Consider the following 114,366-nt stretch of genomic DNA (forward strand, 5'->3'; position numbering starts at 1 on the left):
GAAGCCGCAAGTGCGGGCACCGACACAATCGAGACGAGCCTGGCAACCTACTCGCTCGCAGCACTCACCAATGTCGAGAACCTGACCTATACCGGCACAACAGCCTTCACCGGCACCGGCAATACATTGGCGAACATCATCACCGGCGGATCCGGTAACGACACGCTCGACGGCGGAACGGGTGCGGACACGCTGATCGGCGGCACCGGCGACGACACCTATGTCGTCGACAATGCCGGGGACATCGTCGTCGAGAACATCGGCGAGGGCATGGACACCATCAAAACATCGCTTGCGAGCTATACGCTCGGGGCAAATGTCGAAAATCTCACCTATACCGGGACCGCCTCCTTCACAGGAACAGGTAACGAGCTCGACAACGTCATCACAGGTGGGACCGGCGCCGACCATCTTATCGGCGGCACCGGCGACGACACCTATGTCGTCGACAATGCCGGCGATGTGGTGACGGAGAATGCCGGCGAGGGCAATGACACGGTGAAGACGGCGCTGGCTGCCTACACGCTTGGCGCCAATGTCGAGAACCTTGCCTATACCGGGACGGCAGCCTTTGCCGGCACCGGCAATGAGCTTGCCAATGCGATCACGGGTGGAGTGGGCGCCGATACGCTCGACGGCGGGGCCGGAGCCGACACGCTGACCGGTGGAGCCGGCAACGACATCTATGTCGTCGACAATATCGGCGACGTAGTCGTGGAAGCAGCCGGCGCCGGCACCGACACGATCAAAACCACGCTCAACAGCTATTCGCTGGCATCGCTCGCCAGTGTCGAGAACCTGACCTTCACCGGCACCGGCGACTTCACCGGGTCGGGCAATACGGCGGTCAACGTCATCACCGGTGGAGCCGGCAACGACATCCTCGATGGCGGCGCAGGTGCCGACACGCTGGTCGGCGGTGCGGGCAACGACATCTATATCGTCGACAATACCGGTGACGTGGTGACGGAAGCCGCAAGCGCGGGCACCGACACGATCGAAACGGCACTTGCCAGCTACTCGTTGGCAGCACTCGCCAATGTCGAGAACCTCACCTACGCCGGCACAACAGCCTTCACCGGCACCGGCAATGCGTCGGCGAACGTCATCACCGGCGGAGCCGGTAACGACACGCTCGACGGCGGAGCAGGCGCCGACACGCTGACCGGCGGTACCGGCGATGACACCTATGTCGTCGACAATGCCGGCGACGTGATCACCGAGAATGCCGGCGAGGGCGCCGACACGGTCAAGACGGCGCTCGCCTCCTATACGCTCGCGGCCAATGTCGAGAACCTGGTCTATACTGGGACCGGAACGTCGGCGATCTTCGCAGGCACAGGTAATGCGCTTGACAATGCCATCACCGGCGGTGCGAATGCCGATACGCTGTCTGGCGGAGCGGGTAACGACACGCTCGATGGTGGGGCCGGCGCCGACCACCTGATCGGCGGCACGGGTGACGATACCTATGTCGTCGATAATGCCAGTGACGTTGTCACCGAGAATGCCGGCGAAGGCACCGACACGGTGAAGACGAACCTGGCGACCTATTCGCTTGCCTCGCTCGCCAATGTCGAGAACCTCACCTACACCGGCACCGCGGCCTTCACCGGCACCGGCAATGCGGCGGCAAACGTCATCACCAGTGGCGCCGGCAACGACACGCTCGATGGCGGCGCGGGGGCCGACACGCTGACCGGTGGCGCCGGCAACGACACCTACATTGTCGATGATGCGGGCGATGTGGTGGTGGAAGCGGCCGGCGGCGGCTCTGACCTCGTCAAGACGGTGCTTGCCTCCTATGCGCTCGGCGCCAATGTCGAGAACCTTACCTATACCGGATCGTCGGCCTTTGCCGGCACGGGCAACGAACTCGCCAATGCGATCACGGGTGGGGCTGGTGCCGATACGCTCTCGGGCGGCGCAGGCAATGATACGCTGGATGGCGGCGCAGGCGCCGATACACTGATCGGCGGCACCGGTGACGACACCTACATCGTCGACAATGCCGGCGATATCGCCACCGAGAATGCCGGCGAGGGCACCGATACGGTCAAGACCTCGCTGACCAGCTACACGCTTGGTGCCAATGTCGAGAACCTGACCTATACGGGCACGGCAGCCTTCACCGGCACCGGCAATGGTCTCGACAACGTCATCACCGGCGGGACCGGCGCCGATCACCTGGCAGGCGGTCTCGGCAATGATACCTATATCGTCGACAATGCCGGCGACGTCGTCACCGAAAATGCTAGCGAGGGCACCGACACGGTCAGGACATCGCTTGCCACCTATACGTTGGCTGCCAATGTCGAGAACCTGGTCTATACCGGTGCTGCAGCCTTTGCCGGGACCGGCAACGGCCTCGACAACATGATCACCAGCGGCGCCGGCGCCGACACGCTGACAGGTGGTGCCGGCAACGACACGCTCGACGGCGGGGTGGGCGCTGACCATCTGATCGGCGGCACCGGCGACGATATCTATATCGTCGACAATGCCAGCGATGTCGTCACCGAGAATGCCGGCGAGGGCACCGACACGATCAGGACAAACCTCGCGACCTATTCGCTGGCCTCCCTCGCCAATGTCGAGAACCTGACCTACACCGGCACAACAGCCTTCACCGGCACCGGCAATGCGTCGGCGAACGTCATCACCGGCGGATCCGGTAACGACACGCTCGACGGCGGAACGGGGGCCGACACGCTGATCGGCGGCACCGGCGACGACACCTATGTCGTCGACAATGCCGGTGACATCGTCGTCGAGAACATCGGCGAGGGCATGGACACCATCAAAACATCGCTTGCGAGCTATACGCTCGGGGCGAATGTCGAAAATCTCACCTATACCGGGACCGCCTCCTTCACAGGGACCGGCAATGAGCTCAGCAACACGCTGACGGGCGGCGCCGGCGCCGACACACTTGTCGGCGGCGGCGGTGATGACTTCCTCGATGGCGGAGCAGGTGCCGATCACCTGACAGGCGGCATCGGCGAGGATGACTATGTGGTCGACAATATCGGTGACGTGGTGACGGAAAATGCCGGGGAGGGGAGCGATACGATCTTTACGACGCTCGCGACTTTCTCATTGGCAAATGTCGCCAATGTCGAAAACCTGACCTATACAGGGACGGCAGCATTTACGGGTACCGGGAACGCGTTGAACAACGTCATCAGAGGTGGTGACGGTGCCAACATCTTGGATGGCGGGGCCGGCGACGATACCTTGATGGGGGGCTATGGCAATGACACCTTCATCGTCGACAGCCTGAACGACGTCATCATTGAAAATGCCGGAGCCGGAACCGACACGATCAAGACGGCACTTGCAAGCTACTCGCTGGCCGCAATCAGCAATGTCGAAAACCTCACCTATACGGGCACTGCTGACTTCACGGGGACGGGCAATGAGCTTGCCAATACGATTACCGGCGGGGTTGGCAACGATGTCCTGGATGGGGGAGCCGGCATCGATACGCTAATCGGCGGTGCCGGCAATGATACCTACATCGTCGACAATGTCGGCGATGTGGTCACCGAAGCCGCCAGCGCCGGAATTGATACGATCAAGACAGCGCTCGCCAGCTATACTCTGGCCTCGCTCACTAATGTCGAAAACCTTGTCCACACCGGGTCTTCTGACTTCGCGGGAACGGGCAACGCATCGGCGAACGCGATCATCGGAGGGACTGGCAATGACACGCTCGATGGTGGAACCGGCGCAGACACGCTGACGGGCGGCACCGGAAATGACATCTATGTTGTCGACAATGTCGGTGATCTGGTGGTCGAGAATGCCGGCGAGGGGACCGACACGGTCAAGACCTCGCTGGCGAGCTACACACTCGGGGCGAATGTCGAAAACCTCATCTACACCGGGACAGCGGCGTTTACAGGAACGGGCAATTCGCTCGACAACGTCATCACCGGTGGCAGCGGTGCAAATCGGCTGTCAGGTGGCGGGGGTGACGACATCTTGATCGGCGGCGTGGCCGCGGACACGTTCGTCTATGGCGCCAACGGTGGCATAGACACGATCGTAGGCTTTGTCGCTTCCGGAACTGCCCACGATGTGCTCGCTGTCGACAGCTCGGTCTTTGCCGACTGGGCGCATCTTTTGGCGGCCTCCGCACAATCGGGCAGCGACGTTATCATCACGGCAGACGCGGACGACAAGATCATCCTCAAGAACGTGACGGTTGCGAGCCTCCAACCAGCGAATGTGCAGTTCGTGTGATCGCCTCCATGGCTCGTCCGGTACCCACCGGGCGAGCCCACATTCTTTCACGTTGGACGGGTGAGTGTTTTGACTTCTTGGGACTATGGTTTCGCAGGGCGATGCTTCGGGCCGGTATCGACGGAAGAATTGAGAGCCTTGATCACTCAGAGCTCGCTTCCCCCAGCGGCCTTCGTTCGCCAGGCGGGGGCAGGACTATGGTATCCTGGCAATGTTGTTGCCGAGTTGCTGGATGGAGAAGCCGATTGGCCACCAGCGGGTGCGGGTTTCAAAAATATTCCAGCGGGACCCTGGGCGAGGTTCTGGGCGCGAAGCTTCGATATGATGATCGCTATACTCGCATGCTCGCTCGCCGCGATTGCTGCTTCAAGTCTCTTCAACGACGGTGAGGCCGCCGGCTCTGTCGCGAGAAGTGGGGTGCTGTCAGCTATTGCCTACCCGCTCACCGCTGTTTTTATCAACGTGCTGAGCCAAGCATTGTCCGGTCGAACGATCGGCAAAGCAGTATTCGGCCTCAGCGTCGGAAATCGCGACGGTCGGGGTGACGCCGCCTTCTATCTCCGCCGCGAGCTGTTCGTCTGGGCGGCCGGCAACGCCGTATACATTCCGCTTGCCGCTTCTATCGCCAACATCCTTCAATACCTGCGGCTGAGGAACGGGCAAAACGCCAGCTACGACGCAAGCACGACTTTCGTGATCGGCCGACCTTCGAGCGTGAGGATCCTAACCGGATTCCTCATCATGGTTGCATTCGCCGGCAAGGCAGTGTTTCCCCTTCCTTTCGAGCTCACGCGCCGGTAATTCCGCGTTCCAGGCAGGCTCTGCCGCCCGTAGCACTATTCTGTCGGCGCGGGTTGGGGTGCCTTCACCGCCGGGATGGTAACATCCACATAACGAAGGGGTCGTCGCTTCTATTCCGTTCAACTCCAGGCGTTCTCAGCCAACGGGTCTACAGCACTTCCCTTCGACCAGTCACTGGAATCGCCGGCTAGCCGACCTGCTCCACCGCCAGCGTCCCCGCCGCAAGCGGCCTGATCAGTGACTTCGCGGAAACCGTCGGATCGAGCCAGTCAGCCCAGGCGCTGCGCTGAAGAATGACGATCTGACGGTCGTGGTATGGCGCGATGTCCTGCCCGGGCTCCGTCGTCAGCATAGTGAAGGCTTGGCCAACCTCCGGCGTTTCGCGCCAGATGCCGGCAATGCAGAAGATCGGCTCGTCCTTCTGGGTGAACAGCCACTTGTCCTTCCGCTTCTTCTTCGGGTCCTTCGGATCAGTGAACTCGTAGAAGCCGTCGGCAACGATCAGGCAGCGATTGGAATTGAACTCCCGCCCCTCAGACCGGAAATTGTGCACCGGACGCTTGTTCGGCCCGGGCCAACTCCAGCGCCGCTGCACGAGCTCGGCCTCGTCCCGGGTCCCGTCGATCGTTCTGACGATTGGCCCGATATCGGTGATCTTGATGTCCTCACGCCTTTCGAGGTTCGGCGCGCCTTCGCCGAAGCGGATTTTGATCTTGAGCTCGGCGAAGTCCTCGACGATCGAGGCGACATCCACCATCAGCCGATAATCATTGCACATACGTCCTCCGTCTGAGATCTGGTTGTGTGGGAATCTCGTTCCTGATATGTTCTACCTATGATTAGTGCGACCGTTTTCCAGTCGGACGCCCCGCTCGATGAGCGCCGCGTGATCATAAGGCGCCATAACGGCGATGTGGAGATGGTGGAGCTGCCGTGGGGCCTGCGCCCGCGCGACGGCGATGCGCGCGCCGTGACCGTCGTCCGGGCGGAAGGACGGACGTTTCCGACCCACCGCTGCCTGGTGCCGGCCTCGGAGCTTCGCCATAGGAGCTTCAGCTTCTCGCTCGCCAATGGTGACTGGTTTTACTTCGCGGGAATCTGGCGGCCGGCGATCGAGGACTGGACGGAGGCTTACGCCATCCTCACGATCGAGGCGAATTCTGACCTCGCGCCGTTTCATAACCGGCAGATGACGGTTCTGACACGCGATCAACGCCTGGCTTGGCTCGACGGGCTGGTGCCTGAGGACGAAATCCTTCGGCCGTTGCCGGCAGGGACCTTCCGGGTCAAACGCCATTCCATCGATCCTGTCCAGCCGAAACTGGTGGTCTAAAGCGCCAGCCGCAGCTGCGGCTCCATTTCAGAGGCCTGCCGTTCCAAGGATGACAGCGAGACGCCGAGCAGGCGGATTCCCCTGCGCGGCGGGAAGATCGGCGTGAGAAGCAGGCCGACCACCTCCTCGAGGTCGCCGATCGTTTGCAGAGGTGCCGCAACCGTCTTGCTGCGGGTGATCTGGGTGAAGTCGGCATACTTGACCTTGAGCGTCACCGTCTTGGCGCCGATTTCATTGGCCTCGCAGTAACCCCAGACTTTCTCGATCAGCGGCTGAAGGCCTTCGCGTGCCGGCTCGAAAGAGTGGATGTCCTCAGAGAACGTGTCTTCCGCGCCGACGGATTTCCGCACCCGGTCCGGCTTGACCTGACGATTGTCGATGCCGCGGGCGATGCCATAGAAATATGGTCCCGACTTCCCGAAATGTTCGACCAGAAACTCGAGTGTCTTTTCCTTAAGGTCCGCACCTGTTTCTATCCCGAGCCGATGCATCTTTTCGGCCGTCGCCGGTCCGACGCCATGGAATTTCTTGACGGGGAGGGCCTCGACGAAGGCCGGCCCGTTCTTCGGCGTAATGACGGCCTGACCATTTGGCTTGTTCAGGTCGGATGCCATCTTGGCGAGGAACTTGTTGTAGGAAATCCCGGCCGACGCATTGAGGCCGGTGACCTGCTTGATCTTTGCCCGGATCTCCGCGGCAATCTCGGTGGCGATCTCCATGCCCTTCAGGTTTTCGGTGACATCGAGGTAGGCCTCGTCGAGCGAGAGTGGCTCGATCATCGGCGTGTATTCGGCGAAGATCGTGCGGATCTGCAACGAGACGGCCTTGTAGACGTCAAAGCGCGGTCTCACGAAGATGAGGTCGGGGCATTTGCGCTTTGCAGTCACCGAAGGCATTGCCGAATGAACACCGAACTTGCGTGCCTCATAGCTGGCGGCCGCCACAACCCCACGGGCGGCAGGATAGCCGACGGCAACCGGCAGACCGCGCAGCTCGGGATTGTCGCGCTGCTCGACTGACGCATAGAAGGCGTCCATGTCTATGTGGACGATCTTGCGCGGCCGCTCGCTGCCTTCGTCGTTTGTCATCGCCTAGCTTCCATCACGACCCTCTGTATCGCTCGCTCAGGCATGGGAAGTGCGCGCCGCATTTGTCACCCTCCGGCGTTTGCATTCGCTCGCAGCCCATCCCCATGCGCCGGCGGATCACCGCGAAGCTGGCACCGGCGCCGAATGCTTTCACCAACAGCTTGCGCTCAAGCGCGCAGTGGCGATGACATGGGTGACAGATGAATTCAATGATCGGCTCACGGTGATCCCTCAGTCTCGGATCCAGATCGTTCACAGGCTCCGGTCGCGCCATGCGAAAAAATTCCCATTCACGCCATCGAATTGAATCCGTTCACGGATTTTCTCCATCGGCACTATCGCTCAACTTCCGCGCGCCACATGCGCATTGACTCATTTCCGCTTTGAGAACAAATACAGAACATATTTCATCATCTCAAGCCGAAAACGGGTTGCCGTAAAGGAGATCATGACCGCAGCCGTCGCCACTTCGAATGCCGTTCTCGACGAGTTGCGCGAGAAAATCGCCAGCCTGGAAGGGGCCGGCTTGCGCGCGCGCAGTGTCCTACCGTTCGGGGTTGGCGAGATCGATGCGCAACTGCCGGGAGGGGGGCTGGCCTATGGCGCGCTGCATGAAGTCGCCGGCGGTGGCAATGGCGCCATCGACGGCGCGGCGGCAGCCCTTTTCATCGGCGGCATCGCCGCCCGCACCACCGGCAAGGTCGTGTGGTGCCTCACCCGCTTCGATCTGTTCTTCCCCGCACTTGCCCAGGTCGGACTGCATCCCGACCGCGTGATCTTCGTCGAATGCGACAGAGAAGAGACCGTGCTCGCAAGCTTCGAAGAGGCCCTTCGCTATGGCGGGCTTGGCGCCGTCGTCGCCGAACTGGTGCGCCTACCGATGACGGCATCGCGCCGGCTGCAGCTGGCGGCAGAGAAATCCGGGACATTGGGCCTGGTGATCCGCCGCTGGCGGCGCCAGACAGAAGCGTCGGATTTCGGCATGCCGACGGCGGCGGCAACCCGCTGGCGGATCTCGGTGCTGCCGTCCGAGCCGTTGCCGGTCGCCGGTGTCGGGCGGGCGCGTTGGCTGGCGGAGCTGATGCGGGTCAAAGCAGGGGAGGGAGGCGAATTCATCATCGGAGCATGTGATGGCCAGGGTCGTATCTGTCTTTCTTCCGACACTGCCGACCGACCGGATCAGGCGGGACGATCCTTCGCTATCGGTTGAAACGCCGCTGGTGGTGATCGCCAGAAGTGGTTCGAAGCGATGGATTGCCGCGGCTGATCTGGCAGCGACCAAACTCGGCCTTCGTCTCGGCACGCCGGCGGCCAAGGCGCAGGCATTGGTCCAAGGCCTGATGATGATCGATGCGGATCCGGCAGCCGATCTCGCGGCGCTGGAACGGCTGACACTCTGGGCCTTGTCACAATACTCTCCTGTCGTTGCCATGGATCCTCCTGATGGCATCGTCATGGACACCGAAGGCGCCGATCATCTTCAGGGCGGCGAGGATCTGATGCTGTCGGGTCTCGTCAATCGGCTTCGTGGCCGCGGCCTCGCGGCGCGTGCGGCGATCGCCGACACTTGGGGCGCGGCGCATGCGCTCGCCCGGACAACGGATCGCGAAACGATCATCATCCCGCGCGGCGAAACGGCCCGGGTGGTGAACCGCTCGCCCTTGTCGTCGCTGCGACTGCCGGGGGAAACTGTGGCCAGCCTCCGCAGCCTCGGCTTTGCCACCGTCGGCGATCTCGCCGCCACGCCACGCGCGCCGCTGACGCTGCGCTTCGGGCGGGAGGTCGGGCGCCGTCTCGACCAGATGTTCGGCCGACTTGCCGAGCCGATCGATCCGATCCGGCCGGCTGACCTTGTCGAGGTCCACAAATCATTCGCCGAGCCGATCGGCGCGCCGGAGACGATCGAGAAATATGTGAGCCGCCTCGTGCGGCAGCTCTGTCTCGAGCTCGAGAAGCGCGGACTTGGCGTTCGACGCGCCGATCTCATCGTGCACCGCGTCGACAACACGCTTCAGTCGCTCCGCGCCGGTACGGCCAAGCCGGTCCGCGATATCGCCTGGCTGACGAAACTCTTCCGCGATCGGATCGAGAGGATCGAGCCTGGCTTTGGCATCGAAAAGCTCAGTCTTGCCGCGATCATCGCCGAGCCGCTGATCGAGGCGCAGTCGGCGTCGTCGCTCATCGAGGAGCAGGTGACCGATGTGACGCCGCTCATCGATGTGCTCGACAATCGCGGCGGCCAGCGGATTTTCCGGGTGGCGCCGGTGGCGAGCGACGTCCCGGAGCGCAGCGTCCGGCGGATCGCGCCGACGGCGGCGGAAGACGGCGCCACCTGGCCGCTGCACTGGCCGCGGCCGTCGCGCCTTTTGCCCCATCCCGAACTGATAGAAGTGATTGCGCTTCTGCCCGATCATCCGCCGGTCTCGTTTACCTGGCGCGGCAAGCGGCGCCGGGTGAAGCGCGCCGACGGGCCGGAACGGATTTTTGGAGAATGGTGGCAACGCAGCGCCGAATGGATCGCCGTGCGCGACTATTTCGTCGTCGAGGACGATACCGGCGAACGGTTCTGGATTTTCCGCTCCGGCGATGGTGTCGATACGGACACCGGCTCGCACAAATGGTTCCTGCACGGGGTGTTTGCGTGATGCGCTATGCCGAGCTGCAGGTCACCACGCATTTCTCGTTCCTCCGCGGCGCGAGCTCGGCGGAGGAGCTGTTTGCGACCGCAAAACTGATGGGCATCGAAGCCCTCGGCGTCGTCGACCGCAACAGCCTGGCCGGCATCGTCCGGGCGCTGGAGGCATCGCGCGCCACCGGCCTGCGGCTCGTCGTTGGCTGCCGGCTCGACCTGCGGGACGGCATGTCGATCCTCGCCTATCCCACCGATCGCGCCGCCTATTCGCGATTGACGCGGCTTCTGACCCTGGGCAAGGGCCGCGGCGGCAAGGCCAACTGCATTCTGCATCTCGACGATGTCGCGCTCTATGCCGAAGGGCTGATCGGCATCCTCGTGCCTGATATGGCGGACGACACCTGTGCCGTGCAGCTTCGGAAGATGGCGGAAGTCTTCGGTGATCGTGCCTATGTTTCGCTTTGCCTGCGCCGGCGGCCCAACGATCAATTGCGTCTGCATGAGCTGTCGAGCCTGGCGGTCAAGCATCGGGTGAAGACCGTCATTACAAACGATGTGCTGTTTCACGAGCCGGGTCGGCGGCAGCTGCAGGATGTCGTCACCTGCATTCGGACCGGCACCACCATCGACGATGTCGGCTTCGAGCGCGAACGGCATGCCGACCGCTACCTCAAGCCGCCGGAAGAAATGGCGCGTCTGTTTCCGCGGTACCCGGAAGCGCTGGCGCGAACGACGGAGATTGTTCAGCGCTGCAAATTCTCGCTCGAGGAGCTGGTCTATCAGTACCCCGATGAGGCGCTGATCCCGGGTATGACCGCGCAGGAGTCGCTGGAGCATTATACCTGGGAGGGCGTCAGGACGCGTTATCCCGAAGGCCTGCCTAATCATGTCGAGAAGACCATCCGGCACGAACTCGCGCTGATCGAGACGATGCGCTACGCGCCTTACTTCCTCACCGTCTTCTCGATCGTCCGCTATGCCCGATCGCAGGGCATTCTCTGCCAGGGCCGAGGATCGGCGGCTAATTCCGCCGTCTGTTATGTGCTCGGTATCACCTCGATCGATCCCGACACCAACGATCTGCTCTTCGAACGGTTCGTCTCCCAGGAACGCGACGAGCCGCCTGACATCGATGTCGACTTCGAGCATGAGCGACGTGAGGAGGTGATCCAGTGGATCTACAAGACCTATGGCCATGACAAGGCGGCACTCTGCTCGACCGTCACCCGCTATCGCGCCAAGGGCGCCATTCGCGATGTCGGCAAGGCACTGGGTCTGCCCGAGGATCTGATCAAGTCCCTTTCCTCCGGCCTCTGGTCCTGGTCGGAAGAGGTGGGTGAGCAACATGTGCGCGATCTCGGCCTCAATCCCGAGGACCGGCGTCTCGCGCTGACGTTGAAGCTTGCCCGGCAATTGATGGGCGCGCCACGCCATCTCGGCCAGCATCCCGGTGGCTTCGTGCTGACCCATGACAGGCTTGATGACCTGGTGCCGATCGAACCGGCGACGATGGTCGACCGGCAGGTGATCGAGTGGGACAAGGACGATATCGAGGCGCTGAAATTCATGAAGGTTGACGTGCTGGCGCTCGGCATGCTGACCTGCATGGCCAAGGCCTTTGCGCTGATCGGAGGCCACAAGCATCAGGATCTCGATCTCGCCACGATACCGCAGGAGGATCCTGCGACCTATGCAATGATCCGCAAGGCCGACACGCTCGGCACCTTCCAGATCGAATCCCGCGCCCAGATGTCGATGCTGCCGCGCATGAAGCCGCGGACCTTCTACGATCTCGTCATCCAGGTGGCGATCGTCCGGCCCGGACCGATCCAGGGCGACATGGTGCATCCTTATCTGCGCCGGCGCGAAGGCAAGGAGAAGGTCGAATACCCCACACCTGAACTGGAGGCGGTGCTTCATAAGACGCTGGGCGTGCCGCTGTTTCAGGAGTCTGCCATGAAAGTGGCGATGGTCTGTGCGGGGTTTACCGGCGGCGAAGCCGACCAGCTTCGGAAATCCATGGCGACCTTCAAGTTCACCGGCGGCGTTTCGCGCTTCCAGGACAAGCTTGTGAACGGGATGGTCAGGAACGGATATTCGAAGGAGTTTGCCGAAAGGACATTTTCGCAGCTCGAGGGCTTCGGTTCCTATGGCTTTCCGGAAAGCCATGCCGCGTCCTTCGCACTGATCGCCTACGCTTCCAACTACGTGAAATGCCATTTTCCGGATGTTTTCTGCGCGGCGCTTTTGAACTCGCAGCCGATGGGCTTCTATGCCCCTGCCCAGATCGTCGCCGACGCGAGGAAACACGGAGTCGAGATCCGGCCCGTCTGCATCAACGGGTCGCGCTGGGACTGCACGCTGGAGCCGATCGAAGGCAGCAACCAGCATGCCGTTCGCCTCGGGATGCGCCTGGTGCGCGGGCTGGCAACCGCGGATGCAGCGCGCATCGTCGCGGCTCGAGCCGACGAGCCCTTCACCTCCGTCGACGACATGTGGCGTCGCTCCGGCGTTCCGGTCGCCTCGCTCGTCGAGTTGGCAGAAGCCGATGCCATCCTTCCCTCATTGCGGCTCGAGCGGCGGGATGCTCTCTGGGCGATCAAGGCGCTGCGCGACGAGCCGCTGCCGCTCTTCACTGCCGCGGCGGAAAGGGAGGCGCGGGCGATCGCCGAGCAGCAGGAGCCCGAAGTCGAGCTCACGCAGATGACCGAAGGCCACAACGTTGTCGAGGATTACAGCCACACGGGTTTGACGCTCAGGCAGCACCCTTTGCGGTTCCTGCGGACCGACCTTGCCAAGCGCCGGATCGTCACCTGTGCCGAGGCGATGACAGCGCGCGACGGACAGTGGCTGATGGCCGCCGGCCTAGTGCTGGTGCGGCAGCGGCCGGGATCGGCAAGGGGGGTGATGTTCATCACCATTGAGGACGAGACCGGCATCGCCAATATCGTCGTCTGGCCAAAGCTCTTCGAGCGATCGAGGCGTGTGGTGCTCGGCGCCAGCATGATGGCGATTAATGGAAGGATCCAGCGGGAAGGCGAGGTGGTTCACCTCGTCGCCCAGCAGCTCTTCGATCTCTCGGCCGACCTGTCTGGGCTTGCCTGGCATGACGGATCGTTTCATCCGCCGACCGGCCGCGGCGACGAGTTCGCCCATGGTTCGCCGGGCAGTCCGGACTCACGCGAAAAGGCGCCTCCGGGCGTTCGGGCGAGGGACATGTTCGTGCCTGATCTTCACATCGATACGCTGAAGATCAAGAGCCGGAATTTTCAGTGACACTAAGGCAGACGATTGGGTCGGAGATTCGACTCCTTTCAAGAGCAGCTCTGTTCGCGAGATTTACCTCAGGAAAAGCTGAGTCTCAATCGCGGTCTTGTCGAGCACTGACCATACCCTGACAATCTTATCGTTCTTATATTCATAAAAGACATTTTCGGAGAACGACACGCGCTTGCCATTTACAGGAAGGCCGAGGAACTCGCCGCTCGGGCTGATATCAAATTTGAGGCGACTCGCCACTGTGTTATGGTCGGACACTAGAATGCTTACCTCGAAATGCAGGTCGGGGATCTCGCGAAACTCTCTCTCCCGCGCTTGTCGATACGCATCAAGTCCGACCACCTCGCCGTTGTAGGCAACCTCAGTGTTGACGTAGTATGCTAAACTGTCCCAGTCTTGGTTGTTGAGGCAATCGATATATCGACGGTACAAATCCGAAAGTTCAGTGGCCAATTCGTTCCTCCTTGGCTTCAAGTCATCTGCTCGTGGAGCCTGATGATAGCCCTCGCAAATCGACGGGTTGCACTTGCGGCACCTTGTGGCAGGCGTCGAGGACGCGATGTTCGTGAAAATCGATGAACATCTTTTGCATGGTCTGACGTCGCTCCTGGCTTCAAAGGATCGTTTACCTCGTCGATGGCTATGGTCAGCACTGTTATTCGAGTCTTGTGGGCCTGATTGGCTTCAAACTCCTCCAATGCGACCTCACCGGCCTTAAAGCCGAAATGAGTGTCGATAGCAGCTTATCAGGACGTCTACGAACGCCGGATTTTCGAACGCGTCGGCCGATCTCGCAAACGCGGCGCCGTCGAGTGCTGTTGCCGCTGATGTCGATGATGTCGTAGCCAATGCAGGACACCAACCTTCGATCCGTTCCGGCCACAGGGCTGCCGCCACGCAAGAAGCGTTTCCGCCCCCGTCTCAACATTTCTCCTGGCTGTTCCATTCGTCCTCCTCAAAGCCTGCCTTCTTCAATCTTGGCGATGAACCCTCGCAGGTCGGCGAGCATCAGTTCCGGTTGCTCGAGCGCCGCGAAGTGGCCGCCCTTGGTCATCTCGCTCCAATGAACGACGTTGTAGGTCTTTTCAGCAAACGATCTGGGTGGTGGGAGGAATACCGGATCGGGAAACGCAGCTACGCCCATTGGGACCTCGATGCGCGTACCTTCCGGAAATGTCTGGGATCCCTCCAGACGCTTGCCGTGATAGATCCAGGTCGAAGTGACAACCGATGACGGTGCCAGGTAGAGCATAATGTTGGTCAGCAGTTCATCTTCGGAGAACTTGCCCCAGAGATCTGGACTACCGTCTGCCATCGTACCCAGGTCCGCCCATTTGCCAAATTTTTCCAATATCCATCCAGCCGCTCCGACCGGGCTGTCGGCAAGCGCCACCCCCAGCGTCTGCGGGCGAGTCTCCTGTTCGTGATTATAACCCGTCTCCCAGTCGAGGATCGCGGCTCGCCTTTTGACCAGGTCCTCCTCTTGCGGGGTAGTCGGGACAACATCCTTGGCCAGGACACTGACCATGTTAAGGTGGAACCCAAGCAACGCGTCTGGCTGGCTATAAGCCATCCAACTTGCGATCCCTGCGCCCCAATCCCCTCCCTGTACGACGTATTGGCGACCCGGAAACAGCCTCGTCATGAGCACATGCATCAGTCCGGCTGCTCGCCGTGGTCCGATGACGCCCGTGATCGGCTGTGAAAACGCAAATCCGGGGAGGGAAGGGACGACCACGTCGTGCCCGTCCGCTACGAGCGGCTCGATAAGGCGTTCAAACTCAAGATAGGATCCCGGCCAACCATGCAGAAGGAGGACAGGTGGCTTGGCGCCATCGCCTTTGGCGTGGAGGAAGTGAATTCCTTCGCCCTCCACATCCGTCTTGAAATTAGGAAGCCGGTTGAGACGCTGCTCAACCTCGCGCCAATCATACTGATCAAGCCAGTAGGCGACCAGGCGCTTGAGGTCGCTCACTCCGACCCCTGCCGACCAGCCGCCGACATCGGTGAGCTGAGACCAGTCATACGCCTCGACCTTGTTGCGGATCGCAGCGAGGCGCTCATCGGATATGTGGATCTTAAATGGCGAGATCATCCTGTTTTGCCCTCCAATTTATTCGACCGCGGGTTAACTCCACGAACGGAAGGTTGCATCATTCGACCAGGCGCAAAGATGGGCTTTTCTTTTGGCCTGTGTATAACATCTTTGCGCGAAAATCTTTTGCGCAGGACGCATAAATGGATGGAAATGGAAGTGACAGGTGATCTTGAGGTGTTCACGTTAGTCGCCGAAGCGGGAAGCTTCTCCGCGGCCGGTCGCCGGCTCGGTCTTGCGCCATCTTCGGTCGCCAGAATCGTCGATCGCATCGAAGCAAGGCTTGGGGTCCGGCTGCTGCTGCGCAGTACTCGATTGCTGACAATTACGCCGGAGGGCACCGCCTACCTATCGGCGGCGCGCAGAATTCTCGCGGATCTCCGCGAAACCGAGCAGATGATCTCCGACCGGAGTTCCCCGAGCGGTCGTCTTCGGGTGACCACGTCCATCCAGTACGGGAGACTGTCGCTGGTCCCGCTTCTGGGCGAGTTTATCAGGCGGTATCCCGGCATCTTGCTCGACATCAACCTCACCGACACGATCGTGAACATCGCCGCAGGGCAAGCGGACGTTGGCATCCGCTTCGGTCCCGTGACCGACGAGGCGTTGACAGCGCGAAAGCTCGGCGAAACGCGCAAGGTGATCGTGGCATCCCCGGAATACCTCGCACGTCGAGGCACGCCGCAGATTCCAGAGGACCTTCATGATCACGATTGTTTGGGGTTCAACTTCAAGCGAGTTGCCCCAACCTGGCCGTTTCGGAAAGATGGGCGTGATTATCCGTTGACCATCAAAGGCAGTGTAGAGGCAAACAACGGCGAGACGCTGGGGCAACTCGCCGCAGATGGTGTCGGAATTACGCGCGTGGGAATACAGACCGTCGAGGACGCGATTCGGTCCGGGCAACTCGTGCCGCTTCTAGAGGAGTTCAATCCCGGCGAAGTGGAGGAGATCCATGCGGTATTCGTCGGCGGAGCCCACATGCCGGTGCGTGTCAGGTGTTTCGTCGATTACCTCGTCGAAAACTCACGCCTCCTTGGGACTGGCCGTCCGGTGCGTCCGGAACCGGCGGTTCCAATGCCTGATGTTTGAGTCTACGGGTTGAGTGTAACAGCGGTTCGATTCCCTTCAACTGCCAGGCTTTTTCATTCCTGTGAAGCGCTGTTGTGGGACCGTCTTTCGGGAATCAGTCAAGCCGCCGGCATTGAGAGACGGGATCCAGGAACTCAAGCACTCGGAATTGCTTGCTTGACGCCTGTCAAAAGTTATCCAGGTATTGGCGCGACGAAGGGCGCTGGAACGCGGACGCTCAGCACCAAGTCGCCGTCTGCGTTTCTTCCTTGCGTCCTTTGGGTCGGTAGATTCGTAAAAACCATCGGCGACGATCAGGCAGCGGTTGGACGCGAACTCGCGGCCTTCCGAACGGAAATTATACACGGGCCGCTTTGTCGGCCCGGCCAACTCCTGCGCCGCTGTACAAGCTCCCCTCATCGCAGGCGCCGTCGATTGATCTGACGATGTCGAGGGCGGCATGCGATAGATGCGGGCCGCCGTCTGCTGCGGGCAGCGAACGACAATTTCAAAGAAGCGATGGAACTGGCGAGGTATGCGGCCGAATAGGCGAGGGAAGTTTGCTGCAGTTCGTCACCCTTTTTAAGGTGAAGGGGTTCAACCCCGCACCTTTCCGGGCGCCTAAGCTGTTGGGACGGACGCTCGGCGAGCGATCAGCCGAGCGTAACTACCGCCACCTAGGATCTCGCTGGACGTTATGAAGAAGTTCGGATGCTGTAGCGAAGGGGCCGAATAGCTGCAGCAGCCGGGCTTCCTCGATATCAGTGAGATGGCGGCGCTTCGCGAATTCCTTTACCGACCACACGGGTTTAATTTGGACATTCTCAAGAGATTCAATACGCTGCATGCTTACTCATCCTCCTGCTAGCAGGATGTGATATATGCATTTCTAAATTAGAAAACTATAAAATAAGACATACCCGACGGATTGGTGCGCTTCCGGACACGAGCGGCGGCGTCTAGCGGATTTCTCTGGCTTACGTTTACCCATTGCCTGGCGCTGCCTCCTCTCGGCGACGGGTAATGCTGCACCGGGCTCCTTTCGGGTTGAACTCGGCGCTTTCGTTTTCTAGACAGCCACGCGTCGAGCGGCTTTGTCGTAAGCCTTTCGGTCCGAGCCATATTGCTCAATGATCTGCCGAGCGTCTTCCAGGCTGATGCGATGATTCTTTGCCAGGATCTTGACGTCATTTGTTTGAGCTGGCGCGGAGGCGCCTTTCTGGTTAGTCATCGTACTTCTCCTGGGATACCGGCAGGGCATCAGCGCGCCGAGCGCCCATAAACCGTTCCAACTTATGTGGGTGTTCCACTTCCTATTTCTTGAGACGCTCGGCCGCCTTGTTAGCCTCGTTTCGGTCGGATCCGTGGGCCTTGACGATCTTCTCAGCTTGGTCTCGGCTTATGCCGTGTTTGCGGGCGAAATAACGGACTTCGTAAGGTTCGCTCGCAGAAATCCTTCTGCGATCTGCGGCGCCTCGCTTTGACTTATCATCGGCCATCGTCGTTTCCTCCAATTGTGGAGACCGAACGCTTGAGCAGTTGGCACGGTTCCTCGAAGTCGGTCAGCAGAAGCCGCATCTTCGTTTATGATTGGATGCGTTTGACGAACACTTTGGGTGGTGTAGTCACCTGAGTGTTGACTGTCTAAGGTCCGTGATCATGCGAGCGTATTCGGCCTCGGACCTTCCGTAGCTGCCGCCGGCCTTGGATATCAGCCTCTCGCGATTGCGCACCACGATAGTGGGGCGAGACGCCCTGATCATTCCGTCTCCTTCAAGAACCGCAAGCCCCAGGGAAACGCCCGCCTCGTTCCGAGCAGGTATGTTCGTGTGTCACATTGATCTCGTGACCATCGACCATATTGTCGACAGCGGGCAGGGCGGGGGGTGCAGCCTCCGGTCGCGCCATGTCGCTCGTCACCACTTCGAAGGCTGCTGCTCGGCCCGGCCCTCTCGGCTTCATCGCCGAACGTTCCTCGCTGTTGATTAAGCCTTTGCATCGTCCTCGTCGCCTTCCTAGCGATTTTGGCGACCAGCAACATCCTTCGCCACCGGCACCTGCTGGACTGACCAATTGGCGCATCACGGAGACGCTTCATGCCCCATGTAAAGTTCGAGCTGTTGAGCGGCCGCGACGAGCGGATGAAAGCCGAACTCGCCGCGCGGATCACCCAGTTCTTTGTCGATGTCCTCGGCTCTGTGCCATCTAACGTCACCGTGGTCCTGTCGGATGTGAAGCCCTCCGACTGGTTCATCGCGGGGGCCCCGCAAGCGGCTTCCGCCAAGCCGATCGGAGCTTGATCCTCAGGCCCGCAGCCGGGGGCCTTATCGCCCGGAAACTTACTATGGATTTTGTCATTCAAATGCATTACCTTGCTATTAAATTTGGAGATAGCCATGGCTGCAAACGCACTTGTCCAAACACGTATCGATGCCGAAGTTCGGGATCGTGCTTCCGCCGTCCTTGAGAACATGGGCCTGACGGTATCAGATGCAGTCCGCATCCTGCTCACGCGGACAGCTAACGAGGGTGCGCTGCCACTTGAACTTTTTTCGGGAAGCGAGGCTCACGATGCCTGGTTTCGCACGAAGGTACTCGAAGCACTGAACGACACTCGACCGGACGTGTCAGATTTTGACGTCGAGGCACACTTCGAGGAGCGCCGGGCGATAGCGCGCGTCAAAGCAGGTGCTCTCAAGTCGTGAAGCTTACATGGTCTGCGTTCGCGATGAATCTCGCCAGGATGTGTTCGACTACATCGAGATGTTCTACTACCCGAAACGCAAGCACGTCAGAAACGGAATGCTGTCGCCCGTCGAGTTCGAGAAGCAGTAGAAAATCTAACCCGAGGGTGTCTACGAAACTCGGGGCTATTCAGCCTGCGCTTGACGCAATGACAACGGTCTACGTTAATTAAGCGCGCTTACCTAAGCTTGAGGCTTATTTAAATAAAGGGGCTCTTGCTTAAATAACGGACGGAATTCATATTAGGCTATGTCTGATTCCGAACCTAATTTGCGCCTGGGCCGTTTTGTCAAAACAACGGCAGCGAGCGAAACAGTGCGGGCGTTCGTGCCTCCGCCATTGCCGCCCGAGCCATCCATCGATGTCCTTTCGCTATTGGAGCGCCTCAGTCTGGCAGAGCGTGCGCTAGGTCGCCTGGATGGCATCACAATGCTGCTCCCGCGCCAGGAGTTATTCCTCTACATGTATGTAAGAAAGGAGGCAGTTCTTTCCTCGCAGATTGAAGGCACACAGTCGACGCTTTCCGATCTTTTGCGGTTTGAGACCGAGGCTCAAGCGGGGCAACCGGTCGATGATATTCGTGAGGTTTCCAATTACGTTGATGCGATGATGTACGGTTTGGAGCGTTTGGAAACGCTGCCAATGTCATTGCGCCTGATCCGAGAGATGCACGCACGACTGCTGCAAAGCGGGCGGGGAGGCACTAAGGATCCAGGAGAGTTCCGGCGCTCGCAGAATTGGATTGGAGGCACGCGACCCGGCAACGCACTCTTCGTGCCACCACCCGTGACGGAATTGGGTGGCTGCCTAGACGCGTTCGAGCGCTTCATGCATGACGATCAATCACGGTTACCGGCTCTGATCAAAGCTGGCCTCCTGCATGTCCAGTTCGAAACGATCCATCCATTTCTCAATGGCAATGGCCGGATAGGTCGTCTGCTTGTCACTCTTTACCTGTGCATGAACGGCGTTCTACGCAAACCATTGCTCTACCTCAGTCTTTACCTCAAGGCCCATCGGAGCGAATATTATCGATTACTGCAAGAGGTCCGTGAACATGGAAACTGGGAAGCTTGGCTAGACTTCTTCCTGACGGGTGTAGCCGACACCGCCAACCAAGCATTTGAAGCTGCCACTCGGATTGTCGATCTTTTCAAGGAGGACAGGGAGAAAATCACAGTCGAGAGCGACCGAGCCGGATCGGCCCTTCGTATTCACGAACTCTTTCAGCAAAACCCCTTTCATACGGCAAATCAGGTCGTTCAAATGACAGGCCTTTCCGCGCCGACTGTCAATGCAGCGCTCGCTGACTTGGAACGTTTGGGGATTGTCGACGAGGTGACAGGTCGCAAGCGTGGCCGTGTTTTCAGCTACCGTAGATATCTTGCAATCCTAAGCGAAGGCACTGATCCCCTGCCTGCTACGTGACTAAATCACGGATCGCAAGTTCGAATCTCTTCAAGAGCCTAACCAATTCAACAAAGCAGCTTTCAATCCGAGGCGGACAATTGGCCGCTGGTCGGCTCGTGAGTCCAGCAGACAAAGCCCACGATGCGACGGTCGTTTGGTGATAACGCGGCAGCAAGGAGGGTGCTACTGCCTAGACTAACGGCAGCTTTCAGATAAGAAGCACCGTTTGCGAGTCCGCCCGCTAGTTCCATGATATGCCGCACGAGAAAATCGCGTCGTCGATGATCTGAATAGGGCCTTGTCGGCCGGAAACTTACTATGGATTTTGTCATTCAAATGCATTACCTTGCTATTAAATTTGGAGATAGCCATGGCTGCAAACGCACTTGTCCAAACACGTATCGATGCCGAAGTTCGGGATCGTGCTTCCGCCGTCCTTGAGAACATGGGCCTGACGGTATCAGATGCAGTCCGCATCCTGCTCACGCGGACAGCTAACGAGGGTGCGATGCCACTTGAACTTTTTTCGGGAAGCGAGGCTCACGATGCCTGGTTTCGCACGAAGGTACTCGAAGCACTGAACGACACTCGACCGGACGTGTCAGATTTTGACGTCGAGGCACACTTCGAGGAGCGCCGGGCGATAGCGCGCGTCAAAGCAGGTGCTCTCAAGTCGTGAAGCTTACATGGTCTGCGTTCGCGCTGTCGGACCGAGACGCCATATTCACCTATATCGAGGCAGACAATCCTTCGGCCGCTGTAATGATCGACGAGCGGATCATGGCCGCTGCGCGCCGCTTGGTCGATTTTCCAGCAAGCGGTCGCGTTGGAAGAATTGCTGGGACACGCGAACTGGTGATCAACGGAACGCCATATATCGCTGCATATGTCGCTACGGAAACAGCAGTTCGTGTCCTGCGCGTCCTTCATGGATCGCAGGAATGGATAGCCAAAGTGGCCAAAGATCCGATTCTTTGCCCGTCCTTTCACACCAGCTTCTTCCCAGGCTTCTCTTTCGGCCACTTCGTGGGGGGGTAGCCCCTCAGTTGGCCATCCTTTGGGAATCCAGCGCCGAGTTTCGCGGGTTGTGATCAGGCGAACTTCGACGCCGTCGCCCGCGATTGGGCGAAAACAAAGAGCACCATACTGCTGTGCGGACCCGCCCTCGAGGATCGTCTTTGTATGGTCAGCCAAGCGGTTAATTGAGTTCTGACCTTTTTCATTTTCAGAAGTTGGGGCGTAATTCGATTCCTGACAAGCTGGCGTAGAACGCAATTCACGCCGGAAACAGCAGTTCCACGATCGTTCCCTTACCCGGCGCCGAGGCAATGCGCGCGTCGCCGCCGCTCTGGCGGACGAAGCCATATACCACGGCCAGGCCGAGACCTGCGCCGCCTTCGGCATCGCGGGTGGTGAAATAGGGTTCGAACGCCTTATCGATTGCCTCGGCCGACATGCCGATACCGTCGTCGATCACGCTGACGGTCACCCCGGCCTCGTTGCGGGCGCAACGGATGAGGATCGTTCCGCCCGCTGGCATGGCCGCGGCGGCGTTAAGGCAGAGGTTGAGGACCGATTGCTCGAAGAGCGCTGTATCGATGAGGACGGTGGGCAGGTCATCGGCTATGTCGAAGGCAAGCCGGCATTTTTCGCCGATGGCGATTTCAAGCACGTCGGCCATGCCGCGCAGCACGACGCCGATCTCCACCGGACCCGGATGGATCGGCTGCTGGCTGCCGATGGACAGCATGCTGCCGGCCAGCGACCTGCCCCGGTCGGCAGCCTTGCGAATGCGGGCGAGGTGTCGCTTTTGCCGGTCATTGAAGCCGGTTTCGCGCTCCAGCAGCCCAAGGCTGCCGGTGATGATACCGATCATGTTGCCGACTTCGTGGCTCACCTGATGGGTCATGCGCATGATGCCATCGAGCCGCTGGATCTTTGCTGCCTCCGCCTCCTGCCGGTCCATGTCGGTGATATCGCGCGCCAGCAGCACGATGCCGCCGTCGGGTTGACGCGATAGCGACACCTCAGTCACCCGGCCGGCGTCGGAGCGGTGGCGCAGCACCGACCGGTCGGAGAGCAGGCCGGCATCGTTTTCGGCCGGCAGGAGCGCCGGATCGATCTCCGGCAGCGGTGTCACGAAACTGCGGAGCGGCAATTTCCTGGCCGAACCAGACCAGCCGACAAGCTCGATGACTCGGCGGTTCATGGTGATCGGCCGGCCGCTCGCATCGAACAGCGCGATGCCCTCGTTCATGCTGCGGAAGGTGGAGCGGATGGTGCGGGCGGCGGCCTCTGCTGTCCGCCGCAGCCGCGTCACGCGCTCGACGCTCTCGCGGAACGCACGGAAGGCTTCGAGCAGGCGCACCAACTCGGTTTCCGTCCCGTCATAGCGCGGCGCATCGACATCCTTGCGCCCTTCTGCCAGTGCGTTCATGCCGTTCGAAAGCGCGACAATTCCGCGTGAGACGCGCATGACGGAGCGGATCGAGACCACGGCCATTGCCAGCACCAGCAGCGAGGCGACGGCGACGATGACCAGGATGCGGCTCAAGGCATCGGAGGTGGAGACGAGGTCGTCGCTGAGGCTGCGGGCAACGGCCTCGCTTTGGGTTTCCGTTGCATGCGACAGATCGCGCGAGACCGTATGCAGGCGCGAGACGGCGGCGCGGATGGCGAACATTTCGAGGAGATAGCGCGTCTGTGCCTCGAACACCCGTTCGTAGGGCGCAAGCTCGGCGGCGGCTATCCGGATGTCCGGCGCGGCGGGTTCGAGGCGCGGGGCGGTTTCGGAGACGTAGCGCCGGCGCAATTCACCGAGCTGGAAAAGGCTGTCCGAATTGGAGGCGGATTGCACGACGGCGTTCAGCCGGCCGCGGAAGTCGGCATCCGGAATGCCGCTGCCGGTTGCGATCTCGCCGAGCGCTGCCGCAGCCTCCGCCTTATGCTGCTGGGCGGATTCCGCGTCGCCTGCAAGCGCCGTCGTCTGCGTGCGGATCGTTTCCAGCAGCTCGACGATACGGCTGCTCGCAAAACCCTTCACGGCAGCCCCGTCGTTTTCAGGTTGCATGGCGCGCAGCAACGTATCGACCTGCACGACGACGGAGCGGCTTTCGCTGGAAACCCGGTAGGGCGAGGTCGCATTCATCAGGAAGGGTGCGCTGGAGACGAGGTCGGAAACCTGCCGCGACACGAGCGAGGCTTTGGCGAGACTCGAAAACGCATGCAGGCCATAAGCGGCCATCTCCTGGCGAGCCCGCTGCAAGCCATAGACGGCGATGGTCGCCAAGCTGAAGACGAGCACGCAGATGAAGGCGATGGCAAAGGGCAGGCGAAAGGCGATGGAGGAGAGGAAGGGACGGCTGATCACGATACGATCTCGCCATCGTCGGTGTCGAGAACATAGCCCTTGCCGCGGCGCGTCTTGATATGGCGCGGCAGGTCAGGATTGCGCTCGATCTTGCGACGCAGACGCAGCACGAGCACGTCGACATTGCGGTCGATGTAGCGCTCGCTTTCGGCGCCCAGCCGGTCGAGGATCTGTGCGCGGCTGACGGGTGCGTTCGGCGTTTCTGCGAGGATTTCGAGCAGCGCGAATTCGGCGCTCGTCAGCGACCTAGCAGGATCGGTGCGGCAGATGGCGCGGCGGCTCTGGAGATCCACCGACCAGTCGCCGAGTTTCAGGGATGCGGGCTCGTGCTCCCGTTCGCTTTCCCGCTCCGGCTTCAGCGAGGGGATGGTCCGGCGCAGCACGGCCTTGATACGCGCCGTCAATTCGATCGGCTCGAAGGGTTTCACGACATAGTCGTCGGCCGCCGTTTCGAGGCCGAGCACCCGGTCTGCGGCGCTGCCGGCAGCCGTCACCATGACGATGCCGATATTGGTCTGGGCCCGCAGGCGCTGCGCGAAGGTACGGCCGGAGGTACCGGGTAGGTTATGATCGACGAGCACGAGATGCACTGTTTCGCGCGAAAGCACGATCGCCGCTTCCTCCGCCGACGGCGCGGTGAGCGGCGTCCACCCCTCCGCCTCCACGAGGTCGGAGATAAGCTCCGCCATGTCCGGATCGTCCTCGACGATCAGAATGCTGATCCTCTCATTCAACACATGCACGTCCTCCCGCATCCATTATAGGCAGGGCTGTCACGATCTTCAAAGCGCGCTCGTGTTATGCGCTTTGTCACATTTGTAACCTTTGTCATTTTTGAGGGGTACGTCGCGGGCAAAGCTGTAAGAACCGTAACCATTCTTTGATTGCGCAAGGCAGCAGATGTGACATCCTGACTGCGGAGATGGGGCGCAAGGTCCAATGGGAGGAAATCGTGAGAGGCATCACCGCTTTCAGCGCGGTCGCGGCTTTGTGGCTAGCGAGCACCGGCACCGGCACGGCTGCCCCGTCGCTCACCGTTTTGTGCGGTGTGGACGAGATGTGGTGCGCGGCGATGAAGACGGCCTATGAGGCAAAGAGCGGGCACAAAATCTCGGTAACCCGCAAGAGCACCGGCGATATCCTCAATCAGATCCGCGCGGAAAAAGCTGCGCCGACCGTCGATGTCTGGTGGGGCGGCACGGGCGACACCCATCTGCAGGCTGGCTCTGAAAATCTTCTCGAAGCCTACCAGCCGGCCCATGAGCGCGACATGCTGCCCTGGGCGCAGAATTTTTTCGCCATGTCCGGCGGCCGCTCGGCGGGCATCTATGCCGGGGCGCTCGGCTTTGCCTACAATGCCGATCTGCTACGCGAGCTGAAGTTGCCGGCGCCGACTTGCTGGAAGGACCTGACGGATACCGCCTATCGCGGCCGCATCCAGAGCGGCAATCCGAATTCGTCCGGCACCGCCTTCACCACGCTTGCGACGCTGGTGCAGCTCTTCGGCGAGGATGAGGCGTTCCGTTATCTCGCCGCGCTCAACCGCAATATCGAGCACTACACCCCTTCCGGAGCTGCGCCTATCAAGGCGGCGGCGCGGGGAGAAACCCTTATCGGTATTTCCTTCATGCATGACGCCGTCACGCAGAAGCAAGCGGGCTTTCCCCTCGTGATCGTCGCACCCTGCGAAGGCACCGGCTACGAGATCGGCGCCGTGAGCATCGTCAAAGGTGCGAAGAACATCGAGGAAGCAAAGCGCTTCGTCGATTTCGCGTTGAGCCCCGAAGGGCAGGGGACCGGAGCGGCGTCCGGCCAGAACCAGGTGCCATCAAACGCGAAATCCAGTCTGCCGCTCGCAGCACCTGACATTTCGATGATCAAGATGGTGGACTATGACTTCGCCACCTTCGGCTCACCGGAAGAACGAAGTCGACTGCTCCGCAGATTCGATGCGGAAATCGCCGTGACGAACTGATCGAGCCCTTTAGACAAACAGCAATCGAAAATCGTGAACGCGCCGCCGCGGGCAGGCCGAAGGCCCCGCTGTGTCTTGTTCATGCGAATAATCAAACCCAGGCAACAGGAGGATGCCCGCATGAAAATCAACACCCTTTCCCTCATGCTCTTCGCCGGCACGGCGCTCGGGGCGCTGCCGGCGCAGGCCGCTGGCGAACTCAACCTCATCTGCTCGGCCGACGTCGTCATCTGCGAGCAGATGAAGGGTGATTTCGAGAAGGCGCATAGCGACATCAAGGTGAACATGGTTCGCCTCTCGTCCGGCGAGACCTATGCCAAGGTTCGCGCCGAGGCACGCAACCCGAAGACCGACATCTGGTGGGCCGGCACGGGCGACCCGCATCTTCAGGCGGCATCGGAAAATCTGACGCTGGAATATAAATCGCCAAAGCTCGATGAACTCAACGATTGGGCGAAGAAGCAGGCCGAAAGCTCCGGCTACAAGACGGTCGGCGTCTATGCCGGCGCGCTCGGCTGGGGCTACAACACGGAAATCTTCAAAACCAAGGGCTACAAGGAGCCTGTCTGCTGGGCCGACCTTCTGGCGCCGGAATTGAAGGGCGAAATCCAGATCGCCAATCCGAATTCTTCCGGCACCGCCTACACGGCGCTCGCCTCTCTCGTGCAGATCATGGGTGAGGACCAGGCCTTCGACTACCTGAAGAAGTTGAACGGCAACATCTCGCAATATACTAAATCCGGATCGGCGCCCGTCAAGGCGGCTGCACGCGGCGAGACGGCACTCGGCATCGTCTTCGTGCACGACGCAGTGGCGCAGACGGCGGAAGGCTTCCCGGTCAAGTCGATCACGCCCTGCGAAGGTACCGGCTATGAGATCGGCTCCATGTCGATCATCAAGGGTGCGCGCAATCTCGACAATGCGAAGATCTGGTACGACTGGGCGCTGACGGCGGAAGTCCAGTCCCGGATGAAGGATGCCAAATCCTTCCAGCTGCCTTCCAACAAGAGCGCGACCATTCCGAAGGAGGCGCCGCGCTTCGAGGACATCAAGCTGATCGACTACGACTTCAAGACTTATGGCGACCCGGCAAAGCGCAAGGCATTGCTGGAACGCTGGGATCGCGAAATCGGCGCCGCCGCCAACTGATGTCCTGACAGGCGGCGCCTGCCTCCACAGGCGCCGCCCTCCTACACTCAAAAACAGCGAGGTCAGCCATGAGACATGGCAATCGCAGGCTGGACGTGGTCCTGCTCCTGGGCGTGGTCGCATTGACCCTGTTGCCCTGGTATCGGATCGAGAACGGCTTCTTCGGGCTCGGTTGGCTGGCCGGTTTCCCCCTTTCCACGGAGGCCGCCCCCGGTCTCATACAGATATTCGCCCATGGCCGGCTATGGCTTGCCGCTGCGCTCGTGCTCGTTCTCCTGGCGGTCGCGGCTCGCGGCATGGCGGACCCCATGCGCCGCGGCGCCGTGCTCGCCTGGATCGGCGCGATCGGCGTTCTCTTCCTCTCGCTCCAGGGCCTCGCCATCGGCTTTTCCGGTTGGAACTGGACGGTAAGCGACACGCTCTTCGGCCCGCTCTCGACCGGCCAGCCTGCCATGGGGGCAGGCGCGGTCCTCTCTTCCATCACCTTCGTGCTGCTCTTCGCCTTCGGCCTTGCCGAGCGCGGCGTGATGAAGGGCGATGCCTTCGTCGTCAGCGCAATCGCCCTGCTGGTCTTCCTCGTCGCAGTATTCGTCTTCTACCCGATTGGCAGCATGTTCGTCGGTTCGGTGCAGGATTTCGACGGGTCGTTCAATGCGGATAACTTCATCCGCAACATCCAGGATCCGAGCATCTGGAGCCTCAACTGTGTCATCGGGGCCGGCCGCTGCGGCGTCGCCTGGCGCACGCTGTGGCTGGCCATCATGACCGGCCTCGGCTCGACCCTGCTCGGCCTTGCCTTCGCGCTCGTCGCCACCCGCACGCGCTTTCCCTTCAAGAAGGGCCTGCGGCTGCTGACGATCCTGCCGATCATCACGCCGCCCTTCGTGATCGGTCTGGCACTCACGCTGCTCTTCGGCCGCGCCGGTGTCGTCACGCAGGGGCTGTCGGAACTGTTCGGCCTCGAGCCCGGCCGCTGGCTGTATGGCCTCACCGGCATCTGGATCGCGCAGGTGCTGTCCTTCACGCCGATCTCCTTCCTCGTGCTGATCGGCGTCGTCGAAGGCGTCAGCCCGTCGATGGAGGAGGCCTCCACGACGCTGCGCGCCGACCGTTGGCGCACCTTCCGGCGGGTGTCGCTGCCACTGATGAAGCCCGGTCTCGCCAACGCCTTCCTCATCGGCTTCATCGAAAGCATGGCCGACTTCGGCAATCCGCTGGTGCTGGGCGGCAGCCATGGCGTGCTCTCGACGGAAATCTTCTTCGCCGTCGTCGGCTCGCAGAATGACCCCTCGCGCGCTGCCGTGCTCGCCATGGTGCTGCTCGCCTTCACGCTCTCCGCCTTCCTCGCCCAGCGCGTCTGGCTGTCGGGCAAGAACTTTGCCACCGTCACCGGCAAGGGCGACAGCGGATCGCAGATCGCCTTGCCGCGTGGGCTGTCGATCGGCGTTCACGCCGTCGTCATCCCCTGGATCCTCTTCACGCTCGTCATCTACGGCATGATCCTGATCGGCGGCTTCGTGAAGACATGGGGCCTCGACAATTCGCTGACGCTCGACCACTACGCCAAGGCCTTTTCGATCAGCTTCCAAAACGGGATTACATGGACGGGTGTCGCCTGGAACTCGTTCTGGACAACGATGGAGATCGCGCTGGTCTCAGCCCCGCTGACAGCCGCCGTCGGCCTGCTGACAGCCTACATCATCGTGCGTCAGAAATTCGCCGGCAAGAATGCCTTCGAATTCGCCCTGATGATGAGCTTTGCCATTCCCGGCACGGTCATCGGCGTCAGCTACATCATGGCCTTCAACCTGCCGCCGCTCGAAATGACCGGCTCGGCGTTGATCCTGATCGCCTGCTTCGTCTTCCGCAACATGCCGGTCGGCGTGCGTGGCGGCATTGCGGCGATGAGCCAGCTTGACAAGAGCCTGGATGAGGCCTCCCTGACGCTCCGGGCCAACAGTTTCCGCACTATCCGCAAGGTCATCCTGCCGCTCTTGCGCCCCGCCATCACTGCTGCGCTCGTCTATTCCTTCGTGCGTGCCATCACCTCCATCAGCGCCGTGATCTTCCTAGTCAGCGCCGAGTACAACATGGCGACCTCCTACATCGTCGGCCTCGTCGAGAATGGCGAATACGGCGTGGCGATCGCTTATTCCTCCATGCTGATCGTCGTGATGATCACCGTCATCGCCGGCTTCCAGCTCATCGTGGGGGAGCGGCGCCTGCGCCGTGACAACCGCGTCGCCGGCCTCGCCACCTCCGCTTCCTCTCGTCAGGAGAAAATCGCATGATCAACCAGAAAGCCGGATCCGTCGTCTTCCAGAACGTGCGCAAGACGTTCGGCGCCTTCACTGCAATTCCCGACCTTTCGCTCACCATCGAGCCCGGCACGCTCGTGACCCTGCTCGGCCCCTCCGGCTGCGGCAAGACGACGACGCTACGCATGCTTGCCGGCCTCGAACATCCTTCGGCCGGCAAAATTCTCATCGGCGGCAAGGACGTCACCATGCTGCCGGCCAACGAGCGCGATGTCTCGATGGTGTTCCAGTCCTATGCGCTTTTTCCGCATATGAATGCGCGCGACAACGTCGCCTATGGCTTGGAATCCTCCGGCCTCAGCCGCAAGGAAGCACGCGGGAAGGCGGAGGAGGGGCTGGCGCTCGTCGGTCTTGCCGGCATGGGCCACCGCCTCCCCGCCGAACTCTCCGGCGGCCAGCAGCAGCGCGTGGCCGTCGCCCGCGCGCTGGTGCTGGAGCCGCAGGTGCTGCTGCTCGATGAGCCGCTCTCAAATCTCGATGCACGCCTGCGCCGCAAGGTGCGCACGGATATCCGCCAACTCCAGCAGCGCCTGGGCTTCACGGCCGTCTACGTCACCCACGATCAGGACGAAGCGCTTGCCGTGTCCGACCGCATCATCGTAATGAAGGATGGCGAAATCGCCCAGTCCGGCGCCCCGCGCGATCTCTACGAAGCGCCGGCTTCCGCCTTCATCGCCGATTTCATGGGGGAAGCGAATGTCATCCCATGTGAGGTGGTCGGCATCGATGGCGACGATGCTGAAATCCGCATCGGTGGTTTCAAGCACCGCGTGCCTGCCGGTCGGGCGACGCCGGGTGCGGCAAGCCTTGCCGTTCGTCCCGGCGCCATCGCGCTTTCCGAGGGACGTGGGCAAGGGCTTGCCGGCCGTATCCTGCATTCGGCCTATCTCGGAGATCATGTCGAGTACGAGGTCGAAACCGACGTCGGCACGCTCTTCATCGTCGACCACGCCGTCGACCGCATCCTGCCGGCCGCCGCCGACGCGACGCTCGGATTTCGAAGCCGCGGCATCGCCCTTATCAGCGGGTGAGCCTCTAATATCTGAACATTCGGTCGGTGCGGGCCGCTCAATTCCCGCACCGACGACAGCCATTGCAAGGGGTACCAGCATTATGTTGCAAGAGACCGAATTTGATACACGCTTCGCTTTCGCCAAAGCGATGGCACAGGAGGCGGGCGCCATTGCGCTCGACTACTTCAACAGGCGCGAAACGCTCGTGGTCGAAACGAAGCGGGATCTGCAGGATGTCGTGTCCATTGCCGACCGTAACGTCGAGACGTTCATCCGCAGGCGCGTGGCGGAAGCTTTTGGGGCAGACGGATTTCTCGGCGAGGAATACGGGTATCAGGAAGGGCAGTCGGGATTGACATGGGTAGTCGATCCGATCGACGGAACGGCGCCCTTCGTCAATGGCATGCCGACGTGGTGTGTGTCGATTGCGGTTCTGCGCCGCGGTGTACCGGTGATCGGCGTCATCCATGTTCCATGCGCTGATGAACTCTACGCAGCGGCAGCGGGCATGGGTGCGAGCCTGAACGGCAAGAATCTCAGCCTCGACCCGTCGAGGACTTTGCAGAATGCGATGACGGGCATCGGCTGCAATACCTATGTCACCCCGGAACGGGTAGGCGCGATTGTCGCCGCCGTGCTTGGCAAGGGTGGGAATTTTATCCGCAATGGCTCCGGTGCCCTGATGCTCGCCTATGTGGCCGCTGGTCGGCTTGTTGGCTATTACGAGCCTCACATGCGTGCCTGGGATTGCATGGCCGGCTATTGCCTCGTCAGGGAGGCAGGTGGAACTCATCTAACCTTCCCGGCTGAAGGCGAAGCTTTGCTACAGGGCCATCCGGTGCTGGCGAGCAATCAGACAGTCTATGCTGATTTGCTGGCAATCCATACCGGCTGAACATCCCAGCGCCCATCGGGGGTCGGGGCTCCGGCGACTGCGCTCCCATTCAGACGTATTCTCGGAGACCCTTGATTTTCACCAGAACGGAGCCGATCGCCAAAATTTCTGTGTGAATGCCGGTTGCCGAACGTCCTTTATGTCACCGGGAGCGAAAATAGCTGGGTGAATATTCAACAGCGAGGGGGAACGGGAGTTCAATCGCCTCCATACGTTCGTCGCGAACAGACAATCACCAATGGAGGCGGCAAGGACAAAGCAGAGGCTGCCGGCGTTCACTAGGGACGAGGCAATTCATTCGTCTTATCCGCCGGGATCGCAGAGAATGTCCAATATTCGACGCGGCCCTCGGTCTCATCGAAATAGTCTGCCACCTGGACGACGATTGTTTCTCCCTTGTCATCACGGATGTTCCGGAGGGTCGGAGGCAGGAAACATGGATGAAGGATGGAGAACTGCAGAAATTCGCCCGGTTGAGCACGCGGCCGATTTCGGGGTGCACTTCAAAATCCACTAGAGCAACTCAAAACTGGATAAAACCTGGGGCAAGGTCAGCGGATCGTCGAACTCCTCAGACCGGCCAAACTTCGCCCAGCCGCCTGACCGAGTATTCGTCCGGCCAACTCACGGCGGCTTCCCATGCGGCGATGTCATAGGCGCGGTCGTCGAGACCGGCGGCATTGCCGGGCAGCACCAGGTCGAGGTCGGGAACGTCGACATGTGACTCGTCCCAGTCGATCAACGCGACCCGATCGGCGGTCATGCGGACGTTGGCAGCACTGTTGGGGTTGCCGTGGACAACGCATGTCTGACGTCCGACGAGCCGCGCCCACGCGGCTCGACATCGCATAACGCCCTCGGGCGGCATCGCGGCAAGGTCGATCCTCGTTCCGGTTTCGGCGTGAAGGAGGTCGGTCGATGATCGCCAGCCCGGGCGCTGCGGCCAGCCCTGCGTCAACCGATGCAGCTCGCGGAGCGTATCAGCCATGCGACGCCAGTCGGATTCCGTTTCGGGCGGTCCGCCCTCCATGTATCTCATCACCACCAGACCGTCCAAGAACAGCCGGCCGTCAGTCGTCGGGATCGGCACTGGAACGTGCATGCCTTCACGGTCGAGGTGTTTGATCAGCTCGGTTTCCCATGCGAGACCGGCGTCGGTTCTGCGTCCGAGACGACCGACGGCGACCTTCCCGTTGACGCGAACGCTCCACACGTCGTTGGCAACGCCGCCCGTCAGCCGTTCGATGCGAACCGCGTCTTCACCCCATTGCCTGAGTGCGTCCCATCCATTGGCGATATCATTGGCTGACGTTCTTTGAATCAGTGGAAGCAGTAAGCTGCCATTTCGTCGTCGGCCACCGCTGCTGGGTGTGACCTAATCCCCGCATGCTCGGCGGCTTCGTTCGTCCACCCGGAGAACATGGATCGATCTGGGAAGCGCCCGAGCTTGACGACATCCACGACCTTCAGGTTGGGGTTGGTTGGTGTCCGCGGGTGGCAACTAACCCCTGTCGAGGGCATTAACCTCCGGCCCTGTTCAGAGCACGCCTGATGGCAACAAGGAACAGGTCGACGTCTCCGGATTGGCAGATGAGCGGCGGGCGCACTTTGAGTGTATCTTCATTGGCTCCTGTCGTGCTGATGAGCACGCCATCATCCCGCATCGCATTGACCAGATCCAGAGCCATTGCGCGCCTATCCAGCGTCGGCATCTCCGCGGGTCCGATGTCGATGCCGAAGAATAGACCCGCGTTGCGGATGGCGCGAATGCCATCGTGCTTCCTTGCTAACTCCTCCAGCCCGACTCTGAGCCGCTCGCTCATGGCAAGAGCGTTTTGAGGAATTTGGTCACGCTGCAAGATCGTTAGCACGGCGTCTGCAGTCGCAATCCCAACCGTATTACCGGCAAAGGTGTTCGAGTAGCGAGCGGTGGCGCCAAACCGCTCCATGGGCGCTTTGCGACCAACGACCGCCCCAATCGGAAAGCCGTTACCCATTGGTTTGCCGAGAGTTACAAGGTCGGGTACGATTCCGTGCCGTTCAAAGCCCCACATATGAGCACCAGTTCGTCCGAAACCCGGCTGAACTTCGTCGGCGATGACGAGGCCGCCCGCGTCCCACACCGCCGCAACTCCGCCCGCAATGAAACCGGGCGGATCTACCCACACCCCGTCACTTGAAAAGATGCTGTCGATGAGCAGGGCGGCAACGCCTATGCCGCGACGGGTCAGATCCGCTATTGCTGAACGCACCTGAGCCTCGAAAAAGTCGGCGGCTTGCGTTTCTGGTATACCTGCCGGGCCGGGGAGAGAAACCATCCGCACGAATGGGCTGAGCCTGACGGCGTCTCCCAAGTTCGGCGAAACCGCAGCCACAGCCGCGCTCGTGCCGTGATACGCATGCGAGGAGACGATCACCCCCTCGCCGCCACTTACGAGACGCGCGATCCGTAGGGCGAGATCGTTGGATTCACTGCCCGTGCATGTGAAGACCACGCGGTCGAGCTCGTCTGGGAACGTATCAACCAGCCGCTCGGCATAGTCGACAAGTCTTGGCTCGAGATAGCGCGTGTTGGCGCTGATACGCGCCGCCTGTTCTGCCATTGCCGCATTCACCTCCGGGTGGCAATGACCGAGGGAGGGAACATTGTTGTAGAAGTCGAGATAAGCCTCGCCGTCCGGATCATAAAGCCACATGCCTTCACCGCGAACGAAATGCACGGGCCGTCTATATTGCAGTCGATAAGATGCTCCGAGAACTGCGTCACGGCGGGCAATGAGTTCGGCTTCGCGCGCTGGGAGGTCGGCCTCACCTGGTCTGAAGCGATTGGGCATAAGGTCTGTGGACATGTTCTCCGCCTGTCTAAGGTTTCGGTGAAGGCTTTGACGCTGCCGAGAGGACTGCCGCCTCGCCTGATGCAGTGGAAAGAGGCGCCAGGATAGACAGGCCGCGCTCGGCACGAGCGACGTTCTTTTTGATGTACTCCGCGTCGGCCGGAAAGAGATAGGAGCGCCAGTAATTGACTAATATCAGTGCGCTTTGTCGTGCCCGCATCAGTCCGACCAGCAGCTTTGCTTCGAGAGCAGAAAGTGGAACGACCGCCGCATAGCCTGCAATGAGGTGCTCGGCTCCGCCTAAAGGAAGAGTTGGATCCGTCACGACGTGACTTGCCGCGATCGCCAGATCTTGGATCCTTGGGCTCCAGCTGCCATCGCCAAAATCGATGAAACCCAAGCCATCGCTGGTAACGATTGTGTTGAACGGGCTGGGATCGTTATGAGTAACTTGCCAATCCAAATTCTGGATCTGCGGCTCGATGATCCGCATGTATTCCGCCATCGCTGCCCCAACGCTTTCAACTACGCTTCCAGCCGGTAGGTATCCCTCTAGTTCCATCAATCGCGACCAGCACCCGATATGCCAGAGAATGGGGCGTTTGGCCGAGGGTAGGTTGACTTGCCCAAGCGCCATGTCCAGCCGGCCAAGAGCGCTGCCGGTACGAAAGAGGAGATCAGGTGTTGGCGTCTCTTTGTGCAAAGAAATGCCCTCGATACGGGTCTGCAGGTAACCGCTAATACCCTCTTCCTCAAACATCAATGCGCCGCCACTCGTGCGAATAAGTGTGGGTGCGACAAATCCCGCGCTATTCTGTAATGCCGCCAAGGCAGCGCTTTGGAAACGGAAGCTGTCGATCGCCTCACGTCGTGCCGACGTCTTCAGGATCAATCGGCGACCGTCAAGCAGAGAGACCTCAGCAGTGCGTTCGACCTCAGACGACAAGACCGCGATCGATCCTTCCAACCCGTAGTGCCGCTTTAGCAGTGTTGCCGAAATGTCGGGTTCCGACAGGTCTGGCGGCGTGGAGAGAATCGCGGCTGCGGCGCGAAAAAAAGCCTCTGTCGATGCTGCAGCATGCGGTGGTTGACGGAAGGCCGCAGCCGCGGGGCTGCTGAGCCGGCCGAAGTCCCGATCGGCATCAAAACCACGATCGCCCAATTCGAAGATCCTCGCCGTTTATGGTGCTTTTCGTGCGGCCGAGCTAGAAGCTCTGACCTAGTGTGACTAGATCAGAGCAGGCACTCTAGCACCGCCAACTGGCTCGCGCGTCTTTCGATTCGTGAGCCGCGGTCGCCTTATTCAAGTTAGAGTCCGAAAACGCCGGGCAGCTGCGAAATATCGCGAATCTCGGTGTATTCATAATAGGGGTTGGCTGGCTCATGGCCACGATTGACCCACACCTTGCTCTTGATACCCAGATCATAGGCGGACATGAGGTCGTGACGGAAAGACGACGAGACGTGCGTTATGTCCTCCGGTCCGCATCCGAGCATGTCAAACATATATTCAAACGCCTTGAGGTGCGGCTTGTAGGCTCCTGCCTCCTCGGCAGTGTAGACAGCATGAAACGGCGCGCCGAGCTTTGCCACGTTCGACGGGATCTGAGCCACCATGGAATTTGTCAGAATGACAAGGGGGATTTCCTTGGCGAGCTTAGCTAGTCCTTCGGGCACATCCGGATGCGGTCCCCATGTCGGTACGCGGTTGTAGATGGTTTCGGCGTCTTCGGGCCGGAAGTGAACCTTATTACGGCGGCACGTGCGCTCCAAGGCGTTGTGGACAACGTCGGCGTAAGGTTTCCAATCCTGCATTACCTCATCAATGCGGTACGCCTGGAAGTTCTTGATGAATTCGTTCATGCGCGGCCCGTCAAGGAGATGACCGAACAGATCCCGAGCGGCTTCCGCCATCTGAAAGTTGATCAACGTACCATGGCAGTCGAATGTTACGTATTTAGGCCTGAAGCGATCCATGTCCTTGGCTCCTGTGAACTGTACGGCATGGACGAAGCATAGTTGCAGTCGTTTGGCAGAATGTGCCGGAATGTTTCATCTTTCAGCAGAAGTCTCTTCGGTCGCAGCAAATCCCGCACAACCTTCCGCTGGCGGCGGGTCTCGCATTTGGTTGTGTCCTGAGTTGAGTTGCTCCAGCGAATGCAGCGGTTCGCGAGGCCGCGTTGTGTTGGAACAATTGCGTCTGCCTTTAACGGCAACTGACGAGACGGAACTAGCTGGAATACTGAAAAGGCGCCATTTCGAGCGTCGGCAGTCGAAGCGAGAGCGATCCAAGAGCTGGCATTCCGAGGCTCCTTTGCACAGGCTTCCTGCGTGTATGAGCCCGATTAAAGCTAGCAATGCCGTCATCGGGACGGGCTATGGTTCACCCGAGTGCGTGACCAGCCAGGCCATAAATCCAAGGTTCGCCGGCCTTACGGTTCAAAAGGAGTTGGCCCCGCGACATAGTTGTCACTCGTTCGGCCACTTGAAAGTCGCACGCGCGTAGAAAGTTCACCAATGGTCCTGTTTCGCGCGTGTCGATGCGCGCAAACTGGCCCTTCAGATTCCGTAGATGGACCGCAATGAGCTGAAGCGCGTCATCGTCGTTGCTAGCTACAACAGGGCCGATCACATGGCCGCGGCCGAACTCCCTGCATATGGAATAGCCGACGATCCTCCCATCGCGGCGGAGGGTTTGGATAGTGGAAATCGGAACCAGTGCCGAGATCAGTTCCTCGCGCTTCCAGCCGAACGCCTGGGTATCGAGTTCGGTGATCTGCCCTAGTGCATCGATCCCCGCTTCAATCAAATCACCGTTCGGAGCGGGCAAGTTGGGCAGGGAGGAAGCAACTGTCCCCTGGTGCATCCATACCGTCGCCTCGTTTGCAAAACCCAACGAGACATACAGATTGTGGGCCGCACGAGTTGAATTGAGATACAGATTTCTGCCGCGACATTCTTCGAATACCTGCTCCATGAGCCAACGGGCATTACCCTGGGCTTGCGAGCGCGGGGTGGTGATCACTAGGCCAATCATCGCAACTTCTTGGCCGTAGGGGAACCACATGGCGCTCCCGAAAACCCGCCCGATGCTATCTACTACCGCTATACCCCGACCGAACTTGCGAAGCCAATCCCAGTCCTTGGTACGGTGTGGCCATCCGACCGCCACGGATAAGGCATGGAGCGAGCCGACATCAATCTCGTTGATATCCCGAGCCACCAACTCGAATGATTTAAGTCGAACAGACTTCGGCATTGACTTTGAGCTCCTTCGCCCGTCACCAGTGGAACGGCCTTGGCGACGCTACTACCAAGCGCCAATGACCTCATGATTGCACGTCAGACTCGGCATCTTTCACTAATTTGCCCTCGGGTGTCGAAATCTTCTCCCGAAATTTGCGGCGTCGGGATGACAACGCAACTTTGCTAAACTTAGATAAAGCAAAGTTCGACAGACTGCAGGGGGCCGCACAGAAACCGCAGCATAAATCAGCTCTGCGAGGCGTCAAGAAATGCCAAACGAGCCAAGCATTTTGGAATTTCGTGCTGTTGCGGCAGCATAATTCGGTGACTCCTTCGGCAGGAGAAGACCATACTAACCTCATTCCGTCGTGGCATGTCTGCATGTTTCGGTAGGAGCTCGGCAGTTTGTGTCAGTGGATTGGGGGCGATATGATTGTCAACGCAACCCTGTTGGGCCTTGTAGCATTTCGCGACACCGGGAGTGTGAAACGGCCTTGTCGTTCGGCCGCGGCGCCGAAATTCAGCTAGATCGGCTTCAACAACTGGTGCGATCACGACCGAAGTGACCACAAGCAATCTGGTTCGGGCGCGAAGGCGGCCAGGTAGGCCTCCAATAGCCGGGCTTAAGTTTGCAGGCCCAGCGTGACGTTTTTGCCTTCGTACCAATGATGGGAGAAAGTTCGTGAAAACTCTGCTTCTCAAGAAAGAAGAGGTCGGCAGATTGATCACTATGAGGGACGTGATTGGCGCCGTCGAGGAGGCGTACAAAGCTTTCAACAGCGATCAGGTGGAGCAACCCGATTATATAGGAATGCATCTCCCGTCACCGGGTAGCGAAATCGACTTCAAGCTCAGCCACTACAAAACCAATGAACTTATTTCGATGAAGACGTCCTCGGGAGGGTTTGTCAACAATCCGACTGCATTTGAGGTGCCGAGCGGGATGGGAACCATTCTGCTGTTTGACGCCAGAAACGGGGCGCTGATCTGCGTCATGGACGGCAGCCTGATCACGGGCTTGAGAACCGGCGCCGCGGGAGCTGTTTCCGTAAAGGTGTTGGCGAGGAAAGATGCTCGCAGGATCACATCCATCGGGACTGGAAATCAGGCAAGAATGCAGATCCGAGCGATCCGGGAGGTCATCAATATCGAGGAGATCCATGCCTGGGACAATAGCGCGGATACGCTTTCCCGTTACAAAGCAGATATTGAAAGCGAGTTCGGCATTCCCGTCGTCATTGCGCGTTCCAAGAAGGACGCGGTCGAGCAGGCGGATATCCTCGTTACGACGACACGCGGTAAAGGCTCACTCGTGGAAGCCGATTGGGTAAAGCCGGGTACGCATATCGTCGCGATCGGCACGGACCAACGAGGCAAACAGGAACTGGATCCAGAAGTATTCAGAAATGCCAAAATCGTCGTCGACTCGATCGCGCAGTGCAGCGAGAAAGGCGAAACATGGCATCCGCTCGATAGGCATGTCATCACCAAGGACAGGATCCATGGTGAAATCGGAGAGATATTGCTGGGAAGGAAACCAGGAAGAGAACACGACGATGAGGTGACCATTTTCGACTCTACTGGAATGGCAATCCAAGACAACACAACCGCATCGAAGATCTATAGCAATGCGATAGAGAGAAGAGTTGGAACCTTCTTCGAATTTTTCGAGTCCTGACCTCCGGTACGATCTTGGCAAAGCGGCTGGAAGGTTCCAGCACGTGCGGGCACATCGTTTGCTCGCGATCCGGCGCCGAAAAACAAGCAGTCTTCAGGCCGATCCTTTCCATCAAGGAAACGCGAACTCCAACATACTAAGGCGAGCAGCATCATGCTAGACTATCCAACTATTCAGGACATTTGGGAAGCCCGGGAACGATTGGCGCCCCATATCAGACACACTCCGTTGCTGCGTGCGGACAAGATCGAAAAGGCTGCAGGTTGTCAGCTCTATCTCAAACCCGAAACGCTGCAGATTACCGGCGCATTCAAACTTCGCGGCGCTCTCAACAAGATGCTTTCGCTCCCGCGAGAAGTCATCGCAAATGGCGTCATCGCCAGTTCCTCGGGCAACCATGCCCAAGGACTCTCATACGCGGCTCGAATGCTCGGTGTGAAGGTTGTCATAATTGTTCCGGCCACCACGCCTAAGATCAAGATTGCCAATACCGAAGCATTGGGCGCCGAGGTCATTGTCTTTGATGGCGACACCGCCGCGAGATGGAAGCGGGTCTATGAAATCGCCGAAGAGAACAACTACGCGACCGTCCACGGCTTTGAAGACCCGCTGGTCATGGCCGGTCAGGGCACAATCGGCTGTGAAATTCTGGAAGATTTGAAGGACGTGGAGACGGTCATAGTTCCCTTGGGCGGTGGAGGCCTTATCTCGGGAATTGCGACCGCCATCAAAGAAACCAAACCGTCGGTTCGAGTCATCGGTGCTGAGCCTGCTCTGACACCGAAATACTATCAGAGTCGGATCAACGGCCAGCGCACATCGTTGCCCCTGAAAAACACGATCGCGGACGGCCTGAGAATTAGTGTTCCGGGCCAGAACCCGTATCCAATAATTGAAAAATACGTCGATGAAATCATTCTCGTCGAAGACGAGGACATCATCGCGGGCATGCGCGCACTTGCAAAAGATGCCAAGCTGATTGCGGAGCCGGCGGCTTCGATCGGCATCGGGGCTCTGCTCGCGGGCTCCATAAAGGTCAGGTCGGATGAAAAGGTCTGCGCAGTGCTGAGCGGTGGCAATTGGAACTTGCCGGACCTTGCCGAGATATACAAGGACGGCTCGGAATGACCTTTTGTGATACTTGCTGGATGCGCACGGCGCCTGGACGAGGTGGCCGTACCGACCATGATGCAGATAGCACGCTCCCGCAACATAATACGTCTCTCACTGCGGAGACGTGCGCCAAACTTTCTGCTTTGACGTAGCTGGATTCAATAGATCCTGCTGCTCAACATGGAGCGTTCGGCAGGAAATGGTCCCCACCAAGCCGTAATGTGGAGATCAGAGCGCCGCTTGGGCGGCTACGTCAAGGAGACCTGCGATGAATGCCAAGGAAATCCTCGACCGCCTGGTCGGTTTTCCCTCCGTCGTCGGAACGCCGAACGATGGCATTGTTGCATGGATCACGGACTACGCAGAGCGCTGCGGTGCCAAGGTGACGGTGTTGCCGGGGCCGGAAGGTGACCGCGCCAATCTGTTTGCAACGATCGGCCCCAATCATGTGCCCGGCTATGTTCTCTCCGGACATATGGATGTCGTTCCCGCGCTTGAGACGGCCTGGACATCCGATCCTTTCCGCCTGCGGGCGGACGGTGATCGGCTCTTCGGCCGGGGGACGAGTGACATGAAAGGCTTTCTCGCCGCACTATTGGCTGCTCTGCCCGCAATCGCCGACATGCCGCTCTCGCGCCCCCTGCATTTTGCATTTTCCTATGACGAGGAAGCCGGCTGCCGAGGTGTGCCTCATCTCATCCGCCAGTTGCCCGAGCTTTGCGCCAAGCCGATCGGCGCGATCATCGGCGAGCCCAGCGGTCTGCGTCCGATCCGCGCCCATAAGGGAAAGGCCGCTGCAAGAGTCGAGATCCGCGGGCGATCCGGCCATTCGTCGCGACCTGATCAGGGTCTGAATGCAATCCATGGCTTCGCCTGCGTCCTGCTTGCCGCCGTTCGTGCCGGAGACGCACTACAGAGCAGCCGATTGGACCCGTGCTTTGAGCCACCCTATTCCTCGCTCCAGGTCGGAACCGTGTCCGGCGGACAAGCCGTGAACATCATTCCGGATTGCCTCACGGCGGAAATCGAGGCCCGGGCGATCACCGGAGTGACACCCTCCGATCTCCTCGAGCCTGTGAGGCTTGCCGCACTCGGGCTTGAGCAGCGAGGATTTCAGACAAAGTGGGAGCTCCTGAGCAGCTATCCGGCGCTATCGCTCGCAGCCGATGCACCACTTGCTACGCTAATGGAGGGCCTGACAGGGGTCGAAACGCTCGCCGCCGTGAGCTACGGCACCGAAGCCGGGCTTTTTCAAGCGGCCGGCATCGATGCGATCATTTGCGGCCCTGGCGATATCGCGAGAGCCCATCGGGCCGATGAGTTCATCCGTGGCGACGAACTCACTGCTTGTCAGACGATGATCGAGCGGCTCGCTGAAACACTCCGAAACTGAGGCATTCCAATGACGTTCTGGTTCAATTCTGATCGAGAGCGAGGGCGCATCTTCGCCGAAGCGTTCGCCCGCGACCTGCCCGATCTCCCTTTCATCATGGATGAAACGCAGGTCGATCCCGATGATATCAGTTACGTCCTGACGTGGACCGCTCCGCCGGATCTCGACCGCTTCAAAAACCTGGAAATCGTCTTTTCGATCGGCGCCGGCGTCGATCAGTTCCGGGTTGAAAACCTCCCTTCGGGGGTGAAGCTCGTCCGAATGATCGAGGATGGCATCGTGCGCATGATGCAGGAATATGTGACGCTTGCGGTGCTGGCGCTCCACCGCAATCTCAAGGCCTATCTCATGCAGCAAACTGAAGGGAAATGGCAGGCGCTGCCCGCCCCGCAGGCGGCAGACCGCCGGATCGGTGTGCTTGGTCTCGGGATGCTCGGGCAGGCGGTGATCGCGCGGCTGATGCCGTTCGGCTTTCCACTGTCCGGCTGGAGCCGTGCTCCGCGCCAGATCGATGGGGTGCGCTGTCATCACGGCGCCGGGTCGCTGGCGTCCTTTCTCGGCGAGACCGACATTCTGGTCTGTCTGCTGCCGCTCACGGAAGAGACGCGTGGCATACTCGATGCACGCCTCTTCGCGGCCCTTCCGCCCGGCGCATCGCTTATTCACGTTGGCCGCGGCGCTCAACTCGATCACGATGCGCTGATCGACGCACTCGATATGCATCAACTGTCCGGTGCGGTGATCGACGTCACCGAACCGGAGCCGCTTCCGCCTGAACATCCGTTTTGGCGCCATCCGAGGATCATGCTCACGCCGCACATCGCCAGCGTGACGCAGCCCGGAACCGCCGCCCGCTCGGTCATCGAGAACATCAAGCGCCATCGCGCCGGCCTCGACCCGATCGGGCTGGTCGACCGCACCCGCGGTTACTGATCCACAGCAGGACACAAAGGAGAAACCATGTCACTACTCAAGACCATCGACCCGAACAGCACAGAGGCCCCGCGCGAATCCAAACCGGTTCCGGAGCGGCTAATCTCCGGCGACCCCTCATTCAAGACCTGGGCTCAGGATGTGGCACGCGATGGGCTCGTCCATACCGGTGTCTGGGAAGCAACGCCAGGCCTCACCCGCTCGATCAAAGGCGAGACCTTCGAGTTCTGCCACATCCTCCAAGGGGTCGTTGAGCTCACACCGGATGATGGCGAACCGGTTACCTACAAGGCAGGCGACAGTTTTGTCATGAAGCCGGGCTTTACCGGCACATGGCGCACCATCGAAACCGTCAGGAAGATCTACGTGACGGTGATGTAACCGCACCACCGACCACATCCCCACGAGTAACGCACGAGCCTATCGACAGACATAGTCGTCACAAAGGCCTCGTGCGGTCTCGCCCATATATCCGCAAGGACACGGCCATGGCTCTGAGTTTCAATCCCGACACAATCGAGTTGCCGAGAGGTCATTTCATCGGCGGGCGCTACATCGACGCCAAGGGCGAGCTACCGATGCAACGGCCGTCCGATGCCATCGCCTATGCCGACTGCCCCGTGGCCGACGCTGCCCTCGTCGATCAGGCGGTATCCGTTGCAAAGAGAGCGCTCCGCGAGAGCGGCTGGGCCACCCGCCGCCCGCGCGAGCGGACCAATGCGATGCATCGTTGGGCGGACCTGATCGAGGCTGAAGGAGAAACCCTTGCCCGGCTGGAAGCCGTTTCCTCCACGCGCCCGATCGGTCAACTCATTCAGGGCGATGTCGCGGTCACTGCCGAGCAGATACGCTTCTTCGCCGAATTCGCCGACAAGGAAGGCAGCGACCTCGTGCCGACGGACGACTTAAGCCTCGGCATGATCATGACCGAGCCCTATGGCGTCGTCGGCGCGATCACGCCGTGGAATTTTCCACTCTCCATGGCGGGCTGGAAACTGGGTCCGGCACTTGCTGCGGGCAATGCCATTGTCTTGAAGCCATCGGAGATGACGCCCTTTTCGACGCTCTATCTTGCTCAACTTGCCGTCCGCGCCGGCATTCCGGAAGGCCTCATCAATATCGTTCTTGGCGACGGGCAGACCACGGGCCAGGCGATGACCGGCCATCCCGATATCGGAAAGATCAGCTTCACCGGCTCGACGGGGGCCGGGTCCGCGATCATGGCGAATATTGCCAGGACAGGCGTCAAGCCGATGACGCTGGAACTCGGCGGCAAGAGTCCGCAAATCGTCTTTTCCGACAGCGATCTGACGCTCGCTGCGAATGCGATCGCAAACAGCATCCTCTCCAACGCCGGACAGGCCTGCGTCGCGGGCTCACGGGTTATCGTTGAGGAAGCTGCGATGGAGCCGCTGGTCGCCGCCCTGCGCGCCCGAATGGCAACGATCGAGCCCGGCCCGACCTGGGACGAGCGCTCTAACTACTCGCCAATCATTTCCGAGCGTCAGATCGATCGGATCGACGCAATTGTGCGCGCGGCGCGCGACGCCGGCGCCGAATGCCCTGCCGGCGGCAACCGCCTCGAGCGGGAAGGCTATTTTTATGCTCCGACGCTACTGTCGAATGTCGACCAGGTCTCCCCTGCGATCACGGAGGAAATCTTTGGGCCGGTGCTGACGGTGCAGAGCTTCACCGATGAGGAAGAGGCGCTCGCACTGGCCGATCATCCCTCCTACGGGCTGGCGGCGGGGCTCTTCACTCGCGATCTCAACCGCGCCATCCGAACCACGCGCCGGCTGCAGGCCGGCACCGTCTGGGTCAATCGCTACAGCCGCTCCCGCGACCATATCCTGCCGACGGGCGGCTACAAGCGTTCAGGCATCGGCAAGGATCTCGGACGCGAAGCCTATCATGCCAACCGCAAGAGCAAGAGTGTGCTCATCAACCTCCAGGATCAGACATGAAGACCTATTCCATCGCGCTACTGCCCGGGGACGGCATCGGCAAGCCGGTCACCGAGGCCGCCTGGGACGTGCTGCAGGCCACGGCGAAGACTTCAGGCTTTTCGCTTGAAGGGACGGCCTTTCCTTGGTCCTGCGACTTCTACAAACAAACTGGCGCCATGATGCCGAGGGATGGGATCGAAACACTCAGTCGCTTCGATGCGATCCTGCTCGGCGCCGTGGGTTGGCCGGCCGAAGTGCCGGACTCGGTTTCGTTGCATGGGCTGCTGCTGCCGATTCGCAAGGCTTTCACACAATATGCTAATATTCGCCCGCACCGGCTGCTGCCGGGCGTCTCGGGTCCGCTGAAAAGCGGTGCGTTCAATATCCTCTGCATCCGCGAAAACACCGAGGGCGAATATTCCGGCGCTGGCGGCCGCATCCATCAGGGGACAGATGACGAGGTGGCGGTGGAGACCTCCATTTTCACCCGAAAAGGCGTCGAACGCATCCTGCGCTTCGGTTTCGAGCAGGCTCGCATGCGGCGCGGCAAATTGGCCTCGGTCACCAAATCCAATGCCCAGCGATATTCCATGGTTTTCTGGGACGAGATCACCCGAAGACTGGCGGCCGAATATCCCGATGTCGAGGTGACGAGCTATCATATCGACGCGATGGCGGCGCGCATGGTCATGGCGCCGGAATCGCTCGACGTCGTTGTCGCTTCCAACCTGTTCGGCGATATCCTCACCGATCTCGGTGCCGCAATCCAGGGTGGGCTCGGCTTTGCGGCGTCCGCCAACATCAATCCGGATCGCTCAGCGCCGTCCATGTTCGAACCGGTCCATGGATCGGCGCCCGACATCGCTCATCTCGGAATCGCCAATCCAATCGCCACGATGTGGTCGAGCGCCATGATGCTGGAGCACCTCGGAGAGACGGCCGCTGCCGCTCGCATAGTGTCCGCCATCGAAGCGACGACGAAGGCCGGGATCGGCGTCGTTCCCGGAAAAGACAAGACCGAGACGATCGCGAGGGCAGTGCTCGAACGTCTTCTCTGAGGGGCCGCTTGAGTTCTTTCGCCGGCATCCGCGGAGCTAATCTCCTGGTTCCGACTACGTCAGCAAGCGCGGCAAACTCGGCCTTGATCTTTCATCTATTCTATCGGCGAAAAAGAAGGCGCGGATCGTGAGATCCGCGCCCTAGTTGGCGGCAGGGGAGGAGGGGCCGCTTATTGAAATCTGTCGAGGGTCTTGTAGTAGAGCCCGACGAGTGGCAGGAACCAGGGCTTGCCGAAATGGCCGGGAACGGCGGGCCATTCCAGACCTTTGAGCGGATTGCGATCCTCATTGCCGAGTATGGCGTCTGCCATAATCATTCCCAGGTGGGTCGAGAGCTGCGCGCCATGGCCCGAATAGCCCATTGCATACCAGACACCATCTACATAGCCCGCCCGGGGAAAACGGTCCTTGGTCATATCGACCAGCCCGCCCCAGCAATAATCGATCTCGACATTGGCGAGCTGCGGGAATATCTGGGCAAGGCTCGCCCGCAAAATGGCGCCGCTCTTTTCGTCCGAACGTTGATCCGATGTCGCGGAAAAGCGGGCGCGGCCGCCGAAGATCAGCCGGTTGTCAGGCGACAGACGGAAGTAGTTACCAATGTTCATGGAGGTGGCGCAGGTCCGGTTGCCCGGCATGGTGGCGGCCACCTCCGCCTCGCTCAAAGGCCGGGTCGCGATCAGGAAACTGCCGATCGCAATGATGCGGCGCTGGAAATAGTTGAAGGAAGTTCCTGACCCATAAGCGCCGGTCGCGACCAGGACATGATCGGCTGTTACCTCTCCCCGGAAGGTCTCCAGACGATGCTTGGACCCTGTCACTGTGTGCCGTGTTACCGAAGCCCTTTCGAATATCGTGGCGCCATGTCTGACCGCAGCATCGGCCAATCCAACGACATACCTGCCCATATGCATCATGGCGCTCTTTTTCGACAGCATCGCGCCATGGAAGGGAGAGCCAATTTCCGTCTTAAGATCACGCGCCGTCAGCAGCGCGGTATCCGGATCGACCTCCCGATGCACCGCTTCGAAATTCCGGGCGATCGTGTCGAAATGCTGCGGCTTTGACGCGAGTTTGAGCTTGCCCGCGCGCCGGAAATTGCAGTCGATCTCTTCTTCGGCGACGATCCTTTCGATCGTGTCTATCGAGTCGTCGAGGGCACGGTAGAGCGCCACCGCGCGTTCGACGCCGAGTTCACTCTTGGCAGCGATGAAGCTGTGGGCCAGCCCATTGTTGAGATGTCCACCATTGCGACCGGATGCACCCCAGCCAATATGGTTCGCCTCCAGCACGGCAACGCGCGCACCCGACTTTGCGAGCTGCCGCGCCGCGGCGAGCCCCGTGAAGCCCCCGCCGATAACGACAACATCATAGTGGCCATCGACGGGGCCAATGCAGGCGCCCGCGAATTTCAATGCGGTGTCGTGCCAGTAGGATTCAAACTTCATCGCCTTGCTCCGCTAGAGGCCAATGCCGGCTGAAATGCTCTTGATCTCCACGTAGCCGTTGATCGGCTTGCGTGTACGATCAACTTTGTTCTGGATGTCGATATTGATTGCCGACATGAACATTGGGACTGCACGCCCGTAATCTAAGCTAGTGGATTTCGATCGGGGTCGAATCATCGAGTTGGTCCTTGGTTATGCCCGAGGCGCGTTCGTATGAGCAATTCTACGAGGGTTATGCAGAGTAAGTGGCCGCAGTTGCCACTCTACGAAGCAGATTCTTTCGTATTTCGTCGGTATTTGGCAGAGAGTTCCGGCCGCGAGCCGCCGAGGCACCGAGCCATTCGCGGATTTGCTGTCAGCATAAGATGCGGTGACCGCACGCCAACACGGTCAAAGATGTCGCCAGTCTCCATTTGTCGGGACGATCTTCTTTTCGGCCGACGTTATTCTTCCCTTTTAGAAAAGCAGGGATCCAGACAATGCATATGACCCAACTCCACATGGTTCCGTTTGGCACCGAACATCTTGCAGGCGCGCTGGCGCTTTCGCGACAGGCCGGATGGCCACACAGCCTGGCGGATTGGGAAACGGCACTTGCAATGAGCACAGGCGTCGTCGTGCTGGATAACGAACAGGTCGTCGGCACTACGCTCACGACACTCTTTGGAGGCTGCGCCACAATAAATATGGTCATCGTCGCCGAAGCCATGCGCGGACGTGGCCTCGGCCGCCGCTTGATGGAAGCGGGTCTTGATGGTGCTCGCGGTGTGCCGTGCAGACTGGTCGCGACCCAGGAGGGCCTGCCGCTCTATGAAAAGGTGGGCTTTCGCCAAGTTGGCGACATCTTGCAATGTCAGGGCATCTGCGCGGCCGTGGAAGCGCCGATGGATGTCGAGTGGATGCAATCGGGCGATCTCCCGGAAATAGCCGCCTTGGACAACGTCGCCTTCGGCGCTGATCGCAGCAAGCTGATTTCCTATATCAAGAATATCGGGCGGTTTGCGGTGATCCGGCGCGATGGACATGTCGTAGGTTTCTCAGCAACGCGTTCCTTTGGCCGCGGTGAGGTCATCGGTCCCGTGGTGGCTAAGAATGCGGAGGATGCCCGCAAGCTCATCCTGTTCCAAATAGCGGCTCGAAACGACAAATTTCTTCGCATCGACACACCCAAGGACCTCGGCTTGTCGCGGTGGTTGGCCGAGTGTGGACTCGTCCATGTCGGTGGAGCGACAGCGATGCAGCGCGGCGGCGAGACCAATCCATCTCCCCATGTCACAACCTTCGCCCTGGCAAATCAGGCTTTCGGCTGAACGGAGATAACGATGCACAGCAACTCCCTTATCGAACTCGACCGCGCCCATCTCGTTCATCCGGTCGCCTCCTATCGCACCCACGAAACGCTCGGTGTGCGCGTCCTGTCCTCTGCGTCCGGCGCGAGCGTAACCGACATGACCGGCCGTCAGCTCATCGACGGCTTTGCCGGCCTCTGGTGCGTGAACGCGGGCTACGGACACGAAAGCATCGTTGAGGCTGCCGCACGGCAGATGCGAGAACTGCCCTACGCCACTGCCTATTTCGGTCTCGGATCGGAGCCGGCGATCCGCCTCGCCGCGGCGCTTGCCGAGCGGGCGCCGGGCAATCTCAACCATGTTTATTTCACCCTGGGCGGATCGGATGCGATCGATAGCACGGTTCGCTTTATCCGTTATTATTATCACGCCAGGGGAACCCCGCAGAAAGACCAGTTTATCTCCCTCGAACAGGGCTATCACGGCTCCTCGACCGTGGGCGCCGGGCTCACAGCTCTTCCCGCCTTCCATGCCGGCTTCGGCATACCGTTCGAGTGGCAGCACAAGATCCCCTCGCATTATGTCTATCGCAATCCCGTGGGTACCGATGCACAAACGATCATCAATGCCTCACGGCACGCCTTGCGGCGGAAGGTGGAGGAAATCGGCGCCGAACGGGTGGCGGCTTTCTATGCCGAACCGATCCAGGGTTCTGGCGGCGTGCTGGTGCCGCCGAGGGGCTGGATGAAGGCGATGCGCGATCTCTGCCGCGAACTCGACATCCTGTTCATCGCCGACGAGGTGATCACAGGCTTTGGCCGCACCGGCCCGCTTTTCGCCTGTAGCGAAGACGATGTGGTTCCCGATTTCCTCACCGTCGCCAAGGGCCTGACCTCCGGCTATGCGCCGATGGGCGCGGTCTTCATGACGGACCACGTCTATAACACCATCGCCGACGGCGCCGGCGGTTCTGCCGTGGGCCATGGCTATACCTATTCCGCCCATCCGGTCAGCGCCGCGGTGGCGCTCGAGGTCCTGCGCCTCTATGAGAGCGGTCTCCTGGAAAACGGTCGGCGGGCAGGCGCTCGCCTTGTGGAAGGGCTGCAAGGCCTTGCCGATCATCCGCTCGTCGGCGACGTCAGGGGCCGCGGCATGCTGGCCGCCGTCGAGCTTGTCATCGACAAGGCAAAGAAGACGCCGCTTCCGGCAGCGGCGGATCCTTCACGCCGGATTTTCGACCGGGCTTGGGAAAACGGGTTGATCATTCGTGCTTTCGGCAATGGCGTGTTGGGCTATGCGCCCCCGCTTTGCTGCACTGATGGTGATATTGACGCGATCATTGCCCGCACGAGAACGACGCTAGATCAGACGCTGGACGACAGGGACGTCAGGGCCCTCATGCCATGACGCGGAGTGCATTGCTCGATCTCAGCTCACAGCTCTCGCTTACGAGGAGGCGCAGCTCGAATATTGCTGGCGTTTGCCGGCCCAAAAGGGAAAGAGGCTGCGGCCGTCGTTATCTCTCCAGGGAGCGGACGTTGGAGGCTGGGCACGCTGGCAGGACGTCGCCGGCACTGTGGTGCTGGCGGGTGGCTCACCCCCTTGTCAGCCAAAAGGGCTCAATCCGGACGATGATCGCTGTGCTTACCGGCAGCGCGTGATCCTCATCCTTCTGCGACTACTCGGAGCGGGCGCTTTCCTCAGACCTTGGTGCCAGCTTCAATTCCGTCCTTCGAACCTAGTGTCGACGGCCTGCCGAGTGTGCTCCATACGACGGAGTTTCCAGAGAACGGCGTGCCGATGGCGTTTAAGGCGATCAGCGGCCGTGTCAGGTCGACGTTACGGCACAGCAGTTCCGGTTCGCTCGCTATTTCGTGCCGATATTTGCCGTCGTTGGCCAAGCCGGCGCCAAGGGGGCTGAGGATTGGCGCTCCGGCCGTGAAGCTTCGGCGCTAGCAGCTTGATGAACACACACCAATGGAGCGGATGCGCAGTTTCGAGACCGTCTTATTTTGCCCCTCGGTAGTGGGTCATTAATCAAGAAGCGCCGTATTGCGTCCGCCGACGATCAGCTCAACGTCGCGGGTCTTTGTGGGCAGGCCGGCCGAGCGCAACGACGATTAGCTGTTCGATTCCGCGTGCGAGAATGTCGCGGCATTTAGATCACCGCCCCGATGTATACCCTTACTGGCATCAAAGGAGAGAACTTTCTAGGGCTGGTTTGTAAACGACACATATAATTCCAGGAGCGACGGCTGGACAGTTAAAGTTAATCCTAAATTAGCACATCAGCCGAATTCTTGCGGTTATCTGCGCTGCACAGCCCGCCCTAGAGGACTGGAGAATTCTATGAAACGCCCGACCGTCAAGCAGACCCTCATTGCCGTTTTGTCTGTCATCTGTGCCTTCCTGATTGCATTGTCGTACAATTCTCTCAGTTCAATTTCGACACTGAACGACAGTGCTCAGCAGATTGGCGGTTTCTGGATGAAGCGGATGATCACCGCCAGGGATATCAAGGGAAACTTCTCTGATCTGAAGCTGGCCTATGCGCAGTACTTGCTGGAGGCGTCGCCGGAGAAGCGGGCCGCCGAGGTGAAGCTGATCGACGAGACCAACGCCGCAGTCGAGCGGGCAATCCAAGAGTATGTGGCGGGCGTCCGGACGGAGAAAGGTCGCGAGCTGATCAATGACGTCAAGTCAGGGCTCAAGAAATATAGCGAGTTCGCCGGGCAAATGGTCCAACTGCAGGACAACGGCAAGACCGCCGAGGCGGCCACTCTCTTTCGGGAGAGTATGGAGGCGCAATCTAGTTTGGTGACACAGGAGATTGCAGACCTCGTGGGCTTCATCCTGGGACAGACCGAAACATATGTGACCACAAGCGACGCAACCGCGAGCTACGCGTTCAGGACCACGGCATTGATTGCCACCCTTTCGATTCTGGTCACCTCGGCTGGAGCGCTCTTTGCCGTTTTCGGCATCGCCAATCCGATCCGCCGAATTGCCTCTTCAATGAAGATCCTCTCCGACGGAGATCTGCAGAGCGAAATCCCGTACGCTGGGCGTGGCGACGAGATTGGGGCTATGGCAGGAGCGGTGGAAGTGTTTCGACAGAACGCCATAAATGTGCTTCGACTGGAGCAGGAAGCAGCGGTATCGCGAAGCGAGTCGGAGGCGGCGCGCGCCGCCGCTCAGGAGCGCGCCGAACGGGAGGCACAGCAGTTGCGCTTTGCAACAACGACCCTTGGCGATGGGTTGAGACGCCTTGCGGGTGGTGACGTTTCTTTCCGGCTCGCGGAGCCTTTCGCTCCGGAATACGAGAGGTTGCGTGCGGATTTCAATGCTTCGCTTAGTCAACTCGGCACAACCATCGGCGCTGTACTGCAGACGGTGCACAGCATCGACAACGGAACACGCGAAATCGCATCCGGTGCGCAAGATCTCTCCAAGCGGACCGAACAGCAGGCCGCCTCATTGGAAGAGACCGCGGCAGCCCTTGATGAGATCACTGCCAATGTGGCAACCGCGTCGAAGAGAACCGACGAGGCTCGCAATGTCGCCCTCGAAGCCAATGTCAGTGCAGAACGTTCTGCTTCCGTTGTCTCTCACGCCGAACAGGCGATGAGGCGGATAGAGGAAAGCTCCGAGAGGATATCGAGCATCATCGGCGTCATCGACGACATCGCTTTTCAAACCAATCTACTGGCGCTGAATGCTGGCGTCGAGGCAGCACGGGCCGGGGAAGCCGGCAAAGGTTTTGCGGTTGTCGCGCAGGAAGTTCGCGAGCTAGCACAACGCGCAGCGACGGCGGCGAAGGAAATCAAGGGACTTATCGAAAAGTCCTCAACCGAAGTCGGCACCGGCGTGAAGCTGGTTCTTGAGACCGGCCAGTCGCTAAACAAGATCGGCGAGCAAGTGTCTCAGATCAACCAGTTGATGGACGCAATTGCTACGTCCGCGCGTGAACAGTCCACTGGGCTGGCGGAAATCAATACAGCCGTCAATCAGATGGACCAGTCCACTCAACAGAATGCTGCGATGGTCGAGCAGTCCACGGCGGCGGCCGCGTCATTGTCAGCTGAGGCGACCAGGCTGCGCGAACTCGTCAATCAGTTCACTCTCGACCGTGAACCCGCTCAGGCGGCTCAGCCTAGACGTAACCTCCGCACCATGGCGGCGTGATGGCGATGGAGAACCAACAGCCTTGCTCTCTCCGCGGCCAATTTTTAGAGGAGTGCAAGGAATTCTTAACGCGCGATCTCCAGCTTTAGGACGCTTCCTTTAAAACATGCTTAACGTGGAGGATGGTGGTCGCAACAGCTCCCACAACCACTGGAACAGCGCCAAGCATGATCACCGGATCGATGTGGAAACCTGCATGGTCAGCTGTCTCACATATGAACTTCAGCAGGCCCAGGAGATAGTAGCTGATCGCGATTAGCGAAAAGCCTTCAACCGCGGGCTGGATCTTGACCTGTGTCGCAGCCCGGTCGGCCATTGCCTGGATCTGTAGTGCTTTCAGTTGTTCAGCTACCTGCTCTGCCCCGTAAATCGCGCGGACGGAGGGATTAATAGCTTGGCCGTCCATGATCACAAGCGCCTTGTTCCTGACCGTCTGCACCCAACTGGTCGGATCAGTCATAAGGAACTTAATCTTCGCTTCGCCTTATCGAGTTCCCAGCGGTTCCGATCGACTTGCGCGACGACGTTGACGTCTGGATCGGTAGCGATGATGCGTTCCCGGTCGAGGGCTGGCGATTCAGCTTTCGTGGTTATGGCGTTTGTCCCGCTGAGGACGTCGGCAATAAAGCCGGCGGCGCTATTTTTGCCTTCGACAGGCATCGGCAGATGGCGACGGACTGGAGAACCAGAAACGTAATACAGCTTCGTTCCATCTTTGGGTGCCTCGGCACGCAACGCGGCTTCAACGTTTTACTTCTCTTTTGGAGCGCCGGGGTCGCTCAACCGCCTCGCACGGAGAACCCACGAAGGTACGGGTCGCGGCATTCCAGGCAGGGGGTGACGGCGAAATGCCAGCAACGGCAACGACAAGTTCGATCCTGGAGGCCACGCTGTTCAGGTGTTCAGGCGGCTCGAGTGACTCTGTGGTTAACACCTCTCTTAAGCAAACATTCAGCCCTCCTAAATGTCATCTTCCGGTCTTTCCGGGCATCTTATGCAGGGCAGGTCCAATGGCCCCAATGTCGTGAAGCGAGGTGAAATGATGCTGACGGGACGCGAGAGCCAGTTCTACATTGGTGGGAAGTGGCAGGAAGCGGTGGATGTAACCCGTTTGCCTGTCGTCAATCCCGCCTCCGAGCAGGTTGTTGGGCAAATCGCTGCGGGCGGTGCTAATCACGTCGATCTCGCGGTTGCAGCTGGGCGCAACGCATTCCCGCTTTTTTCTCAAGCATCTGTTTCCGAGAGGCTTGGTCTGCTCGGCAGGATGCATTCTCTCCTGAAAGAAAGAGCTGATACGTTCGCGGAAGCCCTCGTTATGGAAATGGGGGCGGCGATCAGCTTCGCGCGCGCATCCCAGGTTCCTTTCGCTGCCGAGCACATCCGTGTTCAGATGGAGATTCTCGAGAAATACCAATTCACCATGGTTGATGGGCGCACCGCAACCGTCAAGGAAGCGATCGGGGTTTGCGCGCTAATCACACCCTGGAACTGGCCACTTTACCAGATCACGGCTAAGGTCGCTCCCGCGATCGCAGCAGGCTGCACCATCGTCTTGAAGCCAAGTGAGTTGTCCCCTTACAGCGCTCTGCTCTTTGCCCAACTGATGCATGATGCCGGCACTCCGCCGGGGGTATTCAACCTGGTCAACGGCACTGGCGAGAGCGTAGGCGCAGCGCTCGCCAGCCACCCCGACGTCGACATGATCTCGATCACCGGTTCCACCCGCGCAGGGGTACTCGTCGCGCAGGCGGCCGCCCCGACTGTGAAGCGGGTGGTTCAGGAACTCGGCGGCAAGTCACCGAACATCTTGCTCACCGATGCCGATTTCAGCGAGGCGGTAGCGAAGGGCGTGCTCGCCGGAATGCGCAACGTCGGCCAGTCGTGCAGTGCGCCGACGCGCATGCTGGTACCTGCACATCGGCTCGGCGAAGTGGAGGAACTGGCAAGCGCGGCTGTGCGTGCCATCCGTGTTGGCGCGCCGCTTGATCCTGCGACGGACATGGGGCCCATAGCCAATCGTGCCCAGTTCGAGCGGGTACAGGTCATGATCCAGGCCGGTATCGATGACGGCGCTAAGCTGCTGTGCGGCGGTTTGGGCCGCCCGGCTGGCCTTAGTGGCGGCTTTTTCACGCAACCGACAATCTTTTCCGAGGTGACGCCCCACATGCGGATTGCTCGTGAAGAAATCTTCGGACCCGTACTTTCGATCATGCCCTACAAGGACGAGGAAGAGGCAATCGCGATTGCTAACGACACCGTCTATGGATTGGGCGCTCATGTTCAGTCTGCAGACCCGGAGCGTGCGCGCCGGGTCGCCACTCGCATCCGCGCCGGCCAGGTCCATATCAACTATCCGGCTTGGGATGGAGCGGCCGCCTTCGGTGGCTACAAGCGGTCGGGCAATGGGCGCGAGTACGGCGTATACGGGCTTGAAGAGTATCTCGAGACGAAGTCGATCCTCGGTTATTGACCAGGCTTCTCCGCAGGATCGGCTCTCCATGGCAGTGGTTTCAGCGACTGACGAAGCATTGTCAGGAAAGCGGCAGTGCGCGCACTTCGTCCGTGCCGCGATCCGAGGATGGCGACGATATCGGCCGACGGCAGCTTCCAGTTGGGAAGTACCTGCCTCAGCCGTCCCATCGCCAGGTCTTCTGCAACGGCCCATTCGGAGCGCATCATGATGCCCTGACCCGCCAGCGCCCAATCCCGAATAACGGCGCCATCATTACTCGACATGACGGGGTTGACGCGCACTGTCGCACTTTCCTGCCGTAAGCCCTTAAACCGCCAGAGCGTTACGTCCTCCTCGTTCTCGCGAACGACAAGGCAGCGATGTCGCGCCAGATCGGCGGGCGTAGTAATGGGCGCAGCCGAAGTTAGGTATTCGGGACTTGCGCAGAGAATCCGATTGTTCGGCGCCAGCGTCGTCACGACTTGATCCAGATGCGCGGACGCCCCGATGTGAACAACCACCTCATAGCTGTCAACGATCAATGCCGTGGGATGGTCGGACAGTTGCAGGGTAGCGGTGGCACCACGATGCTCTCGAGCGAAAGCCTCCACGACCGGGGCGACGTAGATCCTACCAAAACCGTGAGGTGCTGCGACCCTGAGGTGCCCGCGGACCGTACCCCTGCGATCAGCAAGGGCTTCGGTAAGCGAGTCTAAAGCATCGCTGACGATAACGCTGTGGGAAGCGACCAATGAGCCCTCTTCGGTAAGACGCAGGTGGCGTCCGGAGCGGTCGATCAGTCGTACCCCGACTTTCTCTTCAAGAGCGCGCAGGCGCTGGGTCACCGCCGGAGGGGTGACGTTCAGCTTTCTCGCGCTTTCAGCGAGGGATTTGGAGGCTGTGAGGACCGAAAAAAAGGCAAGATCGTCGGATGTGAGCATTAATCTGCTCCTGAAGTGATCGTTCATAGAGGATTAATTGCCATCTTTAGGGTTTCGCGACAAGGTGAGATCAGGTTGGTTATCGGGTTCATGGAGCTGGCGACGTTGGCTTATCAGCCCGATGAGCTGGCCTTGGCAGTATTCAGCGGGTGCCGGTGGAAACTGAATGAGGGAATGCGCGGGCCGATTTGGCCGCACTTGAACCGCAAGGGATCCCCTGAAAGATAACGCGCGACCGCTGCTCCGGACGGAGCTGCTATGCGGGCAATGGTCGCCAGTACCGCGTTTTGCCTTAGACATGTCAGTCAAAGCCTGGGCCGGAACGCCTGATCTCCCCGGCGATCCTTCGATTCACACCGGCGTCTGAGAAGCGACCCTGACGCGCTCCGTCAAGGGAGAGACATTCGAATTCTGCCACATCCTCGAAGGCGTCGTGGAAATCACCCCGAACTGTGGTGAACCCGTTACCTACAAAGCAGGCGACAGTTTCGTGATGAAACCCGGATTCATCGGCACATGGCGCACTGTGGAAACGCTTCGGAAGATCTACGTCGCCGTCAACTAACCAGCTCCGCCATCTGGTTACGCGAGTGTATCGACCCATAGGCCTGGAGAACAACCGGCCGTAAGACGGCGGAGAGGGGTTACTTTCCGCCGTGGAACATATGATCCCGCAAGCACATCGACGATGTCAAACCATGTGGCAGTATGGGAGCGTCTTCATTCGAAGCTCCATATGAGAACCAACAGTTCTGATGGGCCTGCTCGCTGATAAGATCCATAATCCGTTCGCATAGAGCGGATAGTCCGCCGATTAGGTTCGGGGCGAACACTGCCCGCATCTAACCGATCAGATTTATCTTCGGATTACGGAGGAGAGGGCGAACGCGGTCAGTGTATCGCGCACGCCGGGCATCTCGGCAATCAATTGCCAAATCTGCCGGATGCGGTCGGCCTCAGGGGACTCGACCCGCACGAGGAGATCGAAATCACCGGTCATAACGTCGCAAGCAACGACTTCTGGGATCTTGCGTAGCGCCTGAATGACTTCTCCGCCCCTCATGCGATCGTGACGATAGACGAAAATCAATGCGGTTGTGACGTTTTGGCTATTCCCACCATCCCCGGTGAGGATTGTATATCCCTTGATGAAGCCTTCTCGTTCGAGACGTTCGATTCGCACCCGCACGGCGTTGCGAGAAAGGTTCACCTTGGCCGACAAATCCGCATGCGAAATTCGGGCATTAGCCTTCAATTCGATAAGTATCTGTTCGTCAGTTCGATCGAGAAGATATTTCATGGATATTGAGCCGGGTCGCTTAACGTAGAATGTCGGAAGTTACGGACCGATAAGCTAACATGGCGATTTCCGGTAGTAATATTCTTTCCCTCTTGCTCGCAAATCGCTTTGATGTCGAAGCCATTACGAATCCTGGCAGCGCCTCCTTTTCCCCATCAGTCAGGCAGCGGACGTCCTGATAACCCTGCAGCAGCGCTCGGGCCCGGTTTTTATTCAGCTCTCCGTTGATTTCACCCGCCCAACCGACAAGCGCATCAGCAAGCTCCGACGCGAGCGCGTCGTCGTGCCGAAGCCTGAAATTGATCACTCCGCTGACTTCCTCTCCGAGGAAAAAGACGTTCTCCTGGACCAATGCGCCATGAATTGCGCCAATGCGAAGATCCGTCGATTTGCACTTCGCTTTTAGTTCTAAGACGGTGTGCATTTCAGCCATCACACGGCCCAGGCTGAGGCATTTTGCCGGGTTTGCAAATGTGGGTGAGGCGCCGGGTACGAAGCTGACGATGGCGACCAATCGACCTGCGGCCCGAGACGTGGCGTGGCCATCGACAGTGCGCAGCGGCTTAGGGCAGGGGACGCCATGTCGATAAAGCGCCTCCATGGTTTCGAAGGCCCTTTCCAGATCTGAAGGTTGGGCTCCGCTCTCGAAAAGGGTAACGATGAATTCGCCTTCCCTCGTCCGAAACAGATAGGTCGTCTCGGAGTCGCCGTCCGCAATGCCAATCACAGACAGAAGCGACGTAAAACCGTAAGCTGCGGTAATGAGTTGGCGATCTTCGTCAGAAAGCTCGGTAAAAACAGCCATTTCCTACCCTTATGCGGCCGATGAACCCGTTAGAAATTTGCGAAGGTGGCGCTACCTTCAAAGAGCTCTTCAACTTGATTGGAAGTTAAGATTCCTTCCTCTTCCACGACCTGCCGCAGCCCCCGCTTTTCGACCAGCGCTTTTTTGGAAAGCTGCGCTGCCTTGCTGTAGCCGATTAGCATCGCCAACGGTGTCGCAAGGACGAGAGACTGATCGAGAAGGTCCTTGCAACGGTCGACATCAACTTCAATGCCGACGACGCACCGCTGCTTAAAAATTTCTATACCCCGCGTCAACATCCGCATGGATTGAAGGATGTTGAGGATGATCACCGGCTCCATCGCATTGAGTTGCAACTGCCCCGCACTTGCCGCCAGGGTGACAGTGAGATCATTTCCGATAACCTGAAATGCGATTTGGTTCATCATTTCCGGAATGACGGCGTTGACTTTGCCGGGCATGATCGAGGAACCGGCCTGGACGGGCGGAAGTCGGATTTCTCCCAGGCCGCCCCTCGGCCCACTGCTCAAGAGCCGCAGATCATTGCAGACCTTTGTCAGCTTCACAGCAATTCGCTTGAGGACACTGGAGATGGAAACGAAGCCACCGGTGTCGGAGGTGGCCTCGATCAGATTTCGAGCTCGGATGAGCTGGATACCGGAAATCTGTGTCAGGTGGGCGCAAGCCGCGGCTGCAAAGCCGCGGGGTACGTTGATCGACGTTCCGATCGCAGATCCGCCGAGATTAACCTCTTTCATCAGCCTCGAAGCGGCCTGCAGTTGGTCGATATCTTCGTCGATCAGCTCGGCGAACGCACCAAATTCCTGCCCGACTGTCATTGGGACCGCGTCCTGCAACTGAGTGCGGCCGACCTTCAGCACAGTCGCATATTCATGCGCCTTGGCGCGAAATGCATCGCGCAGCCCGACCTGGGACTCGATTAGCCCTTCGCAAGCACGAAGAATGGTCAGACGCAGTGCGGTCGGATAGACATCGTTTGTCGATTGAGACAGGTTCACGTCATCATTTGGATGAAGCTTGTCATAGTCGCCCACATTCGCGCCGAGCTTCAAGAGCGACAGGTTCGCAACAACTTCATTGACGTTCATGTTGGTGGACGTTCCGGCGCCACCCTGCATCATATCGACCGGGAAGTTCTCATCAACGCATTTCAACTCGATGAGCTCATCGCAAGCCTCTGAGATTGCCGACGCCTTTTCCGCTGACAGCAAGCCGAGCTCAGCGTTCGCACGCGCGGCCGCTTTCTTGACCATAGCCATAGATTGAATGAGTTCGGGGAAGTCTTTCAGGCGAAGGCCTGAGACGGTGAAGTTAAGTTCGGCTCGACGCGTATGGACACCGTAGAGAACGTCACCGGGGATAGGCAGGGGGCCGATCAAATCGGTCTCTATGCGTTCGGTTCCCATTTGCCGTTCCCCCTAGTCCAGAATTCCGGCGTGGCGCATGGCATGAAGGATTACCTCTTTGACAGGATCGCTCACCTCCACGAGAGGAAGGCGCAGGTCCCCTCGAATCTTTGAGAGTTGCGCCAGCGCGAATTTCACGCCAGCCGGGCTGGTCTCGAGGAACAGCGCGCGATGCAGGGGCATCAGTCGATCCTGAAGAGCCAGTGCCGCCGCGAAGTCGCCTTTCAGGCATGCCCGCTGGAAGTCTGCACACAGCCGGGGAGCAACGTTCGCGGTCACGGAAATGCAACCGTGGCCGCCATGGGCCATATAACCCAGCGCGGTGCCGTCTTCGCCGGTCAGAAGATTGAACTCATTGCCGCAGGCCATACGCTCCAGCGAGGGTCGCAGGAGATTGCCCGTCGCATCTTTGACACCCTTGACGTTCGGACAATCCTTAAAAATTCGGGCAAGCGTTGCAACTTCAATATCGATTACACTCCGACCCGGGATGTTGTAGACAATGATCGGAACCGTAGCTTCAGCATCGATGGCCTTGAGGTGCTGATAGATCCCCTCTTGGGTGGGTTTATTGTAGTAGGGCGCGACGATCAGCAAACCGTCCGCGCCGGCCTCCTGTGCATGCCGCACGAAGCTGATTGCTTCCTCCGTGCTGTTGGAGCCGGCGCCGGCTATGACCGGAACGCGACCATCCGCTGCCTTGATCGCGATTTCCACGACTCGCTTGTGTTCGGCATGGCTGAGAGTCGGGCTTTCCCCCGTTGTTCCGCAGGGGACAAGCCCTGACGTGCCCTCGGCGATCTGCCATTCGATGAGGCTGCGAAGCGCAACCTCATCGACTTTCCCATCGGCAAATGGGGTGACAAGGGCAGTGATGGATCCTTTGAACATCTTGACTTCCAAAAACGACGATGGGTTCACACTGGCGCCGGCGATCAGTGCTGCAGCGACGTGATGCAGACGACCTTTGGCTGGGTCATGTCCTCATAAGCAAAGCGAACGCCTTCGCGTCCCATGCTGCCATATTTGAATCCGCCAAACGGCATTGCGTCGAACCGATAGTCGGACGACTGGTTGATCATGACGCCCCCGGCGTCGATCCGCTTTGCTGCCTCCAGGGCGCTGGCAAGATCGTTGGTAAAGATCCCGGCATGGAGGCTGTATTCCGGCTTGTTAGCCATCTCTATTGCCTCTTCAAGTTCATCGAACGGCTGCAGTATGACGACCGGGGCGAAGACTTCCTCATTAAGTACGTCGCACGCGGCCGGCACGTTTTCCAGGACGGTCGGGGGATAGAGGGTGCCGGCTGGCTTGTGACCGCAAAGCAGCATCGCGCCGGCAGCGATTGCCCGTTCCACCATGGCGGCGGCTCGGTTCACCGCACTTTCGGAGATCATCGGGCCCATGTCAGTCTCGGATTTCATCGGATCGCCGGTCTTCATCTGGGTAGTCCGGGCCACGAACTTGGTCTTGAAGCGTTCATAGATCGTGCGCTGCACCAGAATTCGCTGCGTTCCGATGCAGTTCTGGCCCGCCGCCCAGAAGGAACCTGACACGCAATCTTCCACGGCGGCGTCGACATCGCTATCTTCCATCACGATAACCGGCGCATTGCCACCGAGATCCATTGCGAGCTTCTTGATGCCTGCAGATCTTGTGATGGCCTCGCCCGTGACAAAGCCCCCTGTAAAGGAGATCATGCGAACGTCTCTTGCCGATACAATCGCCTCGCCCAGATCGGCGCCGCCGACAGCGACCGTGACGACCTCTTCCGGCAATCCGCTTTCGATCAAGACCTCCACCAGTTTGATGGCCGATAGAGGCGTAAGCTCCGACGGCTTCAGGACTATCGCATTTGCGCCTGCGATGGCAGGGCCAAGCTTGTGTGCCACGAGATTGAGCGGGTCGTTGTAGGGCGTGATCGCCGCGACGATCCCTAGCGGCTCCCGGGTGTACCAGCCCTGCCGAGATTCCGATCCAGCATAGGCATCAAACGGGATCACTTCGCCAGCATTGCGCTTGGCTTCTTCGGCGGAGAGTTTCAGTGTGTTGACACAACGTGTCGCCTCCTTGCGGGCCTGGGCAATCGTCTTCCCCGCCTCCCGAACGATCAGGAGCGCAAACTCCTCCTTGCGTTCTTCGACGGCGGCTGCGGCCCTTTCGAGAATAGCAGAGCGCTGGTGGCGGGGGAGCGACCGGGCCATCTGCGCGCCGCGCCTGGCGCGTTCGAGCAACAGGTCCACAGCCTCGGCACTGGTCTCTCGGATGGCGCCAACAAAACTGCCGTCGAACGGATTAGTGACGATGATCTCGTTGGAAGAGGCGGGTTTCAAGGCGAGACCGGGCATCACGCTGCCTCCTTCGCGAAATTTGCCGACTGCGCATTATGTATAGCCACGATGTCGGACAGCAGTGCGTAGGCGGTTTCGACTCGACCGGCGCCCGGGCCGCTCACGGTGACGGGACCGAGAAGCTCTGTGTTCAACGATACTGCGTTGGTAGCGCCGTTGACGCCGGCGAGCGGATGTCCGAGGGTAAGCTGTTTGGGCGCGACACTGCCAGTTATCGTGCCGTCGGCATTGCGAACTGCTGACCCGACCAGTTTCCAACGACTTTCAGCCTTGGCAGCTGCTTGAATGTCGGAGGGAGAAAGCTTGGAGATGCCGTTGCAGGAGACATCCTCCGGCTTGAGATTTGCGCCCAGCAGCTCATTCGCCAGGATCACGACTTTCAGGCGAACGTCGAAACCTTCGACGTCGGCGGTCGGATCGGCTTCGGCATAGCCCAGGGTCTGCGCTTCCGCGACAGCGCTGGCGAAGTCGAGACCGTCCTCCATGCGACCGAGGACGAAGTTCGACGTGCCGTTGAGGATCCCTTCAAACCCTTTCACCTCTGCTCCGGCAAGGGTCTTCTCTGCCATCCTTATGACGGGCGTGCCGCTCATGACGGAGCCCTCATATTCGAAGTGAACACTGTTCGCCTTGGCAAGTGCCTTCAGTTCGCGACCAGCAATCGCTATTGGCCCCTTGTTCGTGGTGACCACGTGCTTGCCCGAGTTGAGAGCCCAGCGGCAGTGCGAAACCGCAGGCTCGCCGTCCTTCGGGTTCGTAAAAGTCGCCTCCACGACGATATCGGCGGGCGCCGTCTTGATAATGGCTTCGTTGTCGGCCTCGGCGCTGCCGCCGGAGAGCTCGCCAAAACCGCCCTTCGCGAAATTCGCCTCCACGAGGGTCTTGGCATCCAGACCGTTGGGCGAAATGACGGAGCCCAGATGGAGATCACTGACCGCAACGATGTTCAGGCGGAAACCAAGGTCTCGTTCCCAAAGCGGGCTCTTGGTCGCGATGAGCTCGGACAAAGCGCGGTTGACGCCACCGAACCCGATGAGAGCAATATTGTAGATCTTCATGTGGTGTCCTCCGATGAAGCGATTTGTCCGTCTATCATCAGATGCGAATCGCTCAGTCGGAACGGCACAAACGGACCAATCTGCTGTGCATTTTGCTCATGATGCTGACCGCTTGCCCGTCCTGCCAGATCCCAGCGCTCGGTCGACATTGGTTCCGGCCAGGAAAACCGACATGGCCATGCACTTCATCGAAGTGTGTATCTTTGCGCAAAGAGGGCATGTCTGATTGGCTGTCGGCGGCAATCTCAGGAGAAGTGATCAAAATCGATCGGAACTGAAAAGCCTGTCTTGACGCGGTCCATCACCACCATTGTCTTGAAGCCCTTGATGTCGGGATTTTCATAGAAGAACTTGCGGGTGAAGACCTCGTAGTCCTCCATGCTCTCGGCAGTGACAATCAGGACGAAATCCGCATCTCCCGTTACATAGTAGCCGTTCATCACTTCCGGCGTCTGCCGGATCGATTGCTTGAACCGGTCTACGATGTCGGCTCTTTCGCGCTCGAGCGTGACCAGTACAAGCATTGCGATCGGCCGGCCGACAGATCTGGGTTTCACAACCGCAATCTCCGCCTCAATGACTCCCGCCTCACGCAGCCGCCTGAGACGGCGCTGCACCGCGGTGGCGGAAAGACCGACCATCGCACCGAGTTCCTCGCTGCTATGCCTGTTATGATTCTGCACAATGCTGAGAAGACGAGCATCTAGGCGGTCGAGCCGCATTGGAAACTCCGCAGGATTTCATCGTTCAATGGCCATTAAAAGCAGGAATTCCTCGTTCAAGCAACAACTGCGCCGGAATTCATCGTCTCAGTGCTCCTACCCTTCATGGACAAGACAGAGGCGGCGGAAAAGTTCAGCCCGATGATGACCTCGCTGCATGAGGAATTGAGAATGACCGACATTGCTGAAATAGCTGACATGGACCGCAGAACGGTTCTGCATCCGTTCACGTATCTTAAGAATTACTCCGCCGGCGAGACCGATCCTACCATCGTCGAGACGGGAAAAGGCGTTCGTATCCGCGACGCATCCGGACGGGAATATCTGGACGGCTTTGCGGGCCTCTATTGCGTGAATGTCGGTTACGGCCGCACCGAAGTCGCCGAAGCGATCGCCCGCCAGGCCTACAAGCTCGCCTATTACCATTCCTACGCCGCACACACGACCGAGGAGCTCGCGCGACTTTCGGATCGGCTGGTGCGAATGGCGCCAGGCAACATGTCCAAGGTCTTCTACGGACTGTCCGGTTCGGACGCGAACGAGACGCAGGCGAAGATCGTCTGGTATTACAACAATCTTCGCGGGAAAGCGCAAAAGAAGAAGATCATCTCGCGTGAGCGTGGCTATCATGGATGTTCTGTGGTTGCCGGTTCCATGACAGGCTTGAGCTTTTACCACGATCATATGGATCTCCCGGTTTCGGGGATTCTGCGTACCGGCGTGCCGCATTTCTATCGCGGTGCGATGCCTGGCGAGACCGAAGAAGCCTTTTCACAGCGCCGCGCTGATGAATTGGAAGCGCTTATTCTCGCAGAAGGGCCGGAGACTGTCGGCGCCTTCATAGCGGAGCCGGTCCTTGGAACGGGAGGCATTATACCGCCACCGGCAGGATACTGGCCGAAAATCCAGGCCGTGCTGAAGAAGTACGACGTGCTGCTGATTGCCGACGAGGTGGTCTGCGGGTTTGGCCGCACCGGTGCCATGTTCGGCTCGGATCTCTACGGTATGGATCCCGATCTGGTCACCGTCGCCAAGGGCTTGACGTCAGCCTATGTGCCGTTGTCGGCGGCCATCGTTTCGCAGAAAGTCTACGAGGTCATGGAGGAGGCGACGCCGCGCGTGGGCTCCTTCTCACACGGCTACACCTATTCCGGTCATCCGATCGGCGCCGCGGCGGCGAACGCAGTGCTTGATATCGTCGAGCGCGAAAATCTGGCCCGACAGTCCGCGACGAAAGGCGCTTATCTTTTGCAACGGCTGAAGGCAGAGTTCGAGCAGAACCCGATCGTCGGGGAAGTTCGTGGCGTCGGCATGCTGGCAGCCATCGAGTTCGTTTCCGATCGTGGTAGCCGGGCTTCGTTCGATCCGGGGCTGAAGGTCGGCGCGCGCATCTCGCAAGCCGCTCGAAATCGCAACCTCATCGCGCGCGCAATGCCACACGGAGACATTCTGGGCTTTGCACCGCCACTTGTGATGACGGAAGCGGAAATCGACGAAATGGTTGCGATCGCAAGGGCTGCCGTCGACGAGGTGCTGCGGGAGCTGGACGCTCAAGGATTGGTGGCGGGATAACGAATGGACGATCGTCTGAGACTTTGCGCATGAACGCAATTCTAAAGGTTCACGAACTCACCAAGACGTTTGGATCGACGAAGGTGCTGGATGGTATCAGCTTCGATATGAGAGAAGGTGAGGTCATTTCTCTGATCGGGTCCTCCGGGTGTGGAAAGAGCACCGCACTGCGCTGCATCAATTTTTTGGAGATGCCGACATCGGGTCGGATCGAGTGCATGGGCCAGTCCGTCTCCGTCGTCAATAAGGAGCGCGGCGGAAGCCAGATTGTCAACGCTCGCGATATCAGGAACCTTCGCAGACAGATCGGCATGGTGTTCCAGAATTTCAATCTCTGGCCGCACCTGAGCGTCCTGTCAAACGTGACCGAGGCACTCGTTTGGGTGCTGAAACTCGGGAAGAAAGACGCCGAAGAGGTTGCGCTGTCGGCCTTGTCGAAAGTCGGCATGGCGAGTTTCCGCGACCGCTACCCGCAACAGCTTTCCGGCGGGCAGCAACAACGCGTCGCGATCGCACGTGTTCTGGCGATGAGACCGAAACTGATGCTCTGCGATGAGCCGACATCCGCACTGGACCCCGAGCTCGTGGGTGAAGTGCTGAAAGTCATAAGGGCGCTGGCGGAAGCGGGGGCTACGATCCTCCTCGTCACGCATGAAATGCGGTTCGCACGCGATGTGTCGAACCGGATGATATTCCTGCAAAACGGCCGCCTTGAGCAGGATGACGAGCCGAAGGAACTGTTTCGAAATCCGGCAACGGAAGGGGTGAAACGGTTTCTATCGACAGTGATGGCGGCCAACGCCTGAAAGCGCGCTACAACGAAAACCAAAAGGGGTAACAAATCATGATCAACAGCAATCTCATCAAGTCAGCATTCGCAACCGGCCTTCTCGTCTGCGCACTGGCGACGGGCGCGTCGGCAAAGGACGGCGTCCTGCGCATCGGGACGGAGGGTGATGCGCCGAAGTTCAGCATGGCCGATCCGAGCGGCAAGGTAACCGGGTTCGACGCCGATATCGCCAACGGCATCTGCGCCGAGCTGAAACTGAAGTGCGAATTCGTCGTGCAGACATTCAGCTCGCTGGTGCCTTCCATGGATAAAGATCGCTTTGACGTCATCATTTCCGGCCTTGGTATCACCGCCGAACGTCAGAAGAAGATCGACTACTCCATCCCCTATGCGACAACACCGCTCTATTTCGCTGTCGCCAAGGACTCCCCGCTTGCAGGCCTCAAGAGCCTCGCCGAAATCGAAAAGGCCCTCCAGGGCAAGAGTGTCGGCGTCGTCACCGGGACGACCTACGCCAGGTTCATGGAGAAGCGGATGCACGGCGCCGATCTTAAGACATACGACGCCGTCACGCAGCTGACCGCCGATCTCGCGAGCGGCCGTATCGACGCCGCCTTCGCGGATTCGCCGACATGGATGGATTTTTTCGCAACGCCTGACGGCGCCAACTTCACCAGGATCGACCTGAAGATCATGGCCATGGATGACCCAGACGTTCTTGGCCATGGCATGGGAGTCGGCATGCGCAAGGGCAATACCGAACTCAAGACCAAGGTCGATGCCGCCCTTTGCAAGATGATCAACGATGGCAAGGTCAAGGAAGCCTCGATGCATTGGTTCCAGGACGACTACACGATTCCCTGCAAGAAGTGATCGTTTCGAACATGAAGCCTGCCTTGGCAAATACCAAGGCAGGTCACGGGGATTGTTTCCATGTTGGGTGACCTCTGGGTGTTGATGGTGGAGCAAAGTTGGGCGCTGGCTCTGCTGAAAGGAAGTGTCGTCACGATCGTCATCGGTTTGACCGGAATGGCACTCGGTTTTCTGGTTGCGACCCCCTTGGCCATCATGCGCTGGCGGAAGGTCGTGTTTGTCTCGCAACTTGTCGACGGGTACAGCGTTCTTGTTCGCGGCGTCCCGGGCTTGCTGGTCATCTATCTCCTGTTTTTCGGGTCGATCGAGTGGGTGAAGGAGATTACGGCTGCGTTCGGCTACCAGGACTCGGCTGATGACGCATACCCCTACATCGTCGGGGTGATCGCGATTGCCGTCATCTCGTGCGCCTATTCGATCGAAGTCATCCGGGGTGCGCTTCAGGCGGTGCCGTACGGTCTGCTGGAAGCCGCTCAGTCGCTCGCCTTGCCAAGAGGGGTAACCTTTATGCGCATCACGTTCCCACTGGCACTGCGGCTGGCGCTTGGCGGGATCAACAACGTCTGGCAGATGACGATCAAGGATACTTCGCTCGTCTCGGTCGTCGGCTTACAGGAATTGATGAGGACGGCTGCCATCGGTGCAGGAATCACGCGATCCCCGCTGCTTTTCTACTGCATCGCTGCAGCACTCTTCTTCTGCATGACCGCAGTCAGCCAAACCGCGTTTTCGACCGCAGAACGTGCGCTCGACCGCGGCTTCCGAGGACGCTGATATGGATCTCGGAATAATTGCATATGCCATTCCGTTCCTTGTCATAGGTGCCAAGACGACGTTGCTGATCGCCGTATTCGGCGTCGGTATCGGGCTTCCCTTTGGTGTCGCCGTCGGGCTCGCGCGCTGCTCCAGGAGCCGGGCATTGCGCCGCGTGTGCGACGCCTACTGCGCGATCTTCCGCGGCACGCCAATGCTGGTGCAGGTCTTCGTCATCTATTACGGCTTGGCCCAGGTGAGCTTTATTCGTCAGAACCCCATTCTGTGGTGGATGATCGGAGATGGGCTGAACGCTGCAATCCTTGCCGTGGTGCTCAACACCGGTGCCTACACGGCGGAGATTTTCCGCACGGCTTTCCTCTCCCTGCCGAAAGGACTTATTGAAGCGGCAGAAGCCTGTGGCATGCACCCGTGGCACGTCTTCAAGAGGGTGAAGTTCCCGCTTGCCGTACGCCTGGCACTTCCCGCTTATAGCAGCGAGGCGGCGATCATCGTGAAGGAATCCAGCCTCGCATCCACGATCACCGTTCTGGAAATCACCGGATATGCGAAGCGGCTCATGAGCGAGACTTTCGCGATCATGGACATCTTCATCGTCACCGCAGCGTTCTATCTCACCATCAACATCGTCGTTCTGACGGGTTTAAAACTCCTCGAACGGCGCCTGTCGTTTGTCCGATAAACAGATCCAAGAAAGGTCTTCCAATGTCCAAACTCACTTTCGTCGATTACGGCAACCTGCCTGAACCGCGTAAAGGCCAGCCCGCGCCTGAAAGGCTGGTCGAGGGAAGTCCGCAGTTTCTCTCCTGGGACATCGCGCAGACCGCCGATGGCGTCGTTCGCTCCGGCGTCTGGGAAGCGACGCCCGGCGCCTACCGCTCGATCAAGGGCGAAACTTTCGAATTCTGTGTCATTCTGTCGGGTGTGTCCGAACTGATTGAGGATGGCTGTGAGCCGCGACGCATCGTTGCCGGCGACGCCTTCGCCATGCATCCGGGTTTCGTCGGAACCTGGAGGGTGATCGAAACGACGCGCAAGCTTTGGGTCTGCCGAGACTAAGCCATAATCACTTCAAATCAACTTTCCGGAACGTAAGCTCTCATGGCCCAGGCTCAAGCGCATCCCATTAAATCCACGCCCTACTGGTGGGAGGACAGCACATTTCCTTCCCTGCCAGCGCGGAACGTCGAGAAGACATGCGACGTGGCGGTCGTTGGGGGAGGGTACACGGGTTTGTCGGCAGCGCTCGAACTTGCCCGTGCCGGCAAGCATGTCCAGCTGTTCGACCGTCAGGCTCTTGGCGTTGCGGCATCGGGCCGCAATGGGGGCATGGCCAGCGGAAGCATCCGCCCGGGGCGGAAGGATTTGGTTAGGCGGTTCGGGCAGGAGAGGGCGCAAGCCATTCTCCTGGAAGGTAAGGCGGCGCGAGAGGATCTCTGGCGCTTCCTCAGAGACGAGAATATCGAATGTGACTTCTCGCTGTCTGGCGCCTTCAGCGGGGCCATGACGGTTGATCAAGCCGACGAACTCCGTCGTCGGGCAGACTTTCTCCATCAGAATCTCGGCATCGAGGCATATCCGGTGGAAAGGGCCGATGTTCCGAAGTTCATCGGAACTGACCTTTATGTCGGCGGCCTTGTGCGCAAAGATATCGGTGGGCTGCAGCCGGCCAAGCTTCTTGCGGCCATGGTCCATCTGGTAAGTTCGTCGACGGCAGTAATACATGAAAATACCGCAGTCATTGGATCGACTAGCGAGGCCGGAGGCGTGCGAATTCAAACGCGGCGCGGAGAGGTTTTCGCCAGAAAACTTCTTGTCTGCACTGATGGCTACACCGACGGTTTCGACCCGTGGCTGCGTCGCCGGCTTGTTCCTGTCCGTAGCAGGATAATTGCAACCGAGCCGCTCGACAGGGAGGTGATGGATCGGCTGATGCCGCCACGCATGATGTATGGCGACCTGCGTAAGCTCAGCTACTATTATCGGCCGTCGCACGATGGATCTCGGATCTTGTTCGGCGGACGCGACGGGACGACTGAAGGGGACTCCGCTGCTCCGATTGCACATCTGCAAAGCGAACTTGCTCGGCTCTTTCCCGAACTTGCAGGAATAGGTCTTACACACAGCTGGTTCGGCTTTGTGGCCATGAACCGCGACATGATCCCGCGCATGTTCACCCGCGGAAATACAGTCTATGCGACCGGCTATTGCGGCTCCGGTGTCGTATGGGCCAGATGGCTGGGCAAGAAGGCGGCGTTCAAGATCCTCGGTGACGGGGAACAATCGCGCTCTGCGTTCGATTTCGATGCCGCTCCGAGGGCCGTCCCATTCTTCAACGGCAAACCCTGGTTCATTCCTATCGTTTACTCGATGTATGCGCGGCACGACAGGAAGATGCTCCTCAGACGCCTGAAGGGCTGAGGTTCAGATGTCATACTTGTTTGTGCAAGTCCGCCAAGGGACCGAAAAAGTTCGTGCCGTCCGCTTGCAATCAAGTCCCTGCGTTGGCGCTACGCTCAGCAGGCAACAACTGGCAGAGGCCGGAGCTAAGGTGAACAGACATGATTAGTCTGGAAACGATCGAGCAGGCGCGCGAGCGCATCAGCAAGCACATCCGCATCACGCCTGTCGTCATGTCGGCGACACTGTCCGAACTGGCCGGGACGCAAGTCAGCCTGAAGCTGGAGCATCGCCAGTTGACCGGAAGCTTCAAGCTTCGTGGAGCCACCAATGCCGTGTTGCAGCTCACCCAATCCGAGCGGGATAGAGGCGTTGTTGCGGCTTCCACTGGCAATCACGGACGCGCGCTCTCGTATGCCGCCGGCGCGATTGGCTCCCGAGCGACCATTTGCATGTCGCATCTCGTGCCGGAAAACAAGGTGTCCGAAATCCGCCGGCTCGGCGCTCGCGTACGGATCGTCGGGTCATCCCAAGATGAAGCGCAGGTCGAGGTTGATCGTCTCGTCGCGGAGGAGGGCCTCAGCATGATCCCGCCCTTTGATCACCCCTGGATCATCGCCGGCCAAGGCACCGTCGGACTTGAAATCGTCGAGGCGATGCCTGACGTCGCCGCGGTTCTCGTTCCCCTGTCCGGCGGCGGTTTGGCAGCAGGTGTCGCGTCGGCGGTCAAGGCGGTGCGCCCGGATGCCAAGGTAGTCGGTATAACTATGGAAAGGGGAGCGGCGATGAAGGCTAGCATCGATGCGGGGCACCCGATCCAGGTCGAAGAGCATCGAAGTTTCGCCGACTCGCTCGGAGGCGGCATCGGATTGGCCAATGCCTGGACGTACCCGATGTGCAAAACCCTTCTCGACGACGTGGTGCTCGTCAGCGAGCGCGAGATAGCCGCCGGCATACGTCACGCCCATGCGTATGAGCATGAGATAATCGAGGGGGCGGGCGCAGTCGGCATTGCTGCGCTGCTCTCAGGTAAACTGGCGCAGGTTGAATGCTCGATCGTTGCCATTCTTTCAGGTGGGAACATCGACATGGCGTTGCACATGAAGGTGGCCAACGGCCTCGACACAATTGGTGAGGGAAGCTGATGCCGAAAATAAGAATATTGACCGAGTCAGAGCTTCGAACCATCGTTCCGCTCGACATGGATGCGGTGACTTGCGTTGAAAACGCCTTCCGCGCACTGGCCGTGGAAAACGCGGTTCAGATGCCGCCGATTTTGCGCCTCGACGTGCCCGACAGCAGAGGCGAAGTCGATGTGAAGACGGCTTATATTCATGGTTTGAGCAGCTTTGCCATTAAGGTCAGCCCTGGTTTCTTCGATAATCCGAAGATCGGACTTCCGAGCACTAACGGTCTGATGGTCTTGCTGTCGAGCAAAACGGGCTTGGTGCAGGCGCTCTTGCTGGACAATGGCTATCTCACCGACGTTCGCACAGCGGCCGCCGGCGCTGTCGCGGCAAACCATCTGGCACGGAAGGACGCGTCGATTGCAACGGTCTTCGGGGCGGGCGTTCAGGCCAGGCTGCAACTCGAGGCCCTCATGCTGGTGAGACCTATTCGAGAGATCCGCGTTTGGGCGCGTGATTATCGACGGGCGCAAGCGCTTGTTGAGCAGCTCGGAGCAAGACAAAATCTTTCCATTTCCGCATTTGAGGATCCGCGAAGCGCGATCGCCGGGTCACAGATGGTCGTCACGACGACACCTGCCGACCGACCGATTGTCGACGCCACGTGGCTCGAACCCGGACAGCACCTGACCGCCATGGGTTCGGACGCAGAACATAAGAACGAGATTGACCCCATTGCTATCAAAGCGGCAGATGTTTACGTGGCTGACAGCATCAAACAAACGCGAAGACTGGGTGAATTGCGCCATGCCATCGACGCAGGTCTCGTCGCAAGCGATGCTGATTTTCCGGAACTAGGTCAGATCGTTGCAGGCGCCAGACCGGGCCGCAGAAGTGCCTCAGACATCACCATAGCCGATCTTACGGGCACCGGTGTTCAGGATACCATTATTGCCACGCTGGCGTTTGCGCGCGCAGAAGAACGAAGTGCCGGCACGTTCTTTGAAAGTTGACAGTCGTTGGCTCTTTGCCGTCGACCTCATGACGCAGCATGAAAATCTTCTTGGATGGTGGCGAGAAGCCAAGACACGAACTGATCGATTCCAGCTGTCCTCCTCGCCAGTGCCGAACGAATAACGCCGTAATGTGAACCATCAGGCTGAAAGCCGAATGGTGCGGTCAGGCGGCCTTTGCGGATATCGTCAATGGCAATGATCTTTGGGCACATGGCCACACCAAGACCGCTGGCTGCGGCCTCCACCATCAGGAAATGATGGTCAAGAACGCGAGTCGAGCGCGGCTTTGGCGCGTCCGGATGAGCGGTGGACCACTTCTGCCATCCATCCGGTCGGGTCTTTGCAGCAAGCGCGACATAACCGCCGGCAGCAAACCGATCCGTCATGGCGGGATGCATGACGGGACCGACTTCCTCCTCGATCAACCGTTCGACCTGCCAATTCGCATCGATCGCGAAATCAAGCCTGCGGATCGCAAGGGTAATACGGTCGCGCGCGAAATCGAAACCTCCACCACCGACAGAAAGATGAAAGTCGATTTCGGGATGGCGATCCTGAAATTCCGAGAGGCGCGGGATCAGCCATCGCATGGCGACGGATCGTTCGCATGAAACGACGATCGGCGGTGACAGATCGACCTTGCGGATATCCTCCAGCGCCGCCGAAACGAGGGACAAAGCGTCTGTCGTCGCCTGCGCGAGCCGTGAACCCTCTCCCGTCAGCCTTAGGCCACGCCCATCAACTTCCAGCAAACGAATGTTTAGGTGTTCGGAAAGTTTCGAAACGCGCCGGCTGACAGCACCGTGCGTCAAATTCAACTCAGCCGCAGCCGCACGCACGGAACCAAGGCGCGCAACGACCTCAAAGGCACGCAGGTCATCGAGGGATGGAATGTCCGAACGCTTCATTGGTGACAGACTATCACCGGTATGTTTGAAATCATATCAATTTCCGTCTCGAACTAAGGAGGAACAGTCGAGGCGGGCGCTCTCCTGAAAGCGCGGCTCCTCGAATCTGAAGAGTAGGACAGACGGCAACGGTTCGCACGCTGTCTCCATCGAAGAGGGCTGCCGCATGTTTTGAATTCGATGCATCATATGTGACGTCACGGCGCGGCAGCCGCTTGAGACAGGCCGCGAAAGATCGAGCCAAAGTTCGATGTCGGAGGTGGTGGTCAAAGGCAGTTGCAACACCACATTGATATGGCGCCATGACTCAACGCGAAAGATCGCATTATTGGTGATCCTATATCACCAAAATTCGTCAGTTTATATTGATAGTCCGAGCCTATCCTTTCGCTAGTATGGCCGATACAGCCAAACCGATAAGGTCTCGATCATGCAAGCCAATGCTATCCGCCTGGACTTCCGCTCTGATACGGTCACTCGTCCCACCCGTGGCATGCGTGCGGCGATGGCTGCCGCCGTGGTGGGCGACGATGTCCTTGGCGACGACCCGACGGTCAAGGCGCTCGAGGCCCGACTTGCAGCACTGCTCGGCAAGGAAGCGGGACTGTTCGTGCCAACCGGCACCATGTCCAATCTCGCTGCGATCATGAGCCATTGCCAGCGCGGCGAGGAATTTCTCTGCGCAAACGGAGCTCACACCTATCTGTGGGAAGCCGGAGGCGCTGCGGTGCTGGGCTCGGTCCAGCCGCAGCCATTGCCGGTGCGCGCCGACGGCACGATTCCCATCGAGGAGCTTCACGCCGCGGTGAAGGACGATGATCCGCATTTTGCGATCACGCGACTGGTCAGCATCGAGAACACGTTCGCCGGGCGGGTCCTGCCGCGCGATCATCTGGCCGAGGTCGTCGAATTTGCGCGGGAGCGGAAGCTCGCCACCCATCTCGATGGTGCGCGGCTGTTCAACGCGGCTGCGGCGCTCGGCGTTGATGTCGGGTACCTGGCAGAGGGCTTCGATAGCGTGTCGCTGTGCCTTTCAAAGGGGCTGGGGGCGCCGCTCGGATCAGTGCTGGTCGGCGATGCCCCATTGATCGCCCGTGCGCGCCGGTGGCGCAAGATGCTCGGCGGCGGGATGCGGCAGGCAGGGATAATTGCAGCGGCTGGGCTGTACGCGCTTGACCATCACGTCGACCGGCTGGTCGAGGACCACGCCAATGCTCGGGTGCTCGCGCAAGCATTTGCGGAGATTGAGGGGCTGAAGGTGACTCCGCCGCAATCAAACGTGGTCTTTGTCGAGCTCTCGCCCGATCTGGCGGCCCGGCTGTCCGAGGCGCTACGTGAACTCGGCATCGCGGCGAGTTTCTGGCCCGGTGGGCGAATGCGCTGGGTCACCCATCTCGACGTCAATCGTGTCGCCGTTGACGAGGCAATCGCAGCGGTGCGCGAGATCACTGAGGGCCGGACATGAGAGACGTCATCGATCCACAATTGATCGTCAGAATAACAAGCGTCACTGCCGCACCAAACAGCCCTTTCGCCGTCATAGCCCAATGACTGCGCCGCTCTGACGTGGAGCAGGATTGCGTGCAGACCGGATGGGCGGTCGGAACTGGCGGAAAGACTGCCAAGGCAGGGGCGCTTCCCATATTTACCTGGAGAAGCGCCGATATTGTAGGCGGGGTCTGGTAGAGATGCCGTAGGTGGCAGGGAGACACCACCGGTGGCGACGGTAAGCAGGTGACAGTAGGCGGCACGAGAGCTTAAGGCAGCGATTACTGCCCATACGCTCATCAATTTTCGGGTAACTTTCGGCGGCCGGAGAAAACCGCACCCCCGGCGTACAATCCCAGCCAGGCAAAGCCGATGGTGTCCATCGACTCACTCACCATGTCCTTCGGCGCGTATGTGGCTGTCCAGGATGTCAATCTCAGTGTCCCCGATGGCGAGTTGCTATCGTCGGACGCACCGTATGCGGCAAGAGCACCATACTCAATGCGATCGCCGGCCTCCTGAAATCTGCTAGTGGCATCGTTTCCATCGATGGTCAGCCGGTGCGCGGGATCCCGAACGACATCGGTTACTTGTTCCAGCAGGATGCATTGCTTCCGTGGAAGACCGCGATCAGCTCGTGGAGCTCGGTCCCATGTTCAAGGGTGTCGGCGCTGCCGAACCTCGCAAGCGGTCGATGAGATGGCTCGCGCAAGTTGGGCTAAAAGGTTTCGAGCACCGCAATCCGCATCAGCTTTCCGGCGGTCAGCGCAAGCGCGTGCAAATGGCGCAGTCGCGGATTACAGGGCACCGGGATTTCGGAAGATTGAAAATAATCCGCGAGACCAATTTGATCTATATTGACACCAATCGCTAAACCAATTCTATATTGATCGCACAACGATCCTGATTGGTAGCGAATGGTGGTGAACGTGAAAGCAACTCCGACACTTGAAGCAAGCCGTGCGCCTTCGCAGGCGGCTGTAGCATGCGAAGCTCCCACGCAACTGTTTATCGGCGGCGAATGGGTTTCGGCAAAAGGTGGCCGGACCTTCGATGTTATTGATCCTTCGACTGCGGAAGCCATCGCCACAGTTTGTGATGGCGACATCCCGGATGCAATGGAGGCCGTCGACGCGGCAGAGAAGGCGGCTGCGGTCTGGAAGGCAACGTCGCCGCGGCGGCGCGCAGATGTCCTGATGAAGTGTTTTCACCTCCTTCTCGAACAAGCAGAGTGGTTGGCGCAACTGATCACGGTGGAAAACGGCAAGGCGCTTCCCGACGCGAGATCGGAGGTCGCCTATGCGGCCGAGTTTTTCCGCTGGTATGCCGAGGAGGCTGTGAGGGCTCCCGGAGAATTTGGATCAGCACCTTCGGGCGCAAACCAGATCATCGTCAGCCATGAGCCGATTGGTATCGCCGTATTGGTAACGCCTTGGAATTTCCCGGCAGCGATGGCGACCCGAAAAATTGCGCCGGCATTGGCTGCAGGCTGCACTTGCATCCTGAAGCCGGCAGCCGAGACGCCTCTGACCGCGCTCGCCATTGGAGAACTGATGCGGCAGGCAGGTGTTCCCGCCGGAGTGGTCAATATAGTTCCGACGAAAAAGGCTGGACCTGTGGTTAGTGCAATGCTGCACGACAAGAGGGTCCGGAAGCTGTCGTTCACCGGCTCGACCGGCGTTGGCAGGATACTGTTGCGCGAGGCCGCGGACCAGGTCGTCAGTTGCTCAATGGAATTGGGCGGCAACGCGCCTTTCATCGTATTCGACGATGCCGACCTGGAAACGGCGGTCGCCGGCGCAATGGTTGCAAAGATGCGCAACGGCGGTGAGGCTTGCACGGCCGCAAACCGCTTCTACGTCCAAAAAGGAATTTCTGCTGACTTCATACGCCGCTTCGCGGAGGAGATGGCAGCGCTCAACGTCGGGCCGGGGCTGGCACCAGATACGCAGCTTGGACCACTGATCACCGATGCCGCGGTCGTCAAGGTGGAGCGCCTGGTAGACGATGCGATAGCCAAGGGAGCCCAGCTGGTGACAGGCGGTAGCAGGTTGAGCGGCGAGGGTTTCTATTATTTGCCAACCGTTCTCGCCAATGTCTCTCCGGACGCCGAGATTCTTCGCGAAGAAATCTTCGGTCCGGTTGCGCCGGTGATTGTGTTTGATACCGAGGACGAGGTCGTCGATCTGGCCAACGACACCGAATACGGGCTTGTATCCTATATCTTCAGCCGAGACCTCAAGCGTGTGCTTGCGGTCGCCGGCAGGCTGGAAAGCGGCATGGTCGGGATTAACCGCGGTGTCGTTTCCGACGCTGCGGCGCCGTTCGGCGGCATGAAGCAGAGTGGCCTCGGCCGCGAAGGCAGCCATCACGGCATGCTCGAATACCTGGAAACGAAGTACATCGCCGTCACCTGGTAGGTCGTTGCGAGCACCGCCGGTTACTGGTTGACGATTAGGTGCCGAGGTCAGGGAGGCTCCGAAGACGGAACAATGACGCAGGTATATGTAGCAAGAATAGGAGAGATGAATGTCCCTACTGAAAACCATCGACCCGGATCCATCCTTCGAGCCGAAGCATAGAACTGCCGAGCCGGATCGCCTCATTTCGGGCAGCCCCGCTTTCAAGACGTGGCTGCAGGACACCGCCAAGGACGGCAAGGTCAATACCGGTGTTTTCGAGGCGACGCCCGGTGAAACGCACTCCATCAAGGGCGAAACGTTCGAATTTTGCCATCTTATACACGGTGTGATCGAACTGACGGAGAAGGACAAGGACCCGGTCATTTATCGAGCCGGCGACAGCTTCGTGATGAAGCCGGGCTACGTCGGGGTCTGGAAGACGATCGAGACGGTGCGGAAGATTTTCGTCACCGTCACCTGATCATTCGAGCAAACGATGCCGTCATAACGTTCATCTTCGCATCTGCAGGCGGGACGGGGCGAGGCGGCAGGCAAGCCGTTTCGGTCGCCGAGATTTGAACCTGATGGGCGGTTTGTCCGTCGCTCTTTACTCGGCTTGTATATCCGTGTCGTCCGGTACGGCCAGGAGTCTCGCTTCTCCGCCGCGGCATCATAGATCCTTCGCTCTTATCAATGGTGAGCAGGAGACCTACGAATGGATGAACTCATGCAAACGGAATCGATCATTCTTGCCCCCTTCGAGGCTCATCATGTGGGCGGAGCCCTCGCGCTGTCGCGTGCAGTGGGTTGGGCGCACAGGAGGGAAGACTGGGAAATGATACGGTCTCTGAGCGAAGGACGCGTTGCGCTCGCCGGCGACCGGGTTGTGGGTACCGCCCTCATGACTCCCTTCGGCGACACCTGCTCTGCCATTAACATGATTATTGTCGATGAAAGCCAGCGAGGCCTGGGGGTGGGAAGAAAATTGACCACCGCCGTGTTGGAACTCGCTGGTGAGCGTGAATGCCGATTGACGGCGACGATTGACGGCTTCCCTCTATATGAAAAACTCGGATTCATCGCGACCCACCAAATCCTCCGTCATCAAGGCATTGCCGGTCAGGTCGGTGCTCCTCATAATGTTGAGTGGATCGGGCCTGGCGCGCTGCCGGCTATCAAAGCGCTCGATCGTATGGCATTCGGGGCCGACCGTGACGCGATATACAACGTCCTAGCGAATGAGGGGAGTTTCGCCGCCATCCGGAAAGGTGATCGTATCGTCGCATTTGCGGCAACCCGGTTGTTCGGAAAGGGTGAAGTCGTCGGGCCCGTCGTTGCGGAAAGCCCGGAACAGGCGAGGGACTTGCTTGCCTTCATCCTCTCGGGCAAGGAAGGTCGCATTGTAAGAGTCGATATCCCTGAACAGACCGGCCTTTCGTCATCGCTTGCGGATTGGGGGCTGCCTAAGGAGGGTAGCGTCGTTGCGATGGTTCGCGGTGCGGCGGGTCGATCAGAAACACCGGCCGTCCAAATCTTCTGCCTTGCGAGCCAAGCTATTGGCTGACAGAAAATCCGAAGTGCGATGCGGCGACATTGGACAGATGTGACTGCCACAGGCAAAAAGCGTCTCGCCGCAAAGGCGTCCGCGCGCGTGGCGATCACGAAGATGCACTGAATATTCCGGCAAGGTCGATTATCCGAATTCCCGCGAAACAAGAGCCGCAAACGCTTTTTCATCGTCCCTTTACGTTTATGCTGCGTGTCAACAGGTACGACCATTCTGACGGGCGGCTCCTTAGATGCAATGCTGGCTGTCCTCCACAGCATTGCCGCAGCGCTCGGAGGGCTGGCCGGATCTGAATCTGCATTGGCGTTTTCCCTTTCTAGCCTTGAGCATGGCGCTCCCGCTCTCGTAACATCCACGGCTCCGCCGCTTTGAAATGATGGGCACCCATAGCCTGTTCTTCAGTTGTGGTCTCTCATCATTCCAGCGGCACGAGATGCCGGCTGTCGAGGTCTGGTACACTGGAGCATGCTTTCAAGCGGCAAATGCACTTTGATCAGGGGCGATTTCAGGACGACGAAGGTGAAGTACTTGTCAATGCCGATTTCCAAATCGAGGAGCTGTTCAATGATCGTCTGGTACTCGTCGATTCCGGTGGTGACAAATTTTACGAGATAGTCGTAGCCTCCCGAAACCAAATGGCACTCGATAACCTGATCGACCTTCTCGATAGCGCTGATAAATCTCGCGAAGTCCCGTTGACGGTGGTTTTTCAGCGTGATTTCGGTGAACACCGTCAGCGTCTGACCCAGTTTTGCGATATTGATCTGCGCAGAGTAGCCCTGAATATAGCCCATCGCCTCCAGCTTTCTTACCCGCAACAAACAGGGACTTGGCGAGAGGTTGACCATTTCCGAAAGCTCGACATTCGTCATCCGGCCATTCGTCTGCAGTGCGTTCAGTATCTTGACGTCAATCCGATCAAGTTTCATTGGCTAATTCCAACTGATGAGGATGGCGCCGGCGAAATGGCTTCCTTGCTTTGTGATCGTTCCAAGTCATCGTCGGCCACGTGTCTCTAGAAAATCGAAGAGTGGATCGCGTCGCAGACGGCCTCGGTAACCTCCCGGGTAGTGGCTGAGCCGCCTACGTCGGGAGTAGGGATCCGTGGCTCAAGTTGACTGCCGGCGACCGTTACCGGGCATGCGATTGGCGTCGAACCCGCGTCGCCGGCATCCTCAGCGCCGCCCGAGAGGCGGTCTTTTCCGAAACGTCACATTCCCAGGGAGCGCTGGTCAGCGTTGATCGAGCAATTTGATCTGGAGATCTTCCCAATGCTCCTGGAATGCATCCCGCGCCGTATCGTAGTGACGGCTCCTCAAGCTGTTGATGAGCCGCTCGTGTTCTTCCGCCATTTCTTCAGCGGTGGAGTAGAAATCCTGCCGCTGTGCGAGAAGAAGCTCGATCTCGCCCTCAAGGTCCGAGTAGGTCCGCTTGAGCCGAGGGCTACCGCTGGAGGCGATGATCGCCCGGTGGAAGTCGCGGTCCGCAGCAACCAGCAAGGATCTGTCGGAGGACAGCGTCGACCTGTGCATGACATCGACCGCCTCCAGCGCCTGAGAGGGGATAATGCCGGTCAGCACGATCAGACGTATGGCCTCGCCCTCAATGGCGCCGCGCACCCGCGTGATATCGACAATATCGTCTGGCCCGAATTCGGGCACCACAAAGCCCCGGTTCGGTATCTGACGCAACAGACCTTGCGTGACGAGCACCTGGGCTGCTGTACGGAATGTGTGCCGCGAGGTCGAATGCTCTTCGCACATCTTCACGTCGCGTAGGAACTCGCCCGGTTGGAAGTCCCCTGACAAGATTCGCCGTCGCAAGGCGTGAGTCAGGACCTCCACTGCGCTGCTGGGCGGCTCGACGTTCATCTCTGGATCTTCGGCTCGGTTCTTGGCGGGCAGCGACGGCATGGCTTTGGCTTTGCTCGTTGTTTATGTCGTATACCTACGCCACATGCGGCGGCGCAGGGCAAGGGAGATGACATCGTACCTCTGCGCTGCATGCTGGCGGCTCCTAGATCTGCACGCACCGAAGCGCCTCGTCGACGCCTTCGAGCAAACGCGCCGCGTTGGCCGATGTGAAGATGAGCGGGGGCCTGATCTTCAGGATATGTGCGTCCGCTCCCGTCGCGGAAATAAGGATGCGCCTGTCGCGCAGGGCATTGACCGCCGCAAGCGCTCGGTCCATGTCGGGTGTTTTCCGGTCTCTGTCCGTAATGAGTTCAACGGCGAAATAGAGGCCGGCCCCACGAACATCGCCGACAAATTCGTATTTTTTCTGCAGACTCCGGAGGCCGTCGAGAATTTCGCCGCCGACCTTGACGGCATTGTCCAACAGGCCTTCCTCGAGAATCGTGTCGAGCACGGCTCTTGCTGCGGCGATAGCGACGGAGTTGCCGCCAAACGTATTGAAGTAGCGCATGCTGGATCCGAATTCGGCAACGAGTTCGGGCCGCAGCACCACGCCGGCAACGGGATAGCCGTTGCCCATGGGTTTGCCCATTGTGACGATATCCGGATCGACTTTGTGACGGTTGTGGCCCCAAAGATGGGTGCCGGTCCGCCCGAATCCGGATTGCACCTCGTCGGCAATGAACAGGCCGCCAGCCTTGCGCACAACTTCCGCCACCGGCGCCAATACGTCCGTCGGATCGACGTAGAGACCATCGGAGGAGAAGACGGAATCTGCGATGAAGGCCGCTAGTCCGCCGCCATGTCGCTCCATGTCGGCGATCTGCCGTGCGACATCCTCCGCCATCCGCCGGCCGATTTCCTCGACGGGCAGGCGATAGGAATCCGGCGCGGCAACCGTGCGAAGATAGGGATCCAAAGCCGACTTCCTGCCGAGCGACGGCGAGATTGCCGCCACCGCACCGCTGTTGCCGTGATAGGCTTCCGCCGTGACGATGACGCCGGTTTTGCGTGTGTGGTAGCGTGCAATCCGCAAGGCGAGATCGTTGGCTTCCGAGCCCGTGCATGTGAACATCGCGCATCCGGTCCGGCCGAGTTCGCCACCGAACGTATTGATCAGGGCTTCGGCATAGTCCAGCAGCGGCTCCTGCATGTAACGCGTGTGGGTACAGAGTACCTCGAGCTGCTTCTGGATCGCCTCGACGACACGCGGATGAGAGTGACCCAGCGAAACCACGTTGTTGTAGGCATCAAGATATTCGTTACCGTGCTTGTCATAGAGGAAGACGCCCTTCGCACGGCAGATCTCAACTGGCGACTTGTAGAAGAGCCGATAAGCAGGCCCGAGCAGCCTTTGCCGCCTGGCGACATGCGCCAGATCTTCACTTGTGAGATGAGACGTGTCCTGAGGGTTGAAGCCGTTTGGCATGTCGCCACGGAAGCCCTTGGGCAGGGTAGTCGCTGGTTTGGACATTGTTGTTCCTATCGTGCCAGAAGATCGCAAATCTCTGCGGTCGAAATTGAGTGAAACCACTCGAGGTGGGCCCAGCCGGCTTCTGTATTGCGCAGGATATAGCGGCCATTCTCGGGGAATATCTCTGCGCGCCAGCATGTCAGCAGCGCACGAACCGCAAGACGTCCCATCGACAGGAAGGGAATGAGCCGGAGCTCCTCATCCGTCAGTTCGGCATGGCGGAGATAACCGCGCAGAACGTCGCGCGCTTCGTCGAACAGGTCTCGCCGGTTCCCATGGTCGAACGTTTTTGGCATCTGGTTCATCAACGCCGTAGAGACATCGACGGCGATGGCGGTACGAACCGCATCGCCGAAGTCGATGACGCCGGTCAGGAACTGTGGATTGGTGTGATCGACGACCAGGTTCGACGTATTGAAGTCGTTGTGGAGTACTTGCCGCCGGCACAGATCGAGCTTCGGCTTGATTTCGGCAAACCGCTCGAGTGCACGGACGGTCCAGGCCCGCTTGCCGCCCTCAGGGATGAAACTCAGCAGATCGGTCAGGTCGAGCAGATGGATGACGTCCCATGCCACCGTCCGGCCGTCGGCGGGGTGCGAGAAATCGGCCATGGAATGACGCAGTTTTGCCAGGATTTCGCCGATCCGTTCACGCTGTGGAGCTGTGCAAGATGTCCGGTCGAGCGGGGTGCCGGCAAGGAAGGTAATAAGACGCACGACTCGCCGCTCGCCGCCACTCGTAGTGACAATCGGCAACTCCGCCCCGTCGACATCGCGAAATGTGCGGGGGATTGGTAGATCAGGGGCTCGCTGCTCCAGATGACGCATCAGCGACACCTGGAAATCGAGTTCCTCGATCCGCTCCGAAGGATGAGCGATCTTCAATACAAACTTCCCCTGGGCGGCGCAGTCGAGGAGGAACGTGTCGTCCTTTTCTGTTTCAAAGCGCGTTGCCGAGCCGCGCGTGCCATATAGTCGCTCGGCAATTCGTTCGGCTTCTGCAGTGCCCACGGTATGGCACGCCTCGGAAAGCTCAGGGACGCGGGCTGGCCCGCATTGATGCTTGTAACCCATCTTCAAACTCATTCCCGTCCTGCCTCGGAAGGGCAGTTTCGATGACCTCAGTATGTCATACTTCAATTTTTGTACAACAATTTATTTCGATGACGGATGGGATCAATTTCAGCTTTTTTGATGACTTCAAGCTTGGCTAAGAAGAAAAGCATTGTCTATTCAATGCAATAGGTAGCTGCTGATGGCAGTTTTAGTGGCGAGGCGCACACGTCGCCGGGAAATTTCAGAGCCGATGGTCCAAAAATTGTTGGACAATCAGTTGCTATTGTCCGAAAGTTATGCCAGTGTGCTCCCACTGGTCGGAATGCAGCGAACACGTCGGATTGATCCGCTTTAGTGGATTGGCCAGGTTTCTGAAAAGGCAAAGGAAATTGACCAGATTCGCAAAGGTACCTGCCGCGTCCGCATTGGGGGTCCGTCGGGACCGCGACCTCTTAGACAGGCGGCATGCCCGCCACATGACCTTGGATAGGCACACCGTGCCATGAAAATTGGAAGGAATACATGCGATGACTGAATTTCGACCGAAGTACGTGACCTTCGACTGCTACGGCACGCTCACCAATTTCGACATGGCCGGCGCAGCGCGACGCGTCTACGGCGAGCGCCTCTCCCCTGAAGCGATGTCAGCCTTCATCGAGGCTTTCAGGGGCTATCGCCTTGACGAGGTGCTGGGCCCATGGAAACCGTTCGTCGAAGTGGTTCACAATTCAATCGAACGCAGTTGCAAACGTATCGGTATCCCGTTCAAACCCGAAGACGCGCAACGGATTTATGATGAGGTGCCAACCTGGGGTCCGCACCCGGACGTTCCGGCTGGCCTGTCCAAAGTGGCCAAGGAAATTCCGCTGGTCATCTTGTCGAACTCCATGAAAAGCCTGATCATGTCGAACGTGGAAAAACTGGGCGCACCCGTCCATATGGTAATCACGGCAGAAGAAGTCGGGGCATACAAACCTCTGATGAAGGGCTTCGAATACATGCTCGACAAGCTCGGCTGCGGACCGGAAGACATCACTCATGTGTCCTCATCCTTCCGCTACGACCTGATGACTGCCTATGACCTGGGCATCAAGAGCAAGGTCTGGGTCAACCGCGGCCATGAGCCGGCCAATCCTTTTTACGAATACACCGAGATCAAGGACATCGGTGGGCTAGCCGCCGCCGTTGGCCTGGAGCCAGCCCTCAAGCGTGCTTGAAAACAGGGCTCAGGCGCTGTTGCTATGATGAGAGGGGGCGCTCCGTTCGCCTCCTTCTTATCGTTCGAAGGAAACAAGCACGGCCTTTCGCAAACTCCTCCCTCAGGCGTGGCCAGCTGTCCCGGGGCACTTCGGAACCCCCTGGTTCCTGCTGCTGGTCGGCATATATTGCAAGACGCTGGACAGCGTCGGCTAGGAAAATCTGTCCTGCACTGGCCTTCCCGCACGGTCAGAGACCGCCTACCTTCACTGTGGAACCGTCAAAGAAGCGCGACAGCCGAAAGGGCGCGGGATCGACGCAAGGCCTATCGTTCGCAACCAGGTCGGCTGCCAGGCGGCCGATGCCCGGGCCAATGCCGAAGCCATGGCCGGAACCGCCCGCGGCCAAATAAAGCCCTTTCACATGATCGGACGCCGAGATGACGGGTACCGCGTCCGGTGTGCAATCCACATAGGCGCCCCAGCTGTCGGCGATCTCAATGCCCCTTAGCGCCGGGAACTGTTCGGTGACGCCTTTCAGAATAGCCGTGATCGTCCTGCGGCTCGGTCTTGGATCGAGAACGCGCATTCGCTCGAACGGCGAAACCCCATTCTCGTTCCAGCGGGCGAAGGCTTCCGGTCCGTGAAACATCGATCTCCCAATGCCGATCTGGACCGCTTTCAGTCGCTTCAGAAACATCGGCATGAACCAGCGCGCATAGCGGAGGCCTTGCGGCGTGATATCCAAGGTCGCCCTGCCGCTGATCGCAAGCGTGTAACTGCCATCCAGCCTGCGGGTCAGCGAGCACTCCGGTGTATAAATCGCCTCGCCGAGACTCGTTGTAGGGCGTGTACGAATTGCGGTTTGGCGCACGCTTGCCTGCGGGAACTGTACGCCGTACTGGCGACAGAACAGGGAGGCCCACGCACCGCCGGCGTTCAGAACGGCCTGCGATCTGATGATACCTTTTTCCGTGATGACGCCCGCAACTGCACCATTGACAATATCGAGGCCTCTCGCAGCGCATTCCTGGTGGATCGTCGCTCCGAACTTCCGGGCACCATTCGCGATCGTCGGCGCCGCAATGGCCGGCTCGCCCTTCCCATCATCGACGGAATGGACGCCGCCAAGCCACCGGCGGCCTTGCGCGGGAATTCTGTCATGCGCCTCCTGGGCAGTCAGCATCTTCGTATTGACGTTGAATTGCCGGGCAAGATCAAGCCATTGTTCCCATTCCGCCAGCTGCTGCGGGTTATCTGTTGCATAGAACAGGCCGCATTGGCGGAAGCCGACGTCTTCGTCGATTTTCGCAGCAAATTGGTCCCACGCCTGCATGGAAACCCCCGAGAGCGGCAGTTCGCGCTCATCGCGGTTCTGCCGCCGGCACCAGCCCCAGTTTCGGCTTGACTGCTCACCCCCGACATATCCCTTTTCAATCAAGGCAACGGAGAGCCCCCGCTCTGCGAGAAAAAATGCCGCCGATGCGCCGATAATGCCGCCGCCGATGACGACGACGTCGGCCTTCGCTGGAAGCTCTTGATCGCTCTGTATGCGTTTGAGGAATGGTGACATCGTGGCTGACCTGAATTGATTAGTCGGAGCTGTTTTCTGTCTGCCGCGCCGGAGCGTCTCGCGCGAGAACGGCGACCGCGTCGATCTCGACGAGATAGCCGTAGTGCAGTTCGGGCACCGGAACCACAGTGCGCGCCGGGCGCGCCTCTCCCAGCCGCGCGGCATAAACCTGGTTGAAGCGCGGCCAGTTGCTGACGCCAACGATGTAGGCCGTCACCCTGACGAGATTGTCCGGGCTGCCGCCTGCGGCTTCGAGAACCGTCAGCATATTCTCGATAGCCTGCCCCGCCTGCGTCTCGAACTCATTGTCGGGAAGCGGCGCCCCATCCGGCCGAATCGGGAGCTGCCCTGATATATATAGATGCTCGCCCGCCAGTTTGGCCTGGACATAATGACCCGCAGGGCGGGGCGCGAGGTCGGTATAGATGGTCACGACGTCCGACATCACCAGCCTCCGAAGCGCGGCCAGCAGGTCTCAACTGCATGCGAGCCACCGCGGACAACATGATAGACTGAGTGCTGTGCTGCGGTTGCGCAAGCATGGTTCGGCAGGATCCGCACCCTGTCTCCGACCGCCAGGTCAGGCAGGCGAGCGTCCGACCCGGGTCGCACGGCTATAATTCCATGCTCCTGATTTGCATCGGCAACAATGATGTCGAGATAGGCGTTGCCCTCGAGGTCGCAGACGAGGCCGTATCCCTGATCGACGGCCTGCTTGCCGGTGCCACGGTCACGCGACAGCGACATCCATCCGCCATCGGTGATGATCCAACCCTTTTCGCGCTGATGGCCGATTACCGTCGCCAGAACGCTGAGCGCGATGTCGTCGACTTGGCAAATGCCGATGCCTGCCATTACCAGATCGAAGAACACGAACACGCCGGCGCGGACTTCGGTCACTCCAGTAAGGTCCTTCGCGTGGTGGGCCGTTGGCGTCGAACCGACACTGACGACCGGGCACGGCAGACCCGCATCGCGCAGAAGACGCCCGGCATCAACAACGGCCAAGCGCTCCGCTTCCGCATAACGCTTCTGCTCCGCGACGCCCCCACCCTTATAGCTATCCCCAGCATGGGTCAGAACGCCACGCAGCTCAGCCCCTGCCGCCAGGATCTTTCCGATCTCCAGCAACTGAGCATGATTGGCGGCCACCACACCCGAGCGATGGCCATCGCAGTCGATCTCGATCATGGCTGGGATCCGCTTTCCGGCGTCTCGGGACGCCGCGGCAACCGCCTGCGCCTGCTCGAGGGTATCCAGTACGACCACGAGATCGACGCCCTTGGAGCGCAGCTCAACGACACGTGCAAGCTTTGCCGGCGCGATGCCGACCGCATAGATCATGTCGCGAACCCCATCGGCCGCGAATTTCTCGGCTTCCTTTAGCGTGGAAACCGTCGCCGGTCCCTCGGGCGCACTCATGACCCGCCGGGCCACGTCGATAGACTTCGCGGTTTTCAGATGCGGTCGAAGCGACACGCCCATGCCATCGAGCCGGTTTCGGAGACGGGTGATATTCCGGTCCATCCGCTCCGCGTCGAGAACCAGACAGGGCGTTTCCAGCGTCTCGAGGGTGGTCGTGGCCGCTAAGCGAGTGGAGGGGTCGAACGTCGTTAGATCCATCTATCTAATCTCCAAATTCGAAATTCACCTTGGCGCTAAACCGTAAAGATTGCAATTAATGGTCGGTGAAGGTTCGATTCAGCAGGCTATTAATGGTGACAGCGTGATATCACCCGCGTCAGCCTGAATCCGCGTGAGCACGTCGATCTCCTTCTCGACCTCCAACCGCAGATTGGAACTGCCTGAGAACGCCCCATTGAAAGCCGCCGTGCCGATGGTAAAACCTGCGGCTCCGGATCGTACGACGGCCGCCATCCTTTCAGGACTGTCGATCGATCCGGCAACGACGACAGGCTTTTCGACCGCTTCGCACACGCACGTCATCAACGCTTCGACATCGCCGTTGAAGCGATAGGCGAGCAGATCGAGACCGCTCACACCCTGGATCGCCGTCAATTGCCGGGCACTTTCCACAATTGTTTCGATCGTCCCTTCGAGCCTGCTCGGATGTCCCACGATCTTGCCGGGGAAGGGATAGTACTGGATGTTCCTCCCAGCGATAATTGGCAAAACGACATTCGGTCGGGTTCCACCCATCAGAATGTCGACGCCAAGGTCAACGGCGGCCTGCGCGGACCGGCGCTCACTCTCCTCGTCGAGGCTGACAACTTCCAAATAGAGCGTCGCGCCCGCCTTCTTGATCGCAGAAGCAAGGCCCAAAAGTTCATCGAACGGTAGGCCGATATCCTTGAATCCCACATGTCTGATGCCTGCGGCAAGCACATCCTTGAGGCGCTCGGCCGCGTCGGCAACGGTCCGATCCTGATTGGTCAGCATGAAAATGAAGTCGGGAGTCTGGGGCATCGAAAGCGCTCCTAAATTGCGTTGAGAAGCAGGGCCTGATCGAAGGCATAGCGAAGAGAGGAATGGTCGGCCGTGCCCCGGCCCGCGATATCGAATGCGGTGCCGTGATCGACGCTGGTACGGATGAAGGGCAAGCCGATGGTGACGTTGACGCCTTTGTCGATGCCGAAATACTTGACCGGAATGAGCCCCTGATCGTGGTATTGTGCAACGACGATGTCGAACTCGCCCTTGCGGGCCCGCATGAAAATCGTGTCTGCGGGCCACGGGCCGGAAGCGTTTATTCCACATTCCTGAGCGCGCCTGATCGCCGGCGCGATGATGTCGAGATCTTCACGCCCGAACATGCCGTTTTCACCGGCATGGGGATTGAGGCCGGCGACCGCAACGCGGGGCGAGGCGATGCCATAAGCCTTGCCTGCCTTGTGCGCCAATTCGATCGTTCTGAACACCGAATCCTGCGTCACCAAGTCGATTGCGTCGCGCAACGACACGTGGATCGTCACAAGAATGACACGCAACTCGTCGTTGGCCAGCATCATCGCAAACTTGTCGGTCCCCGACCGTTCGGCGAGGATTTCGGTGTGGCCGGGATAATTGAGCCCGGCCTTCTTCATTGCTTCCTTGTTGATCGGAGCGGTCACGATTGCTCCGATGTTCCCTGCCAGCGCTTCGTCGATCGCTCGCACGACATAGTCGTAGCTTGCGCGCCCGGCGCGAGCGTCCACCTGACCGATCGGCATATCGTCCGGCAGATCCGAGATATTGAGTACGGGCATGAGCGTCGCGTCGGGGACCGCCTCATCGACCGACGCGATGGGCTGCACTTGGAGAGGAAGAGCCAAGGCCCGAACCGCGCGTTCCATCACCTTTGCGTCGCCGATCACCACCGCCTGCTCCGGCAGTCCGTCCGCGAAAACGCGCGCGATGATTTCCGGGCCGATTCCACAGGGATCGCCCATCGTTATGCCAGCAGGTTTTTTCATTTCTTATCTCCAAGCCAGAGGCCCCGAAGCAACTCGGCTGAATTCAGCAGGATATTGGACGAGCCGAAGCCGCCCGCCTTTGTGATGATGTGAACAGGATGGGGGCCGTTCGTGCGGCCCACCGGGATGCCCGGATCGACCTCGCCGAGGAGATTGAGAGAGCCGATCTCGAGTTCCTTCAGAACGGATTCGGCGGTGTCACCGCCAGTCAGGAAGAGTCCGGTCACCGGATAATGCTCCATAATCGCGCGGACAGCCTTGCCAAGAGCGATCGCGATGGACCGAGGAGCGGCGGAGGTAGCATGGTGCGACGTGGTTAGAATAACGTCACCGCTGGTTCCGGATTGTCTGTATTGGGCAGCGGCGTTTTCGGCTGCGAGGTCGGCCGAGCGAGACGCCACCTCTGCGTCGATGATGATCTGCCGGACGGTGCCAGTGCTCATCAGCCGTGAGCATTGCTCGCGGCTCAGGGGATTGACGCTGCCAACGACGAAGAGATTGATCGCCGCCGCGAGGGGCAACAGTGTGGGGTCATCGGCGCGACCCACATAGTCTGCCAATGCGATTGCCAGTCCTGGAGAACCGCACCAAAGGATGGACTTCGGATCCGCCGCCGATTTCACCAGCCGAGCCAGATCTTCCTGCGTTGTTGCATCGGCGATCAACAACTTCCGGTGATCCGCGGTCAGTTCGCCGGCCTTCAATACACGGAGTTCCGCAAGCCCAAGGTGACGGATCTCAGCCTGCGGGATATCTCGAAACAGATACCGAAGGTGCGAGTCCGCTATGGGGTGGAGCGGGTCCTTTGCAAACTCGGTTTCCTCCAACGGCACGCCATGAAGAAGCTGACGCCCTCCTTTAGTAGTGCGTCCGCCTGCAGGGAAAGCTGGAGCGACAACTGCGATGGTCCGGCCAGACGCCGCGAGCGCGGCTTCTATCTCAGCTCCAACGTGGCCGCGAATGGTGGAATCAACAGTATTGTAAAGAATTTCTGCGGATGCCACGCTTTTTGCCGCCTGTGTCGCCCGATCGACAGCGTCCTTCACGGATGCGGCCCGGCTTGCCTTGTTAATAGAGATGATCGCCACATCTTCCGGCGATGATCGCCGGTAATCGGTGAAGACAAGGCATCTGTGCCCCATACTCACGAATGGTGCGGCGCCATCCGTTGCACTTGTCAGATCATCGGCCAGAATTCCTACCTTCAAAGTCGCCGTCCTATCGGTTTTCGTGTGACGAGGAGATACTAGCGCTATTGCTTTTGCCGGAAAAACGATCAATTCTGACTGAAATCCGTCACTTTAACTCACAGATATGGCCGCACGATTCCCATCTTTATCCGCGCTCAGAGTGTTTGAAGCAGCTGCACGGCATTTGAATTTCGGGCGTGCCGGCGATGAATTGTTCGTTACACACAGCGCCGTCAGCAAACAAATCCGCTTGCTTGAGGACGACTTGGGAGTGGCCCTTTTTGAACGAAGAAACAGGGCCGTTTTTCTGACCGATCCAGGGCGGCGTCTGCTAATGACGATGAGCGAAGTGTTTCGCCAGATCAGCAAGTGTTGCGACGAAATCAAGGGTGGCGGCTCGGCACCCCTTGTACTTTCATGTGAACCGACATTCACGCAGCGCTGGCTGATTCCGCGCCTTCCGTTGTTTAACGCACTTCATCCTGAGATTGAGGTTCACGTCTTTGCCGCCGGTGGCCCTGTGAACTTCGACAGAAGTCATATAGATCTGGCGCTACGGAGAAGCGATTTCAGCTGGCCGCCGGAACTGTTTGTGGAAACGGTAGTCGAAGAACGCGTCGGCCCCGTGTGCGCGCCAAGGCTGTTAGCTTCCGGCAGAGATGAAATCCTCTGCTTGCCTCGCATTCATTCGGCCACCCGTCGAGATGCGTGGACGCGGTACATCTCCGACAACCAACTCGCAGATCCAAACCCACCCGGCAGCCAGGTCTTCGAGCATTTCTATCTGAGTATCGAGGCGGCAATCGCTGGGCTGGGTGCTGCGATCGGCCCAGAGCCGCTCGTCGCCGACGCTGTGGAAAGCGGGCAACTGGTGGCTCCCCACGGGTTTTCCGGCAACGGCTACAGCTACATCCTGTTGAGCCGACTTCCTTTCGAAGACGATGCCAGAAAACGAACCTTCCTCTCCTGGCTTCGGCGACAGGTTGCTCCCTGAAGCGCGCAATTTGGCAACACTTCGGCGCCGACCTCTGCATCAAATGGCGAGAACGCATCCGAGACGGTCACGGCGGGACACGTGAGAACACGCCTGGAGACCAATTGCTCAGACCAATCTCTCAAATGCTAGGTCCGAGTATGTTGGTTCTGGCTTCAATGATGTGGTCGTACATCGTTCGCTCGGCCTCTCTGCTGTCACGATCCTTGATTGCGTCCAGGATAGCCTGATGGCTGACGATATAGGCCGTCATGCGCTCTGAGGTCAGCGATTGTTCTTTCATCTTCCCCCAGAGGTTTCCCGCCCGTACTGCGTGTATGCCTTCATAGAGGGAGGCAAGAAGACCGTTGCGCGCGGATTGGACGATGATGCGATGAAAAACGGCGTCCCACTTCTCGAACTCGCCCATAGATTCCGACGCATTGCCCCGGGCGATTGATTTCTGCATTTCTTCGACTTCCTGCCTGGTCGCGCGTAATGCTGCCAATGCCGCGATCTTGGGTTCTAGGATCAGCCGAGCCTCAAAGACTTCCGCCGGATAGGTGCGGAATGTGTCTCCTTCATAGGTAGCCGGCGGGCGAAGGGCGCTCGAGCTCACACCGCTGCCAGCGATAAAGGTGCCTCTGCCGACGTGCCTGATAAGGCGGCCTTCCTTCTCCAGCGAACTGAGCATCCTCCTAAGGGCGGTACGCGGCAGCCCGAGTTTCAGCGCCAGGTCGCGCTCCGGGGGGAGTCGATCACCTGGTTCCAGACCTTCCGCTTCAATGAAGTCTTTCAACACCACGCTCATATGACCTCCAACAAATATTTTGCGAAACCAATTTGATCTATATTGACACCAATGGCAAGACCAATCTTATATTAGTCACAGAACCAAAGCCGATTGGTTGCAAATGAGATCCTAGAATAAGCTGTGCACCGCTCGAGAGGCAATGAGCAGCACGCGTTAGGCAGCGACGAAAACTCAATCAAGAAGCTGCGTAGAAAAGGAGATATATCGATGGCGACTGAAGCTGTTACAGCAGGCGACGCAGCGCTTTCGGTGCGTGCCCTGACAGTCGACCTGCCAAAAGGCATGGAACGGGCTCATGCCGTCGAAAATGTATCCTTCGACCTGAAGCGTGGCCAGATCCTTTGCATCATCGGCGAGTCTGGATCGGGCAAGTCTGTAACCGCAAACACCATCATGGGTCTCTTGCCCAAGATTATTCCGGTCTCATCGGGTGCCATCAATCTCGATGGAACGACCATAGTCGGCGCGCCGATAAAGAAGCTGCGCCAGCTGCGCGGCCGCGTCGTGTCCATGATCTTTCAGGATCCGCTTTCGGCGCTCAACCCGCTGATGACGGTGGGCGAGCAGGTTACTGAAGTGATGGCGGCCCATGGTGTGGGCAACAAGGCCTCGCGCCGTGACCGCGCCCTCCAATTGTTGACTGAAGTGGGCCTGCCGGATCCGGAATTGATGTACCACCAGTATCCCTTCCGGCTTTCCGGTGGTCAACGCCAGCGGGTCATGATCGCGATGGCGCTGGCCCTTGAGCCGACCGTGCTGATAGCAGACGAACCCACGACAGCCCTTGACGTAACCACGCAGGCGCAGATCCTGAAGCTCATCCGAGACATCCAACGCCGCAAGGGAATGAGCGTCATGTTCATAACCCACGACTTCGGGGTCGTGGCAGAAATCGCCGACAGCGTCGTGGTTATGGAGAAGGGGCGGATTGTCGAGCAGGGCACCGCCGATCAGATTCTCAAATCACCCAGCCACCCCTACACCCAGCGCTTGATCGCAGCCGTTCCGCGCCTCACGGGCGAGGACAGAAAACTCAAGGTGCAAACGAGCGACGAGGCAATTCTGACCGTCAAAGGCTTGTGCAAGACTTATCGCAGCGGCAGTGCGCTGTTCGGAAGTCAGCGTGTCGTGCCTGCAGTGCAGGACGCCTCATTCACCTTGGCTGCTGGCCGCACCCTTGGCATTGTCGGCGAAAGCGGCTCCGGAAAGTCGTCGTTGGGGAGAATCCTGATCAAGCTTCAGGACAGCGACAGCGGTCAGATCCTGTTTGAGGGCAAGGACATCGTCAAGCTCTCTGAATCCGAGTTCCGGCCGCTGCGTCCTCGGATTCAGATGATTTTTCAGGATCCCTTTGCCTCGCTCAATCCGCGCTCAACTATCGGTCAGATTTTGACCGTCGGGCCCGTCGCACATGGGATGCCCTACGCGCAGGCGCGCGACGAAGCGCGAGCGTTGCTATCTCATGTCGGTCTCGATGCTGGCGCCTTCGGCCGCTACCCGCACGAATTTTCGGGTGGTCAGCGCCAGCGCATCGGCATCGCGCGGGCCTTGATGTTCAAGCCCAAGCTGCTGATTGCCGACGAAGCAGTCTCCGCGCTCGACGTGTCCATCCAGGCCCAGATCCTCAAGCTGCTTGACCAAATCCAGCGCGAGACCGGCGTATCAATGGTCTTCATCACGCATGATCTTCGTGTCGCCAGCCAGATCTGCGACGAAATTGCTGTGATGCAGAAGGGCCGGGTCGTCGAGCGCGGCCCGCCGTCTCAGATTTTCCTGAAACCGCAATCCGATTACACGCGTGAGCTTGTGGCAGCAATCCCAGGAGAACGAAGCAGAGACAATTGCGAAAGTGTAATCGGCTCACGGCAGTAGGTTCCTAATGAGCAAAAAGAGAGGGAATGAAATGACAAAAGAGTCTACGACCAAAACGAATATTTCTCGGCGCGACGCACTGCGCCTCATGGCAGCCGGCGGCATTGCATGCTTTGCTGCCCCCAACCTGATTGGCAAGCCTGACATTGCCTGGGCACAGGACAAGAAACCTGCCGGTCGCGTCGTGGTCGGGCTTTCGCAGGAACCGACCGTGTTCAATCCGCTCATGGCACATATCGAAACGGACGATGCGGTCCATTTCTCGCTCTTCGACGCCCTCTTTCGCATGGATCCGCAAGGCGTGCTTCAGCCCAATCTTGCGCTAGAAGTGCCCACGCAGAAGAACGGCGGCATCTCGGCGGATGGCCTGAACTGGCGCGTTCGCCTGCGTGATGATGTTCGCTGGCATGACGGCAAGCCGTTTACGGCTGAGGACGTGAAGTTCACCCTGGAACTGATCACCAATCCGAAATTCCGAGCGTGGCGCACAGGCGGTCATTCCTTGGTGCGCGACCTAACGGTGGTTTCGCCAACTGAAATCACCTGGCGGATGGAGCAGGTCTTCGCTCCTTACCTGTCATTTCTCACCGAGACCTTCATCGTGCCAAAGCACCTTCTCGAGAATGAGGCCGATCCGAACGCAGCAGCCTTCAACCAGGCACCCGTCGGCACGGGCGCCTTCAAGTGGAGCCAGCGCGTGGCCGGCGACCATCTCGAGCTGGCAGCGAACACGGATTACTTTGGGGACGGCCCCTATGTCGAACAGGTTGTATTCAAATACATCCCCGACCAGACGGTGCTCTACACCCAATTCAAGAGCGGCGACATCGACCTCACAGACCAGGCGTACATCACGCCCGACCACTACGACGAAGCCAGCAAATTGCCGGGCCGCGTAGTGAGCCTGGTCCCCGGTGCCTCTGTCGAATCGTTCTATCTCAATCTCGAGCGGCCGCAGTTCAAGGAACTGGCGGTGCGTCAGGCACTCTATGCTGCAATGGACAGAGCGGCGATCATCGACGCCCTCTATTTCGGCGTGGTGACAACGACCGAAACCTTCATGCCGAAGGAGTCGTTCTACTTCAATCCGAAGCTTCCGGCACAGGAATTCAATCTCGACGCCGCACGCAAGCTCCTCGACGACGCCGGTTGGGTACCGGGGTCGGATGGGATCCGTGAAAAGAACGGCGTGAAGCTCGCATTCAACAATTCGACGACATCGGGCAACAATCTCCGTGAGCAGGTGCAGCAGTTCCTGCAGCAAACGTTCGCAGAAATTGGCGTCCAGATGACGATCTCGAATCTGCCGGCGGCCGTCATGTTTGGCGAATTCTGGCTGAAGTCACAATTCGACACGGCGATCTCGGGCGTTACGCATCTGATCGCCGCCGACCCCGATGCAACCAATCGTCTTGCGAGCAGCGCGATTGCCGCGAAGGGTGGAAAGGGATCGAACGTCGGCCAGTATTCCAATCCGGAAGTGGATGCGCTGCTGAAGAAGGGCGCTCAGACCTTCGATCCGGAAGCGCGTCGTGAAATCTACTACCGTATCCAGGAAATCGTGCGTCAGGACCTTCCCTTCCTTCCTCTGTTTGCCGCCACCTATGTGGTTGGCAAGAAGGAAGGCCTTGAAGGCTGGGAGCCGAACACGAACACGCGCACGGCATCCTGGCATGCTGCCGGCTGGCGCTGGAAGAGCTGAGTTCACCTCCCGCCGTCGCCGCCGCGCCTCGCGGCGGCGACTTCTGTTGACGCTATCACAGGGAGAGCCTGAATGCGCAGCTTCCTAATTAACCGGTTCGCTCAGAGCCTCGTACTGCTCCTGATCGTTTCCGTCATCGGCTTCGTGGTCCTCAACCTGATTCCGGGCGGCCCCCTAGCACAATTCGGGCTCGATGCGAGCATGACTCAGGACGACTTGAACCGACTGGCGGAGCAGTTGGGCCTGAACCGTCCTCTGTGGGTGCAGTATCTGGATTGGGCCTGGCGCCTGTTGACAGGAGACTGGGGACACTCCTTCCGCGACGGGGCACCAGTTCTCGAGGTGATTGGACGGCACCTCATGGCAACGCTGCTGCTGATGGGCTCGTCCACGGTGATCGCGATCGCTATCGGTACGTGGATTGGTGTTCGCGGCGCTGTAAAGCGTTATTCGGTTTTCGATTATATGGCGACAGTCGGTGCCATGGTGGCCCTTTCGATCCCGACTTTCTGGTTCGGACTGATCGGGATCTACGTCTTCTCGCTCAGACTTGGCTGGCTGCCAGCCGGCAACATGTACACGATCGGTGACGAATCCGTTCTGAACTATCTCCACCATCTCATTCTGCCCAGTGTCGTGCTTGCGCTCGTGCATGTAGCCATCTGGAGCCGCTACATGCGAACGGCTACTCTCGACGTTATCAATCAGGAGTTCATCAAGACCGCCCGCGCCAAAGGACTAAGCGAGCGTCGTATCCTGATGAAACATGTCATCGGCAATGCCCTCCTGCCGATGATCACGCTCCTTGGGATGCAGCTTCCCAGCGTCCTGACGGGTGCTCTGGTCACCGAGACGGTGTTTACCTGGCCGGGCATGGGACGCCTGTTCCTCGACAGTCTCGGCTACAGCGACTACCCCGTGGTGATGGGATTGCTCATGTTCTCGGCGATCCTTGTCGTGGTGAGCAACCTCGCCGCCGATATCGTTGTTGCCATTATCGATCCCCGTATCCGTCTGAGTTAAGCGCCATGAACGCTCATCAGGAGTCAGCCATCATGACCGCCATTGCCGCAAATTCACCCCGGGAGCGCTGGTGGAACAGCCGAACTGCGCACCGCTTCATCAAGCACCATCTGGCCCTCATTGGAATGGTGATGATCGTTCTGCTGACGCTGGCCTGCGTCCTGGGGCCCCACCTGTTGCCGTACGATTCACTTTATATCGATCTGCGCGCCCGCTTCGCTCCGCCCCTGACCGGGCAACATTATCTCGGCACGGACCCGCTGGGACGAGACCTGGCCGCCCGCTTGTTCATGGCGGGGCGGATTTCGCTCCTGGTCGGTTTCTCGGCGATGCTGTTGTCGACGCTGATCGGAACCCTTGTCGGCGTGGTGGCCGGATATAGAGGCGGCCTGGTCGGCACGGTGCTGATGCGTGCCGTGGATGGCTTCCTTTCCTTCCCATCCATCTTCCTCGTGCTTGCTCTTGCCGCCGCATTGAAGCCAAGCCCGATTATGATTACCGTCGTCATCGCTGCTACAAGCTGGATGGAAGTTGCCCGTATCGTCGAGGCGGAGGTTCGCTCTTTGCGCGAGCGCGAATTCGTGCTGGCCAGCCGCATGTTGGGACTGAGCGCAACGCACATCATGTTCCGCGAAATCCTTCCCAATGCCATGGGTCCGATCATCGTTGCCGCGACCCTGACCGTCGCGCGCGCGATCCTGATGGAGGCCTATATCAGCTTCCTTGGCTACGGAATTCAGCCGCCGCTGCCCAGCTGGGGTAATATGCTGAACGGCGCACAGCAATATCTGGGGACGGCGCCTTGGCTGGCGATCATTCCCGGCGCGGCCATAACGATCGCTGTCACAAGCTTCAACTTCATCGGCGACGGGCTGCGCGACGCGCTCGATGTCCGCGGCGATCACAGCTGAGAAACATTTTCACGCGCGAGCAGACGAAACATCCGCGCTGGACGCGTCCTCGACGCCCCGAGCATCGGGAGTAGCCCGTGCTCACAAAGACTAACTTTCAAACTTTTATCGCTCCTGTCGGAGATGACTGGAACGCGGTGCCAGAGGAATAGTGATTATGCCGGTGCAGGTTCAGAAAGTAAGTGATAGCGCATCTTTTCCAAGCCAGGTTGACGTCGTCGTCATCGGGGCGGGGATCGTGGGTACCTGCACGGCCTATGAGCTTGCGCGCAAAGGGGTATCCGTAGCCCTGCTCGAAAAAGGCATTGTCGGTGGCGAGCAGTCGAGCCGCAACTGGGGATGGGTTCGCCAGCAAAACCGCGACCTCTATGAACTTGCACTGGCCATGTACAGTCTGCGGCGCTGGGAGGAACTGAGCACCGAGACTGGTCGCGACCTCGGCTTCCGCCGAACCGGGATCCTTTACTGCACGAAAAACGAGGCTGATGTCGCCCGATGGGAAAAGTGGGGCCACGCTGCACGTCTTCAAGGATTTCATAGCCAGATTCTTAGCGCGTCCGAGGCCAATGAGCGCGCTTCAGGTGGCACATCCTCGTGGATCGGCGGAGTTTGGTCTCCGACCGACGGGAGAGCTGAGCCTAGTCTTGCTGTGCCTGCCATCGCGGAGGCCGCGAAGGAAAATGGCGTATCGCTCCATCAAAAATGCGCCGTTCGGGGCCTCGACATTAGCAATGGCCGGGTAACAGGCGTGTGGACAGAGCGGGGACTTGTGAAGGCCGGCACTGTTGTTTGCGCCGGCGGGGCATGGGCTTCCCGGTTTTCTCATCGATATGGCATCGAGCTTCCAGTCGCAAACATCTCCGGGACCGCAATTAAGACGACTCCCGCCCCCGAGATCATTCAAGCAGGATGCCTCTCGGCTTCAAACTTCGTGTTGCGGCGCCGGACAGACGGCGCCTACACGATCGCCGTACCGGGACGTGGCACGCTCGACATCACGCCGCGGGGGATGCGATATGCGCTCAAATTCTACCAGATGTATCGCAGCAAGATCGGCAAGAAGTTGAAGTACCGTCTGAACAGCAGCTTCTGGAATGGGCCCGATGCTATCAGCAACTGGGAGAACGATGAAGTCTCGCCGTTCGAAAAAAACCGCATTCTCGATCCTGCGCCGGATGCGGATCTTGTGAAGCTGGCATTGAAGAACCTTGAACGCGAATACCCAGCGCTCAAGGGAATCGGGGTCGAGCGTGCATGGGGAGGGCTCATCGATACTTCGCCAGATCTTGTCCCCGTTATTTCAAGAGTGGAACAACTGCCTGGTTATGTGATTGCCGCGGGGTTCAGCGGACACGGCTTTGCCATCGGACCGGGTGCCGGTCGGTTGGTTAGCGAGATCGTCATGAACGAGACCCCGCTCACGGATATCTCACCCTACAGGCTAAGCCGGTTCCTTGACGGTTCGGCGATCAGACGACCGGAAATGATGTAACGGTCGACGTTGGATTGCAGTCCACGATGCTGCTGTCAGTGTGCCTATAAACCGGCCTCAAACAGACAAATGGGTCGAGACATCAATCAGACAGAACTGGCTTCATAATTCTCATCGAGCGGGATCAATTTTCAAGAGCCAATCACAGGGAGCTAATCAGTGGTCCTCGAGCGCTACACCGTGCCGCGTCTCATCCGCGAACAAGCATTCATAGACCGGGATAAGTACCTGAAATGGTACGAGGAAAGCATCGAAAATCCAGATAAGTTCTGGGGTAAGCACGGCAAGCGGATCGACTGGTTCAAACCTTATACCAAGGTCAAGAACACCTCCTTCACCGGCAAGGTCTCGATCAAATGGTTCGAAGACGGCCAGACGAACGTCTCCTACAATTGTATCGACCGCCATTTGAAGACGAATGGCGACCAGGTGGCGATCATCTGGGAAGGGGACAATCCCTATATCGACAAGAAGGTCACCTATAACGAACTTTACGAGCATGTTTGCCGGACAGCGAATGTGTTGAAGAAGCATGGTGTCAAGAAGGGCGATCGCGTCACCATCTACATGCCGATGATCCCCGAAGCAGCCTATGCGATGCTCGCTTGCGCCCGCATCGGCGCGGTGCATTCCGTCGTCTTCGGCGGCTTCTCGCCAGAGGCGCTGGCAGGGCGCATCGTCGATTGCGAATCCACCTTCGTCATCACCTGCGACGAATGCGTGCGCGGCGGCAAGCCGGTACCGTTGAAGGATAATACCGATACGGCGATCCATATCGCCGCCCGTCAGCACGTCACTGTCAGCAAGGTGCTGGTCGTGCGCCGCACCGGCGGCAAGACCGGCTGGGCGCCCGGCCGCGACCTCTGGTATCACCAGGAGACCGCTACGGTGAAGCCGGAATGCCCGCCGGTGAAGATGAAGGCGGAAGATCCGCTGTTCATCCTCTACACCTCAGGTTCGACCGGCAAGCCGAAGGGCGTGCTGCACACGACCGGCGGTTACCTCGTCTATGCATCGATGACGCATGAATATGTCTTCGACTATCATCACGGCGATGTCTACTGGTGCACGGCCGATGTCGGCTGGGTCACCGGTCACTCCTATATTGTCTATGGGCCGCTCGCCAACTGCGCGACGACGCTGATGTTCGAGGGCGTGCCGAATTTCCCGGATCAGGGCCGTTTCTGGGAAGTGATCGACAAGCACAAGGTCAACATCTTCTACACGGCGCCGACGGCGATCCGCTCGCTGATGGGCGCCGGCGACGAATTCGTCACGCGCTCGTCGCGCTCCTCATTGCGCCTGCTCGGCACGGTCGGCGAGCCGATCAATCCCGAAGCCTGGGAATGGTATTACAATGTCGTCGGCGACAAGCGCTGCCCGGTGATCGATACCTGGTGGCAGACGGAAACCGGCGGCCACATGATCACGCCGCTGCCGGGCGCGACCGACCTCAAGCCGGGTTCGGCGACGACGCCGTTCTTCGGCGTCAAGCCTGAGCTGGTCGACAACGAAGGCAAGGTGCTGGAAGGAGCTGCCGACGGCAATCTCTGCATCGCCGATAGCTGGCCGGGCCAGATGCGCACGGTCTATGGCGACCATGACCGCTTCATCCAGACATATTTCTCCACCTACAAGGGCAAGTACTTCACCGGTGACGGCTGCCGGCGCGATGCGGACGGCTATTATTGGATCACCGGCCGCGTCGATGACGTGCTCAACGTCTCCGGCCACCGGCTCGGAACGGCGGAGGTTGAGTCTGCCCTCGTCTCGCACAATCTGGTTTCGGAAGCGGCGGTCGTCGGCTATCCCCATGCGATCAAGGGCCAGGGCATCTATTGCTATGTGACGCTGATGGCCGGTCACGATGGTTCGGACACGCTTCGCCAGGAACTGGTGAAACATGTGCGCGCCGAAATCGGCCCGATCGCCGCGCCCGACAAGATCCAGTTCGCGCCCGGCCTGCCGAAGACCCGCTCCGGCAAGATCATGCGCCGCATCCTGCGCAAGATCGCCGAGGACGATTTCGGTGCCCTCGGCGACACTTCGACGCTTGCCGATCCCGCCGTCGTCGACGATCTGATCGCCAACCGGCAGAATTGGACAACGGTCACTGCGTAGATGGAAGGTGATGGCACCATCCGCGTGCTCTCAAATCGTCTCGAAGTTCAGAATTTATCGATATGCCTCAACTCGTTGCTTTCGCGGAGCGGCAACTCCTTCCTTGAGGGTCGCTGGTTCGTATCCCTTCAAGAGCGCCGCCGGCGATTTTGGGAAGTGTGGAGGTCGTCGACAACAAGGGGCTGGACGACATGCTGTCGATCGTCGCCGAGTTGCAAGCCGGCCGAGAACAGCAACGCAGCAAGAGTGGTCACCGGCGCACCGGGCAGATGGATCATATGTTTGGCATTCGGGACGGTAGCACAGCCAACGGCGATCAGAAGCGGGGACGCAAGCCGAGGACAGATTACATGAACGATCCGGCGGTGATTGCACGGCGAGAGAAAGCGTTATTGAGGCAACCAGCGGCGGAATAAAGATCGTCAGTGCACGCCGATGTCGCTTTGCGTATCCGATTCCAGCTGCAGGCATGCGGACCAAAGCGGTGTCTTGTGGAAGGATCCGTCCTGGAAGAGTGTGAGCCCCTCTCTTACTTCATAGAGCAAGCCGAGCCAGCACAAGCGCCGTAAGACGCCGTATTTTAGATCGGATTTCAGCTTCCAGGCTTCCAGGGTCATTTCGGTTTCCGAAAGAGGCGCCAGATCTGGATAGAGGATTTTCACAACCTCCATTGGCGTGCAACCTTCTCTGGCCTTGATATTGAGAAGATTGAGGAACATGCGCCACCAGCGCAACCGCGCTTGCACCTCCTCTTCCCGTTCGGTGGCGTGGATGTAGGAATAGAGATAATCCGTGGCGACCAAATCGAAGAAGGCGTTAGGGTTCACCAGAAACTCGCGGCCGCGTCTGGTTGGCAGCAGCACATCCTTTTTCCGACGAAGCAGCTTCAGATGACGGGTCATGTCGCGCACGACCCAGAGCGGCGGCATGTCGCGTTCATTGAGCACCTTGTTCATGCTATAGAGGTCTTCGGCTGCAAAGTCGGGCCAGAGGAAGTTAACAGCGGCCCAATGCACGAACTTGCGGTTCATGGCGCCGGTTGCCGTCAACCCGATGCCACCCTCACCGTCGGCATAGGCAACGGCAAGAAGCATGCCGCGAACGAGTGGTGACAGCGCGGCGACATTGACGTCACCCTCCAGTTTGATTTCCGGAAGCATCGTGCGACTTTGATCCCTACCCCGCCCCTATGCAGGTGCGCACGAGTATCAGCCGGAGACGGAACAATTGCTACTGAGAAAGCTAAAGCCGAAGAGGAGCATCATCACCCGCCCCCGCTCCGCCCTTTCAACCCAGCCGGCCGGATCGGGGGCTGATCGTCAGAGCCAGTGTCGCATTTCTAACTGGCTGACAATGTCGCAGCCCTATTCAGCTTTGACAGAGGGAAATCGCGTGGCCGATGGTTCAATCCCATCAAGAGCTTAGACGAGCTAAATGCCGCGAATTAGGAACGCGCGAATTGTGGAACGACAATGCCTTTACGGGCCTTGTAAAGATATTGTCGTTACGCTATATCGGTGCAACAGGAGTTTGCCATGCCGACCTCACACACGAGCAAAAGCTCGGACGCAAGCGTACCGCTGAATATGCGCATCAAGCCTGCGACCCGCAATCTGATTGATCGAGCTGCTGAGTTGCTTGGGAAGACGCGAACGGATTTCATGTTGGAAGCTTCCGAGCGCCGAGCCGAGGAAGTGCTGCTCGACCGCACTATCTTCACGGTAAGCCCCGAAATCTATGCTGAATACCTTGCCCGGCTCGATGCACCCACGCAGCCCAATGAGCGTTTAGCACGCACCATGTCGACCAAAGCACCGTGGGATGAGGCGTGACCCTCAGCGCACCGGCCCCCCTGACCGATCATCATGAGTTGGCCGAGTTCAATTCCGGAGTCGTTGAACTGGACGACTGGCTGCGACGTCGCGCCCGTTCTAATCAAACCAGCGGCGCATCACGGACCTTCGTCGTGTGCGAGGAGAGCCGCGTCATCGCCTATTACGCGCTCGCTTCCGGCGCCATCAAGCAGCCGGAAGCGCCTGGCCGCTTTAGGCGCAATATGCCAGATCCAATTCCCGTCGCTGTGCTTGGTCGCCTCGCTATTGATCAATCCTACCAAGGGCGCGGTATCGGCAGGGCATTGGTGCGCGACGCGGGCCTGCGCCTGCTCAATGCCGCTGAAGTAGTTGGCATCCGAGGTATGCTCGTTCATGCGATTTCAGATGACGCACGAGCCTTCTACGAGGCCGTCGGCTTCCTGTCTTCTCCGTCCGACCCCATGATGCTGATGGTCGGATTGCATGACCTCAATAATGCGCTGAACCGTTAGGCGGAAATGATCATTAATTTCGGTCGAATGCATTCCATCTCGCTTCTAAGTCGCTGAATTTTCGGCCGAAGGATCCGACCTCAATTGAGGCCGCGGGTTCTAGTCCTGTCAACTGCACGCACACGTCCGGTCTGGGTTTCTGCTCGAGCAGAGGTAGATAGGGTGGATCGACGTCTTCTTCGAAATAGCAGATCCCCTCCAAGCGACATCGGATGTCGCGGCGCCGGCCGCATACCCACATATGTGTTAATGTGGGCTTTCTCAGTTCAGGAGCACGTTAGATGAGCCGATTGACGATCGACATAACGGACCAACAACATCAAAGCCTAAAGGCGCTGGCCGCTTTGCAGGGCAAGACAATCAAGCAGTATGCACTTGAGCGCCTCTTTCCCGGTGACACAAATGGCGAACGAGCCTGGGAGGAGTTGAAGACGTTGATGGACACGCGCGTCAATGAGGGGCTCACCGGAAAACTGTCGACCAAAACCGTAGGTGAGATCCTCGACGAGGAGATTGCCGAGGGTCGTGCTTGACGGCCTACATTCTGACCGCGGAGGCGGAATCGGATCTACGTTCGGTAATCCGCTACACACGTGCGCAATGGAGTGCCGCCCAGGTGCGCCGCTACGTCTCGGCTTTGGAGCGAGGTATCGCAATCCTTGCCGAGGGCAAAGGTCCTTTCAAGGATATGAGCGCGCTTTATCCGGCTTTACGAATAGCGCGATGCCAACATCCTACGTCTTTTGTCTGCCTCGAGAGGATGCGCCCGCCCTCATCGTGGCGATTTTTCATGAACGAATGGATCTCATGAAGCGTTTGGTTGATCGTCTGAACGAATGATGTTTGGACGGAGGCGAGATTCCTGACCGCAAGACCGATAAATCGTTGTTATCGCGTGGTCAAAAAGGGGGGCGCAAGTTCTGATCCCTTCAAGAGCAAAGGCTATGACAGCCTCGCGCCCGCATATCGGTCGTAAAAGTCGCCATCGCGCTAGCCCTAAAGCCGACACAGCTCCGCAGCGGCAACATGTCTCCTGCGCGCCTATACCGTTGAAAAACTCGATGGAGTAGCCGCTCGTCTGGTGGTTTCGGCCTTTTGCGCAGGGGGTTATCAGTAGATGCCCTGCGCTCGTGCGCAGGGTATTGGTTTGTGCCGCCTTTATGCGGCGATGACGCCGCACGGCGGCCTTGGTGGCCTGAGTTTCGCCAATCTTCTGAGGTTCTGGGCGGTTGCTGCAAGCAAGAATTCGTCCCGCGCACCACATGGACCTCGCAGCCTCAAACGCGCCATGCGGAGAATTCGCTTGAGGTGAGCGAAGAGCATCTCGACCTTCTTGCGACGATGCCGGGACTGCTCATATTGGGGTGTGGCAGCAATCGCTCGGGCTACATCGCGGGCATCTTCGTTGAGATCACGCGGTATTTTGCGCATGGGCATGTTCGGACAGCATCTCTGTTTGAGTTCGCAGGCGTCGCAGTCTTTCTTTTTTGCCCTATAGAGCCGCGTACCTTCGGCAGTGATCCCCGATCTTGGCTTCTCGTAGGTTCGAATGAGGCCGAACCGATGTGCCTCATCCAGCAGGTGGCGAACAGAGGAAGGCTGCCATTTGCGCCCACCTCGCGCCGGCCGCTCACCCATCTGATCCAGTTGGGCGGCAATGTCGCGCGGCGACAAGCCGGGACCAGCAACGGCAATCGCCGCAACGAGCTTCATCAGGTGATCTTCTGGGGCACGACGGGGCGAGCGCGCGATCAGTTCGGGCTCGGCCAGTTTCTCGCGGAACACGCAGTCGCGCGGCGCTGTCAACAGGCTCTGCTGCAAGAAGCAAGCAACCCTGGCCCTTGCTACACCGAACGTATACCGAGAGGGAAGACCCAAAAATCAACCTGATACGTGGGCGCGACTACGAAGATTTGAAGCAGCACCAGTGGTCATGATGGATATCGCCGATGTGAGATTCCAGACAAGTATGATACTGCCATCGCTCAGTACTGGGCATGCAAGAGCTTCCTATGACCGTCAGCATTCCATCGGCTTGGCATCTCCGCCTTGCCAATCTTCGTAATCAGCATCCCTCGCGGATGCGGGACATCGCCCTCAGCCATCTTGTCGACGAAGACTTCGATGCTGATGACGAGAAGAACATAAAAGAACTCTTGCTGTCGTTCACCTCGGACATCGACACGTCATTGCTCCAGTCGTTCGAGAATGCCTTGGGAAGGGTTGACCATCGACGGTATTTCTTGGCCTTGGGCCGTTGCTATCAAACGATGATGGCCATCAACCCAAAGGTGGCGACTGAACGGATCAACTACCCGTCGAGGGAACTTGTCGGGACAGAGACGAAAGAGGCATTCGATCCATTTGTCTCCTGCCTCGACAGTGTTGAATTGCTGGAGCCCATGAGAAGGATGATTGTCGAATGGCGCTTGCGGGGTAGTGAGCCTTATCGGGCCTTCTTTTATCTTTCCCAGTTGGTTGTAGGAGACGTGCATGGATGATCTGCTGACGCAATTTCTCGCGGAAGGGGAGGAATTGATGGAAAACAGGCCGTTGGATTTTTTTGAAAGTTACATGTCGCCTGAAACGCAAACGGCGAGCGGCGTTCCTATTGTATGGTTCGTTGCGTGGTGCCGCGCCAATGATTTGCTTTCTGACAGCTTCCGAGAAGCCATCGAAAATTTTCCAAAATCCGACGTGCGTAACACGATGGCATTCCGCGATTTCTGTGATCGCTACACGGAAGGCTCTCTCAAGCCGGAGCACCTGTCGGAACGGGGCGCGCAGTTCGCCAGGAAATATTACGGGACAGGATGGTCGCACACATATTTCGAGGATCTTGAAGCCTTGTTCCCGGACGTCGAGTCCTTTGATCAGCTTGCCGACAAGCCCGAAAACTATGAGGCGGTGTCCCGGGTTCTCTCGAAGCGACTGGCTGAATTTTCTCAAGGCACGCCTGATTGAAAGAAGAGAAACATATATGGAATCGAACAGGATCTACTTCGAAGGCAATCCCTGGCCAGAGGGACATCCGATCGCAACGTTTTTGTGGTCAGCAAAAGAAATCGAAGGAGATGTATGGTTCGACATCCATCTCGAGTCGGCAAATTACTATTCAGAGCGTCAGATCAAGGATAAGGAAAACTCGACCTACACCAGCGACTGGGACGCGCCATACTCTTGGGAAAACTATCAATCCTGCATATTGTCGTCGGATGACTGGCACAATGGCGGATTTAGAATCTGCTCCAAGGATGAATATACACCGGAGTTTCTCGATGGCCTCGAATTGCTGATTGACCCCCACCCGGAAACGATAACAGACCGGAATGATTTCGCGTTTCAGATATACCTGCTCGGCCATGATACGGTTGCCGAGCATAAAATCAAATTCGACCGGATCGGCAATTCCAATTGTTTCAAGATCACGTGGTTTGGCAAGATTGCACGAACGTACGTTGGAGACCACGATTTCAAGTACAATTTTTCGGTCATGGTGACATCGGCTGATTTTCCTCAGCTGCCCGAAACACTATGATTTCAGCTGAAAAGTAAGAAGCCCGCCGGGGCTGCCTGGACCGCAGCGGTGCAGTGCGCTTGATCTGAACAATACCACGTATCGCAATCTGATCCTCAAAGCCTTCCTTGATCGCTAGGCGCAAGATGCGAAGATGATCGAATTCCAGGCAACCGGGCAGTGGATCCCCAGGAGCCACCGGCCGAAACGGCTGCAGCGATCTTGGAGCTACTCGGGCAATCTTGAATCATCTCCGGGCCGCTCATCATGCGGTCGCGTTCACGAGATGGTCCGATACGGTCGAGATGAACGCGCGAAGACGCTGAAGACGTCGTAGGTCCCGGTGATATCCCATCCAGATGTCTCGCGCCGGCGGCGGCATTGGCAGTTCCAGTCTGCGGATACCCGCGATCTGATCGCCGACCACGCGGGGCAGGACGGCGATCCCGACGCCTTGCCTACACATGCGCCCCTGGACGTTGCGGTTGTTCGATCGCAGAACGGGTCTTGCATTGGGGAAGCTCTCGATGAGCCAAGCGATATCGGGGAACTGCCCGGTCGATGTATCGTGCGTGATCAGCCGGAAACCAGTCCCGTCGCCATATTTGGGATCAGGCGACTCCTCTGCGACGTAGACGCCGTATTCGAGTCTGAAGAGCCGCCGCTGAACGACATCGGCGGTGTTGAACGGAACGATACGAAAAGCGACGTCGGCCTCGCGCTGAGCGAGGTTGAACAGACGCGTGCCTGTCAGGATCTCGACGTCGACATTGGGGTAGGCGTTGGAGAAATCCGCCAGGATGGGAGGCAGTACGTAGGCCCCGAACCAGTCCGCTGATGAAATGCGCAGACTGCCTTTGAGATTCTGCTCCTGCCCCGCAAGCCGGCGCTCCATGGCCAGCGCGCCTTCTTCCATCTGCTCCGCCAGCGCGATGATCCCGTGCCCTTCTTCGGTCAGAACAAGACCGTCCGCAGTCCGCTGGAAGAGCGTGTGGCCGATCGCCTGCTCAAGTGCGCGCAGGCGCCTGCCGACGGTCGGATGGCTTGTCTGAAGAGAACGCGCGGCGCCGCCGAGCGTCCCGGATCGCGCAACAGCAAGAAAAATTCTGACGTCACTCCATTCCATCACGATACCCTTACAAAACTGAACGCCGACAATACATTTTTGTCACTTAAAGAACAAATCTAAGCACCTAGATTCTCACCATCGGTCTATCGGACCGTCTCTCGTGTATCACCCCATGTCATTCGGAAGGATCGGCAAATGTCTCTCAAGTCCCTCTATCTCAGTGCTGCGGTTCTTGCAGTGGTGTTCGGCGCGCCGTCCGCTTTCGCGCAGCCGGCTCAAAATGTGATTCTGGTCCATGGCGCGTTGGTCGATGGCAGCGGCTGGAGGGGCGTTTATGAGCGCCTGGTCGCCAAAGGCTTGAAAGTCACGGTCGTTCAGGAACCGAACACTTCGCTGGCGGATGACGTTCAGGCGGTTCACCGCGCTATCGAGCAGCAAAATGGGCCGGTCGTCCTCGTCGGCCACAGCTATGGCGGTCAGATCATCACCGAAGCTGGCGTCGACCCAAAGGTTTCGGCACTTGTCTATGTCGCGGCCATCGTCCCGGATGTTGGCGAGAGCGTAGGCGATCTGTTTGAGAAGTGGCCGAGTCCGACCGCCGACGCGTTCCAGCCGACTTCTGACGGCTTCCTCCTGTTCGATCCCGCGAAGTTCCGGGCGGGATTCGCCGCTGACCTGTCCAAGGCCGAGACGGATTTCATGACCGACTCGCAGGTGCCGGTGTCGGCGAAGATACTCGGAACCAAGACGCAGCACGCAGCCTGGAAGACCAAGCCGAGCTACGGCATCGTGGCCGGGCTGGACATGGCTGTCCGCGCCGAGGCGGAGCGGTCTATGTACAAGCGGGCAAGTGCGAAGGTCACTGAGGTGCCTGCTGCCAGCCACGCGGTTTATATCTCGCATCCGCGCGAAGTCGCCGACGTCATCGCCGAAGCGGCGAGCAAATGAAGCCGATGCCCTGATGTTCAAGCTCAGGGCCGCAGATGTTTCGTGACCCATGCGCCGAAGCCGCCCCTGTGGCTTTGGCATCGCGACTGGCCAACTCATCGGCGGGCGTCGTCCGACGATTGCCCGGCGGCCCGGGTACCACCCGGCGCCCAGCACTCATCTGAACAACAGGAGATAGACCATGCAGATCGGATTCATAGGTCTCGGCAGTATGGGCTCGGCAATGGCCCTGAACGTGGTGAAGGCAGGCCATGATGTTCGGGCCTGGAACCGTAGCAAGGTCGCCCAGGATAGCGTCCCAGGGGTGACGCTTGTCGAATTCGCGGCCGATGCATTCCAAGCTGACGTCGCCTTCACGATGCTGTCCGACCACGCTGCCATTCGCGAGGTAATCCTCGATGCCGGTCTGCTCGCAAGCGCACAGCCAGGGCTGATCCATATTGTCACATCGACGATCTCGGTTGCATTCGCGCGAGAACTGGAGCTGCTGCACGAAGAGGCAGGTTTCGGCTATGTGTCCGCACCAGTTCTCGGGCGGCCGAAGGTAGCGGCGAGTGGCCACCTTAACATTCTGGCGGCCGGGAAGGCCGATGCAGTTGCCGCAATCGAGCCGCTGCTCGCTCCCCTCAGCAAAAGGGTCTGGAAGTTGGGGGAGAACCCCGCTCGGGCGAATGCGGCAAAGCTTGCCTGCAACATGATGATCGCGATGGCCATCGAGGCGATGGCTGAGGGTGTCGTGCTGACCGAGAGCGTCGGCCTCGACCGTGCGGATTTCTTTGAACTCATCCTGGGCACCCTTTTCTCGGGCCGCACCTATGAGAGCTACAGCGTGCAGGTCACGGAACGGTCCTTCGAGCCCGGTTTCAAAGCCAAGCTCGCACTCAAGGACATGCGCCTGGCGACCGAGGCCAGCAACGAGATCGGACGCACGCTCCCGATGCTTGAAGCTGTCCGCGAGGGGCTCAACAAAGCAGTATTGGCGGGCCTCGGCGACAAGGACTGGTCGATCATGGCGGATATGACGGTTCGTGGCGGCGGCAGCTTGGCGTCATCTGAAAACAACTCGGAGACAAACTAATGAAAACTTGGCTCATCACAGGCTGTTCAAGCGGCTTCGGACAGCGGCTCGCGCTTGCTGCGGCTCAGCGTGGCGATCAGGTCATCGCGACGGCCCGCAATGTGAAAACGATCGAAGAGCTGGCTGAGCCTTTCCGCGGACGAATGATCGCCTTGCCGCTCGACGTGACGGATGCGGCGGCAGCCAAGGCCGCGGTCGCAAAGGCGGTCGAGACCTTCGGCGGGTTTGACGTGCTCGTGAACAATGCCGGCTACGGACTGTTCGGCGCGATCGAGGAAGGCATACCCGAAGAATATCGGCCGATGTTCGAGGTGAACGTGTTCGGTCTGATCGAAACCACCAGAGCAGCGCTGCCCGTCCTGCGACGTTCGGGCGGAACGATCGTCAACATGTCGTCCGGCCGCAGGCATCGCCGGCGGCGCCGGTGGCGGTTATTACAATGCCGCCAAGTTCGCCGTGGAAGGGATTTCCGAAGCGCTCGCCGGCGAGCTGAAGCCGTTCGGCATCCGCGTGCTGATCGTCGAGCCCGGGCCGTTTCGCACCGATTTTCTTGGACGTTCGATCACGATGGTGGCCAACGAAATGCCGGAATACGCCGTGAGCTCGCGCAGGCACTATCGCGAAACCAACAACGGCAATCAGGCGGGCGATCCCGACAAGGCGATCGCGGTGATCCTGCAGGCAGTCGATGCCGATAACGCCCCGCTTCATCTGCCGCTCGGCCCGATCGCGCATTCGATCGCTGAGCGAAAGCTGGCTTCCTTCCGCAGCGATATCGACGCTTGGCGCGACATCACCATCGCCACCGATTTCGACCAGCCCTGAGCGCTGGCCGCGAACTCTGTTTGAATTTCAACATCGACTGGAAAGTGATCATGATCGCAACTTTGAAGGGGTTTCCCCAGCAGCTAGTGCCGGTGAATGGCATCAAGATCAACGCCATCACGGGAGGCTCAGGCCCGCCAATCCTTCTGCTTCACGGTTGGCCGGAAACATGGTGGGAATGGCATCATGTGATGCCACTGCTGGCGGAGCATTTCAGCGTGGTGGCCATGGATCTTCGTGGCGCGGGCTTTTCCGACTGCCCGCTTGACGGTTATGACAAGGCCACGATGGCGCGCGACGCGCACGAGGTCATGGTTGCCCTTGGGCATGAACGCTACGCCGTGTGCGGCCATGACATAGGCGGAATGGTGGCGTTACCGCTGGCCGCCATCTATCGGGAGGCTGTTGCCCACCTGGCCGTCCTCGACGTTCCGCTTCCAGGCTGGACGCAATGGGAGGCGACGACTGCAAGGATCTGGCACTTCGGCTTTCATATGAACCGGGATCTACCCGAGCGTCTGATTTATGGCCGTGAATATGATTACGTTTCGGCCTTCATGGCGGAGCGGTTCTACGATCACAGCACCTTCAATCCGGCGGACATCGAGATCTACGCGAAAGCGATGGCCCTTCCTGGCCGCACGCGCGGCGGCATGGAATGGTATCGCACCCTTGCCGCCGACCATGCGGCCGCGCTCGAGTACAAGAAGCGACCGCTTGAGATACCGGTGCTGGGCCTCGGCGGCGATCAGCGATTTGGTGCGCATATGGTCCCGATGCTTAAGGAGTTCGCCAGCAATGTGACGGGCGGCTCGATTGCGCGGTGCAGCCATTATGTCGCGGACGAGCGGCCGGATGAAGTGGCAGCCGCTCTGATCAATTTCCTCAAGGCCAATTGAAACTCTGCGATCGCCCCGTCGTGGGTCGGATCGCGACAATGCGGGCGAGTTGCGCCCGCACCCATCGCGTTCGATCGATTAAATGAGAAAGGAAGACTATAATGACCGCACCTGAACTTCGCGGCGTCAATCATATCGGTATCACGGTGCCCGACATCGAAGCAGCAAAATGGTTCCTGTTGGAAGCTTTTGGCGGCCAGGTGATCTATCAATCCTTCGGACCGCAGGATCCGCCGCGGCAGGGACCCGAATTCGAGCGGGCCACTGGCGCTTTCCCTGGAACGGTCGTACGTGGGCAGGCGATGGTCAAGATCGGAACCGGGCCTGACATCGAGCTCTTCGAAATGCACGGCCCCGAACAAGCCCAGCCAGTTCGAGCGAGCGACTTCGGCATTACGCACTTCGGTGTCTACACCGACGACATCGACGCATCGGTTGAGCGCTTCGAAAAGGCCGGAGGCACGCCCCTTACTGCGCCACGCGCTATTCCCTATGCAACCGAGAAAGGTCCTGGAAACAAGGTGTGCTACTGCCGCATGCCATGGGGCACGACTGTGGAATTCATCACCACGCCCGACCGCATGGCCTATCATGACCAGACGGATCTGCGCAGGTGGCAGGACGAGGAATAAGCGTGAGCCCGAGGCTCCGCCACCAGCGGAGCCTGTCCTGCTCTAACTTTTCCCGCAATTTTTCATTTATGGATGAAAATGGATGGAAAAGTGGATTCCGACGTGGCATATTATTCGGATGGAAACGGATGGGATAATGGATGACGGACCTCGACCTTTCCAAATTGCGTATAACGCCGGAGATCCTGTCGTTGATCGCCGAGATCGACGAATTCAAAGGTGCCTGGCGAGCGCTCGGCCGCATCGCGCCCGACCGGCTCTCCAGCTTGCGGCGGGTCGCGACGATCGAAAGCATCGGATCGTCGACCCGTATTGAAGGTGCAAAACTGAGCGACCGCGAAGTCGAAAGGCTGCTCTCGAACCTGCGTATCGGCTCGTTCACCAGCCGCGACGAACAGGAGGTTGCAGGCTATGCCGAGGCGATGGAAACGATCTTCTCCGCTTTCGACGCGATCCCACTCAATGAAAATCACATCCGACAACTCCATCGGGACCTGCTCGCCCACTCAACCAAGGACGAGAGGCATCGAGGAAGCTGGAAGACTCTTTCCAATAACGTGGAAGCCTTCGACGAAGATGGCCGAAGTCTAGGGATCGTCTTCGCGACGGCATCCCCCTTCGATACGCCCCGCCGGATGTCGGAACTGGTGGCTTGGCAACAGACCCAGGAGAAGGATGGCCGATTCCACCCCCTCCTCATCGTTGCTGTCTTCGTTGTGGTCTTTCTGGAGATCCATCCTTTCCAGGACGGCAATGGTCGCTTGTCGCGAGCCTTGACCACCCTGCTGCTCCTTCGGGCTGGTTATTCCTATGTGCCGTACAGCTCTCTCGAAAGCGTCATCGAGCAAAACAAGGAAGCCTATTACCTCGCGCTTCGTCGCACGCAGGGCACGATCCGGACAGAAGAACAGGACTGGAATCCGTGGGTCGAGTTTTTCCTGCGGAGCCTGCAGCGCCAGAAGCAGCGGCTCGAGCGCAAGATCGAGCGTGAGCGCATCCTGCTGGGCGACCTGCCGGAATTGTCGGTCGCGATCCTCGAACTGGCGCGTGAACGTGGCAGAGTGACGGTGATGGAGGCGACCAAGGCCACAGGCGCAAGCCGCAATACCGTCAAGGATCATCTACGGGCGTTGACCGATGAGGGACATCTGACCCTTCATGGAGCCGGCCGTGGCACCTGGTACGGTTTAAGCTAATACCCACGAGAGCCGTTCGCCGGGGAGCCTATCGCAGCCATCAGCTCGCCCATTGTCACACCGACACGGCGAAATCTGACTCATAGGCTCGCGACCGGCGACTACTGTGATCCTGCTCAGTAATTGAGCTTCGGGTACCAGTCCGCACCTCGGCCGGCTGGCGTCATGTCCAGGATGTTCCAGAGCGGTGCGATATCGACCGCCCCCCTTGGATCCTGGCCGGGGTCTGCCGCTTCGGCCGGCATCTCGCCATTGTAAAAGACGCAGACATCTTTCCCATCCTTCTGGTAGACGGTGAACCCCGGATTTTCAGATCCGTTGTCGTTGAGCAGGCCCAGGTCACGGGCATAGTCGTCGCCGACGGTCTGGACGAAGTCCAGGTCGCGCCAGCCGCGTTCGATGGCGAAGGCGCGTTGCCGTGCCACCGGGCTGCGACCGATGATCTTGAAGGCAACCCGTTGTTTGACGTCGGCGCCGTTGCCGTTCGCTCCGCCCAGGAAGTTCGTGCACATGGGGCAGGGCCGTTCGCGCTGCGGGCCGAACATCCAGAAGTACGTCACAAGCGTATCGTGATGACCGAACATGTCCGCGAGACCGACCTCGTCGCCGTTCTCGTCCTTGAAGCGATAGTCTTTT

General features: G+C 59.2%; 99 protein-coding genes and 13 pseudogenes (2 of these 112 only partly in view). 66 read left to right on the plus strand and 46 right to left on the minus strand.

Going from position 1 to position 114,366, the window contains the following annotated elements; translation table 11 throughout:
• Both NMA58_RS25170 and NMA58_RS25175 read left to right on the plus strand, forming a co-directional pair.
• Positions 1–4,248, plus strand: partial view of a DUF4214 domain-containing protein gene (locus NMA58_RS25170; protein WP_434714389.1) — the 3' end only. The gene continues 7,716 nt to the left of window position 1, outside the view; only the last 4,248 of its 11,964 coding nucleotides appear in the window; the start codon falls outside the window, past its left edge; its stop codon occupies positions 4,246–4,248.
• A gap of 321 nt (positions 4,249–4,569) precedes the next feature.
• Entirely contained in the window at positions 4,570–5,049 is a 480-nt protein-coding gene (locus tag NMA58_RS25175; RefSeq protein WP_434713601.1) for a hypothetical protein, read from the plus strand.
• Positions 5,050–5,236: 187 nt separating this feature from the next.
• On the opposite strand, the gene NMA58_RS25180 is transcribed toward NMA58_RS25175, so the two are convergent.
• Positions 5,237–5,827 carry an SOS response-associated peptidase gene (locus tag NMA58_RS25180; protein ID WP_434713602.1) on the minus strand — a complete coding sequence of 197 codons (591 nt, stop codon included), beginning with the start codon at positions 5,825–5,827 and terminating at the stop codon, positions 5,237–5,239.
• A gap of 57 nt (positions 5,828–5,884) precedes the next feature.
• On the opposite strand from NMA58_RS25180, the gene NMA58_RS25185 reads away from it, so the two are divergent.
• On the plus strand, positions 5,885–6,382 hold the full coding sequence (locus NMA58_RS25185; protein ID WP_434713603.1) for an SOS response-associated peptidase family protein: 498 nt from the start codon (positions 5,885–5,887) through the stop codon (positions 6,380–6,382).
• Here NMA58_RS25185 and dinB read toward each other — a convergent pair.
• Together dinB and NMA58_RS25195 are read right to left on the minus strand one after the other, a co-directional pair.
• Positions 6,379–7,470 carry a DNA polymerase IV gene (gene dinB, locus NMA58_RS25190; protein ID WP_434713605.1) on the minus strand — a complete coding sequence of 364 codons (1,092 nt, stop codon included), beginning with the start codon at positions 7,468–7,470 and terminating at the stop codon, positions 6,379–6,381. The two genes, NMA58_RS25185 and dinB, sit on opposite strands and share 4 nt — an antisense overlap.
• Before the next feature lie 13 nt (positions 7,471–7,483).
• Positions 7,484–7,744 carry a hypothetical protein gene (locus tag NMA58_RS25195; RefSeq protein ID WP_246721918.1) on the minus strand — a complete coding sequence of 87 codons (261 nt, stop codon included), beginning with the start codon at positions 7,742–7,744 and terminating at the stop codon, positions 7,484–7,486.
• A 174-nt stretch (positions 7,745–7,918) separates the two neighbouring features.
• Here NMA58_RS25195 and NMA58_RS25200 point away from each other — a divergent pair, with 174 nt between their 5' ends.
• From NMA58_RS25200 to NMA58_RS25210, 3 genes are read left to right on the plus strand one after another with little or no spacing between them, the layout of a single operon-like run.
• Positions 7,919–8,680: an ImuA family protein gene (locus tag NMA58_RS25200; protein WP_434713606.1), complete on the plus strand. Its 762-nt coding sequence runs from the start codon at positions 7,919–7,921 to the stop codon at positions 8,678–8,680.
• Positions 8,601–10,115, plus strand: coding sequence for a Y-family DNA polymerase (locus NMA58_RS25205; protein WP_434713607.1), 1,515 nt, complete (start codon positions 8,601–8,603; stop codon positions 10,113–10,115). The genes NMA58_RS25200 and NMA58_RS25205 overlap by 80 nt, the downstream gene beginning before the upstream one ends.
• Entirely contained in the window at positions 10,115–13,378 is a 3,264-nt protein-coding gene (locus tag NMA58_RS25210; protein ID WP_434714391.1) for an error-prone DNA polymerase, read from the plus strand. The genes NMA58_RS25205 and NMA58_RS25210 overlap by 1 nt, the downstream gene beginning before the upstream one ends.
• A gap of 63 nt (positions 13,379–13,441) precedes the next feature.
• Here the strand turns inward: NMA58_RS25210 and NMA58_RS25215 are convergent, their stop codons facing one another.
• Both NMA58_RS25215 and NMA58_RS25220 read right to left on the minus strand, forming a co-directional pair.
• On the minus strand, positions 13,442–13,834 hold the full coding sequence (locus NMA58_RS25215) for an ester cyclase (RefSeq protein ID WP_434713609.1): 393 nt from the start codon (positions 13,832–13,834) through the stop codon (positions 13,442–13,444).
• A gap of 502 nt (positions 13,835–14,336) precedes the next feature.
• Positions 14,337–15,476 carry an epoxide hydrolase family protein gene (locus NMA58_RS25220; RefSeq protein ID WP_434713611.1) on the minus strand — a complete coding sequence of 380 codons (1,140 nt, stop codon included), beginning with the start codon at positions 15,474–15,476 and terminating at the stop codon, positions 14,337–14,339.
• A gap of 153 nt (positions 15,477–15,629) precedes the next feature.
• On the opposite strand from NMA58_RS25220, the gene NMA58_RS25225 reads away from it, so the two are divergent.
• Positions 15,630–16,568 carry a LysR family transcriptional regulator gene (locus tag NMA58_RS25225; RefSeq protein WP_434714392.1) on the plus strand — a complete coding sequence of 313 codons (939 nt, stop codon included), beginning with the start codon at positions 15,630–15,632 and terminating at the stop codon, positions 16,566–16,568.
• A gap of 234 nt (positions 16,569–16,802) precedes the next feature.
• On the opposite strand, the pseudogene NMA58_RS25230 reads toward NMA58_RS25225, so the two are convergent.
• From NMA58_RS25230 to NMA58_RS25245, 4 genes and pseudogenes are all read right to left on the minus strand, one after another.
• Positions 16,803–16,995, minus strand: a pseudogene (locus NMA58_RS25230) (SOS response-associated peptidase); the annotation flags it as partial.
• 219 nt (positions 16,996–17,214) lie between these two features.
• Complete coding sequence (locus tag NMA58_RS25235) at positions 17,215–17,394, minus strand: hypothetical protein (RefSeq protein WP_434713613.1); 180 nt, start codon at positions 17,392–17,394, stop codon at positions 17,215–17,217.
• 222 nt (positions 17,395–17,616) lie between these two features.
• Entirely contained in the window at positions 17,617–17,778 is a 162-nt protein-coding gene (locus NMA58_RS25240; RefSeq protein ID WP_434713615.1) for a hypothetical protein, read from the minus strand.
• An 82-nt stretch (positions 17,779–17,860) separates the two neighbouring features.
• A complete protein-coding gene (locus NMA58_RS25245) occupies positions 17,861–18,046 on the minus strand; it encodes a DUF3606 domain-containing protein (protein ID WP_434713616.1) in 186 nt (61 codons plus the stop codon).
• A 597-nt stretch (positions 18,047–18,643) separates the two neighbouring features.
• On the opposite strand from NMA58_RS25245, the gene NMA58_RS25250 reads away from it, so the two are divergent.
• The 6 genes and pseudogenes from NMA58_RS25250 to NMA58_RS25275 form a co-directional block, all read left to right on the plus strand.
• Positions 18,644–18,847 (plus strand): tautomerase family protein, encoded by a 204-nt coding sequence (locus NMA58_RS25250; RefSeq protein ID WP_434713618.1) that lies wholly within the window; start codon positions 18,644–18,646, stop codon positions 18,845–18,847.
• 96 nt (positions 18,848–18,943) lie between these two features.
• Positions 18,944–19,252, plus strand: coding sequence for a type II toxin-antitoxin system RelB/DinJ family antitoxin (locus NMA58_RS25255; protein ID WP_183704861.1), 309 nt, complete (start codon positions 18,944–18,946; stop codon positions 19,250–19,252).
• A 19-nt stretch (positions 19,253–19,271) separates the two neighbouring features.
• Positions 19,272–19,382, plus strand: a pseudogene (locus NMA58_RS25260) (IS3 family transposase); the annotation flags it as partial.
• Between the two features lie 159 nt (positions 19,383–19,541).
• On the plus strand, positions 19,542–20,720 hold the full coding sequence (locus NMA58_RS25265; protein ID WP_434713620.1) for a Fic family protein: 1,179 nt from the start codon (positions 19,542–19,544) through the stop codon (positions 20,718–20,720).
• A 352-nt stretch (positions 20,721–21,072) separates the two neighbouring features.
• Entirely contained in the window at positions 21,073–21,381 is a 309-nt protein-coding gene (locus NMA58_RS25270) for a type II toxin-antitoxin system RelB/DinJ family antitoxin (protein ID WP_434713622.1), read from the plus strand.
• Positions 21,378–21,647, plus strand: a pseudogene (locus NMA58_RS25275) (type II toxin-antitoxin system RelE/ParE family toxin); the annotation flags it as partial. The gene NMA58_RS25270 and the pseudogene NMA58_RS25275, both read left to right, overlap by 4 nt.
• Positions 21,648–21,978: 331 nt before the next feature.
• Here NMA58_RS25275 and NMA58_RS25280 read toward each other — a convergent pair.
• Complete coding sequence (locus tag NMA58_RS25280) at positions 21,979–24,072, minus strand: two-component system sensor histidine kinase NtrB (protein ID WP_434713624.1); 2,094 nt, start codon at positions 24,070–24,072, stop codon at positions 21,979–21,981.
• A complete protein-coding gene (locus tag NMA58_RS25285; protein ID WP_434714394.1) occupies positions 24,069–24,761 on the minus strand; it encodes a winged helix-turn-helix domain-containing protein in 693 nt (230 codons plus the stop codon). The genes NMA58_RS25280 and NMA58_RS25285 overlap by 4 nt, the downstream gene beginning before the upstream one ends.
• A gap of 263 nt (positions 24,762–25,024) precedes the next feature.
• On the opposite strand from NMA58_RS25285, the gene NMA58_RS25290 reads away from it, so the two are divergent.
• From NMA58_RS25290 to NMA58_RS25310, 5 genes are all read left to right on the plus strand, one after another.
• The gene (locus NMA58_RS25290; protein WP_183704855.1) at positions 25,025–26,047 is read left to right on the plus strand and encodes an ABC transporter substrate-binding protein; all 1,023 of its coding nucleotides are present in this window, start codon (positions 25,025–25,027) and stop codon (positions 26,045–26,047) included.
• A gap of 120 nt (positions 26,048–26,167) precedes the next feature.
• A complete protein-coding gene (locus tag NMA58_RS25295; RefSeq protein WP_088682575.1) occupies positions 26,168–27,196 on the plus strand; it encodes an ABC transporter substrate-binding protein in 1,029 nt (342 codons plus the stop codon).
• 68 nt (positions 27,197–27,264) lie between these two features.
• A complete protein-coding gene (locus NMA58_RS25300; protein WP_434713627.1) occupies positions 27,265–29,487 on the plus strand; it encodes an ABC transporter permease in 2,223 nt (740 codons plus the stop codon).
• Entirely contained in the window at positions 29,484–30,545 is a 1,062-nt protein-coding gene (locus NMA58_RS25305; RefSeq protein WP_434713629.1) for an ABC transporter ATP-binding protein, read from the plus strand. The genes NMA58_RS25300 and NMA58_RS25305 overlap by 4 nt, the downstream gene beginning before the upstream one ends.
• Positions 30,546–30,627: 82 nt before the next feature.
• Entirely contained in the window at positions 30,628–31,422 is a 795-nt protein-coding gene (locus tag NMA58_RS25310) for an inositol monophosphatase family protein (protein WP_434713631.1), read from the plus strand.
• 311 nt (positions 31,423–31,733) lie between these two features.
• Here NMA58_RS25310 and NMA58_RS25315 read toward each other — a convergent pair.
• From NMA58_RS25315 to NMA58_RS25345, 7 genes and pseudogenes are all read right to left on the minus strand, one after another.
• Positions 31,734–31,898, minus strand: a pseudogene (locus NMA58_RS25315) (SAM-dependent methyltransferase); the annotation flags it as partial.
• A 95-nt stretch (positions 31,899–31,993) separates the two neighbouring features.
• The gene (locus tag NMA58_RS25320; RefSeq protein WP_434714395.1) at positions 31,994–32,719 is read right to left on the minus strand and encodes a phosphotransferase enzyme family protein; all 726 of its coding nucleotides are present in this window, start codon (positions 32,717–32,719) and stop codon (positions 31,994–31,996) included.
• A gap of 53 nt (positions 32,720–32,772) precedes the next feature.
• Positions 32,773–32,904, minus strand: a pseudogene (locus NMA58_RS25325) (histidinol phosphatase); the annotation flags it as partial.
• A gap of 38 nt (positions 32,905–32,942) precedes the next feature.
• Positions 32,943–34,271, minus strand: a complete 1,329-nt coding sequence (locus tag NMA58_RS25330; protein WP_434713633.1) for an aspartate aminotransferase family protein — start codon at positions 34,269–34,271, stop codon at positions 32,943–32,945.
• A gap of 13 nt (positions 34,272–34,284) precedes the next feature.
• On the minus strand, positions 34,285–35,418 hold the full coding sequence (locus tag NMA58_RS25335; RefSeq protein ID WP_434713635.1) for a phosphotransferase enzyme family protein: 1,134 nt from the start codon (positions 35,416–35,418) through the stop codon (positions 34,285–34,287).
• Positions 35,419–35,564: 146 nt separating this feature from the next.
• Complete coding sequence (locus tag NMA58_RS25340; protein ID WP_183704841.1) at positions 35,565–36,233, minus strand: haloacid dehalogenase type II; 669 nt, start codon at positions 36,231–36,233, stop codon at positions 35,565–35,567.
• A 406-nt stretch (positions 36,234–36,639) separates the two neighbouring features.
• Positions 36,640–37,515 carry a GNAT family N-acetyltransferase gene (locus NMA58_RS25345; protein ID WP_434713637.1) on the minus strand — a complete coding sequence of 292 codons (876 nt, stop codon included), beginning with the start codon at positions 37,513–37,515 and terminating at the stop codon, positions 36,640–36,642.
• Positions 37,516–38,184: 669 nt separating this feature from the next.
• On the opposite strand from NMA58_RS25345, the gene NMA58_RS25350 reads away from it, so the two are divergent.
• The 7 genes from NMA58_RS25350 to NMA58_RS25380 all read left to right on the plus strand — a co-directional run bounded on the left by NMA58_RS25350 (position 38,185) and on the right by NMA58_RS25380 (position 45,623).
• Entirely contained in the window at positions 38,185–39,180 is a 996-nt protein-coding gene (locus NMA58_RS25350; protein WP_434713638.1) for an ornithine cyclodeaminase family protein, read from the plus strand.
• 153 nt (positions 39,181–39,333) lie between these two features.
• Positions 39,334–40,308, plus strand: a complete 975-nt coding sequence (locus NMA58_RS25355) for a threonine/serine dehydratase (RefSeq protein WP_434713639.1) — start codon at positions 39,334–39,336, stop codon at positions 40,306–40,308.
• Between the two features lie 253 nt (positions 40,309–40,561).
• Positions 40,562–41,686, plus strand: a complete 1,125-nt coding sequence (gene argE / locus NMA58_RS25360; protein WP_434713641.1) for an acetylornithine deacetylase — start codon at positions 40,562–40,564, stop codon at positions 41,684–41,686.
• 9 nt (positions 41,687–41,695) lie between these two features.
• Entirely contained in the window at positions 41,696–42,619 is a 924-nt protein-coding gene (locus tag NMA58_RS25365) for a 2-hydroxyacid dehydrogenase (RefSeq protein ID WP_434713643.1), read from the plus strand.
• 27 nt (positions 42,620–42,646) lie between these two features.
• Positions 42,647–43,000: a cupin domain-containing protein gene (locus tag NMA58_RS25370; protein ID WP_113398673.1), complete on the plus strand. Its 354-nt coding sequence runs from the start codon at positions 42,647–42,649 to the stop codon at positions 42,998–43,000.
• 107 nt (positions 43,001–43,107) lie between these two features.
• Positions 43,108–44,583, plus strand: coding sequence for an aldehyde dehydrogenase family protein (locus tag NMA58_RS25375; RefSeq protein ID WP_430960318.1), 1,476 nt, complete (start codon positions 43,108–43,110; stop codon positions 44,581–44,583).
• Positions 44,580–45,623: a tartrate dehydrogenase gene (locus tag NMA58_RS25380; RefSeq protein WP_221114163.1), complete on the plus strand. Its 1,044-nt coding sequence runs from the start codon at positions 44,580–44,582 to the stop codon at positions 45,621–45,623. Before NMA58_RS25375 ends, NMA58_RS25380 begins: the two co-directional genes overlap by 4 nt.
• Before the next feature lie 170 nt (positions 45,624–45,793).
• Here the strand turns inward: NMA58_RS25380 and NMA58_RS25385 are convergent, their stop codons facing one another.
• Positions 45,794–47,071 (minus strand): NAD(P)/FAD-dependent oxidoreductase, encoded by a 1,278-nt coding sequence (locus tag NMA58_RS25385; protein WP_434713644.1) that lies wholly within the window; start codon positions 47,069–47,071, stop codon positions 45,794–45,796.
• Positions 47,072–47,550: 479 nt separating this feature from the next.
• Between NMA58_RS25385 and NMA58_RS25390 the strand changes: the two genes are divergently transcribed.
• Both NMA58_RS25390 and NMA58_RS25395 read left to right on the plus strand, forming a co-directional pair.
• Positions 47,551–48,381 carry a GNAT family N-acetyltransferase gene (locus tag NMA58_RS25390; protein ID WP_434714396.1) on the plus strand — a complete coding sequence of 277 codons (831 nt, stop codon included), beginning with the start codon at positions 47,551–47,553 and terminating at the stop codon, positions 48,379–48,381.
• Between the two features lie 12 nt (positions 48,382–48,393).
• A complete protein-coding gene (locus NMA58_RS25395; RefSeq protein WP_434713646.1) occupies positions 48,394–49,767 on the plus strand; it encodes an aspartate aminotransferase family protein in 1,374 nt (457 codons plus the stop codon).
• Positions 49,768–50,060: 293 nt separating this feature from the next.
• Here NMA58_RS25395 and NMA58_RS25400 read toward each other — a convergent pair whose 3' ends face one another.
• Positions 50,061–50,261 carry a hypothetical protein gene (locus NMA58_RS25400; RefSeq protein WP_434713648.1) on the minus strand — a complete coding sequence of 67 codons (201 nt, stop codon included), beginning with the start codon at positions 50,259–50,261 and terminating at the stop codon, positions 50,061–50,063.
• Between the two features lie 448 nt (positions 50,262–50,709).
• Between NMA58_RS25400 and NMA58_RS25405 the strand changes: the two genes are divergently transcribed.
• A complete protein-coding gene (locus NMA58_RS25405) occupies positions 50,710–52,545 on the plus strand; it encodes a HAMP domain-containing methyl-accepting chemotaxis protein (RefSeq protein ID WP_434713650.1) in 1,836 nt (611 codons plus the stop codon).
• Positions 52,546–52,630: 85 nt separating this feature from the next.
• On the opposite strand, the pseudogene NMA58_RS25410 reads toward NMA58_RS25405, so the two are convergent.
• Positions 52,631–53,289 (minus strand): annotated as a pseudogene (locus NMA58_RS25410) (DUF3422 family protein); the annotation flags it as partial.
• Between the two features lie 298 nt (positions 53,290–53,587).
• Here NMA58_RS25410 and NMA58_RS25415 point away from each other — a divergent pair.
• Positions 53,588–55,015 carry an aldehyde dehydrogenase family protein gene (locus tag NMA58_RS25415; RefSeq protein ID WP_434713651.1) on the plus strand — a complete coding sequence of 476 codons (1,428 nt, stop codon included), beginning with the start codon at positions 53,588–53,590 and terminating at the stop codon, positions 55,013–55,015.
• Here NMA58_RS25415 and NMA58_RS25420 read toward each other — a convergent pair.
• The gene (locus NMA58_RS25420) at positions 55,009–55,938 is read right to left on the minus strand and encodes a LysR family transcriptional regulator (protein WP_183704822.1); all 930 of its coding nucleotides are present in this window, start codon (positions 55,936–55,938) and stop codon (positions 55,009–55,011) included. The two genes, NMA58_RS25415 and NMA58_RS25420, sit on opposite strands and share 7 nt — an antisense overlap.
• A 352-nt stretch (positions 55,939–56,290) precedes the next feature.
• Between NMA58_RS25420 and NMA58_RS25425 the strand changes: the two are divergent.
• Positions 56,291–56,503, plus strand: a pseudogene (locus NMA58_RS25425) (cupin domain-containing protein); the annotation flags it as partial.
• A gap of 291 nt (positions 56,504–56,794) precedes the next feature.
• Here the strand turns inward: NMA58_RS25425 and NMA58_RS25430 are convergent.
• From NMA58_RS25430 to NMA58_RS25460, 7 genes are all read right to left on the minus strand, one after another.
• Positions 56,795–57,238 carry an Lrp/AsnC family transcriptional regulator gene (locus NMA58_RS25430; protein WP_097601030.1) on the minus strand — a complete coding sequence of 148 codons (444 nt, stop codon included), beginning with the start codon at positions 57,236–57,238 and terminating at the stop codon, positions 56,795–56,797.
• Between the two features lie 19 nt (positions 57,239–57,257).
• On the minus strand, positions 57,258–58,043 hold the full coding sequence (locus NMA58_RS25435) for a phosphotransferase (RefSeq protein ID WP_434713653.1): 786 nt from the start codon (positions 58,041–58,043) through the stop codon (positions 57,258–57,260).
• 29 nt (positions 58,044–58,072) lie between these two features.
• Positions 58,073–59,470 (minus strand): aspartate ammonia-lyase, encoded by a 1,398-nt coding sequence (locus NMA58_RS25440; RefSeq protein WP_434713654.1) that lies wholly within the window; start codon positions 59,468–59,470, stop codon positions 58,073–58,075.
• Positions 59,471–59,482: 12 nt separating this feature from the next.
• Positions 59,483–60,361: a 4-hydroxy-tetrahydrodipicolinate synthase gene (gene dapA / locus NMA58_RS25445; RefSeq protein WP_097601027.1), complete on the minus strand. Its 879-nt coding sequence runs from the start codon at positions 60,359–60,361 to the stop codon at positions 59,483–59,485.
• 44 nt (positions 60,362–60,405) lie between these two features.
• Positions 60,406–61,818 (minus strand): aldehyde dehydrogenase family protein, encoded by a 1,413-nt coding sequence (locus NMA58_RS25450; RefSeq protein WP_434713656.1) that lies wholly within the window; start codon positions 61,816–61,818, stop codon positions 60,406–60,408.
• Positions 61,818–62,879 carry a homoserine dehydrogenase gene (locus NMA58_RS25455; RefSeq protein ID WP_434713657.1) on the minus strand — a complete coding sequence of 354 codons (1,062 nt, stop codon included), beginning with the start codon at positions 62,877–62,879 and terminating at the stop codon, positions 61,818–61,820. The genes NMA58_RS25450 and NMA58_RS25455 overlap by 1 nt, the downstream gene beginning before the upstream one ends.
• 245 nt (positions 62,880–63,124) lie before the next feature.
• A complete protein-coding gene (locus NMA58_RS25460; protein ID WP_434713659.1) occupies positions 63,125–63,601 on the minus strand; it encodes an Lrp/AsnC family transcriptional regulator in 477 nt (158 codons plus the stop codon).
• Between the two features lie 171 nt (positions 63,602–63,772).
• On the opposite strand from NMA58_RS25460, the gene NMA58_RS25465 reads away from it, so the two are divergent.
• From NMA58_RS25465 to NMA58_RS25505, 9 genes are all read left to right on the plus strand, one after another.
• Positions 63,773–65,173: an aspartate aminotransferase family protein gene (locus NMA58_RS25465; RefSeq protein ID WP_434713660.1), complete on the plus strand. Its 1,401-nt coding sequence runs from the start codon at positions 63,773–63,775 to the stop codon at positions 65,171–65,173.
• Positions 65,174–65,202: 29 nt separating this feature from the next.
• The gene (locus NMA58_RS25470; RefSeq protein WP_434714397.1) at positions 65,203–65,979 is read left to right on the plus strand and encodes an amino acid ABC transporter ATP-binding protein; all 777 of its coding nucleotides are present in this window, start codon (positions 65,203–65,205) and stop codon (positions 65,977–65,979) included.
• 38 nt (positions 65,980–66,017) lie between these two features.
• Positions 66,018–66,836: a transporter substrate-binding domain-containing protein gene (locus tag NMA58_RS25475; protein ID WP_183704806.1), complete on the plus strand. Its 819-nt coding sequence runs from the start codon at positions 66,018–66,020 to the stop codon at positions 66,834–66,836.
• Between the two features lie 60 nt (positions 66,837–66,896).
• Positions 66,897–67,610 carry an ABC transporter permease subunit gene (locus tag NMA58_RS25480; protein ID WP_434713661.1) on the plus strand — a complete coding sequence of 238 codons (714 nt, stop codon included), beginning with the start codon at positions 66,897–66,899 and terminating at the stop codon, positions 67,608–67,610.
• 1 nt (position 67,611) lies between these two features.
• A complete protein-coding gene (locus NMA58_RS25485) occupies positions 67,612–68,292 on the plus strand; it encodes an ABC transporter permease (RefSeq protein ID WP_434714399.1) in 681 nt (226 codons plus the stop codon).
• Between the two features lie 23 nt (positions 68,293–68,315).
• Positions 68,316–68,669 carry a cupin domain-containing protein gene (locus NMA58_RS25490; RefSeq protein ID WP_434713663.1) on the plus strand — a complete coding sequence of 118 codons (354 nt, stop codon included), beginning with the start codon at positions 68,316–68,318 and terminating at the stop codon, positions 68,667–68,669.
• 42 nt (positions 68,670–68,711) lie between these two features.
• Positions 68,712–70,031 carry an NAD(P)/FAD-dependent oxidoreductase gene (locus NMA58_RS25495; RefSeq protein WP_434713664.1) on the plus strand — a complete coding sequence of 440 codons (1,320 nt, stop codon included), beginning with the start codon at positions 68,712–68,714 and terminating at the stop codon, positions 70,029–70,031.
• 140 nt (positions 70,032–70,171) lie between these two features.
• Positions 70,172–71,155, plus strand: a complete 984-nt coding sequence (gene eutB, locus NMA58_RS25500) for a hydroxyectoine utilization dehydratase EutB (RefSeq protein WP_434713665.1) — start codon at positions 70,172–70,174, stop codon at positions 71,153–71,155.
• On the plus strand, positions 71,155–72,150 hold the full coding sequence (locus tag NMA58_RS25505) for a cyclodeaminase (protein WP_434713666.1): 996 nt from the start codon (positions 71,155–71,157) through the stop codon (positions 72,148–72,150). The genes eutB and NMA58_RS25505 overlap by 1 nt, the downstream gene beginning before the upstream one ends.
• Before the next feature lie 26 nt (positions 72,151–72,176).
• Here the strand turns inward: NMA58_RS25505 and NMA58_RS25510 are convergent, their stop codons facing one another.
• On the minus strand, positions 72,177–73,061 hold the full coding sequence (locus NMA58_RS25510; RefSeq protein WP_176536375.1) for a LysR substrate-binding domain-containing protein: 885 nt from the start codon (positions 73,059–73,061) through the stop codon (positions 72,177–72,179).
• Positions 73,062–73,491: 430 nt separating this feature from the next.
• On the opposite strand from NMA58_RS25510, the gene ltaE reads away from it, so the two are divergent.
• The 5 genes and pseudogenes from ltaE (at position 73,492) to NMA58_RS25535 (ending at position 78,515) form a co-directional block, all read left to right on the plus strand.
• Positions 73,492–74,526, plus strand: coding sequence for a low-specificity L-threonine aldolase (gene ltaE / locus NMA58_RS25515; RefSeq protein WP_434713667.1), 1,035 nt, complete (start codon positions 73,492–73,494; stop codon positions 74,524–74,526).
• A 395-nt stretch (positions 74,527–74,921) separates the two neighbouring features.
• Positions 74,922–75,354: pseudogene (locus NMA58_RS25520) on the plus strand (ATP-binding cassette domain-containing protein); the annotation flags it as partial.
• A gap of 112 nt (positions 75,355–75,466) precedes the next feature.
• Positions 75,467–76,969: an NAD-dependent succinate-semialdehyde dehydrogenase gene (locus NMA58_RS25525; RefSeq protein WP_434713668.1), complete on the plus strand. Its 1,503-nt coding sequence runs from the start codon at positions 75,467–75,469 to the stop codon at positions 76,967–76,969.
• A gap of 109 nt (positions 76,970–77,078) precedes the next feature.
• A complete protein-coding gene (locus NMA58_RS25530; RefSeq protein WP_183704798.1) occupies positions 77,079–77,432 on the plus strand; it encodes a cupin domain-containing protein in 354 nt (117 codons plus the stop codon).
• A 234-nt stretch (positions 77,433–77,666) separates the two neighbouring features.
• Positions 77,667–78,515, plus strand: a complete 849-nt coding sequence (locus NMA58_RS25535) for a GNAT family N-acetyltransferase (RefSeq protein WP_183704797.1) — start codon at positions 77,667–77,669, stop codon at positions 78,513–78,515.
• Between the two features lie 401 nt (positions 78,516–78,916).
• Here NMA58_RS25535 and NMA58_RS25540 read toward each other — a convergent pair whose 3' ends face one another.
• The 4 genes from NMA58_RS25540 to NMA58_RS25555 all read right to left on the minus strand — a co-directional run bounded on the left by NMA58_RS25540 (position 78,917) and on the right by NMA58_RS25555 (position 82,990).
• A complete protein-coding gene (locus NMA58_RS25540) occupies positions 78,917–79,447 on the minus strand; it encodes an Lrp/AsnC family transcriptional regulator (protein ID WP_097601012.1) in 531 nt (176 codons plus the stop codon).
• A gap of 303 nt (positions 79,448–79,750) precedes the next feature.
• The gene (locus tag NMA58_RS25545; protein WP_097601011.1) at positions 79,751–80,431 is read right to left on the minus strand and encodes a GntR family transcriptional regulator; all 681 of its coding nucleotides are present in this window, start codon (positions 80,429–80,431) and stop codon (positions 79,751–79,753) included.
• Between the two features lie 103 nt (positions 80,432–80,534).
• Positions 80,535–81,905, minus strand: coding sequence for an aspartate aminotransferase family protein (locus NMA58_RS25550; protein WP_434713670.1), 1,371 nt, complete (start codon positions 81,903–81,905; stop codon positions 80,535–80,537).
• Positions 81,906–81,913: 8 nt separating this feature from the next.
• Positions 81,914–82,990 carry a phosphotransferase gene (locus NMA58_RS25555; RefSeq protein WP_434713672.1) on the minus strand — a complete coding sequence of 359 codons (1,077 nt, stop codon included), beginning with the start codon at positions 82,988–82,990 and terminating at the stop codon, positions 81,914–81,916.
• A gap of 497 nt (positions 82,991–83,487) precedes the next feature.
• Between NMA58_RS25555 and NMA58_RS25560 the strand changes: the two genes are divergently transcribed.
• Positions 83,488–84,177 carry a haloacid dehalogenase type II gene (locus NMA58_RS25560; protein WP_097601009.1) on the plus strand — a complete coding sequence of 230 codons (690 nt, stop codon included), beginning with the start codon at positions 83,488–83,490 and terminating at the stop codon, positions 84,175–84,177.
• 229 nt (positions 84,178–84,406) lie between these two features.
• On the opposite strand, the gene NMA58_RS25565 is transcribed toward NMA58_RS25560, so the two are convergent.
• The 6 genes from NMA58_RS25565 to NMA58_RS25590 all read right to left on the minus strand — a co-directional run bounded on the left by NMA58_RS25565 (position 84,407) and on the right by NMA58_RS25590 (position 90,350).
• The gene (locus tag NMA58_RS25565) at positions 84,407–85,729 is read right to left on the minus strand and encodes an NAD(P)/FAD-dependent oxidoreductase (RefSeq protein ID WP_434713673.1); all 1,323 of its coding nucleotides are present in this window, start codon (positions 85,727–85,729) and stop codon (positions 84,407–84,409) included.
• Positions 85,730–85,748: 19 nt separating this feature from the next.
• Positions 85,749–86,174, minus strand: coding sequence for a RidA family protein (locus tag NMA58_RS25570; RefSeq protein WP_434713675.1), 426 nt, complete (start codon positions 86,172–86,174; stop codon positions 85,749–85,751).
• On the minus strand, positions 86,174–87,352 hold the full coding sequence (locus tag NMA58_RS25575) for a DSD1 family PLP-dependent enzyme (RefSeq protein WP_434713676.1): 1,179 nt from the start codon (positions 87,350–87,352) through the stop codon (positions 86,174–86,176). The genes NMA58_RS25570 and NMA58_RS25575 overlap by 1 nt, the downstream gene beginning before the upstream one ends.
• A gap of 78 nt (positions 87,353–87,430) precedes the next feature.
• Complete coding sequence (locus tag NMA58_RS25580; protein ID WP_221114743.1) at positions 87,431–88,156, minus strand: 4-hydroxythreonine-4-phosphate dehydrogenase; 726 nt, start codon at positions 88,154–88,156, stop codon at positions 87,431–87,433.
• An 11-nt stretch (positions 88,157–88,167) separates the two neighbouring features.
• Complete coding sequence (gene pdxA / locus NMA58_RS25585) at positions 88,168–89,142, minus strand: 4-hydroxythreonine-4-phosphate dehydrogenase PdxA (RefSeq protein WP_434713677.1); 975 nt, start codon at positions 89,140–89,142, stop codon at positions 88,168–88,170.
• Entirely contained in the window at positions 89,139–90,350 is a 1,212-nt protein-coding gene (locus NMA58_RS25590; RefSeq protein ID WP_434713678.1) for a four-carbon acid sugar kinase family protein, read from the minus strand. The genes pdxA and NMA58_RS25590 overlap by 4 nt, the downstream gene beginning before the upstream one ends.
• Positions 90,351–90,456: 106 nt before the next feature.
• Here NMA58_RS25590 and NMA58_RS25595 point away from each other — a divergent pair, with 106 nt between their 5' ends.
• Positions 90,457–91,326, plus strand: coding sequence for a LysR substrate-binding domain-containing protein (locus NMA58_RS25595; RefSeq protein ID WP_221114741.1), 870 nt, complete (start codon positions 90,457–90,459; stop codon positions 91,324–91,326).
• Positions 91,327–91,447: 121 nt separating this feature from the next.
• Here the strand turns inward: NMA58_RS25595 and NMA58_RS25600 are convergent, their stop codons facing one another.
• Positions 91,448–92,116 carry a FadR/GntR family transcriptional regulator gene (locus NMA58_RS25600; RefSeq protein ID WP_221114740.1) on the minus strand — a complete coding sequence of 223 codons (669 nt, stop codon included), beginning with the start codon at positions 92,114–92,116 and terminating at the stop codon, positions 91,448–91,450.
• Between the two features lie 204 nt (positions 92,117–92,320).
• Between NMA58_RS25600 and NMA58_RS25605 the strand changes: the two genes are divergently transcribed.
• From NMA58_RS25605 to NMA58_RS25635, 7 genes and pseudogenes are all read left to right on the plus strand, one after another.
• Positions 92,321–93,991, plus strand: a complete 1,671-nt coding sequence (locus tag NMA58_RS25605; protein WP_434714400.1) for an ABC transporter ATP-binding protein — start codon at positions 92,321–92,323, stop codon at positions 93,989–93,991.
• A gap of 31 nt (positions 93,992–94,022) precedes the next feature.
• Positions 94,023–95,693, plus strand: a complete 1,671-nt coding sequence (locus NMA58_RS25610) for a peptide ABC transporter substrate-binding protein (protein WP_097600999.1) — start codon at positions 94,023–94,025, stop codon at positions 95,691–95,693.
• A 72-nt stretch (positions 95,694–95,765) separates the two neighbouring features.
• The gene (locus tag NMA58_RS25615; protein WP_097600998.1) at positions 95,766–96,716 is read left to right on the plus strand and encodes an ABC transporter permease; all 951 of its coding nucleotides are present in this window, start codon (positions 95,766–95,768) and stop codon (positions 96,714–96,716) included.
• Between the two features lie 32 nt (positions 96,717–96,748).
• Positions 96,749–97,627, plus strand: a complete 879-nt coding sequence (locus NMA58_RS25620) for an ABC transporter permease (protein WP_183704781.1) — start codon at positions 96,749–96,751, stop codon at positions 97,625–97,627.
• 157 nt (positions 97,628–97,784) lie between these two features.
• The gene (locus NMA58_RS25625; RefSeq protein ID WP_183704914.1) at positions 97,785–99,119 is read left to right on the plus strand and encodes an NAD(P)/FAD-dependent oxidoreductase; all 1,335 of its coding nucleotides are present in this window, start codon (positions 97,785–97,787) and stop codon (positions 99,117–99,119) included.
• Positions 99,120–99,278: 159 nt separating this feature from the next.
• Positions 99,279–101,240 carry an acetate--CoA ligase gene (gene acs, locus NMA58_RS25630; RefSeq protein ID WP_434713680.1) on the plus strand — a complete coding sequence of 654 codons (1,962 nt, stop codon included), beginning with the start codon at positions 99,279–99,281 and terminating at the stop codon, positions 101,238–101,240.
• Between the two features lie 161 nt (positions 101,241–101,401).
• Positions 101,402–101,656: pseudogene (locus tag NMA58_RS25635) on the plus strand (ISNCY family transposase); the annotation flags it as partial.
• 6 nt (positions 101,657–101,662) lie between these two features.
• Here the strand turns inward: NMA58_RS25635 and NMA58_RS25640 are convergent.
• Positions 101,663–102,400 (minus strand): hypothetical protein, encoded by a 738-nt coding sequence (locus NMA58_RS25640; RefSeq protein WP_434713682.1) that lies wholly within the window; start codon positions 102,398–102,400, stop codon positions 101,663–101,665.
• Between the two features lie 375 nt (positions 102,401–102,775).
• Between NMA58_RS25640 and NMA58_RS25645 the strand changes: the two genes are divergently transcribed.
• The 4 genes and pseudogenes from NMA58_RS25645 (at position 102,776) to NMA58_RS25660 (ending at position 104,406) form a co-directional block, all read left to right on the plus strand.
• Complete coding sequence (locus NMA58_RS25645) at positions 102,776–103,072, plus strand: DUF1778 domain-containing protein (protein WP_183706215.1); 297 nt, start codon at positions 102,776–102,778, stop codon at positions 103,070–103,072.
• Positions 103,069–103,566 (plus strand): GNAT family N-acetyltransferase, encoded by a 498-nt coding sequence (locus NMA58_RS25650; protein ID WP_097601433.1) that lies wholly within the window; start codon positions 103,069–103,071, stop codon positions 103,564–103,566. Before NMA58_RS25645 ends, NMA58_RS25650 begins: the two co-directional genes overlap by 4 nt.
• Positions 103,567–103,847: 281 nt before the next feature.
• Complete coding sequence (locus tag NMA58_RS25655) at positions 103,848–104,099, plus strand: antitoxin (RefSeq protein WP_434713683.1); 252 nt, start codon at positions 103,848–103,850, stop codon at positions 104,097–104,099.
• A pseudogene (locus NMA58_RS25660) lies at positions 104,096–104,406 on the plus strand (type II toxin-antitoxin system RelE/ParE family toxin). The gene NMA58_RS25655 and the pseudogene NMA58_RS25660 overlap by 4 nt, the downstream one beginning before the upstream one ends.
• Before the next feature lie 318 nt (positions 104,407–104,724).
• Here NMA58_RS25660 and NMA58_RS25665 read toward each other — a convergent pair.
• Both NMA58_RS25665 and NMA58_RS25670 read right to left on the minus strand, forming a co-directional pair.
• A pseudogene (locus NMA58_RS25665) lies at positions 104,725–105,069 on the minus strand (transposase); the annotation flags it as partial.
• A 42-nt stretch (positions 105,070–105,111) separates the two neighbouring features.
• Positions 105,112–105,345 (minus strand): annotated as a pseudogene (locus tag NMA58_RS25670) (recombinase family protein); the annotation flags it as partial.
• A 233-nt stretch (positions 105,346–105,578) separates the two neighbouring features.
• On the opposite strand from NMA58_RS25670, the gene NMA58_RS25675 reads away from it, so the two are divergent.
• From NMA58_RS25675 to NMA58_RS25685, 3 genes are read left to right on the plus strand one after another with little or no spacing between them, the layout of a single operon-like run.
• Positions 105,579–106,067, plus strand: a complete 489-nt coding sequence (locus NMA58_RS25675) for a hypothetical protein (protein ID WP_434713684.1) — start codon at positions 105,579–105,581, stop codon at positions 106,065–106,067.
• A complete protein-coding gene (locus tag NMA58_RS25680) occupies positions 106,060–106,530 on the plus strand; it encodes a hypothetical protein (RefSeq protein ID WP_434713686.1) in 471 nt (156 codons plus the stop codon). The genes NMA58_RS25675 and NMA58_RS25680 overlap by 8 nt, the downstream gene beginning before the upstream one ends.
• A gap of 16 nt (positions 106,531–106,546) precedes the next feature.
• Positions 106,547–107,104 (plus strand): hypothetical protein, encoded by a 558-nt coding sequence (locus tag NMA58_RS25685; protein WP_434713687.1) that lies wholly within the window; start codon positions 106,547–106,549, stop codon positions 107,102–107,104.
• 244 nt (positions 107,105–107,348) lie between these two features.
• Here NMA58_RS25685 and NMA58_RS25690 read toward each other — a convergent pair whose 3' ends face one another.
• Positions 107,349–108,209 (minus strand): LysR family transcriptional regulator, encoded by an 861-nt coding sequence (locus NMA58_RS25690; protein ID WP_434713689.1) that lies wholly within the window; start codon positions 108,207–108,209, stop codon positions 107,349–107,351.
• Positions 108,210–108,347: 138 nt separating this feature from the next.
• On the opposite strand from NMA58_RS25690, the gene NMA58_RS25695 reads away from it, so the two are divergent.
• From NMA58_RS25695 to NMA58_RS25720, 6 genes and pseudogenes are all read left to right on the plus strand, one after another.
• Entirely contained in the window at positions 108,348–109,100 is a 753-nt protein-coding gene (locus NMA58_RS25695; protein WP_434713690.1) for an alpha/beta fold hydrolase, read from the plus strand.
• A gap of 181 nt (positions 109,101–109,281) precedes the next feature.
• Entirely contained in the window at positions 109,282–110,178 is an 897-nt protein-coding gene (locus tag NMA58_RS25700) for an NAD(P)-dependent oxidoreductase (protein WP_434713691.1), read from the plus strand.
• Positions 110,178–111,003: pseudogene (locus tag NMA58_RS25705) on the plus strand (oxidoreductase). The gene NMA58_RS25700 and the pseudogene NMA58_RS25705 overlap by 1 nt, the downstream one beginning before the upstream one ends.
• 50 nt (positions 111,004–111,053) lie before the next feature.
• Positions 111,054–111,902, plus strand: coding sequence for an alpha/beta fold hydrolase (locus tag NMA58_RS25710; RefSeq protein ID WP_434714401.1), 849 nt, complete (start codon positions 111,054–111,056; stop codon positions 111,900–111,902).
• A gap of 101 nt (positions 111,903–112,003) precedes the next feature.
• Positions 112,004–112,534: a VOC family protein gene (locus NMA58_RS25715; RefSeq protein ID WP_434713692.1), complete on the plus strand. Its 531-nt coding sequence runs from the start codon at positions 112,004–112,006 to the stop codon at positions 112,532–112,534.
• Positions 112,535–112,674: 140 nt separating this feature from the next.
• A complete protein-coding gene (locus NMA58_RS25720; protein WP_434713693.1) occupies positions 112,675–113,730 on the plus strand; it encodes a Fic family protein in 1,056 nt (351 codons plus the stop codon).
• Positions 113,731–113,846: 116 nt separating this feature from the next.
• On the opposite strand, the gene NMA58_RS25725 is transcribed toward NMA58_RS25720, so the two are convergent.
• Positions 113,847–114,366 carry the 3' portion of a DUF899 family protein gene (locus tag NMA58_RS25725; RefSeq protein WP_434714402.1) on the minus strand. 179 nt of this gene lie beyond the right edge of the window, so 520 of the gene's 699 nt are visible here — the last part of the coding sequence; its start codon lies off the right edge, out of view; its stop codon occupies positions 113,847–113,849.

Source organism: Rhizobium sp. YTUHZ045, assembly GCF_051124255.1.
In the GTDB taxonomy this organism is placed as follows: Bacteria; Pseudomonadota; Alphaproteobacteria; order Rhizobiales; family Rhizobiaceae; genus Rhizobium.

Excerpts from the sequence above, each read along its gene's own strand:
- NMA58_RS25175 (WP_434713601.1), top strand. The coding sequence starts at position 4,570 with ATGATGATCGCTATACTCGCATGCTCGCTCGCCGCGATTGCTGCTTCA.
- NMA58_RS25180 (WP_434713602.1), bottom strand. The coding sequence starts at position 5,827 with ATGTGCAATGATTATCGGCTGATGGTGGATGTCGCCTCGATCGTCGAG.
- NMA58_RS25185 (WP_434713603.1), top strand. The coding sequence starts at position 5,885 with ATGATTAGTGCGACCGTTTTCCAGTCGGACGCCCCGCTCGATGAGCGC.
- dinB (WP_434713605.1), bottom strand. The coding sequence starts at position 7,470 with ATGACAAACGACGAAGGCAGCGAGCGGCCGCGCAAGATCGTCCACATA.
- NMA58_RS25195 (WP_246721918.1), bottom strand. The coding sequence starts at position 7,744 with ATGGCGCGACCGGAGCCTGTGAACGATCTGGATCCGAGACTGAGGGAT.
- NMA58_RS25200 (WP_434713606.1), top strand. The coding sequence starts at position 7,919 with ATGACCGCAGCCGTCGCCACTTCGAATGCCGTTCTCGACGAGTTGCGC.
- NMA58_RS25205 (WP_434713607.1), top strand. The coding sequence starts at position 8,601 with ATGGCCAGGGTCGTATCTGTCTTTCTTCCGACACTGCCGACCGACCGG.
- NMA58_RS25210 (WP_434714391.1), top strand. The coding sequence starts at position 10,115 with ATGCGCTATGCCGAGCTGCAGGTCACCACGCATTTCTCGTTCCTCCGC.
- NMA58_RS25220 (WP_434713611.1), bottom strand. The coding sequence starts at position 15,476 with ATGATCTCGCCATTTAAGATCCACATATCCGATGAGCGCCTCGCTGCG.
- NMA58_RS25225 (WP_434714392.1), top strand. The coding sequence starts at position 15,630 with ATGGAAGTGACAGGTGATCTTGAGGTGTTCACGTTAGTCGCCGAAGCG.
- NMA58_RS25235 (WP_434713613.1), bottom strand. The coding sequence starts at position 17,394 with ATGCAGCGTATTGAATCTCTTGAGAATGTCCAAATTAAACCCGTGTGG.
- NMA58_RS25240 (WP_434713615.1), bottom strand. The coding sequence starts at position 17,778 with ATGACTAACCAGAAAGGCGCCTCCGCGCCAGCTCAAACAAATGACGTC.
- NMA58_RS25245 (WP_434713616.1), bottom strand. The coding sequence starts at position 18,046 with ATGGCCGATGATAAGTCAAAGCGAGGCGCCGCAGATCGCAGAAGGATT.
- NMA58_RS25250 (WP_434713618.1), top strand. The coding sequence starts at position 18,644 with ATGCCCCATGTAAAGTTCGAGCTGTTGAGCGGCCGCGACGAGCGGATG.
- NMA58_RS25255 (WP_183704861.1), top strand. The coding sequence starts at position 18,944 with ATGGCTGCAAACGCACTTGTCCAAACACGTATCGATGCCGAAGTTCGG.
- NMA58_RS25265 (WP_434713620.1), top strand. The coding sequence starts at position 19,542 with ATGTCTGATTCCGAACCTAATTTGCGCCTGGGCCGTTTTGTCAAAACA.
- NMA58_RS25270 (WP_434713622.1), top strand. The coding sequence starts at position 21,073 with ATGGCTGCAAACGCACTTGTCCAAACACGTATCGATGCCGAAGTTCGG.
- NMA58_RS25285 (WP_434714394.1), bottom strand. The coding sequence starts at position 24,761 with ATGGCGGAGCTTATCTCCGACCTCGTGGAGGCGGAGGGGTGGACGCCG.
- NMA58_RS25295 (WP_088682575.1), top strand. The coding sequence starts at position 26,168 with ATGAAAATCAACACCCTTTCCCTCATGCTCTTCGCCGGCACGGCGCTC.
- NMA58_RS25300 (WP_434713627.1), top strand. The coding sequence starts at position 27,265 with ATGAGACATGGCAATCGCAGGCTGGACGTGGTCCTGCTCCTGGGCGTG.
- NMA58_RS25305 (WP_434713629.1), top strand. The coding sequence starts at position 29,484 with ATGATCAACCAGAAAGCCGGATCCGTCGTCTTCCAGAACGTGCGCAAG.
- NMA58_RS25310 (WP_434713631.1), top strand. The coding sequence starts at position 30,628 with ATGTTGCAAGAGACCGAATTTGATACACGCTTCGCTTTCGCCAAAGCG.
- NMA58_RS25330 (WP_434713633.1), bottom strand. The coding sequence starts at position 34,271 with ATGTCCACAGACCTTATGCCCAATCGCTTCAGACCAGGTGAGGCCGAC.
- NMA58_RS25340 (WP_183704841.1), bottom strand. The coding sequence starts at position 36,233 with ATGGATCGCTTCAGGCCTAAATACGTAACATTCGACTGCCATGGTACG.
- NMA58_RS25345 (WP_434713637.1), bottom strand. The coding sequence starts at position 37,515 with ATGCCGAAGTCTGTTCGACTTAAATCATTCGAGTTGGTGGCTCGGGAT.
- NMA58_RS25355 (WP_434713639.1), top strand. The coding sequence starts at position 39,334 with ATGCTAGACTATCCAACTATTCAGGACATTTGGGAAGCCCGGGAACGA.
- argE (WP_434713641.1), top strand. The coding sequence starts at position 40,562 with ATGAATGCCAAGGAAATCCTCGACCGCCTGGTCGGTTTTCCCTCCGTC.
- NMA58_RS25365 (WP_434713643.1), top strand. The coding sequence starts at position 41,696 with ATGACGTTCTGGTTCAATTCTGATCGAGAGCGAGGGCGCATCTTCGCC.
- NMA58_RS25370 (WP_113398673.1), top strand. The coding sequence starts at position 42,647 with ATGTCACTACTCAAGACCATCGACCCGAACAGCACAGAGGCCCCGCGC.
- NMA58_RS25375 (WP_430960318.1), top strand. The coding sequence starts at position 43,108 with ATGGCTCTGAGTTTCAATCCCGACACAATCGAGTTGCCGAGAGGTCAT.
- NMA58_RS25380 (WP_221114163.1), top strand. The coding sequence starts at position 44,580 with ATGAAGACCTATTCCATCGCGCTACTGCCCGGGGACGGCATCGGCAAG.
- NMA58_RS25385 (WP_434713644.1), bottom strand. The coding sequence starts at position 47,071 with ATGAAGTTTGAATCCTACTGGCACGACACCGCATTGAAATTCGCGGGC.
- NMA58_RS25390 (WP_434714396.1), top strand. The coding sequence starts at position 47,551 with ATGCATATGACCCAACTCCACATGGTTCCGTTTGGCACCGAACATCTT.
- NMA58_RS25395 (WP_434713646.1), top strand. The coding sequence starts at position 48,394 with ATGCACAGCAACTCCCTTATCGAACTCGACCGCGCCCATCTCGTTCAT.
- NMA58_RS25405 (WP_434713650.1), top strand. The coding sequence starts at position 50,710 with ATGAAACGCCCGACCGTCAAGCAGACCCTCATTGCCGTTTTGTCTGTC.
- NMA58_RS25415 (WP_434713651.1), top strand. The coding sequence starts at position 53,588 with ATGCTGACGGGACGCGAGAGCCAGTTCTACATTGGTGGGAAGTGGCAG.
- NMA58_RS25420 (WP_183704822.1), bottom strand. The coding sequence starts at position 55,938 with ATGCTCACATCCGACGATCTTGCCTTTTTTTCGGTCCTCACAGCCTCC.
- NMA58_RS25430 (WP_097601030.1), bottom strand. The coding sequence starts at position 57,238 with ATGAAATATCTTCTCGATCGAACTGACGAACAGATACTTATCGAATTG.
- NMA58_RS25435 (WP_434713653.1), bottom strand. The coding sequence starts at position 58,043 with ATGGCTGTTTTTACCGAGCTTTCTGACGAAGATCGCCAACTCATTACC.
- NMA58_RS25440 (WP_434713654.1), bottom strand. The coding sequence starts at position 59,470 with ATGGGAACCGAACGCATAGAGACCGATTTGATCGGCCCCCTGCCTATC.
- dapA (WP_097601027.1), bottom strand. The coding sequence starts at position 60,361 with ATGTTCAAAGGATCCATCACTGCCCTTGTCACCCCATTTGCCGATGGG.
- NMA58_RS25450 (WP_434713656.1), bottom strand. The coding sequence starts at position 61,818 with ATGCCCGGTCTCGCCTTGAAACCCGCCTCTTCCAACGAGATCATCGTC.
- NMA58_RS25455 (WP_434713657.1), bottom strand. The coding sequence starts at position 62,879 with ATGAAGATCTACAATATTGCTCTCATCGGGTTCGGTGGCGTCAACCGC.
- NMA58_RS25460 (WP_434713659.1), bottom strand. The coding sequence starts at position 63,601 with ATGCGGCTCGACCGCCTAGATGCTCGTCTTCTCAGCATTGTGCAGAAT.
- NMA58_RS25465 (WP_434713660.1), top strand. The coding sequence starts at position 63,773 with ATGACCGACATTGCTGAAATAGCTGACATGGACCGCAGAACGGTTCTG.
- NMA58_RS25470 (WP_434714397.1), top strand. The coding sequence starts at position 65,203 with ATGAACGCAATTCTAAAGGTTCACGAACTCACCAAGACGTTTGGATCG.
- NMA58_RS25475 (WP_183704806.1), top strand. The coding sequence starts at position 66,018 with ATGATCAACAGCAATCTCATCAAGTCAGCATTCGCAACCGGCCTTCTC.
- NMA58_RS25480 (WP_434713661.1), top strand. The coding sequence starts at position 66,897 with ATGTTGGGTGACCTCTGGGTGTTGATGGTGGAGCAAAGTTGGGCGCTG.
- NMA58_RS25485 (WP_434714399.1), top strand. The coding sequence starts at position 67,612 with ATGGATCTCGGAATAATTGCATATGCCATTCCGTTCCTTGTCATAGGT.
- NMA58_RS25490 (WP_434713663.1), top strand. The coding sequence starts at position 68,316 with ATGTCCAAACTCACTTTCGTCGATTACGGCAACCTGCCTGAACCGCGT.
- NMA58_RS25495 (WP_434713664.1), top strand. The coding sequence starts at position 68,712 with ATGGCCCAGGCTCAAGCGCATCCCATTAAATCCACGCCCTACTGGTGG.
- eutB (WP_434713665.1), top strand. The coding sequence starts at position 70,172 with ATGATTAGTCTGGAAACGATCGAGCAGGCGCGCGAGCGCATCAGCAAG.
- NMA58_RS25505 (WP_434713666.1), top strand. The coding sequence starts at position 71,155 with ATGCCGAAAATAAGAATATTGACCGAGTCAGAGCTTCGAACCATCGTT.
- NMA58_RS25510 (WP_176536375.1), bottom strand. The coding sequence starts at position 73,061 with ATGAAGCGTTCGGACATTCCATCCCTCGATGACCTGCGTGCCTTTGAG.
- ltaE (WP_434713667.1), top strand. The coding sequence starts at position 73,492 with ATGCAAGCCAATGCTATCCGCCTGGACTTCCGCTCTGATACGGTCACT.
- NMA58_RS25525 (WP_434713668.1), top strand. The coding sequence starts at position 75,467 with ATGGTGGTGAACGTGAAAGCAACTCCGACACTTGAAGCAAGCCGTGCG.
- NMA58_RS25530 (WP_183704798.1), top strand. The coding sequence starts at position 77,079 with ATGTCCCTACTGAAAACCATCGACCCGGATCCATCCTTCGAGCCGAAG.
- NMA58_RS25535 (WP_183704797.1), top strand. The coding sequence starts at position 77,667 with ATGGATGAACTCATGCAAACGGAATCGATCATTCTTGCCCCCTTCGAG.
- NMA58_RS25540 (WP_097601012.1), bottom strand. The coding sequence starts at position 79,447 with ATGAAACTTGATCGGATTGACGTCAAGATACTGAACGCACTGCAGACG.
- NMA58_RS25545 (WP_097601011.1), bottom strand. The coding sequence starts at position 80,431 with ATGCCGTCGCTGCCCGCCAAGAACCGAGCCGAAGATCCAGAGATGAAC.
- NMA58_RS25550 (WP_434713670.1), bottom strand. The coding sequence starts at position 81,905 with ATGTCCAAACCAGCGACTACCCTGCCCAAGGGCTTCCGTGGCGACATG.
- NMA58_RS25555 (WP_434713672.1), bottom strand. The coding sequence starts at position 82,990 with ATGAGTTTGAAGATGGGTTACAAGCATCAATGCGGGCCAGCCCGCGTC.
- NMA58_RS25560 (WP_097601009.1), top strand. The coding sequence starts at position 83,488 with ATGACTGAATTTCGACCGAAGTACGTGACCTTCGACTGCTACGGCACG.
- NMA58_RS25565 (WP_434713673.1), bottom strand. The coding sequence starts at position 85,729 with ATGTCACCATTCCTCAAACGCATACAGAGCGATCAAGAGCTTCCAGCG.
- NMA58_RS25570 (WP_434713675.1), bottom strand. The coding sequence starts at position 86,174 with ATGTCGGACGTCGTGACCATCTATACCGACCTCGCGCCCCGCCCTGCG.
- NMA58_RS25575 (WP_434713676.1), bottom strand. The coding sequence starts at position 87,352 with ATGGATCTAACGACGTTCGACCCCTCCACTCGCTTAGCGGCCACGACC.
- NMA58_RS25580 (WP_221114743.1), bottom strand. The coding sequence starts at position 88,156 with ATGCCCCAGACTCCCGACTTCATTTTCATGCTGACCAATCAGGATCGG.
- pdxA (WP_434713677.1), bottom strand. The coding sequence starts at position 89,142 with ATGAAAAAACCTGCTGGCATAACGATGGGCGATCCCTGTGGAATCGGC.
- NMA58_RS25595 (WP_221114741.1), top strand. The coding sequence starts at position 90,457 with ATGGCCGCACGATTCCCATCTTTATCCGCGCTCAGAGTGTTTGAAGCA.
- NMA58_RS25600 (WP_221114740.1), bottom strand. The coding sequence starts at position 92,116 with ATGAGCGTGGTGTTGAAAGACTTCATTGAAGCGGAAGGTCTGGAACCA.
- NMA58_RS25610 (WP_097600999.1), top strand. The coding sequence starts at position 94,023 with ATGACAAAAGAGTCTACGACCAAAACGAATATTTCTCGGCGCGACGCA.
- NMA58_RS25615 (WP_097600998.1), top strand. The coding sequence starts at position 95,766 with ATGCGCAGCTTCCTAATTAACCGGTTCGCTCAGAGCCTCGTACTGCTC.
- NMA58_RS25620 (WP_183704781.1), top strand. The coding sequence starts at position 96,749 with ATGACCGCCATTGCCGCAAATTCACCCCGGGAGCGCTGGTGGAACAGC.
- NMA58_RS25625 (WP_183704914.1), top strand. The coding sequence starts at position 97,785 with ATGCCGGTGCAGGTTCAGAAAGTAAGTGATAGCGCATCTTTTCCAAGC.
- NMA58_RS25640 (WP_434713682.1), bottom strand. The coding sequence starts at position 102,400 with ATGCTTCCGGAAATCAAACTGGAGGGTGACGTCAATGTCGCCGCGCTG.
- NMA58_RS25645 (WP_183706215.1), top strand. The coding sequence starts at position 102,776 with ATGCCGACCTCACACACGAGCAAAAGCTCGGACGCAAGCGTACCGCTG.
- NMA58_RS25655 (WP_434713683.1), top strand. The coding sequence starts at position 103,848 with ATGAGCCGATTGACGATCGACATAACGGACCAACAACATCAAAGCCTA.
- NMA58_RS25675 (WP_434713684.1), top strand. The coding sequence starts at position 105,579 with ATGACCGTCAGCATTCCATCGGCTTGGCATCTCCGCCTTGCCAATCTT.
- NMA58_RS25680 (WP_434713686.1), top strand. The coding sequence starts at position 106,060 with ATGGATGATCTGCTGACGCAATTTCTCGCGGAAGGGGAGGAATTGATG.
- NMA58_RS25685 (WP_434713687.1), top strand. The coding sequence starts at position 106,547 with ATGGAATCGAACAGGATCTACTTCGAAGGCAATCCCTGGCCAGAGGGA.
- NMA58_RS25690 (WP_434713689.1), bottom strand. The coding sequence starts at position 108,209 with ATGGAATGGAGTGACGTCAGAATTTTTCTTGCTGTTGCGCGATCCGGG.
- NMA58_RS25695 (WP_434713690.1), top strand. The coding sequence starts at position 108,348 with ATGTCTCTCAAGTCCCTCTATCTCAGTGCTGCGGTTCTTGCAGTGGTG.
- NMA58_RS25700 (WP_434713691.1), top strand. The coding sequence starts at position 109,282 with ATGCAGATCGGATTCATAGGTCTCGGCAGTATGGGCTCGGCAATGGCC.
- NMA58_RS25710 (WP_434714401.1), top strand. The coding sequence starts at position 111,054 with ATGATCGCAACTTTGAAGGGGTTTCCCCAGCAGCTAGTGCCGGTGAAT.
- NMA58_RS25715 (WP_434713692.1), top strand. The coding sequence starts at position 112,004 with ATGACCGCACCTGAACTTCGCGGCGTCAATCATATCGGTATCACGGTG.
- NMA58_RS25720 (WP_434713693.1), top strand. The coding sequence starts at position 112,675 with ATGACGGACCTCGACCTTTCCAAATTGCGTATAACGCCGGAGATCCTG.